Source organism: Halioglobus sp. Uisw_031, assembly GCF_047729875.1.
Taxonomy (GTDB): Bacteria; Pseudomonadota; Gammaproteobacteria; order Pseudomonadales; family Halieaceae; genus Marimicrobium.
Map to the genome: position 1 here is coordinate 2652205 of NZ_CP159826.1, position 115343 is coordinate 2767547.

Sequence of the window (115343 nt, forward strand, 5' to 3'; positions counted from 1 at the left end):
CGGCGAAGTGACTATCGCTCTGTCTCGCCTGGTCAGAGGTAAGGCCAACACCCGCTTCAGCGATTTTTGGAATTTCTGCTTTCAGGCTGGCCCTAATGCCTTTGCCATCATCACTCTCACCAGCGTCCTCGTCGGCATGATTTTAGGGTATCTCGGCGCAGTACAATTAAAGCAGTTCGGGGCGGAGGTCTATGTCGCTAATCTGGTGGTGATTGGAATGCTGCGCGAAATGGGCGTTTTGATGACAGCAGTCGTTATGGCAGGTCGCACTGGCGCAGCCTATGCCGCGCAACTGGGAACCATGCAGACCAACGAAGAAATCGATGCCATCACGACCATGGGTATATCCCCGATTGAATTTTTGGTATTACCTCGGATGTTGGCTCTGATTATTATTATGCCGCTGCTGACCATCTATGCGGATATCCTAGGCATTTTGGGCGGAGGCATTGTAGCAGGCGGTTTAGGGGTTTCGCCGATCCAATACATGGTTCAAGGTGAAGCCGCGCTGTCTTTCATTGATGTCGCGGTGGGCCTCTTGAAAGCATTGGTCTTCGCTATACTAATTGCCATAGCGGGTTGTCGCGCCGGGATCAACTCGGGCCGCAGCTCCGCAGCCGTTGGCCAGGCCGCAACCAATGCTGTTGTAACCGCTCTCATTTATCTGATCGTCGCTGACGCCGCGATCAACATCATATTTCAGCAGCTAAGCATATGACAGATTCAAAGCAAGGACAGATTGAGGTCGTTGATCTCACCATGGCTTACGGCCAAACAGTGATCCAGCATGACCTTTCTTTTACCATTAATCGAGGCGATATCTTCGTCATCATGGGTGGCAGCGGCTGCGGCAAAAGCACTCTACTTAAACACATGCTTGGTTTAATGACGCCAGTTCGCGGCGACATCTTATATGACGGCGCTAGCTTTTTTCATTCAGATGAACACGAGCAAGGCGCCATGCGACAACGCTGGGGCATCACTTATCAGTCAGGGGGGTTGTTCAGTGCAATGACTCTGGCAGAAAACATTACTCTGCCGTTAGAGCTCTATACATCTTATACCGCGGCAGAGATTTCCGATATCGTGGCCTACAAATTGGCACTGGTAGGTCTCGCGGGATACCAGTCGTACTATCCCTCAGAAATTAGCGGAGGCATGCAAAAAAGAGCTGCTCTGGCCCGCGCCATCGCATTGGATCCTGAAATCTTATTCTTTGATGAGCCCTCAGCAGGGCTAGATCCGATTAGCTCGCGCCTCCTTGACGAATTGATTCTACAAATCAAAGAATCCATGGGCGCGACCGTAGTGATCGTGACCCACGAATTACCCAGCATTTTCGCCATCGCTAACAATTCGGTCTACCTTGATAATGTTAGCAAAACCATGATCGCCTATGGCAACCCTGCGCAGCTGCGTGATTTTAATGAAGAGCCAGTGGTGAGACAATTTCTGACACGCAGCGCCGCTGCCGACATAAAGGACAGGTCATGAGTGAAAAACCGCATACCGTCGCTATTGGTGCTTTTGTTTTAGGCGCAATCCTGATTGCTGTCGCCACCGTGCTCTTATTGATGGGCTCGGGCTTTGGCACCAAAGAAACAGTGGTTATGGTATTTGATGGCTCGGTAAAGGGTCTCAGCGTCGGGGCTCCGCTCGCCCTGCGCGGAGTAAAAGTTGGAGAAGTAACCGATATTGATTTAGTTCTTGATAGTGACACGGCCAGCGCAACCATGATCGTTGAGGCGAATTTTAATAAAAACAATATTCGACAAGAAGGAGACCCAGACGTTAACCTCACAGAAGAATTGATCAAAAGTGGTCTGCGTGCGCAACTGAATACGCAAAGCCTACTGACAGGCCTACTGTATATTGAACTTGATTTTCATCCGAAAACCGCAGCGCATTTGGTAAAAATTAACTCACCTTATCTGCAGATCCCCACTATCGAAACCGATCTCGAACGCTTTACCAAAACACTACAAAACATCGATTTTTCAAAACTGAATAAACAGGTAGAGAACATCAGCAGCAGCATAGACTCTCTGGTCAGCAGCAAAGATTTTCAGGCCTTACCTGCCGGCATGAACACCACATTAACTTCGCTGCGCGAACTGAGCACGCAACTGCAGGGACAACTGGCCACGTCTGGACCCAAACTGGATATACTGCTGGACGAAACTTCCGTCACCGTCAACAATGTAAACAAAGATTTGCCGCAGCTATCAGCGCTAGTAGAAAGCAACCTTGCTGCTTTGAATGCGGCTATCTTAACATTCCAGCACGGTATGACGGGCATCGACGCGCTAGTGTCTCCGGATTCAGCGGTTCTGTACCGGTTAAACAATGCGTTGGCTGAAATGACACGTGCTGGACGATCATTGCAATCGCTGGCGAGCACTTTAGAAGAACAGCCCGAGTCAGTGATCATAGGGAAAAGAGGAGGCAAAAAATGAGGGGGAAATTTCCGCCAATGTTGTGGCTGTTGGCTCTAAGCCTATTACTAACCGGCTGTGGCAGCAGCCCACCCAACAACTACTACGTGTTGTCAGCTCAGGAGTTTCCCATTGCCAACGGTGATACACCAGCGATCGGGGTCGGGCCCATCGAGGTGCCCGAATACCTGATACGCCAAAACCTCGTGTATAACCACGACGAAAACACCTTGCATATATTTAGCCTAGACCTGTGGGGTGAACCCCTTGAAGATGGAATACAACGTGTGATGGCGCTCAACCTTTCGGGACTTTTGCACACACAGAACATGCGATTTTTCCCCTGGAACCCGCAACGAGCACCAGACTATGGCGTGAAGGTTAACCTGTTGCAGTTAGACGCAAACGAGAATGAGGCCATGATAAAAGCGGAATGGCTGGTGTACCGCCCGACCAATGGAGAGTCTGTAAAACGTCGCATCAGCCAACTCAAGCTGCCTCTACCGTCCGGCGCATCAGAACCTGAGCAGGTTGCAGAGGCTTACAGCAAGCTGCTACTGCAGCTCAGTGAAATTATCGCTGCGGACATTAAAGAAGACCAAGCAGCACAGTAAAGCAACGGTCACCTCGTGCTGAGCCATGATAGCGCTTTAGAAGTCGTCTGCGCGCATCATAGCGTCGGAACCACCGTCGACAAAAAAGACTGAACCGCAGAGATAACTGCCCTCATCGCTGAGCATAAAACGCATAACATTCGCAATATCGACTGGCTGAGCGGTACGACCCACAGGCACTGAATCGCCAAACTCTTTCATTACCTGGCCTAGTTCAGCATCAGCGAAAACGAGATCAGTCAAAGGTGTCATCGTAATACCGGGGGCCACCGCGTTCATGCGCACTCCAGCAGCGGCATATTCTGCTGCGTGACGGCGCATCCAGATGGTCACAGCCCTCTTCGAACCAGCATACGCTGTGTGCCCGTCGCGCCCTTCGATTTCAGCGCAAGCTGCCTCTTCATCACCAGACAAACAAATCTGAACGAAGGGATCATCGGTTGCGACCATTGGGGCAGAATTGGATGAGACGAATAGCACGCTACCCTTTTTCTTCTGCAATAGGCCTCGCAATCCTTCAACCGTGGCCACCACAGCAAAGTAATTAACCTGCGCAATCAGTGATAACGGTTTCGCCACTGGGGGCAGCCCCGCACAGGGAATAAACCCGTCTAGACCATCCGGTGCCAGTGAGTGTATGCCCTCCACGGCGGCCTTACGACCTTCTACCGTGGATAGGTCAGCGATGATATCGCCCTCCTTAATATCCACGGAAATCACCTTGTGCCCAGCAGCTCTCAGTTGCTGCTTCAATTCCGCGCCAATACCTGTGGCGCCACCTGTCATTGCATAGGTACGCATAGTCACTCCCGACTAGTTAGTCTCATCAATACGGTCATTAAATGGCGCCGATATTTTCAGGCAAAACCTTCATCCCACACGAGGTGCTGGGGCAAAATTGCACAAGCAAATAAACGAGATTAACAGGAAACAATCTGCGTAAAGTGACGAGGCAAGCGCATCCTCGCTAAAAGTGTCTAGCGTGAGTCTTCTACTTAACTTCCTGAATTCAGAGAGGACCCAAGAAATTTGCATTTTTCACTGTGCAGTAAATGCGTTAGCGAGCATTAAGGCGAACTAACGCATTCTAAGTTAGCGCCCGAGTGGGGCAGCGGCTACATCTTGTCGCTGACTTTGTCTGCCGCTTTCGTTGTTGATTCGCCTGCCGCCTGAACATCTTTACCAACACCCGCGACGGTGTTGCATCCGCTGAGGATCGCGACAGCGGCAATCGATAGCGCAACCATTTTGTATTTGCCATAGGATTTTTCAGTATTCATTAATGTGCACCTCGAGTGTAATAGGATTACTAGGTCGGGAACCAAATTTACCCAGCCACGTGAGTATAGTAGAGCCCTCTATCGGCTGTCTACTCTCCAGCAGGTCTACCATGGCAGACTCACTTCGCCTACTCCCGTTTCATGAGAATAGACCCTTGCCTGTATCTACCGCCCGGTAGTACCCTAACTACCGTTTTTTTAGGGAATTAACATATGAGCTCAAAGCCCCTTGTACCTGCCATTGAGGGCTGGCATACCATGGAAGCGAAACCGCACCTTATAGGCACCCAGTGCCAGGATTGTGGCACGTATTTTTTCCCCAAGCAGAATGACTACTGTAGAAATCCGCAGTGTGAAAGTACAGATTTTCGCGAAGTCGAGCTCAGTCGGACAGGTAAAGTCTGGAGCTATACCAATGCCTGCTATAAACCTCCTGCGCCGTTTGTGGCACAGGAACCCTTTGTGCCCTACGCGATTGCTGGAGTGCAGCTCGAAACAGAGCAAATGGTGATTCTGGGGCAAGTCATTGAGGGGCTCACTGTGGATGATCTAAAGGTCGGCATGCCGATGGAGCTGGTACTGCAACCACTGCACGAAACAGACGACGACATCAAAGTCACTTGGAAGTGGCAACCGCTGGCGCAATAGCCGCCCGCTGAATCTGGAGCACAATATTATGTCCAATGAAATCGCAATTCTGGGCGCCGGCATGCACCCTTGGGGCAAATGGGGTCACAACTTCGTGCAATACGGTGTGGCGGCCGCTCGCGAGGCGCTAGCAGATGCGGGAGTGCCATGGCAGGACGTCAAGTTTGTCTCTGGCGGCGCTACAATCCGCTGCGGCTATCCGGGCTTTGTGGCGGGCGCCACCTTCGCTCAGGCGCTGGGCTGGCAAGGGGCAGAGGTCAACACATCCTATGCAGCCTGCGCATCGGGATCTCAAGCGCTAGCGGCAGCACGCAACAAAATTTTGTCAGGCGAGTGTGAAGTCGCCCTCGTTGTAGGCGCGGACACCACTCCAAAAGGATTCCTGGCACCCGCAGGCGGTTACCGACCCGAAGATCCTGATTGGGTACGTTTCTACCTCGGCATCACCAATCCGACCTATTTTGCGCTCTATGCCCGACGCCGCATGGATCTCTACGGCGATACTCTGCAGGATTTTGCTGCGGTCAAGGTCAAGAACTCGTTAGTGGGCAGCAAAAATCCGCGGGCGCGCTATCGTAAATGCTTTACCGCCGAGGATGTCGCGGCCTCAGCCATGGTTGCTGACCCTCTGCGACTGATGGATATTTGCGCCACCAGCGACGGCGGCGCAGCCCTGATCGTGTCCAGCCTGGAATATGCACGCAAGATAGGCAAAGGGAACGCGCCGCGCGTAGCGGCTATTTCTACGGTAACACCGACCTTTGCCAGCGGGGTATTAGAGATGCCCGACATCGCTACTGATTCCGCAGCGGCTGCAGGAGTCGAAGCGCATGCCTACCGTTCCACCATACCCCTCAAAGCTTACGAAGAAGCAGGTATCGGCCCCGAGGACATCAGTCTGGCTGAGGTCTACGACCTGTCCACCGCGTTGGAACTGGACTGGATTGAGGATTTACAATTGGCCCCACGAGGTGAGGCAGCAGCCCTGTTGCGCGCCGGTGACACTGCCCTTGGCGGAAAAATTCCGATTAACGTCTCCGGCGGCTTGGCCTGTTTCGGCGAGGCGGTGCCGGCTCAGGCCCTGTCCCAGATCTGTGAGCTGACTTGGCAGTTACGCGGGCAGGCGGGAGACAGGCAGGTTCAAGGCGCAAAAGTCGGCATTACCGCCAACCAAGGATTGTTTGGGCACGGCAGTTCGGTGATCGTCAAGAAATAGCGCATTGGCTCAATGAGTCAGGGGTCGCGCACAGAGGCTTGCTTGAGAAACTCAATCAAATCGGCTCGCTTCTGCGGGTCCGGTACACCTGCACTCATCATTGAGGAACCCGGAAACATCGCCATAGGGTTTTCTAACCACGCAAACATCAGTTCTGGCGTCCACACAAACTGGGCCGTCTGAAACACCTCCGAGTAATAGTTAAAACCCTCCTGCTTGCCAGCAACTTTACCAAATATTCTATGCAGGCTTGGACCGTTATTGTGGCCCATGATCGCTTCAGCATAATGGCAGGTGCGGCAGGAGCCAAACTCAAGCCTGCCCCTGTCAGCATCGCCGGCAAGCCGCAGTTCCTGTGCCGCAGCCTGAGTCGATAACATCATCAGACCATAAGAGAACAAAACCACAGCGCATAAGTGATTCACGACAAACCTCCGTCTAGGGCGGCGACTGCTCGACCTGCCCTGCGTCCAAAAAAAGTGCAGTCACCTACCGACAGCCCGCTGGCAATATAAGGCGCAGTCGGTATACCCGCTGTATTGCGTCCAGCCGCATATAGACCGGGAATAATGTCTCCAAAACTACTCAGAACTTGCCCATCAAGGTTCGTATGCAAACCACCAAAAGTGTGTGCTGGGAAAAAAGCGTCCGCCACCGACAGGTCCCACGCTTTATAGGGCGCACCTTGCAGCGGCCGCAGGTAAGTCTTACTTTTTCGAAACATGGGATCGTCCCCATTGATCGCATGTTGGTTGTAGTAATTAACCGTCTGTTGCAACGCACCTAAAGGAAAGCCCAACTGCGCGGCGATAACGTCAATGCTGGAGCCTTCTGCGACCGGTAAAAAATTGTCCTGATGAAAGTTATACCCACTGCGCTGATCAGTAATGAGCCAGGCCTGCCCCTTTTGATGGTAAGTAATAGCGTCGCCCAACACGCCATGGTAAGACTCCTCAGAGATAAACCGCTGCCCCGAGGCATTCACCACGATACCTGACAAGACATTTTCCGGCGGGTATATCGGAGCGATTGCAAACCCCTCGTGCATACGTAATGCTGCGGCACCAACCGCAATGCCCATATTGATGCCATCGCCCTGATCATCTACGTTTCCCCAAGGCACAGAACACTCATAGAGCTTTGGTGCGTAAAGCTTAAGCATCTCCCGATTGTGAATGAATCCGCCACAGGCAAGCACCACACCACGCTTGGCCTGTATAGCAAGCGACTCACCTGCAACAGTGACGATAACGCCGGCGATCCGGCCGTCGCTCTCGATCACAAGCCGGTCAGCAGAAACGCTAGCGTGCAGGCTCACACCCAATGTTACTGCACGGGACAATAGAGCCTCCATCAGGCGCCGACCGCCATTCATGCCCTCAACTCCTGGCACATGGCCTCGCAGCGCTGGCTTTGCTAATTCCCGCGCTGGCCATGCCTGCTCAGTGCCAGAAAAATACAACGATTCATCACCCATGGGGAGACCCTTCGCAAGCGTCAACTTCTGGGAATAAGGAATACCCTGCGCTACCAGCCAATCAAAATGGGCAGGGCTCTCCTCGCAGTACAAAGCAATCTTATCCAGCGGGGGATTAGCGTCACCCGCTAAAGCAAGAAAACGGTACATTTCTTCAACACTGTCTTCAACCTTGAGCGCTTTTTGTAAAGCTGTACCACCGCCCGCATAGACTACACCGCCGGACATCGCAGACGAGCCGCCAAATTGCGACAGGGATTCAATGAGCATCACCTCGGCTCCCGCCTGACGGGCCTCAATAGCGGCACAAACACCCGCTGAACCCGACCCAATGACCAATGCGTCGATACTCATGTCCCATGTTTTCACAGCCGAACGCGGCAACGCAGCAGACCCCGCTGCGACGGTGGCGGCGGCAGTAGCAGCAAGCCCGGTTAACAAGCTGCGTCGGCTTAGCCCTGCATTGACAGGTCGCTTAGTCATGTCCTTTTCCTCCAGTCGGCCTTAGGGTTGTCGAATATATTCCAGCTGATCGTTGATCATATAAAGGCGGTGGCGCTCACCTTTTACGTCAAGGTTAGAGTCGCTATAACCAGCATCGCCTGCGTATAAAAAACAGATGCCACCTTCAACAAAAGCAATGCGCGGCGCATAGATGATGGCATCACGTTCAGCAACTCTGCGCTGCGCCTCTGCGCAAGTTTGACAGTCGGCAATGTCAGAAAGGCTCACATAACTCGGCGGCATCAAGCGCAGCGGATGTTCCAAATCTTGCGACTCTGCCAAAGCCGCACTAGGCTCGGCCCAACGGTGACGGGCGATCTCACCGCCATCGACCTGGACTTCCTGCTCGTCGTCTAATATCGTCAGGAAAAACCAGGTCGCAAAACGTTTTTTCGCGCCTTCGGGCGTCGTCCAGTGTGACAGGTACACCAACTGATCCGCGGTGACACTCAGACCCGCCTCTTCCCTAGTCTCACGAATGGCAGCGTTTAACGCCGCCTGATACTCGTTTCTGTCGCCGGGATAATCGGCTTCGTCCACCTTGCCTCCCGGAAATACCCACATTCCACCCATGTGCTGCACCGCTTTGTTACGCTGCACCAATAGCACTTCGATACCCTCCTCACAATCTCGCATCAGAACCACTGTGGCGGCAGGATAGACTGGCTCTATAAGATTACTTGTTTCCAGCACTGATAGTGTCTCCTGTGAAAAAGTCTGCGGTCAGTGACGGCCTTAACAAACACCGTGGCTCCAGCTCAAGGGAAAAATCGACTGATTGTGTCGAGTACACATGCGGGGCGTTCGCCGCTCTCGATCTCAATTGTCATACGCACAACAACCTGCACACTCCCCTTTACCTCTTCGGCACTAATGATTTCGCCCCCACCCCGTAGCCGACTATCCACCGGGACCGCGGCAGGGAAGCGTACTTTTTCGCAGCCGTAGTTAACCCCCATGGACGTATTGTCTACCTGCATGATCTGTGGCAAAAAAAGATTCGCCATAGACAGCGTAAGATAGCCGTGTGCGATAGTCTTACCGAAAGGACCCTGCGCCGCTTTTTCAGGATCAACGTGGATCCACTGATGGTCTCCGGTAGCATCGGCAAACTGATCGATACGCTGCTGAGTGATTGTTTCCCAGTCGCTAAAACCTAGATGCTGTCCAACTGCAGCCAACAAAGCAGCCGGATTGTGAAACACTGTTGTCATGATGCGCTTTCCCTATCGTCGAAGTCATAGGCACTATACCACCCACCAGCACTACTATGCCCGTGTCGGGGTAGATCTGCTTAAACCGTTTAATTACAAGTATTTCACACTCATAAATACCCGAAATATGGTTAAATGGTCGCCTATTTCATGCAACGTCCGTACCAGCGCGTTTTAGCGCCCTCTGTCAACGGACTCTAATTGGTAGCTACAAAGTGGTCTCCAGAAACAAACAAGTCTTTTTTTCGATTGTCATGCTGGCGGGTTCCGTCGTGATCACAACGATACTTTATCTGAACCGACCCGCAACGATTATTGAGGAGCCTGTCAGAACGATTGTTACAGTTGACGTGACAGAAGTTGTGAAGCAGAACCTGCGTATTCCGATTCAGGCTCAGGGCACTGTTACGCCACTGCAGGAGACATCGGTTATGTCAGAGGTTAACGGACGTATTATCGAGGTTTCTCCCTCTTTTATCGTTGGCGGGTTCGTCTCCAAAGATGATGTTTTGTTGCGGATTGACCCACGAAATTACGAAACTAGCCTGTTGCGCGCCGAAGCGTCGGTCAAATCTGCACAGAGCAACCTAGCGCAAGAAACAGGCCGCGCAAAAGTGGCAGAGCAGGAATGGAAGAAAACACCAAGGGGTAAGCAACGCACTCAAGCATCAAAAGATCTCTACCTGCGCAAACCGCAGCTGGACCAAGCCCTTGCACAGATGCTGGCCGCACAGGCCGATCTCAACACCGCCAGAGATAATCTGGAGCGCACCAGTATCAGCGCGCCGTATGATGCATTGATTCGAACAAAACACAGCGAGCTGGGTCAGTTTGTCGCCGCAGGGACTCCGCTAGTAGACATCTTCTCAGTTGAATATGCCCAGGTACGCCTACCAATACCGCAAAACAAATTGGAGTATCTAGAATTGCCTGAACTTGGCACCATGCAAAATGGCTCGCCAGTCGACTTGTATACTGAGGTGGGTGGCCAAGTAAAACACTGGAACGCCTACCTGCACCACACTGAAGGCGTTTTCGATGCGCGTTCGCGCGTACTTTTTAGTGTTGCGCGCATCGAAGATCCTTACGGCCTTCAATATCCACACGCAGACCCACTGCGGATCGGCACGTTTGTCAATGCCCGCATCAAGGGCAAAGAACTAGTCGATATCGTCCGACTACCCCGCTACATTATCCGTGCAGGTAATAACGTGTGGGTCATCGATGAGACTGGGCTCCTGCGAACTCGCAGCGTGACATTGCTGCGCACCGGAGGTGACTTTGTTTATGTCAGCGCCGGCCTGAACGATGGGGAACTGGTCTCACTGACAACGCTGGACAACTCATTCGAAGGTGCCCAAGTTCGCATAGAGTCACAAATACCGAGCAACATGGTGGACCAAGCAGGCAGACCCGAAGAACAGCCGGAGTCAGAAATCATCGAGGCCACTGCTGCCGCTGAGCTTCTAACCAACGACAGCTACGGCAACTAATGTCTCAGCAGCCTAAAAAAGGGGTCATCGCCTGGTTCGCACAAAACCCGGTGGCAGCGAATCTCCTTATGTTGATCATCATGACCGTAGGTCTAGGGTCGGCTTTTAACATCCAGCGCGCGATGTTCCCCGCATTCGATATTGAAGTCATTTTTATCTCCGTAGCCTATCCCGGTTCGGCGCCGGAAGAAGTCGAGCAGGGTGTTGTCCTTAAAATCGAAGAAGCGATTAACGACATCGATGGTATAAAGCGCGTGGAGTCAGACTCGTTCGAGTCTAGTGCCTTTATGATGATTGAGCCGCAAGAGGGCATCGACCTAGCCAAGTTAATGGCCGACATCCAGAGCAAGGTCGACGGAATACAACACTTTCCAGAGCAAGCGGAAAAACCTGTCATCAGCCAGCCTGAGCTTCTATTCCCAGCGCTCACTCTGCAACTGTCGGGCAATATTAATGAACGCGGAATGAAGGCTCTTGCTGATCAAATCCGACGTGAGTTATTAACCTACCCCGCGATCTCTGCTGCCAGTGTGGTCGGCGCTCGGGACTATGAAATCGGCATCGAAGTTTCCGAACAACTGCTGCGCGAATACCATCTCAGTCTGGGGGACATTGCCAACATTATCGCTGCCTCGTCGCTGGACCTGCCTGCGGGTTCGGTGCGAACTGATAATGGCGAAATCATGTTGCGAACTATGGGCCAAGCCTACGTGCAACAGGATTTTGAAAGTATCGTTGTAAAAACCTGGCCAGACGGTACTCGTCTGATGCTAGGAGACATAGCTACCGTTGACGATGGTTTCGTAGACTCCGCAGGTTTTGCTGCGTTCGATGGCACTTATTCATTGGGCGTTAACGCTTTCTCCATGGGCACACAGGACATTATCGAAACGGCCGATGCCGTAAAGGCCTATGCGGCACAAAAAGCCAGTGATCTGCCTGACGGGGTAAAGCTTGATATCTGGTATGACACGACCTATTACCTCAAAGGTCGGCTGGGCATGATGGTGAAAAATTTGGCAATGGGTGCGCTACTCGTGTTTATCATTCTCGCCCTGTTTTTGGAAATAAAGTTAGCATTCTGGGTCATGCTGGGGATACCCGTGTGCTTTCTCGGTGCCATGGCATTGATTAACACCACCTTTATCGGTCAATCACTCAATATGGTCAGCATATTTGGCTTCATACTGGTGCTGGGCATCGTGGTCGATGATGCCATTATTATGGGTGAAAGTGCTTACACAGAGACGGAAGAGTTCGGCCACAGCGTCACAAACGTCATCAATGGCGTCTATCGCGTATCTACCCCTGCTACATTTGGCGTCTTAACGACCATCATGGCTTTTATACCCGCGTTGTTTATAGATGGGGTGTTTGGGGCCTTTCCCGCCGCCTGTGGTTGGGTTGTCATTATGTGCTTGTGCTTTTCACTGGTCGAATCAAAGTGGATTCTGCCGGCTCATCTGGCGCACTCTAAGCCCACCACTAATCCTATCCTATTGAAGATTGACCATGTCCAAGAGGCTGTGAACAGGCATTTAACTCGTTTTGTACAACGGCGCTATAAACCTTTCATGCTGCGTTGCGTCGACAACCGCTATATGACATTGGCCTTTTTTCTAATGCTGCTGGTGTTATCCGCGGGATTGCTAGCAGGTGGCTCCGTGCGCACTGTATTAGCACCTGACACTCCGGGAGAATTCTTACAGGTCGAATTACGGATGTCCCCAGGCGCTCCTGAGGAGCAAACACTACAAGCGGTCACTCAAATCGCCGATGCCTTTACAACAATAGAAGAGCAATACCGGCGCGATAGTGCTACTGATGAGCGTTTACTCGAACACATGGCCACCTATGGTTTCGAGCGCATTAACGGCCGCATTGATGTTGAGTTGACTAAAGAAGATCAGCGAACCATCTCAACCCGTGAAATCGAAGAACTCTGGCGCTCAGAAGTCGGGAAAATACACGGCGCAGAAGTGTTCTCTATCACCAGTGCAGAGGGCCCCAGCTTTGGTCCGTCCATTGCGTTCGACCTGATGCATAACAACTTTGATACGCTGCAAAAGGCGTCCGATGATTTTGAAGAAGCGTTGAGGCTCTACACTGGATTGTACGATATCCGTAACGGCGTTAGTGATACGTCTGATGAGTTTCATCTCGATATTTTGCCTGAGGCAGAGGCTCTGGGTATTACTCGCTTTGACCTAGGGACGCAGGTACGACACGCGTTTTATGGCGCGGAGGCCCAGCGCGTGCAACGCGGTATCGATGAGATCAAGGTGATGGTGCGTTATCCTAAAACAGATCGTGAAAACGTCAGTAGTTTGAGCAATATGTTCATCCGAACACCTACAGGGGATGAGGTGCCTTTCGACACGGTAGCTGACCTGCAGGTCAAACAGGGCTTAGTCAAAGCCACACGTATCAACTACCAGCGAGCTGCGGAGCTAACCGCAGAGGTCAATAAGCGTATCGTCGAGCCGGACAAAATCATCAAGGATATCGAAAAAAATCTGATACCTGCCCTGCAGAAAAAATATCCAGGGCTAAGCTACAACATCTCGGGTGCTGCCGACGAAGAGGCTAAAATGGCCGCGAGTATGATCGTAGGCTTTTCTTTAGCGCTGTTCGGTATTTATGCGCTACTGGCGATTCCCACCAAGTCTTACTTGCAGCCTTTAATTATCATGGGTGTTATACCCTTCGGCATGATTGGTGCGATCTTTGGCCATTGGGTAATGGGGTATCCGATGAGCATGATGTCGCTCATGGGTGTGATTGCGCTAAGTGGCGTGGTCGTCAACGACAGCCTCATACTAGTGGACTTCGTCAACAAGGCCGTCGCAAACGGCGCTGAGCGCTATGCCGCAGTGGTAGAGGCAGGGGCGAGACGTTTTCGGGCTATCCTGCTAACCTCGCTGACAACCTTTTTTGGTCTTTTACCCATGCTAACCGAGCGCACAACGCAGGCAGAGGCAATGGTGCCCATGGCCATATCCTTAGCCTATGGCATTGTGTTTGCCACGGTGATTACGCTGCTACTAATACCTTGCCTTTATATGATTCTGGAAGACCTCGCCGGTTGGCGAGCCAGCAAAAATATCGCGCATGAGGCGCTGACTCAGTCCTGACAGATATCACTGTGCTAGTGCGCCAGGGAACAGGCCACGCAGCGCACATAAAGATACCCTGGATCTTGCATGGCACCCAACTCCTGGGCAGCTTCGCGCATGGGACCCAACAAACCAGATAAAGCAGAATTGGCGGCAGAACGCGTGAACACATGCAAGCTTCCGACACTGTTGGCCAGTTTCTTCAGTACCATATCCCGAGGAGACAGGGGCCTCTCCACATAGTGCACCTTGTACTTTTCCAAGCCGGCTCTGGTTGCTGCGGCAGCGATGGCATCATCGAGGCTGCCGAGGTTATCAACCAGGCCTGCCTTTAACGCGTCGGCAGCGCTCCAAACGCGACCCTCGGCTAAGGGATCAACCTCAGCGACAGTCATATCGCGACCCTGTGCGACAATCTGCACAAAACTTTTGTACGCAAACTTTACGCCACTGGTAAGGGCATCAACTAACTGCGGGTTGAGTGGCCGATCAGCCCTCATTGAACCGGCTAAGGCTGTCGTGCCTACACCGTCTGTGGATATGCCCACGCGCTGTAGCAACTCCTCAAAGGTGGGGAACGCAGCGAAGACGCCGATGCTGCCAGTAATCGTGGATGGGGTCGCCCAAATTTCATCAGCGTCGGCAGCAATATAATAACCTCCAGACGCAGCAACGGCACCCATCGACACAACAACGGGTAAACCCATACTCTTTGCATAGAGCATCTGTTCTCGAATAACCTCCGATGCAAACATGCTGCCGCCGCCACTATTAACCCGCAACACTATGGCCTTAACTCCATCGGCATCAACGGTACCGCGAATCAATTGCGCCAAAGAATCACCCCCAATGGATCCGGGCGGTTGTTTCCCGGGCATTATGGTTCCCACTGCAGTTATTACCGCAACGCGATCGCCGTCAGGAGTACCCAGTGACAGTGGACGCTTTCGCGCCACATAGCGCTCAAATACCACCGCCTCGTAGAGGCCATCGTCATCGCTAGCCCCGACCACTTCAACAAGGTAATCGTTACCCTCACTGCGGGTGAGCAGGCGATCTACCAGCCCCGACTGAAGCGCCGTCTGTGCCGCATCCCCACCATGATTTTGCAGCATCTGCGCAAAGTTGTTTACATAGTTATCGACCGCTCCAGGCTTCAGTGTCCGTTGCGTTTCCACAATTGTCGTATACTGCCCCCATAAATTATTCAGCCATCGGCTGGTCAGTTCTTTCTGAGCGGGCGACATATCGTCACGCATGAACGGCTCCACTGCCGACTTTTGATCCCCCGCACGAAAGACATGCACATTGACCGATATTTTTTTCAGCGCCTCTCGAAAATAGTTTTGATAACTGCTGTATCCCTCTAAAGCTACCCCCCCTAAAGGATGCGCTATAACCGTATCGGCATGACTGGCCAGCAAGTACTGATCTTGGGTGTAGTAATCACCGATCGCGACCATAGGTTTGCCGCTCTCGCGAAAATTTTGTAGCGCATCAACAATCTCTTGGGTTTTACTAATGCCGAGACGTCCCAGAGAGTCAAGCTCCATCACCAAGGAATTAATGGCTGGGTCTTCTGCTGCGTAATCAATCGCTTCTATGATATCTCTAAGCAATACCTCATGATTTTCAGGAGAGGGGGCTTCCAATAGCGCCTGCAAAGGATTGATCTCTGATTTCTGGTCCACCACAGTGCCGCCTATATTCAATAACAGGGCTGCTTTTTCTGGGAGTGGCTCGGGTGCACCGCCAATATAAACAAAATAGATAAACGCAATCATGGCGAGAAAAAGGATATTCGAGATTGCCAGTCTGATGCGCGTCAACCCCCGCCAAATCCCGGAAAAAAAACGGCGCAAAAGTGAGGGTTTACTCATATTCTAAGCTCCAGTATTTATTTAAGATTCGTCCACCGCACGCAGCTCTCTGGCGCGCCAGCGCACATACAGCATCGCAGCTGTAAACAGTATCACAACGGCAACCAGCCCAATCACGACCAACAGGCTATCCGGCTGCGCAAAAATACGCTGCACCAGTATCATGAAATACCCTAGGCAAACGAAACACAGCCAGATATAACTGCGTAAATTATCCTTAAGCATGCCCGGCAAAAAAATCAGCAAAGGCAATAATTTCAGTGTCCAGATAAACCACGGCGCCTGATACGCCCATGCATCAGCGGCCTGCTGTAAGAACAGCGTCAACCAACTCACCCATGTCAACCGCAACGCAAAAGAGGCACTCATCGCCGTTCTCCCGTTACCAGGCGCGCTACGCGCTGCCCTAGCGCACGACACAACCCCGCCTCAACCTCGTCCACTGCCCGCATATTATCATTACCCGCCCAGTGCGAAGCCCCGTACGGTGTTCCTCCGGAGGTCGTACTCATTAAGCCCGTTTCACTGTAGGGAAGGCCCGCAACGATCATGCCGTGATGTAACAGCGGCAGCAGCATACTGAGTAAAGTCGACTCCTGCCCCCCGTGCATACTTGAGCTGGAGGTGAAAACAGCAGCCGGCTTGTCAATCATAGTGCCGCTTAACCACAGCGTTGAGGTTTGATCGATAAAATACTTCAGCGGCGCAGCCATATTACCAAACCGAGTAGGACTGCCCATAACCATTCCAGCGCAGTCACGCAGATCTTCCAGTTCACAGTAGAGCGGGCCGTCTGAGGGAATATCGTCTTCCCTTTTCTCGCACGTTGCAGACACCGCTGGGACGGTGCGCAGTCGGGCAGCCACACCTGACACCCGTTCAATACCGCGTGCTATGTGCTGTGCCATCGTCGCTGTGGCACCCTGCCGGGAATAGTAAAGCACCAGTACATAGGGCTCTGCGCTCATTTGATAAGCTCCAGAACATTCTCAGGGGGACGACCCAGCACGGCCCGACTTCCTTTGACCACAATGGGCCGTTCAATCAGCTTCGGATATTTGGCCATGGCTGCTAGTATTTCCTCGTCATCGGAGTCCTTGTTCAAGCCGGAAGCTTTATACGCGTCCTCGCCGCGTCGCACCAACTGAGCTGCTGTCAGGCCAAGTTTCTTTAATAGCGCTTTTAGTTCTCTAGTGTCCGGTGGGGTGTCTAAATAGAGTACCACCTCCGGATTTACGCTATTGTCCTTCAGCAACGCAAGAGTATTACGCGATTTGGAGCAACGTGGATTATGATAAAGCGTAACTAAACTCATGGTTGATTTCCTATGACCGCGACAAAATTGCGGAGAAGTATACCAAAACATCGACAGATTTCGCCCAGACAACTGACAGAATCGAGCATACTGATTCGTGCAGGCGCCCCTCGAGTCATGCAATAATGCTCATATGACATCTCGCATACTATTATTTTCCGAACTATGGGGCCGTATACGCTATTTCGCGGGTCGATTCGTAGCGGATCGTTGCTCTGAAAATGCAGCCGCACTGACCTATATGAGCCTGTTCGCGCTGGTGCCGCTGTTAACGGTCCTCTATACAATCGCGTCGGCCATTCCGGCTTTTCAGGGCGCCGAGGACCAGATGCAAACGATCTTGTTCACACACCTGATGCCTGAAAGCGGCTCTGATATCGAAAATTACCTCAACGGTTTCTCCCAGCAAGCGAAAAACCTTACCGGACCTGGCATTGTCTTTCTACTCGTGACGGCTATCCTGATGCTGCGCAATATTGAGCACGCATTCAACATGATCTGGCATGCTAGGGAGAACCGTAGCGCTCTATCCAGCTTTCTGTTGTATTGGGCTGTATTGACCCTGGCGCCCATCACCATCGGTCTGGCGCTGGGCATAAGCACCTACCTTTCATCCTTCGCCAACGCGCTGGAAAACCTCGACATCTTTGGGGCTAAAGCTTTCCTGTTGGAGAGCACGCCGCTATTACTGAGCACGGCAGGTTTCAGCCTGATTTACGCCGCTGTTCCCAATTGCCGGGTGCCGTTCAAGCACGCGTTGATGGGGGGATATTCGTCGCTCTGGCATTTCACGCTGCCCGCGCGGCATTTACACAGTTAGTCGTGGGTTCCAATTACACATTCATCTACGGCGCGTTCGCCGCTGTACCCTTGTTCCTATTATGGATTTATCTGTCTTGGAACATCGTACTCATGGGAGGTATTCTAGTACATAGTCTATCGGCCTATCAAAACAATGAACAAGCAAATCGACCAGCAACGCTGAAGGCACTCGATGTATTGCATTTATTCTGGCAAAAACAAAAATCAGGCGATGCGGTACGAGAGATCGAACTCCTTGACGGTAGGCACGACGTCATTCGGGGTCTGGACAGCGAAACGTGGAGTATGGTGCGTGACATTCTTATTCAGGAAAAAGTGATTACCGAGAACGATAAGGGCCACTATCTGCTGAGCCGAGATCTACACACCATCCCCTTCTGGCAATTGAAAGAATGGATCGACGATGAGCACTCCCTATCCGAACAGGACTTCGCTACCCACAGTGGCTGGCAGAGCGATGCTTTGCGCCTACTCGCCAGTGAACGCCAGGATCAACGTGATATCCTGAGCATTAATCTGGCGGATTTATTCAGCCAGTGAGGTATGTACTGATTCTTGCTGCGGTATTGTCGCTACTGGGGTGCACCAAACATGATCCTGGCACGACCCTGTCAAGCTTGGAACGTCTGCAGGGACAGTGGGTTGTGATCAACTACTGGGCACAATGGTGCGCACCGTGTATCAAAGAAATTCCAGAATTAAACCGCCTTGATCAGGACTACGCTCAGGTCACTGTGGTGGGGGTAAACTATGACGGGACAAATGGCCATGAGCTGGAACTACAGCGGCAGAAATTGGGCGTCACATTTGCCAGCCTGGAATCAGATCCAGCGGCGCAACTGGGCATACCCAGGCCGGTAGTCTTGCCCACAACCCTTATTCTCGATCCAACAGGGCGACTCGTTGCAACACTGATTGGGCCACAGACTCTCGCCTCACTGGTACAAGCGACCCAGCAAGATTTGAACAAAGCGTCGAACTAGAATAAAAAAAGCCGGTCCAAAGGACCGGCTGAAACAGGCTAGCAGCCTGCAAGGAGAGGAGGATCTGGACGAAATTCGGTATTGCCACAACAGGCTCACTACCTTTACAGCAACTACTGTCACAGCGTCTGTGTTTAATATGACTTTACTACTGGCGAAAAGTTCCGCCAAAAGTGAAATAAATTTATTTTTTCGCCACAATCGAGCGCCTATAGTGGCAGGCAATAGACAGCCACGTCTGACGAGACTAGTCTTATGCAGGAAGAGCGGCCTGAATCAGTTCAATAGAGGGTATCAACATGGGCAATGTCCACAAAAATAATGCTGAAACCATTGGCGGTACGCCTTTGGTCAAGATCAATCACATCAGTGATGGAAATATTTATGCCAAGCTGGAGAATCGCAATCCGGCCATGTCCGTCAAGTGCCGTATAGGCACTAATATGGTCGCTATGGCGGAGCGTGATGGCAGCCTCAGGCCCGGAATGACTATCGTTGAACCCACGAGTGGCAATACAGGCGTCGCCCTCGCGTTCGTCGCAGCGGCCAAAGGCTATGGTTGCATATTGGCCATGCCCAACACCATGAGCTTAGAACGGCGCATGCTAATGAAGGCCATGGGGGCAGAGGTGGTTCTTACCGATGGCGCCAAAGGCGTTTCTGCAGCCATTCAGAAGGCGGAGGACATCATCGCCGCTGATCCCGAAAAGTACTGGGGGCCGCGCCAATTCGAAAACCCGGCCAACCCTGCGATTCATGAACAAACCACCGGGCCAGAAATTTGGGAGGACACAGACGGCGAGGTGGACATCGTAGTATCGGGCGTAGGAACCGGTGGCACCCTCACGGGTATTTCCCGTTATCTGAAAAAAACCCGGGGCAAGAACGTGCTAACTGTGGCGGTTGAACCCGACTCTACCACTATCATCACGGCGGCCAAGGCTGGAATAGAACCCACCCATGCTCCCCACAAAATACAGGGCATCGGTGCCGGCTTTTTGCCGAAAAATCTGGACCTAAGTATGGTCGACCACGTTGAACAGGTGTCCAGCGAGGAAGCGATTGAATGGGCCCACAAACTGATGCAGCGCGAGGGTATTTTGGCGGGCATCTCCTCAGGCGCAGCAATGGCTGTTGCACATCGACTCTCGCAACGAAAAGAACACAGGGACAAGCTGATCGTTGCGATCTTGCCTGACTCCGCAGAGCGCTACCTCACGTCTCCACTGTTTGCCGACACCTTTTCGGAAAACGAAACCGTTCAGACCACTGTGAGTTGAGCGAGTCAGAAATCAGGAGCGGCCTCCAAGTCTTTCGAGACGCTCCTTGACATCTAACCATTCACTACTGATCACGCTGAAATAGACTGAATCACGCACAAACTCGTCCTGCACAATCATATGATTACGCAGCACACCCTCCTTCGTGGCGCCGATTCTCTGCAGCGCTCGTTGCGAACGTTCGTTACGAGTGTCAGTCTTAAATTCCACGCGTATACAGCCCAATTTTTCAAATGCGTGAGACAACAGAAGCAGCTTTGTCTCTGTGTTAATTGCTGTACGTTGCCAATTCTGTCCAAGCCATGTCCAGCCAATCTCCAGCGAGCGATGTTCTGGCCTGATATTCAGATAACGTGTGCTGCCTATCACCTTGTCCTTGGCTGTTTCTACGATAGCGAAGGGCAATTGTCCCTCTACACCTAAAGCTTCATCAATCCAATGACGGGTATCTGCCAGATCAACGAAACACGAGCGAGGCAGGTGAGTCCAGTCTGCTTCTACCCGGCCACGGTTGTATAGCCCCTGGGCGTGGATAAGCCCCAACGGTTCCAAGCGAACCTCTTTCCCCAGCAATACAACCGGTGTGACGCGCAGTGACATACCTTACTCTCCTGGATTATGAGCGCAGTATAATAGCGCAGCACGGTAGTATTTTAGACCCCATGCCAACAAAGCCGCTGCGAGAGGACAAACCAGCAAAGGTAGCAGGCTCAATGAATAGGCTAAGTCAGCGTCATTGGCAAAAACAAAGTCGGTCAATGCGGCAATCACGCTGGGCCCCAAGGCCAACCCTAATAGGTTGGTCATAAAGAGCATCAAAGCAGATACTTGGGCCCGCATCCGGTTGGGCGTGATGTTTTGCAGTGCCGAAATTGCCAACGCAAAATAGCTGTTAAGAAAAAACACAATTGGTACCGCTGCCCATAGTGCCAGGCTGCTGTTGGAAGACAGGGGGCCAAGCGCAGCAGGCAGCAACCACAGCAGAGCAATCCACACGATTAAGCGCATGCTGGCATCCTCAAAACCACGCTCACGCAAAGGCTTCGCACTGAAACCCCCCAGCAGTGCACCGACACTGCCGGCGACAATAAAGATCAGACCAAACTGCGACCCTGCTTCCGCCCGGTCCATACCATGACTGCGCACCAGAAACTCCGGATACCAAGCCATCGTGCCATAACCCAGCACGGCAAGCAGCGATACTCCCATGATCAAACTACCATAGGCTTGCCAATGCAGACGCAGGTGTGTCTTCACTTCGGCGACACTATAGTCCCCCGCTTCTTCAGGCAAAGCCCCGCGGCGCGGCGGCTCTGCGATGAGCGACAGCATCAGCACGAGCAAAAACCCTGGCAGCCCGACAATAAAAAATGTGCTCTGCCAAGGACGCAGTTCTCCCACAAATGGCAATGACAGCGCACCGTACTCGGTAAAATATTCATAGACGCCACCGCCGATAATATAGGCTAAACCACCGCCTATGGTAATTCCAAGCGTGTAAACCGCCATCGCCTTGGGCAAATTTCCCTCACTAAAATAGTCACTCAGCAAACTGTAAGCGGGTGGTGACAGCGCAGCTTCTCCAATACCCACACCGGCGCGGGCAACAAAAAGAGTGCTAAAACTGCGTGTTATTCCGCATAGGCAAGTCATTAGACTCCAAAAAAGAACCCCGATGGTAATCACCCATTTGCGACTTCCCCTGTCCGCCAATCGCGCAATAGGCAATCCAAGAAAAATATAGAACATAGAAAAGGCAAACCCATGTAACAGGCTGTACTGGAAATCACTGATTGCAAAATCAGCTCGAATAGGACCGATTAAAACCGCCATCACATTGCGGTCGATAAAAGACAATATATACGCCAGCAATAACGCGATCAGGGCATACATCGCCCTACCCCGGTTCGCATCCTCGGGGTTTACAGCTGACGAGCCCATCATGAGCTCTCTCCGCTACATTTCGTCACGGTAAGAGAATCGTTGAACCGGTAGTTTTTCTACTTTCCAGATCACGGTGTGCCTGTTGTGCATCGACCAGCGGGTAACGCTGGTTAATTGCGACACGCACATCACCGCTCAGCACACGAGCGAACAGATCATCAGCAGATTGCTGCAGCTCTTCGCTCGACAGCGTGTAGGTGACCATCGTGGGGCGCGTAATATACAGAGAACCCTTGTTGGCCAGCATTTGTAAATTCAGGGGAGCAGGTGGCCCCGAGGCGTTTCCAAAACTCACCATCAGTCCGCGCGGCTGCAGACAATCTAATGACCTGTCGAAAGTATCCAAACCCACACCGTCGTAAACCACCGGCACCTTCTGGCCCTGCGTAATCTCCAGAACCCGTTGCACCACGTCTTCCGTGCGGTAATTGATGACATGGGCGAAACCATGAGCCCGGGCCAGCTCGGCTTTTTGCTTGGAACCCACGGTGCCAATCACCGTGGCGCCGATGCTGTTAGCCCATTGCCCGAATAGTAGCCCAACTCCGCCCGCCGCCGCATGGAAGAGGCAGGTCTCGCCGGAAGACAAGGGGTAGGTCCTCTGTAGCAGGTATTCGGTGGTCTGTCCTTTCAGTAAGCATGCCGCCGCTTGTTCAAAGCTGATCCCATCAGGAATTTTTATCAGACGTGCAGCCGGCAGGTTCAATGCCTGCGCGTAAGCGCCAAAGCCCGCCGAGCAATAGGCAACCCTATCACCTTCAGCAAGCGTGACACCCTCCCCCACAGCTTGCACTACCCCGGCGCCCTCCAGGCCTATTCCTGTGGGCAACGACAGTGGATACAGTCCACTGCGATGGTATGTGTCGATATAATTAAGACCGATCGCCCTATTCTCAACGGTCACCATGCCCGAGCCCGGCGCATCCAGCAGCACCTCTTCCAGCATCATCACCTCGGGGCCGCCGGTCTCACAAATTCTTATCGCCTGCACCATTAAACCCTTCTCCCTGTTCAACCTGTGACAACTCGTCTAAAGTATCACTCGTTCCTGTGAGAATGGAACCTGCCATACACATACACATTACCCGTGGAGCGCAATAGAGTGTTCGAAGAACTACAGCTTGACCGTCACCTGCGTCTGGGTATCGATGCTCTTGCGCTAACTGAAGCCACCGAAGTCCAGAAATTAACCGTTCCTATGGCACTGCAGGACAAAGATCTGCTGGTCAGTGCCGAGACCGGCAGCGGAAAGACACTGGCTTACCTGATTCCCTTATCACAGAAAATTCTTGCCGTGAGCTCCACAAGGCAGACAGGCACGCTGGCACTGATTCTCGTTCCTACCCGAGAGTTAGCACGGCAGGTGCTCAAGCAGTGCCGCCAGTTGCTGATCATGTCGCCAATACAGGCCCAAGCCATTACCGGTGGAGCCGATTTTAAGTATCAAAAAGCACAACTACGCAAGGATCCAGAAATCGTTGTGGCGACACCTGGGCGCTTTCTGGAGCACTGTCAGAAACGCAGTGCTGATCTCAGCGGACTTCAGACTTTGGTGCTCGATGAAGCCGATCGCATGCTGGATATGGGCTTTCGCGAAGACGTGCTCAAAATTGCTGAGCTCAGCGCTGACAGCAAACAGGTGCTGCTGCTATCCGCAACACTTTCACACCGAGGCGTAGGTGACATCGCGGAAACACTGCTACATGAGCCACAACAGATTGCGGTAGGCCAAGTACGCCAGCCTCACAGCAGCATTACGCACCAGCTGATACTGGCGGACAGTCAGGAACACAAAGACAAGTTGCTGACCGCGCTAATAAAAGAAGGCGGCTTTCATCGCGCTTTGGTATTCAGCAACAAACGTACCACGGCGGTACGACTGTCTAACCTGCTCAGATATGAAGATCTGCGCTGTGGGTGTCTGCACGGTGAAATGAGTACGGAAGAACGTAAACATGTCATGCATCAATTCCACGACGGCAAAGTCCATATCGTCTGCGCCAGCGATTTGGCCGCCAGAGGTCTCGATGTCAGTGGTATCGACTTGGTGGTCAATTACGACATACCCTACAGCGGAGACAATTACTTGCACCGCACCGGACGCACCGGTCGGGCAGGCGCAAAGGGGCTAGCCGTCTCTCTGGCGAACGCGTCAGAGTGGAACATGATGGTCGGCATTGAACGCTATCTCGCACTGCGTTTTGAGCGACGCACTCTGACCGGTCTGAAGGCGAAATACAGCGGGCCTAAAAAAGTAAAATCTTCTGGTAAAGCGTCAGGCGTCAAGAAAAAGAAGGAAAAGGCCACTACCGAGAAAAGTAAAACACGCACACGCAACCAAAAGAATATTGGTAAGCGTCGAGCAAAAGCAACAGACGGAACCGTTGTCGTCAATGACGGCTTCACTCCACTGAAAAAAAAGAAACCGCGCGAGTGATTTCTGATTTGATTTAGACTCATGTACCGAATGTCAGCTGGAAGATAACACTATGCCCAACCCCCTACTTGAACCACACCTGCTACCGCCTTTTTCACGCATTAAACCCGAGCACGTGGAACCCGCCATCAGGCAGCTCATCGAGACCAACAAACTCCGCATTGAAGAGCTATTGGCTACCGATAAGGGGGGCTACACCTGGGGCAACCTTCTGCAGCCAATAGAAGAGCTTGAGGACGAACTGGCTAAGGCTTGGTCTCCAGTGTCGCACCTCAATGGCGTGTGCAACAACGAAGCATTGCGCGAGGCCTACAATGCCTGCCTGCCACTGCTGTCTGAATACAGCACATGGATGGGGCAGCACACTGACCTGTGTGCCGCCTACCAGCAGATAGCCGACGGGAAGACATTCACAACCCTGAATACGGCACAGCAAAAAGCCATCAATCAGTCGCTGCGAGACTTTCGACTTGCGGGGGTAGCCCTGCCACCAGACAAGAAAAAAAGTTACGGCGAGCTACGACAGCGCCTGTCCAAGCTGGGCAGTACATTCGGAGAAAACGTACTCGATGCTACGAGTGCCTGGTCTAAGCAGGTGACGGCAGAGCAACTGCGTGGCTTGCCTGAGACGGCAATGGCCAGCGCCAAGCAGGCAGCGGTTGCGGTGGGACAGCAGGACTACCTGATCAATCTCGAATTCCCGTCACTGTCACCCGTACTGAACTACTGCGATGATCGACAGTTGCGGGAAACGATCTACACCGCACACTGCACAAGGGCGTCAGAACTAGGGCCAAACGGTGGCCAGTGGGACAATACCGCGCTCATCACGGACACGCTGCAACTGCGCAGTGAACTGTCGCAGCTACTAGGATTTGAAAACTACGCAGAACTGTCTCTGGCGACAAAAATGGCTGAATCTTCGGCTAGCGTTGTGGATTTCCTGCAGCAGCTGGCAGAGCAGTCCCTTTCGCAAGCGAAAGAGGAGTGGCGACAGCTGGTGGATTTTGCGCGCAATGATACCGGCCTGACTGACCTGCAATCCTGGGATGTGGGCTACTACAGCGAAAAATTACGTCAAAACCTCTACCAAGTGTCGCAAGAAGATATACGACCCTACCTGCCGGTGAACCGAGTTTTGCCCGGCCTGTTCGAGGTAGTGCGGCGTCTTTATGGGGTCGATGTTAACGAAGTAGAGCACTTTGATTCTTATCACCCTGACGTCAAGCTGTTCGAGTTGCTGCGCGATGGCGAAGTCATCGCCCGCTTTTTTCTTGATCTGTATGCCCGGGCACATAAACGCGGCGGTGCTTGGATGGACGACTGCCGGGTAAGACGTGAGACTCCCGAGGGTCTGCAAATTCCAGTGGCCTATATGGTGTGTAACTTCACGGCTCCGGTGGGCGACAGCGCTGCATTGCTTACCCACAACGAGCTCACCACCCTGTTCCACGAATTCGGCCATGGCTTGCATCACATGTTGACGCGCCAGACGGTAGCCGCCGTGTCTGGCATCAATGGCGTTGCTTGGGATGCGGTCGAGCTGCCCAGTCAGTTTCTGGAAAACTGGTGTTGGGAACGCGAGGCTCTCGCGTTTATTTCGGGCCATCATGAGACAGGAGAAGCGCTACCGGAGGCACTGTTGGATAAGCTATTGGCAGCGCGAAACTTCCAATCAGGCATGACAATGATGCGACAACTGGAGTTCTCCCTGTTCGATTTCCGCCTACACCTAGAATGGGGAAGTGACGCTTTTGAATCCGTACAAAGCCTTTTGGATCAGATACGGCAGCAGGTGGCGGTAACCTCACCCCCGCCATTTAACCGGTTCCAAAATGCTTTCTCCCACATCTTCGCTGGCGGCTACGCCGCCGGATACTACAGCTACAAGTGGGCAGAAGTATTGTCGGCGGACGCGTTCTCGCGCTTCGAGGAAGACGGCATCTTCAACGCGGCGACCGGCGCTGCATTCAGAACAAGTATTCTTGAGGCCGGCGGTTCGAAAGAGCCGATGGAATTATTTGTTGCCTTCAGAGGTCGCGAGCCGAGTATTAAGCCACTGCTTCGGCATTGCGGTATTAGCGGCTAATCGTAGCGGCACCTGTCAGTCGCTGTGCCAATGGGTACAGCCCTTCTGCCCGGGCCCGGAGGCGACACAAAGTTCAACCTCGCGCAAGTCATCCCCCGCACTCTCGTCGAGTAATTTACCCAAAAGATAGCGAGAAAACTCCTCCACAGTGGCATTACGAATTGGAAGAACTTGTGTATCGCTTTGCAGGAAAAGTATCTCCTGCCCGTCATATCGCACGCAATAGCAAGCGCCAGACTCAACCACCTCCTGATAAGGAGACTCTCCGGCTAGCAGCGTATACTCATCTAATGCGTCGCACAGCGCTGCGAGACGGTTCTTATACACGTTATAATCTGCAGAGAAGCCGTTATAGCCCATCGGGGCCACAATTTTCGCCGAGACCGAATAATTATGCCCGTGCAAGCGCTCACGTTCAGTCGCAGAAAAAATAGTATAATGGGCTGCCGAAAACTTGTGGCTTTCCTTATCGATGTACAAAGTTGTTAATTCTTCCATACGGGTAGTTTAACGGAGCTGCAGCTTGACGTCACGATAGAAATCACGGAGCCTCATTATTTCGCGTACACAGCTTGACGCTAGAACGCCATATCGGGCGTTAAGGATTATAGACAATGAAAGTAGCAATAATCACCGGTGCCAGCGTAGGCATAGGTAGCTCGACAGCTCAAACATTCCTCAATGAGGGCTTTACCGTATTCAATCTCGCTCGTCGCCAATGTGCGATCGACGAGGTTACTAGCCTCCGTTGCGATCTTAGTAGCCAAACATCGATTGATATTGCCTGCGATACACTGAAAAAAGCCCTGGCAGACTGCTCTGAGGCGACTTTAATCCACAATGCCAGTCAGATGAAAAAGGACAGCGCGGGCGACTGCAGCAGCGACAGCCTGAACCAAGTGATGGCAACCAACGTGATTGCCGTCAACAGCCTTAATCAGCATTTGCTGCCTCTAATGCCCGCATCATCAAGCATACTGTACATCGGCTCTACGCTTTCAGAAAAAGCCGTACCCGGCTCCTTCAGCTATGTCATCAGCAAGCATGCGCAACTGGGGATGATGCGCGCTACTTGCCAGGACCTGATGGGCAGCGGTCTTCATACTGCAATGATTTGCCCCGGCTTCACCGACACCGAAATGTTACGCACACACCTAGGCAGTGACCCTAGTATTGAGGCCGGCGTCGCTGCGATGAACAGCTTCAACCGCCTTATCGAACCCGAAGAAATCGCCGAACTGATCCGCTGGGCCCATCACAACCCTGTCATCAATGGCGCTGTACTGCATGCCAACCTCGGCCAAAAGGAAAACTGAACCATGATCTCACTTGTTGCCCTAACCGCACGTCAAGAACCGGTGTTTTTCATGCTGACGGCGCGGTTATGCAAAATTTAACGGTCACCCTCATTCAGTGCGAACTTACCTGGGAACAACCTGAGGATAATCGGCGACAGATCGGAACGATAATTGATGATATCAAAGGGCATACCGATCTCATTGTGCTGCCAGAGATGTTCACTACCGGCTTCTCCATGAACGCGTTGGCCAATGCAGAACAACCTGGCGGGGCCACCGAGCAATGGATGCTGGAAATAGCCCAGCGACGCGATTGCGCAATCACCGGCAGCATTGCGGTACGCGAGGGCAAGGGCGTATACAACCGCATGCTATTTGCCACACCTGCCGGCGTTGAGCACTACGACAAACGCCATCTATTTCGCATGGCAGGTGAAGATAAGCGTTATCTGCCGGGCGCAGGCAGAGTGATTGTTCAGTGGCGAGATTGGCGCATCAACTTGCAGGTCTGTTACGACCTGCGCTTCCCTGTGTTCAGTCGCAATTGCGAGGACTACGACCTCGCCCTCTATGTCGCCAATTGGCCGACACAGCGACAATCACACTGGCGCCAATTACTCATCGCCAGAGCCATAGAGAATCTGGCCTGCGTGGTAGGCGTCAATCGCATCGGGACCGACGCACGAGGACTTAGCTACAGCGGGGGCAGTCTAGCGGTGGCCGCAGATGGTGAAATTTTGCTGGACGCCCACAGCGACAACAGTGCTTTTCAGGTCGTTCTCGACGGTGCTGCACTGCAACTTTATCGTGACAGATTTCCCTGCCAGTTGGATGCAGACAGCTTCCAACTCCAGTGACTGGTTAATCTGTGTTTTTCAATTCAGTTGCGGCCTACCAACCCAATGCCTCTTTGACAAACGGGATAGACAGTGACCTCTTCTCGGCGAGGGAGGCCTTGTCCAAGGTCTCTAGCACGTGCAGCAGCTGATCCATGGCGCGCGGCGCGCGGCTGACGATATAAGATGCAACACTCGGGGTCAGAGACAAACCCCTGCGGCTGGCCCGAAATTGCAAGATAGCCTCTTTGTCGTGATCTTCCGGCTGCGCCAATTGGTAAACAATGCCCCAAGACAAACGCGAGCGTAGATCCTCCAAATTGACGGCCAGCGCACGAGGGGCAGCATCTGCCGCCACGACCAGCCGACACCCGCGCTGACGAGCGTCGTTATACAGATTGAATAAAGCCTGCTCCCATTTCGCATCACCTAGCACCACATGGATATCATCGATACAGATCCGATCCAGGTTTTCCACCCCCTGTAACACGTCCCGAGCTGCATACTGGCGCAAGTCCGAGAGAGGCAAGTAAATCGTTTCGGCTCCCGGTTCATGGCAGCTTGCCTGCAGCAGGTGAGACTTTCCCGTGCCAGCTGGACCGTATAAGTAAATGACCGACTCGCCAGAAGGGTCCAACTGGCTCTGCAGAGCACCCACCAACGGCTGAACCTTCGGCAAAGCCAAAAAGTTGTCCAGTGTGGCGTCGTCGCGCAGACGCACCTCAAGCGATAATTGATGCTCTAGCGAATGGCGCGCCACGTCTAAGGGGGGGTCTACCTCTGCCATCGGTAGCTCAGCACCGCATCCGATTCAGTCGTTGGAACGAGCAGGAGATTTTCATTGAGTTCTATAATCGAAGACAGTTGCTCAGCGTCTGTCTGCGCTCGCAGGCGAAACCGAACCCGATCTCCCTGTATCTGTTTGATAATGACTTGTTCAACCAACTCCAGATTTTCCAACCAACTCACGATAGCCGCATACTCTGAATAGGTGAAAACACCGATGACCGACATGTGCATATCCCCGTTTTCACCGGTTGTGGGCGCCACGGCATACCTAGCGGCCATTTCACTGGCGACAATATTGACGCCATCACGCATGAATGACGCTAAATTATCAACGGTGACGGATCGATTGACGCGACCGTCCTGATAAAAATAGCTCCAGTCGCCCGCGGACTTCCCCTCGCCCACACTCGCCAGACGGCCTGCCACTATGTCCTGCGCGTTATAACGTGCGGAGGCCGCTTGGATAGCTGTTGCATTTAGGCGCCAGGCATCATTGAGGCTCAGCGCTGCCATATCTTCCAGGTCAAATACCGGGAGCTGCACCGGCACGCCGCGACGGGAAAATGCTTCGATTAGCACCTGCGCCTCGTCGGGCCAATTATCCCTATCGACGAAATGTCTGCCCTGCTCGTCCTCAACCACCACCCATGCCAGCACCAGCGGACGGCTGGCCGTCCATAGCGGCGCGCCCGACTGTATCACTAGGTCAGTGACATACTCACCGTCAAACTCAAACCGCACCGAAAAGCCCACTTCGGGCAGCTCATTGCGCGTATAAACGTATTGCTGCACGTGCGCGCGGGAATCTGATAACGCCTTAACGATCACCGGGTTGGCAAGCAATAGGCGCGAGCCAGACACTTTCACCAATACTTCAGTCAGGGCCTGACTGGCCGCAGCCGTCAGCGCTTTAGACCCTTGATTTGCCACAGGTACACTGGCCGAGTGCAGATCCCGCACCATCTCCGCCCCGGCATTCCCTGCCAACAGCAGAGCCAGCAATACATACGTCAATGCTATCCGTGTCGCTTTCACCATATTCTCCCAGTACTCCCGCCAATAGGCGCATTGTAGCAGCACTAACGTGCGCCGGGCCTATTCTGCCTTCAAAGAGTGAGTCTGAGGTGAGGTGCCCACTACGTGGTAAAAACAAACACGACAAAAATCGACACGACTGGACCCCGAATATCAATTCATGAGTGCGCTCGCGTACCATGCACGATAAAATACCCCACCTTACCCATCAGCCAACATTTTACTGGATCCCACCTAATGAGCGATGAGAACGCGAAGAACGCCCTGAGTTACAAAGACGCAGGGGTCAATATTGACGCCGGTAACGCGCTGGTAGAGCGGATTAAAGGGGTGTCAGCCCGGACTATGCGACCGGAAGTCATGGGTGGCCTTGGGGGATTCGGCGCTCTGTGTGAAATTCCTGCCGGCTACAAACAGCCGGTGCTGGTGTCGGGCACGGATGGCGTAGGCACCAAGCTTCGCTTGGCGATGACAATGGGCATTCACGATACGATAGGCATAGACCTCGTCGCTATGTGCGTAAACGATCTCGTGGTGGCGGGCGCAGAACCGCTGTTCTTCCTTGACTACTACGCTACCGGTGCGCTCAATATCGATACCGCTGCTGATGTGGTCACTGGCATAGGTAAAGGCTGTGAGCTGGCAGGTTGCGCATTGGTCGGCGGCGAGACGGCCGAAATGCCCGGTATGTATGAGGGTGACGACTACGACCTGGCCGGGTTTTGTGTCGGTGTAGTGGAAAAATCAGAGATTATCGACGGCAGTACAGTGGCCACAGGCGACATCTTACTTGGCATTGAAAGCAGCGGGCCACACTCCAACGGCTACTCACTGATTCGAAAAATACTGGAAGTGAGCGGTGCAGATTTGCAACAAACGCTGGGAAAGACAACCCTGGGACAGGCCCTGCTGACGCCCACCACAATCTACGTCAAGGCTCTGCTGGCTTTGTTCGCGGAAGTTCCGGTGAAAACCCTGTCCCATATCACCGGTGGTGGACTGCTAGAAAATCTGCCCCGTGTCCTGCCAAAAAACTGTAACGCGCTTATCGAAACGGGCAGCTGGCAGTGGCCTGAGATATTCCAATGGCTTCAGACTCAGGGTAATGTCGAAACAACTGAGATGTATCGCACCTTTAACTGCGGCGTTGGTATGGTGCTGTGTATCGCACCTCAGCATGTGGAAAAGGCCCTTTCAATGCTGATCGCAGCGGGACACAATGCCTGGGAAATTGGCCGTATTACCCAGGGTGATAATCAGGTAGAACTGCTGCCGTGATTTCACAGGTGCCGGCTCGCCTGGCCATTCTCATCTCAGGGCATGGAACGAATTTGCAGGCTTTTATCGACGCTTGCGCCCGCGGTGAACTGGCCGCTCAGATAGGCATCGTCATCAGCAACAATCCTGAGGCCGCTGGTCTGCAGCGCGCAGAGAGTGCCGGGCTCGCCACCCGTGCTATCGATCATCGCAACTTCGCAACACGCGAGGAATTCGACCAAGCATTGGTCAATGAACTTCACGCCTTCTCAATTGATCTGGTCGTGCTGGCAGGTTTTATGCGAATTCTGACCCCTGTGTTGGTTGAGCCCTTTGTAGGGCGTCTATTCAATATTCACCCCTCCCTACTACCCAAGTACCCGGGGATGCACACGCATCAGCGCGCTCTAGATGCAGGCGACGCCGAAGCCGGGGCGACGGTACATTTTGTGACGCAGGAACTGGATGGTGGGCCGCCTGTGCTTCAGTGCCGGGTACCGATTTTGAACGATGATACTGCAGAGAGTCTGGCCGCCCGAGTGTCGCTAAAGGAACACACGCTTTATCCGATCGCGGTGCGCTGGTATTTGCAGGGACGCCTGCAGCTAACCGGTGAGGGCGCAACACTGGATGGCCATGCGATTCCCGCGAACGGCATTCAGTACACGGCTGACTTGCGCTAGCGGGGGGGTGTCTCAGTGAGTGCAGCTCACGCCTTGGGCAGCGTCACGCCGCGCTGGCCCTGATACTTGCCGCCGCGGTCCTTATAACTCACCTCACAGACCTCATCCGACTCAAAGAATAGCATTTGTGCGACCCCTTCGTTGGCGTAAATCTTCGCTGGCAAAGTGGTCGTATTGGAGAATTCCAAAGTGACATGGCCTTCCCACTCGGGCTCCAGTGGCGTGACATTCACAATGATGCCACAGCGGGCATAGGTCGACTTACCCAGACAAATCGTCAGCACATTGCGCGGGATACGGAAGTACTCCACGGTACTCGCTAGCGCAAAAGAGTTCGGTGGAATGACGCAAACATCGCCTACCACATCCACAAAACTACCCTCATCAAAACTCTTCGGGTCCACTGTCGCCGAATTAATATTCGTAAACACTTTAAACTCGCGGGAGCACCTTACATCGTAACCATAGCTAGATGTGCCATAAGAGATCAGTCGCCTGTCGCCATCAGCACGCACTTGACCGGCCTCGAACGGCTCAATCATGCCATGCTCGGTGGCCATTTCGCGAATCCACCTGTCTGCCTTGATACTCATGTGTCATTCACCTGCTCGCTCAATTAGTCGTCAGAGATTTTTATTTCAGGAAACTGACGCACGCCGTTATCCTCTTGGGCCGCTAGCGCTTCTCGCACCGCAGCCGCAGCATCCAGATACAGTTTAGCCTCAGCCGATTGCGGGGCAGCAACCACGGTGGGACGTCCGGCATCCGTCTGTTCTCGTATCGAAAGCGTCAGCGGCAAGCTGGCCAGCAATGGCACGCCGTAATCTTTTGAAATACGATCCCCGCCCTGCTGGCCAAAAATATGCTCATGATGCCCGCACTCACTACAAATATGCACCGACATATTTTCTATAATCCCCAATACCGGGACGTCCACCTTACGGAACATCTCGATACCTTTGCGCGCGTCTAGTAGAGCAATATCCTGCGGCGTAGTCACGATTACCGCGCCGGCTACCTTGGCCTTCTGCGACAGAGTAAGCTGAATATCGCCTGTTCCAGGCGGCATATCAATCACCAGATAATCAAGCTCACCCCACAGGGTCTGTTCCAGCATTTGCGCCAGAGCGCCGCCCGCCATCGGTCCACGCCATACCATCGGGGTGCGGTCATCCACCAGGTATCCCATAGACATGGTCTTCAAACCGTAAGCCTCCACCGGCAGAAGGTGCTGATCGCCCTGCTGTTCGGGACGATGGCCCGAAGGGATACCGAGCATCAGCTGTTGACTGGGCCCATAAATATCGGCATCCAATAGTCCCACTCGCGAGCCCATGGCGCTGAGAGCCAAGGCCAGATTGACCGCCGTAGTGGACTTGCCCACGCCCCCTTTACCGGAAGCAACTGCAACAATGTGTTTAATCTGATTCATCAATACCTGTAAGCGCTGTGAGACTGGACCGAGAGCATTGGGCCAGCATTTTCCGGCCCGCCAGTATAGAGACATGCTGTGCGTTCAACAATGGCACCCTAACAACTGCCACGGATGAAACTCGCTCGCAAAAACGCTACAATGAGCGCCGTTTTATGAAGCAGATGACCCTCATGGCAGCACCCGCTCCACGCAAAATCCTCGTTACCAGCGCATTGCCCTATGCCAATGGCTCTCTGCATTTAGGACACTTGCTGGAACAGGTGCAGACCGACATCTGGGTGCGGTTCCAGAAGTCCCGCGGGCACCATTGTATTTACATCTGTGCCGACGACGCCCACGGCACCGCTATCATGCTGACAGCAGAGAAACTGGGGATAAGCGCGCAGCAGCAGATCGACAGCATCAAGCAAGAACATTTGCGTGACAGCACCGGCTTCCTCATCGGCTTTGACAATTTTCATACTACCCACAGCGAAGAAAATCGTTTCTGGTGCGAGGCGATTTACCAGCGGCTGAAGGAAAACAACCATATTGCTACTCGGACGATTACGCAGGCGTTCGATCCGGAAAAGCAACTATTCCTCGCCGACCGCTTCATCAAGGGCACCTGCCCACGCTGTAAAACCGAGGATCAGTACGGCGATAACTGTGAGGCCTGCGGAGCCACTTACAGCCCGATGGAGCTGATCAACCCGGTGTCAGCCATATCGGGCGCAAAACCCATTGAAAAAGAGTCTACCCATTTGTTCTTCAAACTCCCTGAATTTGAGGCAATGCTTAAGGAATGGCTTAACTCCAATACACTGCAACCGCAGGTCGCCAACAAACTCCGGGAGTGGACGGAGGCTGGCTTGCAAGAGTGGGACATCAGCCGCGACGCCCCCTACTTCGGTTTTGAGATTCCCGGGGAACCGGGCAAGTATTTCTATGTTTGGCTGGATGCCCCCATCGGCTACATTGCCAGCTTTCAACATTACTGCGATCGCACCGGACACGACTTTGAGCCCTACTGGACACTCGGCACTGACACCGAGTTGTACCACTTCATTGGCAAAGACATCATCAACTTCCACGGCCTGTTTTGGCCCGCCATGCTGCAATCAGCTGGGCTGCGCGCGCCCACTGCCGTCTACGCACACGGCTTCCTAACCGTGAATGGCAACAAAATGTCCAAAAGTCGCGGCACCTTCATCAAGGCCAGCACGTATCTGGAGCACCTCGACGCAGAGTATCTGCGCTATTATTTTGCCGCCAAGCTATCGGCTTCTATAGACGACATCGATCTCAATTTGGAGGACTTCATTCAACGGGTCAACTCCGACATTGTCGGTAAGGTGGTGAATATCGCCAGTCGTTGCGCGGGCTTTTTGCGCAACTCTTTTGACAGTCAACTTGCTCCCAGTTGCGCAGAACACGCGCTAGTGCAGGACTTTATTGCCAAAGGCAGTGCCATCGCCGAATTGTATGAACAGCGCGAATTCAACAAGGCAATGCGTGAAATTCTGGCGCTGGCGGACAAAGCGAATCAATACATCGATGAGAAAAAACCTTGGGTACTGGCCAAGCAGGATGGGACTGAACAGCAGGTGCACGATGTATGCAGCGTCGGCATCAATCTATTTCGAGTACTGATGACCTACCTGAAGCCCGTGTTGCCTGCCATGGCCGAAAAGGCTGAAACCTTTCTGAACTGTTCACTGGATTGGACGGCACTAGAGTCACCTCTAACAGGGCATCAGCTGGCAACGTTCGTGCCACTCCTCACGCGCATCGACAGCAAAAAGGTGGAAGCCCTGATAGAGGCCAGCAAGGATTCGCAGGCGGCAGAGGTCGCGCTATCGAACGAAACCGATAACGCACCCGCCCAAGTCAGCACTATCGAGTTTGACGACTTTGCCAAAATTGACTTGAGAATCGTTGAAATTATCGCAGCTGAACACGTCGAGGGTGCGGACAAATTGCTGCGCCTGACACTCAGCCTCGATGCGGAAGGAACCCCTGCGGGACGCAGGCAAGTATTAGCGGGCATCAAATCAGCCTACCAACCGGAAGACCTAGTGGGCAAACTGACGGTGATGGTGGCCAACCTGGCGCCACGTAAAATGCGGTTTGGCCTGTCGGAGGGTATGGTGCTGGCCGCCGGACCCGGAGGCAAGGATATCTTCCTTTTAGAGCCACACGCGGGCGCTACGCCGGGGATGCAAGTCAAATAGTCCCAAAAAGCGACTTTTACCTAATGGTCGTTAGTCTGTAAAATTAGACTCCATTAATCCGTCAGAAACGCTAAAATGACGGTCCTAGAATTGCAGGCGCGAGCGTACTTAGCGCACAAAGCGCAGCGAGAACCTAACCATGCTGGCAGACTATTCCATATTGTTGATCGGCGCCATTCTGGTCAACAACTTCGTACTGGTGCAGTTCTTGGGACTGTGCCCGTTCATGGGCGTGTCAAATAAGCTAGAAGCCGCTATGGGCATGTCTATGGCGACCACCTTCGTGCTGACGCTCGCAGCGGCCTGTAGCAACCTGACCTATCAGTTCTTGCTGGTCCCGCTAGGGCTGGGCTACCTAAAAACGATCGCATTCATTCTGGTGATCGCCGTCGTCGTGCAGTTTACTGAAATGGTCATGCGCAAGACCAGTCCACTGCTGCACCGTGTACTGGGTGTTTATCTGCCGCTGATCACAACCAATTGCGCCGTACTGGGCGTTGCACTGCTCAACATCTCGAAAGACCACAGTTTTTTGGAGTCGCTGTTCTACGGTTTCGGCGCGGGCGCGGGCTTCTCTTTGGTATTGGTTCTTTTCGCTGCCATGCGTGAACGCTTGACGGTGGCGGATGTGCCTGCGCCCTTCAAGGGCGCAGCCGTGGGTATGATAACCGCCGGCCTGATGTCTTTGGCCTTTATGGGATTTGCGGGACTGGTATAGACACAAGTGATTGAGCTCCTAACACAATATCCGCTGTTTGCTGCCCTCATCGCTTTGGTAGGACTCGCGGCTGCGTTTGGCGCTCTTTTGGGATTTGCTGCGGAAAAATTCAAAACCGAAGGCAATCCCATTGCGGACGAGATCAACAACATCTTGCCCCAGACCCAATGTGGCCAGTGTGGGTATCCTGGCTGTCGACCCTATGCGGAGGCCATCGCCAATGGCGAAGCCATCAACAAATGTCCGCCTGGAGGTGAAGCGGGCGTTCAGGCCCTGGCCGACTTATTAGATCTGGAGCCGCTACCCCTGGATGAAGAACACGGCGAAGCCAAGAAAGTCACAACGGTAGCCTTCATCCGTGAAGATGAATGTATTGGCTGCACTAAATGCATACAGGCCTGTCCTGTCGACGCGATTCTAGGCGCGGCGAAGCAGATGCATACGGTCATCATCAGCGAATGCACCGGCTGTGATCTGTGCGTTGAGCCCTGCCCTGTCGACTGCATCGACATGATTGCTCAGGAGGAATCGCTAAAGACCTGGCACTGGCAGCTACCTGACCCCGTTAGCCGACGCGTGGACATTATTGCCACCGATGTTGTCCTTAGCGATGCACCCAAGGACCGCGCTGCATGAGAAAAGTTTTTGACTTCCACGGCGGCATCCATCCGGCTGAAAACAAACATCAGTCTGTGCGCACACCGATCGCCGATGCCGGCATTCCACCTGAGCTGATCATTCCACTATCTCAGCATATAGGTGCACCGGCCCGCCCAGTAGTATCTATTGGCGAGCGTGTGCTCAAGGGCCAGATGATCGCCGAAGCACGAGGCTTTGTCAGCGTGCCGGTGCACGCACCGACTTCGGGTACAGTTCACGCCATTGAGGACCGCCTCATTGCACACCCCTCCGGCTACCTTGCACCCTGTATCGTGATCACCTCAGACGGCCAGGATGAGTGGGCAGAACACAGCGGCGTCTCGGACTATCAGAAACTGGAGACAGCTGACCTGATTGGTATAATTCGCGATGCCGGAATTGCAGGCATGGGCGGCGCCGGTTTTCCGAGCGCGGTCAAACTGTCGGTCAAGTCGGACACCCAAATTAAAACACTGATCATCAACGGCACAGAGTGTGAGCCTTACATCACTGCTGACGATATCCTGATGCGCGAACAGGCTTACGAGATCATTGAGGGCACAAAAATTCTGCGGCAAATCATCGCTCCGAAAGAAACTCTGATCGGTGTCGAGGACAATAAACCAGAAGGCATTGCCGCTCTGCGTGCGGCAGCTCAAGGTACAGATATTGAGATCGTCACGTTCCCCACCAAGTATCCCTCCGGCGGCGAAAAGCAACTCGTTGAGATCCTCACAGGAAAACAAGTGCCCAGCGGCGGCTTGCCTTCTCAGGTTGGCGTTGTCTGCCAAAATATTGGCAGCACTGTGGCTATTTTCAACGCTGTTGTACACGGGCAGCCGCTTATTTCCAGAATTACCACTGTCACCGGAGAAAGCGTACATGAACCGCAAAATTTTGAGGTATTGATCGGCACCCCGGTGCAGTATCTGATCGAAAAAGCCGGTTATCAGAGTGAGAAAAATAAGCGCCTTATTATGGGCGGACCGATGATGGGTTTCACCATACCGGATACAGATGTGCCTGTCGTAAAAACGACCAACTGCCTGCTCGCGCCCAGTGAAACAGAATTGTCCACACCACCACCTGCCCAAGCCTGCATCCGTTGCGGCATGTGTGCTGAGGTCTGCCCGGCCAGCCTCTTACCACAACAGATGTTCTGGTTCGCACAGGGCAAAGAATTCGAAAAGCTGGAAGAGCACAACCTGTTCGATTGCATCGAATGCGGCGCTTGCTCCTTTGCTTGTCCTAGTCACATTCCATTGGTCCAATACTACCGAGCCTCCAAGGCCGAAATTTTACAAATGCGTCGCGATCATGAAATCGCGGAGCAGTCCCGCATTCGATTCGAGGCTCGCCAGGAACGCCTAGAGCATGCTGAGGAAGAAAAAGAGGCGAAACGCGCTGCACGAAAAGTTGCGGCACAACAGCGTGCCCAGGCAGCGGAAGAAAGTGGCGAAGAAGACCCGATCCAAGCTGCCATTGAGCGCGCTAAGGCTAAAAAAATCGCACAGCAGGCTGGTGCTGGTGCTGGTGAGGAAAGTGAACTGGAGAAGTTGGAGAAAGCCGTTGTATCCACGTCTAAGCGACTGGCCACTGCAACGACTAAGCTGGAACAGGCCAAGGCAGAAGGGAGTGATCTTGTAGGGGCACTGCAAACCGGTGTCGACAAGACCCGAGACAAACTGACAGCGGCGGAGCAGGCCCTAAAAGACTGTGAGCAGCGTCTCGACACCCACTCTGCAGAGCAGCCTCCTGTTGACGCTGCGCAGGCGGCTATAGAGAGAGCGATGCAAGCCCGCACGTCAGAAGCATCGCTAAGCCCGCAAGAGAAAGCACGACTCGACCTGGGAAAATTACAGAACCGCCTGAAAAAATCACAGGCCGTGCTCATCCAGAGTCGGGAAAATGCCGAGGAAGACAAGGTCATCGATGCACTGGAATCGACAGTCGCGCGTCTAACCGAAAAAATCAACGCTGTGCAACAGCAGCTGAATGCCGCCGAGGACGCATGACATGGCTCTGATGCGCCTCACATCACCCCACGCGCATGGCCCGATGAGTACTCAGAGGGTGATGCAAAGTGTGCTGCTTGCCACTATTCCAGGCGTTATTGTCCTAACCCATTTTTTTGGCTTTGGCACGCTGGTCAATATCCTTTGGGGAAGTATCGTGGCGCTGGCCTGTGAAGCGCTTGCACTGAAGCTGAGACGACGCCCTCTGGGTTTTTATCTGAAAGACTATAGTGCTCTAGTAACGGCCGTTTTATTGTGCATTGCCTTACCACCTTATGCACCGTGGTGGCTCATTGCAGTGGGTATCGCGAGCTCTATCTTGTTAGCGAAGCACTTGTACGGTGGGCTGGGCTATAACCCATTCAACCCTGCCATGGTGGGCTACGTTATTCTGCTCATTTCTTTCCCGATACAGATGACCGCATGGGCGCCACCGCGTGGCCTCGGAGAGTTGCCGGGATTTATGGAAGCCTTGCAGGCGTGTTTTACCCCCGCGGCCTATGACGGCACTACCATGGCGACACCGCTGGACCTGTTAAAACAGAACAATAGTCTGCTAATTAAAGATCTATGGAACCAGTATCCGCAGTTTGGACGCTGGTCTGGCTTGGGATGGGAGTGGGCCAATATTGCCTTTCTAGCCGGAGGAGTCTGGTTATTGTATCAGCGCATATTTACCTGGCATGCGCCTGTGGCAATGCTGGTCACTCTTGGGCTACTCGCCGCCATCTTTTATGACGGCGGCAGTTCCGCAAGTGGGGGTTCGCCGTTGTTTCACCTGCTAGGCGGTGCCACCATGTTTGGAGCCTTCTTCATTGTTACTGACCCGGTGAGTTCCGCGGTGTCCTTACGCGGCCGTTTAATCTTTGGCGCCCTGATCGGTGTGCTGATATATACTATTAGGATCAAGGGAAATTATCCGGACTCGGTGGCTTTTGCTGTATTGATTATGAATTTTGCTGCGCCATTTATCGATTACTATACCCAACCTCGCACGTATGGCCATAGCAACAAGCGCGGAGGAGACTAGAATGCTTGGACGATCTATTACCCGCAACAGCATTCTGCTCGCAATTTTTGCTGCGTGCACGACGGCGCTCATCGCTGGCACACACCTGCTAACAAAAGACGATATCGCAGAGCAAAAACGCTTGGCGGAAGAGAAAGCCTTGCTACAAATTGTTCCCAGAAGTCGACACGACAATTCAATGCTGGATGACACCATAGCCGTCGGCCCGCAGGACGTGGAACTGGGATTGAGAGTGGACAAGCAGATTTATGTCGCACGACAAAATGGAGAAGTGGTAGCGGTGATCATTCCAGCCGTCGCACGCGATGGCTACACAGGAGACATCGAACTGATTGTGGGTGTTAATAGAGACGGTACGATCGCAGGCGTGCGTGCACTGGCACAGAGGGAAACACCCGGGCTAGGCGACAAAGTGGATCTCAAAAAATCTGACTGGATGCTGGGCTTCAATGGACGCTCACTGCAAAATCCGACGTTGTCCGGTTGGGCTGTCAAAAAAGACAAGGGTATTTTTGACCAGTTTACGGGCGCCACGATTACGCCCAGAGCTGTCGTTGCGGCCATCCTCAGAGTCTTACAATTTGCCGAAAAAAATAAAGCGACCCTGTTCGATACTGGCGACACCAACATTGCCCCCACTGGAGATGACACATAATGGCGGATGTCAGTTACAAGGATCTATCCCTTAATGGCTTATGGAAAAACAACCCGGCCATTGTCCAGTTACTGGGATTATGCCCGCTGCTTGCGGTCACTGGCAGTGTGGTCAATGCTCTTGGGCTAGGACTGGCCACGATGATGGTACTGATCATTTCTAATACGTCCGTATCACTGATTCGCAATCTCGTTTCCGACGCCGTGCGCCTTCCCACATTCGTAATGATTATTGCGGCAGCCGTCACGTGTATTGAATTGTTGATGCAAGCCTTTACGTATGAATTATTCCAAATTCTGGGTATTTTCCTGCCCTTAATCACAACCAATTGCGTCATCCTGGGCCGGGCTGATGGATTTGCCGCTAGAAATTCAATAGGGCCGTCCTTCTACGATGGCCTGATTATGGGATTAGGCTTTGCCTGTGTACTGGCGGTCTTGGGTGCTCTGCGCGAACTGAGTGGCACGGGTGCGCTGTTCGCCAATATGGATTTGCTGTTCGGTCCAGGCGCGGCCAACTGGAAAATCGTCATGTACCCGGACTATCAACCGTTCCTGTTGGCAATCCTGCCGCCCGGCGCCTTTATCTTTACCGGTCTAATTATTGCCGTTAAAAACCTGATCGACGATCGAATAAAGAAACGACAGAACGCGGTGAAGGCCCGTCCTATAAAAGGCGCCAAACGCGTGCGCGTAACAGGGGCTGTATCTTAAGGGTTACTCTGTCGCCAACATGAGCGTATCGAGTATTTCATCCACTGCGGCATCATCCATGCCACCGTTTTCTTCGTCGCAACTGTAGGTGATAAATAACAGTAGGGTGCCGCTTGACACATACCATTCACGAACCGCCGCTTCTTCCTCCACGTAGCGGCTGCTGACGCCAGAAAATTCTCCCAGCGTCACTGGCTGCCACTCCAGCACCTGCTCCGATTCCTCTTGCGCTATTGCCGTCACGGAATTTTGATCGAAGTCTCCCTCCTCTTTGTGCAGCGTGCTTATCTCGATGCAGCCGACATCGTCGCGATCGCCGACTAAAATACTGTCCTCCTCCGAGTCTGCCCACCACTCGGGTGGAAGCGCCAGGGTCCACCACTCAGTTTCAAGAACGTTCATTGCATATTCCTTAATAAGCACCGCGACATTAACAAGGCATCCTCTCGTCCGCCTTCTGTGGGGTAATAGCTTTTGCGTGTCCCATCCAACTCAAATCCATTGCCCTTATATAATCGCCGGGCAACAGCATTGGATTGACGCACTTCCAAAAAGCAGCGGGTGGCACCAGCCTCTTTCATTTTTAACAGCGCAGCTTGCAGCAGCAGATGCCCGAGACCCTTCCCCTGTTGGGCCGAATGAACGCCAATACTGTAGATAGAGGCCTCATCCAGCACCTGAGAAAACACCAAAAAACCGTCTGTCCGGCCATCCTCCTCGACCACCATCGCGAACTGTTCTTTTGCGTTGGCGTCGCTGCAGGCAGCGGCGAACTGCCGCGCATTCCAAGGATTGATATTGACGCTGACATCAATGGCCGCCAGCGATCCGGCGTCTGCCGGAGAAGCGGGCCTAACCGTGCGCGACACAACCGCAGACAATCTGAATCAGGACGGCAGGGGCACTATCGTCTCTCACGCCTTTCTAGCCAGCGGCAACAAATCGCGCCACACCTGCCGCTTGAGAGCGGGTTGTGCCAATATTTCTGCGCTGCTCATAGTATTCACAGTCACAACGCTAGTCTGCTGCCGAGGCACGCGCTGCACACAGGCTTGACCTAGCAGCACCAGACCACGGCATCCGTGTTCTCCCAGCCTTCTATCAACAAAGCCCGCGACACTGGCTCGAGCCGCCTCTTCGCCCAGATCAAGCTGCTGGTTGGTGTGAATGGGCCAATCAAACTGAGCCACTTCAGGCTCGACGGCAGGTTTTACTTCAACGCCTGGCGATGCATGACATAGCAGCAGGGCTTGCGCCATTGATTGCACCAGCCTGACCTGATCCGTGGTCAGCGGCCCGGCCAACTCCTCAAGCCACAACCAATCACCGGCAACAATCGCGGTCAAACTGAACCGAGGCACAGGCTCGCCCTGCTGTGACGAGGCACTAGCCTGCACGCTGACCGCCGCCGGACGTGCGGGCTGAGCAGCGAGCGCAGGCCGTGATAGTAGAGGCTCTGGTATCACTCCAGCAGGTAGCTGCTGGCTGCTAGGCGCTATCACTATCGCGAGGCGTTGAGTAGCGGCTGCACCTGGCAACTGGGCCCGCGACACATAACTGTCGATCCCCAGTGCGTCTAGGTACGCCATACGACTCAATTCATGCATTTTTGCTCTCATTTAGACCCGGTAACCGAGCGTAAAGTCTAACAGTTTTTAACAGCTGACTATATCCAGCGCCACCCATGACGGTTAAAAAACATCATTCCTGACGTAATGAAGTACCGCAGGTGGCGTCGACCCTTGTTCGCCGCGTAACCTCCGTGATGAATAATTCGCATGTCCGGATCAAAGACGAGGCGGCCCACCTTGCCCAGCCGCAGCGACAGATCGAAATCCTCAAAGTACAAGAAAAAATCCTCATTAAAGCCGCCGATTGCTCGCAGGTCAGGTGTGCGGGCCAGCATGAAGCATCCACTCGCTATTGCCACGTTGACCTGTCCTTGTCCTTGTCCCTGTCCCTCATCCTGACACAGATCACGCATTTCATAGGCGGCTAGCTGCTGACGGAATAGACGACGGAGAAACCGCGGGGCGAAGCCTCGCAGTAACAATACAAGAACCGAGGGATAGCGTTTACACAGAAATTCCTGCTCGCCACCACCGCTAAACACTTTAGGGCTGGCCAACGCAACATCCTCGTTGTCCAGTAGCAAGGTCAAGCCCGTCCGAAGCGTATCGTCCTGCAACTCTACATCGGGATTTAGCACCAAATGAAAATCACTCGCCAGCCGTTGGAGGACTTCATTATGGCCAGCGCCGAAGCCCCGATTGCTCGCTAATGGAAGGTACTGAATATCGAAAAATTCACTTTGCGGCCAGCCCGTGATCTCCTGGGTCAGCTCGGCGCGGTAGGACTCTTGCGATAAATTGTCGATCAAATACACCGTCACTCGGGCCAGACAGTTCGCCTGAAAAGCGGCTTGAGCTGACCTGTGCAAACTCTGCATGGCGCTGTTCAATAGCGCCAGTGGGCTATTGTGAAGCACCACTGAGACAGATAGGTAGAGTTGAGGTTTAGAGGACACATTCATGGGGCCGATGGTATCAGCTAGCAAGCACTGTGCAACGTTTCAGATGGTGTTAAAGCGCAACTGTGTTAACGGGCCCAGACAATGGCCCAAAAACCTCAGCTCTGCACCGAGATAGAACCTGCGTAAAAAATAACAACCGTGCCTATCGTTATGTTATTTATCGAGTTTTTATAGTGTGTCGTGCTAATCTACCAGCAGGGGATAAGCCACTGGTTGACGGTTAGAACGAATACCTCAAAAATGATCCAAGGCAGGATTAGGTGTTAAGGCCCGCTCATCAGTGAACAACAGGGGATAATCAATGACCATTCGGGGCACCACTCTTATCGGCCGTCTGGCTGCTTTATGCACGTTATTGTTCGCCTTCACCGCTTGTGGGGGCGGGGGCGGGGACTCGGGTTTCCTCCCGCCAGACGACCCAGACGTTACTATTGATCTAGCGATTACTACCACGGCTTTACCCAATGCTGTCGATGGCATCGCATATACCGCACTGGTGGAAGCCGATGGAGGGGCAAAACCCTATACATGGGCCGTGGTTAATAATGGCGGCACTAAGCTGGTTATCAACAATGAAGGGATCCTTTCCGGCACGGCGCCATCGATCGGGGACTATGGCGTGTCCCTACGAGTAACCGACAGCACGAATACACAAGTCACAAACTCCTTCATCTTAACTGTGACGGGTGATACGCCCGTGCCACTGGCCATTGCCACTCCATCGCCTCTAACGGGGGCCGAGCAGGGTAAACCTTACACTGCCATTTTAGAGGCCGTGGGTGGGCAAGGTGACTATATGTGGACGTTAATAGACAATAGTGACAGTGGTCTGCGACTGGGACCTGACGGTATACTCAGTGGCACTGCACCCGCGGAAGGTCAATATGGCATTACCGTGTCTGTCACGGATGATACGCGCACAGTATCGAAGGTTTTGATATTAGAGGTGACCGCTGGCTCTTCTCCGCTGACGATCACCGCGCAATCGCTTCCCAACGGAACCATCGATGACCGTTACGCCGCCGTTTTAACCGCATCAGGCGGGGATAAACCGTATGCTTGGACACTCGTTTCAAATGGCGGGCAATCTGGTCTAGTGCTTAGCTCCGCGGGTGTATTGTCGGGCACTCCAACACTAGCAGGGACCTTTGGTCTTATAATCCAAGTCAGTGATGGCATCAGTACAGATCAATCCGCCATCACCTTGACCATTGCTCCAGCGGGCGGTGGTTCAGAAGTGCTGGACATTACGACAGGCTCTCTTCCGGACGCAGACAGAACGCTGTACGCAGCCTTGGTCGAAGCGACTGGGGGAGAACAGCCCTACGTTTGGTCTGGCAACGATATCAGCGTCCCCGGTACCGGCTTTCAAATGAATCCGGCTTCAGGATTGATCACCGGCAACACCAATGAACTCCTGCCTGGCCAGTATGGCTATACCGTCACCTTAAGGGGCAGAGCGGGTGCGACTGATACCCGGTCTTATGTGATTACCGTACCGGGCGGGGACAGTCCACCGGTGAGGATTCTCACTGAAAACCCACTACCGGAGGCCTCTGAGACGCTCCTTTACACCACGATATTACGCGCAGTAGGAGGGCTTACCGGACAATACCTTTGGTCCGTTGTAGCTGACAGCGGCTTCGGGACACCTCCTCCCTCATTTACTGGCGGCGCCCTCGACGCAAGCACCGGTATATTGACCTGGCCTGCTGCAGCTGTCATGGCGGGGAACTATCTAATAACCATTCAGGTGGTCGCCGATCCAAATTCGACCACTCCGTCTTCGGACATACGGACCTACGATCTGCAGGCCTCGGGGCCACCCGTAAGAATCACCACTGACAACCCACTGCCCGGCGGCATAGTGGGGACTGAATACTCCTTCCAGTTCAGCATCTCAGGCGGTGGCAACACCAATACTTGGTCGAGTGCCGTCACGAGTAACGGCAGCAGCGTTCTCGATGGTCCCGATTTTACGACAGGGTTCCCTAATGGGACTTTAATCTGGCAAGCAACGAATGTTCAGCAGGGTAATTATGTGATCACAGTCAAGGTTGTGAGTCAGGGTGACGATGGCTTCGCGTCCGAAAATACAAAAGTATTTAATCTGGGAATACTTCCCAAGCCTTAGCTTCGTAAAGGCATTCCAAATAAAGGGTTCGTCGATTACTCGGCGTACCCTTTTTTATTGCACGACAAAAAATGATTCCGTCTACTGAATCGATAATTTGACCTGAGAATATAAAAAAGCGGCACAACAGATAGACCTTTTTCTTTTTCATCGCCCATAAAAAAATCCCGCAGCACGGATGCAGCGGGATCTAAAATTAAAGCCTGGCAATGACCTACTCTCACATGGGGAAACCCCACACTACCATCGGCGATACATCGTTTCACTTCTGAGTTCGGGATGGGATCAGGTGGTTCCAATGCTCTATGGTCGCCAGGCAAACTGGCTTAAGTGTTCTTTGGGTCTCACCTGATTACTCAGCGCCACGGTTCACTCAAATAGGGAGGTAAATTAAGCTGTCTGTTCTTGTCTTAACACTGGACTCAATCACAACATCCGCTGTCTTCTCATCTGTATCACTACAAATAACTTGGATTATATGGTCAAGCCTCACGGGCAATTAGTACTGGTTAGCTCAACGCCTCACAGCGCTTACACACCCAGCCTATCAACGTAGTAGTCTTCTACGGCCCTTCAGGGGAATTAAATTCCCAGGGAGAACTAGTCTTGGGAGGGGCTTCCCGCTTAGATGCTTTCAGCGGTTATCCTGTCCGAACGTAGCTACCGGGCAATGCCACTGGCGTGACAACCCGAACACCAGGGGTTCGTCCACTCCGGTCCTCTCGTACTAGGAGCAGCTTCCCTCAATTCTCCAACGCCCACGGCAGATAGGGACCGAACTGTCTCACGACGTTCTAAACCCAGCTCGCGTACCACTTTAAATGGCGAACAGCCATACCCTTGGGACCGGCTTCAGCCCCAGGATGTGATGAGCCGACATCGAGGTGCCAAACACCGCCGTCGATGTGAACTCTTGGGCGGTATCAGCCTGTTATCCCCGGAGTACCTTTTATCCGTTGAGCGATGGCCCTTCCATTCAGAACCACCGGATCACTATGACCTACTTTCGTACCTGCTCGTCTTGTCAGACTCGCAGTCAAGCACGCTTATGCCATTACACTAACCGCATGATTTCCGACCATGCTTAGCGCACCTTCGTGCTCCTCCGTTACTCTTTGGGAGGAGACCGCCCCAGTCAAACTACCCACCACACACTGTCCCCAATCCAGATAATGGACCTAGGTTAGAACCCCAACGTTACCAGGCTGGTATTTCAAGGTTGGCTCCACAACAGCTAGCGCCATCGCTTCAAAGCCTCCCAGCTATCCTACACAAGTAAAGTCAGAGTCCAGTGTGAAGCTATAGTAAAGGTTCACGGGGTCTTTCCGTCTAGCCGCGGGTATACGGCATCTTAACCGCAATTTCAATTTCACTGAGTCTCGGGTGGAGACAGTGTGGCCATCGTTACGCCATTCGTGCAGGTCGGAACTTACCCGACAAGGAATTTCGCTACCTTAGGACCGTTATAGTTACGGCCGCCGTTTACCGGGGCTTCGATCAAGAGCTTCTCCGAAGATAACCCCATCAATTAACCTTCCGGCACCGGGCAGGCGTCACACCCTATACGTCCACTTACGTGTTTGCAGAGTGCTATGTTTTTAATAAACAGTCGCAGCCACCTGGTCACTTCGACCAGCCTCAGCTTAGGGAGCAAGTCCCATCACCAAAGCCGGCGTACCTTCTCCCGAAGTTACGGTACCATTTTGCCTAGTTCCTTCACCCGAGTTCTCTCAAGCGCCTTGGTATTCTCTACCTGATCACCTGTGTCGGTTTACAGTACGGTTCCTTATTATCTGAAGCTTAGAAGCTTTTCTTGGAAGCATGGCATCAACCACTTCATTCTGACTTTCGCCAGAACTCGTCATCAGTTCTCAGTCTCCTCACTAAAGAGAGTATCCCGGATTTACCTAAGATACTGACCTACAACCTTAAACAGGGACAACCAACGCCCTGATGGTCTAGCCTACTCCGTCCCTCCATCGCAATAATAAGAAGTGCGGGAATGTTAACCCGCTTCCCATCGACTACGCATTTCTGCCTCGCCTTAGGGGCCGACTCACCCTGTCCCGATTAGCGTTGGACAGGAAACCTTGATCTTCCGGCGAGGGGGTTTTTCACCCCCTTTATCGTTACTCATGTCAGCATTCGCACTTCTGATACCTCCAGCAAACCTCCCGGTTCACCTTCAACGGCTTACAGAACGCTCCTCTACCATGCGTGCAAGCACGCATCCGCAGCTTCGGTTACCAATTTAGCCCCGTTATATCTTCCGCGCAGGCCGACTCGACTAGTGAGCTATTACGCTTTCTTTAAAGGATGGCTGCTTCTAAGCCAACCTCCTAGCTGTCTAAGCCTTCCCACATCGTTTCCCACTTAACTGGTATTAGGGACCTTAGCTGGCGGTCTGGGTTGTTTCCCTTTTGACAACGGACGTTAGCACCCGCAGTCTGTCTGCCGTGATTGTACTCCTGGGTATTCGGAGTTTGCATCGGGTTGGTAAGTCGGGATGACCCCCTAGCCGAAACAGTGCTCTACCCCCCAGGGTAAGACACGACGCTCTACCTAAATAGATTTCGAGGAGAACCAGCTATCTCCGGGCTTGATTAGCCTTTCACTCCGAGCCACAGGTCATCTCCGCATTTTTCAACATACGTGAGTTCGGTCCTCCAGTTGATGTTACTCAACCTTCAACCTGCCCATGGCTAGATCGCCCGGTTTCGGGTCTATTGCCTGCAACTATGACGCCCTATTAAGACTCGGTTTCCCTACGCCTCCCCTAAACGGTTAAGCTTGCTACAGACAATAAGTCGCTGACCCATTATACAAAAGGTACGCAGTCACAGAACAAGTCTGCTCCCACTGCTTGTACGTATACGGTTTCAGGTTCTATTTCACTCCCCTCTCCGGGGTTCTTTTCGCCTTTCCCTCACGGTACTGGTTCACTATCGGTCAGTCAGTAGTATTTAGCCTTGGAGGATGGTCCCCCCATGTTCAGTCAAGATAACTCGTGTCCCGACCTACTTGTCGCAAGCTTAGTATCACAATCAGGTTTTCGTGTACGGGGCTATCACCCTCTATCGCCGGACTTTCCAGACCGTTCCACTAACCCAACTGCTATCACTTGCAGGCTACTCCCCGGTCGCTCGCCGCTACTGGGGGAATCTCAATTGATTTCTTTTCCTAAGGGTACTTAGATGTTTCAGTTCCCCTCGTTCGCTCCTTACACCTATGTATTCAGTGCAAGGTACCTGGCTTACACCAGGTGGGTTTCCCCATTCGGACATCTCCGGATCAAAGTCTGTTTGCCGACTCCCCGAAGCTTTTCGCAGGCTACAACGTCCTTCATCGCCTCTGACTGCCAAGGCATCCACCGTATACGCTTAGTCACTTGACCATATAACCGAAGTTATCTGTTTCTCTCAAACTACAAGAGATCATGCCTTTCAAACAACAAAAGACATCCCAAGAAAACAGTTCCCCGACCCCCTTAACACAGGCCAGGTACTAGTAGATGTACACCGATCAAAGTGCACACCCGCCGGATGTTTGTGACGCTTAAGTCACAATGTTTATTACAACTCGTTGTGACAACAGGGAATTGAAACCCGTCATCACAGAACAATTTATCAATGAACCGCATAACTCACCAAAGTGCTTTATGTCAGCTCAAAGATTCAGCTTAATCTACCTTGTTAAAGAACGTTCCGGCTGTAAAAACCAGAAAGAAGCCTGCTCATAAAAACAGACTTCTTTCTGATCTCGTTGATGCAATATATCCACTTTGGATAAGATGGTGGAGCTAAGCGGGATCGAACCGCTGACCTCCTGCGTGCAAGGCAGGCGCTCTCCCAGCTGAGCTATAGCCCCGGAGTCCTTCCAGCAATCTCAAAGTCTACCAAGTAAACCAAACCGTGTTTGGTAGGCCTGGGCAGATTTGAACTGCCGACCTCACCCTTATCAGGGGTGCGCTCTAACCAACTGAGCTACAGGCCTGCAAAAAAATAACGCTCGCAGACGAGCTGGCGATACCGTCGCATCAACCGAATTAGATGAAGACAAATGTGTGAGCACTCATTAGGTAGCGCCAACATCGTTTAAGGAGGTGATCCAGCCCCAGGTTCCCCTAGGGCTACCTTGTTACGACTTCACCCCAGTCATGAATCACAAAGTGGTGAGCGACCTCCCGAAGGTTAGTCTACCCACTTCTTTTGCAACCCACTCCCATGGTGTGACGGGCGGTGTGTACAAGGCCCGGGAACGTATTCACCGTGACATTCTGATTCACGATTACTAGCGATTCCGACTTCATGGAGTCGAGTTGCAGACTCCAATCCGGACTACGAAACGTTTTGTGGGATTCGCTCCAGCTCGCGCCTTTGCAGCCCTCTGTGCGTTCCATTGTAGCACGTGTGTAGCCCAGGTCGTAAGGGCCATGATGACTTAACGTCGTCCCCACCTTCCTCCGGTTTGTCACCGGCAGTCTCCTTAGAGTTCCCACCATTATGTGCTGGCAACTAAGGACAAGGGTTGCGCTCGTTACGGGACTTAACCCAACATCTCACGACACGAGCTGACGACAGCCATGCAGCACCTGTCACTGCGTTCCCGAAGGCACTAATCTATCTCTAGAAAATTCGCAGGATGTCAAGACCTGGTAAGGTTCTTCGCGTTGCATCGAATTAAACCACATGCTCCACCGCTTGTGCGGGCCCCCGTCAATTCATTTGAGTTTTAACCTTGCGGCCGTACTCCCCAGGCGGTCTACTTATTGCGTTAGCTGCGCCACTAAGAAATCAAGTCTCCCAACGGCTAGTAGACATCGTTTACGGCGTGGACTACCAGGGTATCTAATCCTGTTTGATCCCCACGCTTTCGCACCTCAGCGTCAGTATCGAGCCAGGAGGCCGCCTTCGCCACTGGTATTCCTCCATATATCTACGCATTTCACCGCTACACATGGAATTCTACCTCCCTCTCTCGTACTCTAGTCGGCCAGTATCAACTGCAGTTCCCAGGTTGAGCCCGGGGCTTTCACAGCTGACTTAACAAACCGCCTACGCGCGCTTTACGCCCAGTAATTCCGATTAACGCTCGCACCCTCCGTATTACCGCGGCTGCTGGCACGGAGTTAGCCGGTGCTTCTTCTAAAGGTAATGTCAGAGCTTGGCGCTATTAACGACAAACTTTTCTTCCCAATTGAAAGTGCTTTACAACCCTAAGGCCTTCTTCACACACGCGGCATGGCTGCGTCAGGCTTTCGCCCATTGCGCAATATTCCCCACTGCTGCCTCCCGTAGGAGTCTGGACCGTGTCTCAGTTCCAGTGTGGCTGATCATCCTCTCAGACCAGCTAAGGATCGTCGCCTTGGTGGGCCTTTACCCCACCAACTAGCTAATCCTACGCAGGCTCATCCGATAGCGCGAGGCCCGAAGGTCCCCCGCTTTCCCCCTTAGGGCGTATGCGGTATTAGCTTGAGTTTCCCCAAGTTGTCCCCCACTACCAGGTAGATTCCTACGCGTTACTCACCCGTCCGCCGCTTTACTCAGCCCGAAGGCTTTTCGCGCTCGACTTGCATGTGTTAGGCCTGCCGCCAGCGTTCAATCTGAGCCATGATCAAACTCTTCAGTTTAATCTTTAACCTCTGCCATCTCACCCTGTTACAGGCTCAAGACAAGAGGGAAGGATTACGCGAGTACCTCGCTTCACCCTTCAAATCATCAGCTCAGATACAATTCGAAAATCAAAAATTACTATGAATTAATGAGTCACTTGTTGCATCTGAATAGTTGTGACAACTATCCCAACAAGTGCCCACACATCTGTCTTCATCTTCTTGTTAAACAACATCTGCTGCCGCTAAGGGCGCAGATAACCGGTGAGGACCTGCCTCATCGGGGAGGCGTAGTATACGCATAGGGCCTGCCACTGCAAGAGCTTTTGCTGAATTATTTTCCAGTTACCCTAATCAATCAAAAAATAATGAAAAACAAGATGCTAATTACGCACTTGTCAACGTAAACGCTGCCCTACAGCCCGAGCTTTGCAGGGGCTTCGGGGCAATAGCAGCAATAGCGGCAATAGCTTCCTAGGATTGCTCCTAGGCTAGCAGGAATAATATCTTCCTGTTATAGGGAGGTGTCTGCACAGGTGATAGGCTCGATGCGGGGACAACCGCGATGACAAATTCGCGACGCAGTAGGGTGCCACATAGCATCATTAGAGAGCAGAATCAGAAACCGTAGATTCCTAGTGGCATCGTGGATGCTGTATTCAGGCGATATGCCTCGGAGAAGCGCCAATGCACAGCGCCTCAGAGCAGAGCCGGTGTCGGCTAATGATCCAAGCGGTGCATCATTTGCCTTGAGAATCCTGATTATGTTAAGATTTTGCGGTACCATTTTCATGGACGAAGACACATCTGATGGACCAATTTCGTGCAACACCAACGCGCAGCGTATTTGCCCTTCTGACCTTATTTCCGGGAAGCATTTTAACTCGCAAGGCCCTGCTGTATCTTGATGGCGCGCTAAAGCGCGATAAATACCTATCCACGTTAGGCCGCAGAATCGATCATTTCAAAGATCGACAGTCGTCGAGTTTGACAAGGGTTTCTGATGATGATGTCGACGAAGAGAGCCTTTTGGGCGATTATGCCGTTCCGGAAGTAGACGCCACCGCGCTCGACAGTCACGCACTACATCGGGCAATCAGGCAGAACGGATGCCTTATTGTCAGGAATTTTTTTAGCGCCAATGAGGTCAAAGACATGCGCACGTATGTGGATTACTCTGTCTCCCTGCATAGCAATAAAGATTCTGCTATCAGTAGGTATTTGACTAAGTCCGTAAACCTTGATGAAGTGTTAAAAAATACGGTCGAAGATATAAGGGTCAAACAGCAAGAAAATTCGACTTATTTTAACACGGTAAAAATGGCCAGAAACTTCTCTCAGGCACTAGGCAAACACAACAGTTTTTTCGTGGCGCGCACACCACTACTGACCGAAAAAATATTACAGCTCTTTACGAAAACGCATCTAAAGAAATTATTGTCAAAGTATTTTAAGAACGACCCCTGCTTGAGCATCTATAAGTGGGTCATTAGAAAATCCCAGCCTCCTAAAAATATAATCGATTTTCATCAGGACGGAGCTTTCATGGGAGATGATATTGCCACTCTGAATTGTTGGATTCCGCTTTCAGACTGCGGCACGGGTTATAGTGTCCATGGTCTTGATGTCATTCCAGTACCGTTAAAACATCTATTCTCCAAGGGATCAGGCGTTTTGGACTGGACGATATCGGCCCAGGCCATAACTGACAAATACGGTGAGTCGGCGATCGTCACGCCGACCTTTAGAAAAGGCGATGCGTTCTTTTTCGATCAGTTTTTAATGCATCGAAGCCAATACTTGGCTGACAGCTCAGAGAGCCGATATGCCATCGAAAACTGGTTCTTCGACTCTAAATACTTTCCAAAAAATCAAGTCCCTTTGAAATGGTGACTCTGTCTATTGGGTAGCGGAACCTTATTGTCTAGCATTGTGTAATACTTTCAGTAGCGAACACTAAGGACTGAGTAGTCCGTTTATGCCCAACACAACTTTACTACTAGCGATCGTTTTCGACTTGGGCGGCTACATAAAAATTGATACAAGCCTGACCGGGTTTACCATTCGAGCCACGTGCAGCTCTTTTGCGATCGACTCCAAGCTACAGCCCACAGGTGTCTATCCTTGCCTGTCTTTCAGCGGCGCTTCTTTTTGACTATCGGTATTACGTTAACGCGTCAGACTGACTATCGGTGCCACTGCCACCAACCGACGTAAACGTCAACCCAGTCGTTTCTTGCGCCAATTTATAACCTGCATTACTGGGCCCGACAAAGCATAGATCACAAAGCCTGCTAACAGCACGCTGGGGGGATCAAGTGTAATCAGGCCAAAAACAAGCACCACAGCAATCATGACCACAAACGGTACGCGACCACGAAAATCAATGCCCTTAAAACTGTAGTAAGGGAAGTTAGCAATCATAAAGAAGCCGACGATCGCGGTCAGCACGCCAACAAAGATTGCCAACTCCTGTGGCAACTCGCTGCCAACCCATCCCAAGTCGTTACAAACCCAGACGGTGCTAGCAATAATCGCTGCCGCTGCCGGACTGGCCAAGCCGGTGAAGTAGTTTTTGTCTGCGATTTCGATCTGAGTATTAAACCGCGCCAAACGCAGTGCAGCGCAGGCCACATAAATGAATGCCGCACTCCAACCAAACTTGCCCAATCCTCCCAAGCCCCAGCTAAAGATCACAAGCGCCGGGGCGACTCCAAATGACACCATATCGGCCAGGCTGTCATATTCCGCCCCAAACTTACTGGAAGTATTGGTCAGACGCGCGATTCGCCCGTCCAGTCCGTCCAATACCATAGCAAAGAATATTGCAACAGCGGCATTCTCGAAGTCCCCGCGCATAGCGGCAATAATGGCGTAAAATCCCGCAAATAATGCGGCTGTGGTAAACAGATTGGGTAACAAGTAGATACCTCGGTGACGGACCGTGCGGCCGTTCTCAGAGACTTCCTCCTCATGCTCATCCACCAGCAGGTCGATACGCGGCGCAACACTGCTGGTTGCAGGCTGTTCCGTTGCCTCCATCGACCCTGAGGTTTGCTCGGAAGCGTTTTCACCTTGTTCTTTCATTCTGCTATCCACTGTACCCATTTTCGTTATGGTATCAAACCCTGCCACTGTAGGTCTGCCTAGCGACATCCCAGAGCGATTTAACCAGCGGACTGGCAAGTCGCTGCCCCTGGCTACAAAGGCCTACTGTGAGCGGCGGCAAACTCTCTTGTACGTCAATCAAGTCTACCCTATCTGCCATTCCGCTTGCTTCGATGACCAGCTGGGGTGCTATGCCAATCCCCAAGCCCAAACTGACCATGGCAACAATGGCTTCATGGCCTGCTACCTGCGCGTAGATACGAGGTCGAATACCTCGCTCTCGAAACCAGGTATCCAATGTCTCCTTGGTCACGCCCCGTTCCGGCACAATAAACGGAATATTATTCCAATCAATATCGCCACCGGGAAGATCTCCCGTCAATACCATATCGCGCACTGCGCAGTCCGCCGCTGGCGCACAAAATTGCAGGGGAGACTGCAATAGCGGCAGGAACTCCAGACGCCGCGGCAGTTGGCTAGGTCGGCCGCTCACTGCGATATCATCCTGGCCCGCCAGTATCCTGCCGATACCATCAGCCTGATCACCGGTATGCATTTTGATCTCCACCGAGGGATGGGTCAAACGAAATGCTTCCAGAATGGGCGCCAATACACTATACGTCGCCGTCACGGAGCAATAGAGACTGACTTCCCCCGCCAGATCTTGGTCGCTGCCCAACGTGCGTCTCAGCTGCTGCCACTCGTCTATGGAGTTGCGTGCATACTCCCTGAACTCGTGACCGGCGCTCGTCAGCTTCACACTGCGATTGTTACGCTCTAACAAGCGCTGCCCAAGTTCATCTTCAAGGCGCTGTATGGTCCTGCTCACTGCAGACACACTCATATGCAATAGTTCGCTGCTGCGACTAAAATTGAGCGTATCTGATACGCAGAGAAAGACTGATAGGGCACGGGTCTCCATGCAAAACCACCTGTATTGCATAATTCGCAATACAGTATTACAAATATAGCGTTTTACGCAAGCATTGAATTGCCGTATGGTCCAGTCAAACTAGCCGAATCACCAGACCCGAGGACTTTCATCATGGGACACAATTACTTTAACACTCTGCCGCTGCGCCTGCAGCTCAAGCAACTGGGCAAGTGCCGCTTCATGGGGCAAGAAGAATTCACCGACGGCGTAGATAGGATTCGCGGGAAGAAAATAGTCATCGTCGGCTGCGGCGCACAAGGCCTTAATCAGGGATTGAACCTGCGTGATAGCGGGCTTGATGTGTCCTACACACTGCGCGACAGCGCAATCACGGAAAAGCGTCAGTCATGGAAAAACGCCACAGAGAACGGATTTACGGTCGGGACCTATGAGGAATTAATCCCACAGGCGGACATGGTCCTCAATCTTACGCCGGATAAGCAGCACACCAGCGTTGTTACTGCGATTATGCCTCTGATGAAGAAAGGTGCCTGCCTATCCTACTCCCATGGGTTTAACATCGTTGAAGAAGGCATGCAGATTCGCGATGACATCACCGTCATTATGGTCGCTCCAAAGTGCCCTGGCACAGAGGTGCGCGAAGAATACAAGCGCGGCTTTGGTGTACCCACGCTGATTGCAATACACACAGAAAATAATCCCAACGGCGACGGCATGGAATTAGCCAAAGCGTATGCTGCTGGCACAGGCGGGCATCGTGCGGGTGTATTGGAATCGTCCTTCATCGCTGAAGTGAAATCTGACCTAATGGGTGAGCAGACTATTCTTTGCGGCATGCTCCAGGCCGGTGCCATTCTCTGCTTCGATAAAATGGTCGAAAAAGGCATCGATCCTGAGTATGCATCCAAACTGATCCAGTATGGCTGGGAGACCGTGACCGAAGGCCTGAAACACGGCGGTATTACCAACATGATGGACCGCCTGTCCAACCCTGCCAAAATTCGCGCCTTTCACCTAGCACAAGAATTAAAGAGCATCATGCGCCCCCTGTATGAGAAGCATCAGGACGACATTATGACCGGTGAATTTTCACGCACAATGATGGAAGACTGGGCCAACGACGATGCCAATCTTCTGAAGTGGCGTGCTGCGACCGCTGAAACTGCCTTTGAAAAGTCAGCCAATACCCGTGCCGACATTCCCGAACAGGAGTTTTACGATCACGGCATCCTGTTAGTTGCCATGGTTAAGGCCGGCGTAGAATTAGCTTTCGAAACCATGGTCTCCGCGGGCATCATTGATGAATCGGCTTATTACGAATCCCTACACGAAACACCGTTGATAGCTAACACCATTGCACGGAAGAAATTATACGAGATGAACGTGGTGATTTCCGACACTGCCGAGTACGGTTGCTATTTGTTCGATCACGCCTGCAGACCTCTTTTGGCAGACTTCATGAGTAAGATCGACACAGACGTCATCGGCAAGGGTATTGGCGGAGACAATGATGTCGACAATAGGGAACTGATTGCCGTCAATGACGCAATCCGCAGTCACCCAGTAGAAATAGTCGGCAAAAAGCTTCGCGGCTACATGACGGCCATGAAACGCATTATCTAAATAACCATCGCAGTAAATAAAAAAGGGGCCTCTAGACCCCCTTTTTTATTGTCTTCAATATTTACCACCGCGCCGCTGTGGCTAATATCAATACTCAAGGTAATCTACGAAACTAAAGGCTCAACACCTTTTCTCCGCGAGAAATCCCAGCGACGCCCGAACGCACAACCTCAAGAATATCGGCATCAGACATGGCCGCCACGAATGCATCAAGCTTTTCACTGGTCCCGATAATCTGAATGGTGTAAATATTGGGGCCCACGTCGACAATCTGTCCGCGAAAAATATCAGTGGTGCGTTTGATCTCGTGGCGCGCAGCGCCACTGGCACGCACCTTGATCAACATCATATCCCTTTCAATGTGCGCACCCTCCGTCAAGTCGGCAAGCTTCACTACATCCACTAGCTTGTTGAGCTGTTTGGTGAGCTGCTCGATACGCAGGTCACTACCCACCGTTGTGAGTGTCAGTCGAGAAAGCGTAGGATCATTTGTGGGAGCTACGTTTAGCGTTTCGATATTGTAACCGCGCTGAGAGAACAAGCCGATCACGCGAGACAATGCACCCGGCTCATTTTCCATCAACATAGAAATTATCCGTCGCATGTCAGGTCCTCTCGTTCTTGCTGAGCCACATATCTTTCATCGCCCCATTGGGAGCGATATGCATCGGGTATACGTGTTCCGTAGGGTCAATAATGACATCCAAGAAGACCAGTTTGTCTTTCATGGCAAACGCCTCGTCCATAGCCCCGTCTAAGTCCGCTAGGTTTGTCACCTGCATGCCCACGTGCCCATAAGCCTCTACCAGCTTGACAAAATCGGGAAGAGAATCTTCATAAGTACTCATGGCATAGCGTCCTTCATACTGCATATCCTGCCACTGCGTTACCATGCCAAGGTTATTGTTACGCAGGTTGATGATCTTGATCGCAGAGTCGTACTGAGTGCAGGTAGACAATTCCTGAATATTCATCTGGATACTGCCTTCACCGGTGACACACGCAACGTCCATATCAGGGAAGGCTAATTTTACCCCCATAGCCGCGGGCAGCCCGAAACCCATCGTTCCCAAGCCACCGGAATTTATCCAGCGCCGTGGCTTATCAAAAGGATAGTACTGCGCGGCAAACATCTGGTGCTGCCCGACATCGGAGGTAATGTAGGCATCGCCCTTCGTAGCGCGGTACAGACTTTGGATAACCTGCTGCGGCATGATCATGTCGCTTTCACCGTAACGGCGCCCGGTAAACAAACCATGGGCCGCTCGCCACTCTTCAATCTGCTGCCACCAATGCTCTAACGCAGGCTTATCTGGCAAGCTGCTGTCTTTCTCACGCAGCGATGCAATCTGCGCCAGCATTTCGGTCAATACCGACTGAACAGGCCCAACAATAGGGATATCTGCCATTACAATTTTCGAGATAGACGCCGGGTCTATATCAATATGGATTACCTTGGCACCGGGACAAAATTTGCCTACGGTGTTAGTAACACGGTCGTCAAAGCGTGCGCCAACAGCGAGGATACAATCGCTATTATGCATCGCCATATTTGCTTCATAGAAACCGTGCATCCCCAGCATCCCTAAACACTGACGATCTGTGCCTGGATAAGCGCCCAGACCCATCAAGGTTTTGGTCACCGGATAGTTCAATTCCCTCGCTAACTGCGTTAGCTGTTCACTAGCGTCCCCCAGCAGCACGCCACCGCCGGCATAAATTATCGGACGCTTGGCAGCGAGCAACAATTTTGTCGCTTTCTTTATTTGTCCGGTGTGGCCACGCTGAGCGGGCGCGTAGGAGCGCATCTTCACCGTTTCTGGATAATGATACTCATACTTTGCATCGGGTCGCGTCAGATCTTTGGGGATGTCGATAACGACAGGGCCCGGCCTACCGCTGGACGCAATGCGAAAGGCTTTCTTGATCATGATCGGTAAGTCTTCGGTACGCTTGACCATAAAGCTGTGCTTTACGATGGGCCTCGAGATGCCAATCATATCTGTTTCCTGAAAGGCATCCTCGCCAATCAAGTGGCTCTGCACCTGACCGGCGAGCACAACCATCGGAATTGAATCCATATAAGCGGTAGCAATGCCAGTAATCGCATTGGTAGCACCTGGACCAGACGTCACCAATACAACGCCCGGCTTGCCGGTCGCCCTGGCGTAACCATCTGCCGCATGCGTTGCCGCCTGTTCATGGCGCACCAATATGTGAGGAATCTTACAGTCCTTGAACAGAGCATCATATATGTGTAAAACCGCGCCACCGGGATAGCCGAAAATATACTCGACCCCTTCGTCTTCCAGTGCACGGGCGATCATCTCACCGCCGGATAACAACTCCACAATCATTCTCCAATATCAAAACGTCTGGCGCGTTACCCTCGCCGGATCATTCTAAAGTAGCGTGTGGACATTGCTGAAGAAATACCTGAACCGGTATCTGATTAGCTACACCACCCCCATTTGAAGCTCGATACACTGCCCGGAATCACCCACTGGGGGAATACGATCACGAACAAACTGTGTATCGGTCGCCCTGCGGGGTAGCGCAGTGTCTGGCCCTCAATTTGGCCAATACGGCACAAATTGAATACGGGACTTACAAGCAGCTGCATCAAATCATCGTATTGACGCAGTAGACCAGTGGCCGAGGGTACTCGACATTAGCCATTGCCATTTGCAAGACGCCACTATTGTCGCGTCTGAAGGTCTCGAAAGTCAACCACCGTTGCGACTGGTCGTTTACCGCTACCCATTGCCAGATTGCCCCCAGAAGTGATGTGGGGTATTTTGGGCCGATTCATATTCAACATATGCGATCGGAGAGACACACTGTTGAAGAGCACAATGACTGCCGGTGTATTTGCGGTGATAACGGCGCTATTCGTCCTCTTAGCCTCTTACGCCACTGCGGAGGAGACAGTCTATCGGTGGAGTAATGAAAGGGGCAACCCTGTAATCAGTGATCGGCCGCCACCCGCCGGTATTGCGTATGAAGTCATCTCCACAGGTTCAAGCTTGGTGCGTAAAGTCGACGCCAATGAAGGTGCTGTGCCGCTCAACGTCAAGCCAACTCCAAGTAACGATTTTGAACGGGTGGACACTGCAGCACCCAAGATAGAGAAGAATGCGCTTTACTGCGAACGGGCCAGAGATAACCTCAAACAGATAGAGACACATGCCCGAATTAGAATGCGTAACGATCAGGGCGAGGTGTACTATTTGAGTGAAAAAGAAAAGGTCGCTGAGAAAGAGAAGACGCTGGCGGCGATTAAAACGCACTGCTAATCACCGCGATACACTTTGATCCAGAGTCCTTTTTAGTAACGCCTCGAAACCAATAGCACTGTCGCTGGCTCCTCTATTGTTCTAACACCGTGAAGCTGGATTGACCCTCCTCAAAATCGACAGCTATGATATCTCCCGGCTGGAGATCCCCTGCCAATATGCGCTGCGCCAGCGGATTCTCCAGCTCTTGCTGTATCGCCCGCCTCAGGGGTCGCGCACCATAGACCGGATCGAAGCCCACTGACACCAGTCGATCCATAAAAACGTCACTGATTTCCAGCGTCAACTCCTGCTCTGCCAAACGAGCCTGCAGATCCTGCAATTGAATCCTAGCAATCCCACGTATCTGCTCAATCGCCAGCGGATGAAATACCACGGATTCGTCTACCCGGTTGATAAACTCCGGTCGAAAATGGGTTCCCACTACCTCCATCACAGCCGCTTTCATATCCTCGTAATTATCTTCTCCCGCCATTTCCTGAATCAAATGAGAGCCGAGGTTAGAGGTCATTACCACTACCGTGTTTCGAAAATCCACCGTCCTGCCCTGCCCGTCTGTGAGCCGGCCATCTTCGAGCACTTGCAACAAAATGTTAAAGACATCCGGATGGGCCTTTTCGACCTCATCCAACAGCAGTAACGAATAAGGGCGTCGTCTCACAGCCTCTGTTAGGTAACCGCCCTCTTCGTAACCCACATAGCCCGGAGGAGCGCCAATGAGACGCGCCACTGAGTGCTTCTCCATGAATTCCGACATATCTAACCGCACCATCGCATCATCACTGTCGAACATGAAGTTTGCGAGGGCTTTGCAAAGCTCGGTTTTCCCGACACCAGTAGGGCCAAGGAATAGAAAGGAACCGTTAGGGCGCTTAGGATCCGACAGACCCGCCCGCGAGCGGCGCACCGCATTAGAAACGGCCGTCAGTGCCTCGTCTTGCCCTACCACTCTTTCGCGCAGGGCGTCCTCCATGCGTGACAGTTTCTCCCTGTCACCTTCCATCATCTTGGACACGGGAATCCCGGTCCAGCGTGACACAACCTCCGCTATTTCCTCTTCTGTCACTTTATTACGCAGCAGTACGGTTTCTGTCGTTTCCGTTTCATGTGCCTGTTCCAGCTGTTTCTCCAACGCTGGGAGTCGCCCATATTGCAGCTCCGACATCCGCGTGAGGTCACCCGCTCGACGCGCCCCTTCTAGATCCAGCTTGACTTGCTCCAAGTCGCTCTTAATCTGTGCAGTTCCCTGCACAGAGGCTTTTTCCGCCTTCCATATTTCCTCTAAATCAGAGAATTCTCGTTCAACTTTTTCAATTTCCTCGTTAAGCAGCTCCACCTGTTTCTTCGCCGCGGCATCGGTATCTTTTTTGACCGCCTCGCGCTCGATCTTGAGCTGGATCAGCCTTCGCTCCAGCTTATCCATGACCTCAGGCTTGGAGTCTATCTCCATGCGAATGCGGCTTGCGGCTTCGTCGATCAGATCGATCGCCTTGTCCGGCAATTGGCGATCAGTAATGTAACGCTCGGACAACCTCGCAGCCGCGATAATGGCGCTGTCCGTAATATCCACCCCGTGGTGTACCTCGTAGCGCTCTTTGAGCCCACGCAGGATGGCAATAGTATCTTCCTCGTTGGGCTCATCCACCAATACTCTCTGGAAGCGACGTTCCAGCGCAGCATCTTTTTCGACGTACTGGCGATATTCGTTCAACGTGGTCGCACCCACACAATGCAGTTCACCACGGGCCAGTGCTGGCTTGAGCATATTGCCTGCGTCCATTGAGCCCTCGGCTTTGCCTGCACCCACCATTGTGTGGAGTTCATCGATGAACAGGATGATACGGCCCTCCTGCTTAGACAGCTCGTTGAGCACCGCCTTGAGTCGTTCCTCAAAGTCGCCACGAAATTTGGCGCCGGCCAGCAGAGCACCCAGATCGAGTGACAGCACGCGCTTGTTTCGCATACTTTCGGGGACTTCACCGTTGACGACACGCTGGGCCAGGCCCTCGATAATCGCCGTTTTTCCAACACCAGGCTCTCCGATCAGCACGGGGTTATTCTTAGTCCGACGCTGTAGCACTTGGATAGTGCGCCGGATCTCATCGTCCCGGCCTATCACAGGGTCTAGCTTGCCCTGCTCTGCTCGCTCGGTGAGGTCGATCGTATACTTGTCCAGAGCCTGACGTGACTCCTCGGCCTCTGGATTATCAACAGACTCACCGCCACGCATCGCATCTATTGCCGCTTTAAGCTCCAGACGCTTAACATCATTGGCCTGCAACAACTTACCCGCTGATGTTTTACTTTCCAGCATGGCCTGCAACACCAATTCGCTGGAAACATAGGTGTCTCCCCCCTGCTGGGCCAACTTGTCAGTGACGTTCAGAATGCGGTCCAAGTCGTTCGACAGATGTATGTCGCCACCTGTCCCAGAAACCGTTGGCAATGCGTCGATAGCAGCTTTTGTTCCCGCAACTAGGCCAGCAATATTAGCGCCCGCTTTTTGCAGCAACGGACTACAGGCACCGCCAGACTGCTCCAACAACGCGCTCAACAGGTGTACGGGCTCTATAAAGTTATGATCCCTACCCAACGCCAAAGACTGGGCATCAGCCATGGCGCCTTGCAGCTGGTTGGTCAATTTATCCATTCTCATAATACATTCCTCTAGCTGATAACCTCCCAAGAAGGTCTATCAATCTCTTGGTAATATAAATGGGGGCAATTTCCCTTATTACAAGCATGGACATTAGGGCCAATGGAGACATTAGCGCAACAGGATCACGCTGGCCATGCGACCGGTCTCACCATCACGTCGATAGGAGTAAAAGCGTTCTGAATCACTATACGTACAAAAACCCCCTCCGAAGATGTTGGTGACTCCGAGCGCATCCAATCGGATACGGGCCAGCGCGTATAAGTCGCAAAAATAGTGCTCACGCCGAACGGGGTTAGGGACGAAGCATTGAGTAACAGCGGGCACAGCAGACGGTCGGGCCGCGGCTAGAAACCCCTCGCGAACGTCAGGCCCCACTTCAAAAGCGGCAGGGCCTATCGCCGGGCCCAACCACACCAGCAACTCATCCGTGCTTGTGTTCATCGCCCCAACCGTGGTCTCCAGCACGCCCGCCAGCAAACCGCGCCAGCCGGCGTGTGCCGCCGCAACAATATCGCCGGAAGCTGAGCACAACAGCACCGGCAGGCAGTCTGCGGTCAACACTGCGCAGGCCACACCTTGACTGCGGCTCCACTGGGCGTCTGCTGAAGGATAATATCCACCCTGCCCTGCTTGCACTGCAGCCGTGCCATGCACCTGTGATAGCCAGGAAAGCTGAACGCCTAGGGGGAGTGCGGCAGCAAGAATGTTGCGATTTTTCGCGACAGAACTGTCGGCATCGCCCGCATGATGGGCAAGATTAAAGCTTTCGTAAGGGGCTGCACTGCAACCTCCCAATCGGGTCGTACAGAGCGCTACGACACTGGACGGGGCAGGCCAGTCAGGCTCAATAAAGGGTGGTGTCACGAGCAAAAGGCAGATCCTCTTGTTCCAGCACGGCGATTAGACCGAGGATATCATCCGGCAACGGGCACTCAAACTCCACCCACTCATTGGTACCTGGATGTATGAACCCTAGTGTGCGCGCGTGCAGCGCCTGTCGCGAGAAGCCACGTAAAGCATCAACAAGCCTGTCAGATGCCCCTTTGGGGATACGAGGACGCCCGCCATACGTCGGATCGCCTATCAGAGGATAGCGGCGATGCGCCATGTGTACGCGAATCTGATGCGTTCGGCCGGTCTCCAGATTCACCGTGATGCGGCTGTGATGGCCAAAGCGCTGCGCCAAACGATAATGGGTTATAGCATGTTTGCCCCCCGCAACAAGAACCGCCATTTTCTTACGCTGTCGCGGATGGCGACCCATGGGCGCATCCACTGTGCCTCCACCCGTCATCGCGCCGATGCATAACGCACAATACTCCCGCTTGACAGTGCGCGCCTGTAACTGCTCAACCAGACGGTGATGGGCGGGCAAGGTTCTGGCAACGACCAGTATGCCCGAAGTGTCCATATCCAGACGATGCACGATGCCCGCCCGAGGTAATAGGGCAAGTTCGGGGGCATGGGCCAACAATGCGTTTACCAATGTCCCCTCTGCATGACCCGCAGCGGGATGCACCACTAGTCCCGCAGGTTTGTTCACCACCAAAATAGTGTCGTCTTCATACACGATATCCAGGGCTATGTCCTGAGCCTGCCAGCCAACTGCCGCCTCCAACTCAGTATCGATGCGCAGATCAGCGCCACTTAGCACTTTATCTCGTGGACGGCACTGCTGACCATCAACCAATAATGCCCCTTTTTTAATCCATTCCTGCAAGCGAGAGCGGGAATACTGGGAAAAAAGCTCGGCCGCAACCTGATCCAACCTGCTGCCGTGCATTTCCTGCGGGACACTCGCCTGCAGTTTCACCCTATCATTCATGACAATTCCTGTTTATGCGCCAGCCAGCCTGTGGTTAAATACCGTATCGATGACACTCACGCTGTCTGGCATTTTAGCACGCTCGCGGAAGCCCACTAGGTGGAAACATGAAATACATTCTGATCCTATTATTCAGCCTGGCCCTTTTCGGCTGCTCCAGCAACGATGAGTTGCCCGATATCGCCGCCGATGCGGGTGAGCAGCAAATCTACGATGACGCTCAGCGCTACCTGCGCGGCGACAACTACGACCTAGCTGTGCGCAGTTTCCAACTGCTGGAAGCGCGCTACCCCTTTGGCAAGTACGCTGAACAGGCTCAACTGGAAATTATTTACGCGCATTACAGTGCCTATGAACATGAGGCAGCAGTAGAAGCAGCAGATCGCTTTATCCGATTACACCCCCAGCACCCCAATGTCGATTATGCCTACTATATGAAAGGCCTTGCGGCCTACACTGGGAACGAAGACATCTTTGCTCGGTTCCTGCCCACCGACCCCACCAGTCGTGATACCAGCCAAGCCAAAGAGGCCTTTGCCGAGTTTGCACAACTGCTCGCCAGATTTCCAAACAGCCCGTATGCTGCAGACGCGGAAGCTCGCATGATTTCCTTGCGAAATTTGCTTGCCCGTCACGAAATTATCGTCGCTAATTACTATCTGAGACGTGGTGCCTTCCTCGCCGCTGTCAATCGGGGAAGATTTGTCGTAGAGAATTTTCAGCGCACCCCAGCGGTAGCTGATGGATTGGCCGTCATGGCGCAGGGCTATATCTATCTTGGAATGGATGATCTCGCTGACGAGTCCGTCGATGTATTAGCGACAAACTTTCCCGATTACCCCGCCATAGGTAAAGATGGACAGTTCATTAGTAACTACACCATGCAAGGTGTGCAACGTTCCTGGATAAACCAGGCTTCATTGGGTTTGCTCGATCCGCCCCAGCCGCCGCAGTTCGATAACCGTCCGAAGATTTAATCCGGCACAGCCTACGGCGTTACACTAGCCGCCAAGACGCCAGCCTGATGTAATGGGGTACCGTCGGTCACGCCCGAAGCCTCGCCGCGTAATCCGCACACCGATAGGCGCCTGACGCCGCTTGTATTCGTTGACATCGACCAAGCGAAGCACTCGCAGTACCTGTTCACGATCCAGACCTGTGGCGATGATCGCCTCCGCACTGCAATCCTCCTCTACATACAAGGCCAGAATGCGATCCAAAATATCGTAGGGAGGAAGACTGTCCTCGTCTTTCTGGTCCGGAGCCAACTCCGCAGAAGGCGGTCGATCGATGACACGCTGTGGAATACAGGGCCCCAGGGAGTTCCGGTAACGACACAGATCGAACACCAGGGTCTTGGGTACATCTTTGAGCACATCAAACCCTCCGGCCATATCACCATAGAGCGTTGAATAGCCAACCGCCATCTCACTTTTATTACCTGTTGTGAGCACTAACGCACCTCTTTTATTGGAGATAGACATCAGTAACACACCGCGACAGCGGGCCTGAATATTTTCTTCGGTTGTGTCGGGCTCGGTATCGTTGAACTCTTGCGCCAGACTATCCACAAAGGCTTCGTAAATCGGCTCTATAGAAATCACCTTGTATTTCACACCGAGTGTTTTTGCCTGCTCCGCTGCGTCCTCTAGGCTCATCTGCGAGGTGTACCGAAAGGGCATCATCACAGCTGCTACTCGCTCTGCACCGAGCGCCTCGACAGCCACAGCGAGCGTAAGAGCAGAGTCTATACCACCGGATAAACCCAAAATCACGCCGGGAAATCGGTTTTTGTTAACGTAATCACGAACACCCAGCGTCAAAGCCTGCCAAGTGGCTTCCAATTCGTCCAGTGGGGGATGAAGATCAGGGCCGGCAATTTCGACGGCACTGCCACCGAAGTCCAGTTGCAACCAGTATGCGCCTTCCTCAAACTGTGGCGCAGCTGCTGCGACAACGCCGTCGGCAGTTACAGCAAAAGAGCCACCGTCAAACACCAACTCATCCTGACCCCCCACCTGATTCACATAGACGATCGGAATACCAGCTTGCCTGGCACTTGAGCCCACAGTTTCCCAACGCTCGGCACGCTTACCCTGATGGAAGGGCGAGGAATTTATGTTCAGCAACAACTGCGCGCCGGCATCTGCGGCCTGGCAGCCAGGGGCTCCCTCCCAAATATCCTCACAAATACTCAAACCCACCATCACACCTTCAATACTGACAACACACGGTTGGTCACCTGGATGAAAATAGCGCTTTTCGTCAAAAACCTGATAATTAGGCAGACTCTGCTTGCGGTACTGAGCCAGTATTTCACCGCGGTGCAGGACTCCGGCGACATTGTAGAGAACACCGTCTTCGTACAGCGGATAACCTATCACCACATATGCTCTGCCAGTCATGGAGGCGCACAGAGTATTGAGGGCCTGACTCACCCGCTGTGCGATGCTTGGGCGCAGCAGTAAATCTTCCGGAGGATAGCCGCTCAGTGTTAATTCAGGACACACGACGACAGGTGCTTTATGCATCTGTTCAGCCAGCGTTATAACGTCGATAACTTTCTGTGTATTCCCTTCAAAATCACCCACTAGGGTGTTCATCTGGGCCATCAAAATATTCAGGATACTCATGGAACTCTCAGGCGATGACAATATGAGGTTCGTATTGTCCGGAAAAGCGGCACCTATAGCCAGTCCCTCGTTCAAACAATCCTGTTACACTGAGTCTCACTTTCAATGACAGCAACATTAACAGGCCAGCGCACGGTGAATCGCCCAGCCCTACAGACCCAACCTGAAGTCCACTCGCAGAGCTATCAAAATCTCGCACTGTTTCGTGTTTATGTGGCTTATCGCTCCCTCCTTTCCATCGTATTGCTGATTCTGCTGGTGAATCCGAACACACGCACGTTAGTGGGGTCGCTAAACCCTAATCTGTACACAACCACTGCATTGGTCTATCTAGCTACCAACATCCCTCTAGTGGGCTCTCTGTCTACACGCCTTAATGAAAACCAGACGCTGATGTTATTGGTCTTTCTGGTGGATATTATGGCCCTCACCTTATTGGCGGACACTAGCGGTGGAATGACCAGCGGCCTGCCCGCATTACTGGTGATTACGGTCGCCGCCAGCGCGGTACTTATTTCAAATCGAAAGCTCGCCATGTTGGTTGCAGCTATTAGTGTTCTGGCTATTTTGCTGGATACAACTTGGTTGATACTGCGGGACGTCCTCGACATCGGTTCACTTTTTCCTGCGGGACTATTGGGCCTGCTTGTTTTCGGCGTGGCGCTTATGGTCCAGACAATCGCCCACCGTCTAGGTCGGGCCGAAGAGTTGGCACGCAACCGTGCCAGCGACCTTTATAATCTACAGCGACTCAATGAACAAATAGTGCAGCATATGCAAACAGGTATCCTGCTGGTCAATAACGAGGGCCTTGTGCGAGTCATGAATCAATCCGCTATTCGCCTACTCGCGCCAGAGAGAAAGATAACAGAAGAGCAGGGGGGGCAGCTGGAAGACTACTGTGTGCAGCTGGCGGGCCAGTTCACGCAGTGGAAACACTCTGGCATCCATCGGGCTGCGCCATTCACCGTCGTAGAGGGGGGGAACCCAGTGATTGCCAACTTCCAAGAATTGCAACCCCATGTCAACCACGAGTTCCTTATTTTCGTGGAAGACTATACACCTGTGACCCAGTACGCGCAGTCGCTGAAGCTCAACTCTCTAGGTCGACTGACAGCCAGTATCGCCCACGAAATTCGCAACCCGCTTGGGGCCATCAGTCACGCCGCCCAATTACTACAGGAATCACCCGACCTTATACCCTCTGACAACCGCATGGCAGATATCATTCAACACCACAGCGAACGCGTTAACCGGATTGTTGAAAGCGTCATGCAAATTTCACGTCGCGAGCCTCCCAAACCGGAGCAACTACTGCTGGCATCCTGGCTAAGTGAGTTCGTTCGCGAATATCTCAATGCCTTGAACCGACCCGCGGAAGTCACCATCGATTGTGACTATAAGGAATTGCTCATCGAATTCGATCCCGAGAATTTACAACGTATCTTTACTAACTTACTGGATAATGCGCTGCGCCACAGCAAACAGAGAACAGGAAAAGAAACGGCGCGCATTCATATTGATATTGACTCCACCCTTCACCAATACCAGATCAATATGATTGATAATGGTAGTGGCGTAGCCTTCGGTGATCGGGCTAAACTCTTTGAGCCTTTCTTTACCACAATGACTGAAGGCAGCGGTATGGGCCTGTATCTTTGCAAGGAGCTCTGTGAAATCAATAATGCGGATCTCGATTATCGACCCACTGGAAAAGGTGAAAGCTGCTTCCGTATCTCTATTAATCAACGAGCTCTTTAAATGGCCACCCAAAGCGTTTTAATCGTGGATGATGAACCTGATATCAGAGAGTTACTGGATATCACACTAAGCCGTATGGGCCTTCAAACCCATAGCGCGGCGACACTTGAGGAGGCCAAGGAACTTGTTGCACGGGTACAGCCAGACCTGTGCCTAACCGACATGCGTCTGCCCGATGGCAACGGCATCAGCCTGGTGCAGTATATCCAACAGGAATTCCCTCACATTCCCGTTGCTATGATTACCGCCCACGGCAGCGTGGAGACAGCCATCTCAGCGCTCAAAGCCGGGGCATTCGATTTTATCAGCAAGCCTGTTGAACTGGAGAATTTACGCAGATTGATCAGCTCAGCCCTGCAATTGCAGGCCGACACTAGTCAGGCGCAGGATGCGCTGGATCAAGGGATGATCGGCAGCGCCCCCGTCATACAAACTCTGCGCCAGCAAATATCCAGACTTGCTCGCAGCCAGGCGCCGGTGCATATTCACGGCGAGTCCGGCAGTGGCAAGGAGGTTGTGGCGCGTCTAATTCACAATAACGGCCCACGGGCCACCGGCGCTTTTGTTGCTGTTAACTGTGGCGCGATTCCGCCGGAACTCATGGAGAGCGAGTTATTCGGGCATGTTAAAGGGAGTTTCACCGGTGCCAGTCAAGATAAGGAAGGTCTCTTTCAAGCAGCCTCTGGCGGCACTTTGTTTCTCGATGAGGTCGCTGATCTGCCCCTCGCTATGCAGGTCAAGTTACTGCGCGCGATACAGGAGAAAACAATACGCCCGGTGGGTGCAAGCGAAGAACAGCACACTGACATTCGCCTACTGAGCGCGACCCACAAAGATCTAGCCAATGAGGTCGAAATCGGAAATTTCCGACAGGATCTTTACTACCGTATAAACGTCATCGACGTAAGAGTCCCCAGTCTTCGCGAGCGGCTAGAGGACGTCCCCGCACTGACCAAAAATATTCTAACTCGCATTGGCACAGCACACGGTACGGCCGAAGCTCGCCTGGAAAATTCTGCTGTAAACGCACTGAACAATTACACGTTTCCCGGCAACGTGCGCGAACTGGAAAACATACTAGAGCGCGCTCTCGCGCTTTCCGAGGGCGATAGTATTACCGCCGATGATCTTCAGTTTGCCAGTGCCACGATAAGAGATTCCGCCTCCTCACAAGATGGAAACAGTGAGCGAAGTAACAAAGCGTACGAGAGCCATGATGCCTATGGCGATCTCGAAGGCTATCTGGAAGATATAGAGCGGGAGATGATCAGTCGGGCACTGGAACAGTGCCGCTGGAACAAGACCGAGACCGCGAAAATGCTGGGAATAAGTTTTAGAAGCCTGCGATATAGACAAAAAAAACTGGGATTGGATAATTAGTCTGTCTTACCAGCATAAGGGTGTAGGCCCATCACCCGTTGCTGACTTAATTCCCATGGAATTCAGCTTCAACATCCCACACAGACGATCTTCAGCCTGACTGAGTTGAGGAACAGCATATAGCATGTAGGCATATTCACTTGTCGTAAGATCGATAAGGTAGACCCTGCTCTCTGCTAGCACAGAAACCTCTTCCCCGTCAGGGCCAATGGCATAAGGACTAGTCAAAAAACCTAAACTCGAAAGAGTCTCCGCATAACGTTTGTGGTCGATAAAATATTGCTCCTGTCTAATCATAACGTCCAGTAATTCAGCTACACCCAGACTGCGCCGAGTATTGATGAGCTGTCGCTGATACGAGGGTAATGTCAGAACCAGTAATATTGATACTATTGAGACCACAATGACGAGTTCAATCAGAGTGAAACCTTTATATCTCATGTTACTCATCAGTTTACGCGGGTGCGCCTATAAAGGATCAATGCCGGGCTCCCGCCAATAGGTCCGATATAACGTCCTCGCATGACTGGGCAATAGTGTGCTGATATCGGGCACGCCATCCCCGTCCATAGCATACCAATCGATGCCCTCGCCTGGCAGGGAAATAACATCGCCTACCAGTATCGCGCGCACAGCAACGCCCTGAACTACATGGGCACTACCGCGCCGTTTCCTACTACCATCGACACGCACATCGACTTCAAAAATCGCTGCATCAAAAGTGCGACTGCTGAGCACTGTGGCCTGTGACGCCCTCATAGGAAAATCCTGCCATAACAACGGATCTTGTCTGGTGATACGATAATCGATCTCGTAACCTTCAGATGTTGAAGCCGACACAGGTACCGGCAGAAGTCTGAACTCGCAATCAAGAATCTTCGGGTCCAGCGGGCAATTTGAATGCCCCACCTCTGTATCGAGCAAGAAGTTATCGGGGCTTTGCGACAACTCATCAGCAATAGCCTCTGCTTTATGAAAGGCCTCCTCCAAAAACTGATCATTGGCAGCCATACGCAATTGCAGCAAGGCGGTGTGCATCGCCGTCGTCGAGATAACCGCAAGCATCAGCATAAACACCAGGGCGAGTATCAGTACACTCCCATGACTTGTCTTAATCGCGGTTTTCGGATGGCTCTTCATGGCTCTGCCATTTCAACCTAAAGGTTGGAGTCGATTTCTAAGGAGAATTGATGAACTGATGACGCGCCTCAAGTAGAAATCGTGCCGGGGCGGCAGAATTTTCTGCCCCAGTGCATACGATTTTTGATCTTTATACCCCGGAATCATACTAATACTGCGCAGCAATATATAAATTTTCGCCACAACGGCATGCTGCATTTCATCGCCAGTAGGGGCTGACTTATACTGGTTTGGAACCCCATCGGCGTCAGTATCAATACCAAACTCGAACTGCAGATCTTCCACCCCCTCTACTAGGCACCGTGAAGTCATCTTGTCGCCAGCAAGTGTCTCCATACAGAGTGTCGGAATGGCGTCGCCCTGAGAATCAGGTTCAGAATAGCTGCGGATAAAGAAAATCCTGGATACCGCCTCCCAGTAGCTAAGTGAAGGCACGGCTATAGAGGGATCAAGCAAATCGATAGGACGCAGCTTTTCCCACTCAGCCGAACCACCTAACACCAATCGGAAATACCAGACTTCACCTGTAGACGCGGTCAGGCCATCAGCGACGACTCCACGACGCAAGCTGGCATTAACCGCCGTGCGCTTGATCGCCAACAGGTCTGTATTGATCTGTATAGCGGTGCTATCTAAACAGGTAAATGCTGTGGAATTTTGGGAAACAGGTACAGAATTTCCAGGATAATCGTTTACGAACTCCAATGCGTTTTCTACGTCCAGAGCCCAATTCTGATGACTACAATCCCCACCCACTGACACTGGGACAACCCCGTCCATTGAGGGAACACCTGCATAAAAGCCTACCATCGCCAGCTCTCGTGACAGTAGACGCATCGCATAACGTCCGTTTTCCTGCATTTGCGCCATCTGCTCGTCGTAAAAGGCATTCCGCTTAGCACCTAGATAAGTACTGACAAACCCCGCACTAAGGATGACTCCCAATAACATTGACACCATCAGTTCAACCAAAGAAAAGCCTCGCCCTGAAGCACAGCCAAATGTTCGCTTATGACGAGCCATGCTCAACGTCTTCCTATGTAGGTGGAAATCATGAGCTGTCGTCGCTGTAATGTGTCGTCATTGGATCCATTCGGTGTTGCCTCGGAGCCAATATCATCAGCCCCGCAGGTCAATGGTGTTGGTTGATGGACAACCGAGGAAACAAGCCAACTTATGGTCACAGCCACTTCGCCATCATCAGTTGAGATACAGGCCCGAGGTGATACCAGCCCACCTGAGCTAGCACCATTACGCTGCCCTGAAAGCCCTAACAGGTTCGACTCCCACTGCCATAGATCAAACGCTGCAAGTTGTAGCGCAGTACAAGTAGAGATATCGCAATTAGCGTTTGGCAGTGGAAGTAGCTGTGTAGTGTCCCCGATTGCCAGCGCTCGATAAGCCTCAAGTTGTCCAGAATTTGTTCGCATATGCTCAACAATATCGCGTCCCAATGCCGTTGCAGTCGAACGCTGGCTCGCCTCGTGAACCACTTTCTTTGCCACCAATTGTGCTGACATAAGACCCATCATTCCTGTCGAAAAAACCAACAGTGCCAGCAGATACTCCAGCATGCCCATGCCGCTCTCGACAGACACCGCATAATTGGCCTGCGCTTTGGCGCGGCCTATCGGCGATTCATGCAAAGGGCTATCGCCCATCAGACAACAGGACATTCCCCCCAACCTCCTTTCAAGCGCGCCCTACCCACGATATTGATCACAATACTCAGCGGCTGCACACGCGCATCGCTCGGAGGACAGAACAACAACGTGCGATTGCTGTGGGAGGACCCGCTGGGGAGGTAGTTAATTAATTTAAAAGCCGCTCTGGTGCCACTGCGATTGGTTAGCTGGTAGCCAGGCGGTAAACCCTCAAACACCTGGAGCACTTCGTCAGTACCTGCGTCGACAACCTTGTCCTTATCAGCATTAGCAAACACAATCCAGCCATCGACATAGGTACCTGAGCATTGAACTTTTCCGGTAACGGCCATCGCTGAAGGGCAGATACTGACGGGGCTGTTCCTCATAACCGCCTCACTGCGCGCCAGATTGATCGCACGCAGGAAGCGAATCGACTCAGAGCGCAAGCGATTACCTTGCAACAGGTCCTGCATTAAGGGGGCACTTAGAGACAGCGTAATCGCAATCACCATCAGCACGATCACCAATTCGATCAGGGTAAGCCCCCTGAAGCGACCATAAAGCGACACCTTCTCCACCGCATTTCTCCTTTTGAGAACAAGCATAGGAATACAGTAAAAAAGATGCCAGCTGTTGGCGACTTTTGCCGGAAAAGGACGTCATTGGATGCCCGAGAGGGCTGATAAACGAGTTTTAGGCCGCTCTAGATATTGGTTGCGTCGATGCGCAATTCACGCGGCAACGAGAATGTAATGTGCTCGGCGCGCCCTGCCAACTCTACCGCGGGGTCAGCACCAAGGGCAATCAGACCGTCGAGCACTTCCTGCACCAATACCTCCGGGGCAGAAGCACCGGCGGTCACCCCGACACACGACTTACCTTGCAACCAGGCGGGGTCTATGTCGTCGGCACCATCCAGAAGATACGCCTCTACACCCATGCGCTCAGCCAACTCCCGTAATCGATTGGAATTGGAACTGTTAGGCGAGCCCACCACCAGCACGAGATCGCATTTAGCTGCGAGCGCTTTCACCGCGTCCTGACGATTCTGCGTGGCATAGCATATGTCGTCTTTTCGTGGTCCTTCAATACTCGGATAGCGCGCTCGAAGGGTGTCAATCACCTTCGCGGTGTCATCCACCGACAGTGTTGTCTGGGTCACATAGGACAATTTATCCGGGTTTTTGACCTGCAGCAATGAGGCCTGTTCATCATCTTCCACCAGGTAGATGTCACCACCGGCGCTGCGATCATATTGTCCCATCGTCCCCTCGACCTCGGGGTGCCCACGATGACCGATCAGGACACACTCTCGACCCTGAAGGCTATAGCCAACCACTTCAACATGCACCTTGGTTACCAGCGGGCAAGTGGCATCAAACACCTTGAGCAATCGCTGCGCCGCTTCCTTGCGCACCGCTTGAGACACGCCATGAGCACTGAAAATGACAATGCAGTCATCAGGCACTTCGTCTAAATCATCGACGAATATAGCTCCACGCGCTCGTAGATCATCGACTACAAACTTATTATGAACGACCTCATGCCGCACATAAATAGGGGCACCAAAAACCTCCAGCGCTCGATTGACAATATCAATTGCACGATCTACCCCAGCGCAAAAGCCACGCGGATTCGCCAAACGAATTTCCATTACCCCACATCTCTCCTGAAAAACAACTCACCTATGTCTATTTAAGAACAGGGTCTCCACATTGAACCCTGCTACTCTAGTGTATTTCCTCGGGCACGACCCGGTGAATGATGACATCAAACAGAATATTACGACCAGACAGTGGATGATTGAAATCTACCGTCACCTCGTCGTCATCAAAAGCGATAATCATACCGGGCAATTCACCCCCGCTGGCATCGGCAAACGAAAATATAAGGCCGATTTCCAAATCCGCGTCGTCATCAAATTGCTTACGTGGCACATACTGTACGTTATTGTTATTGGGCTGACCAAACGCATTTTCCGGCGGCACAACAAACATCTGCCTCTCACCTGGAGCCATGCCAAACAACAAGCGTTCGAACCCAGGCAACAAGCTGCCATCACCGATGACAAGCTGAACCGAGTCCCCGCCAAAATTGGTGTCCACCTCTGAGCCATCCTCCAAACTGACCGAGAAGTTCAAGTAAACTCGAGTTCCTTCACTTACGGTTACCTGCGTCATTGATCCGCCTTCTGTTCACCCAAAACGGGTTTGTCCCGGTTCAAGAAGCTGTCCAGCAACATGCCAACTGCCCCTAGTGATATAGCCGCATCGGCGATGTTAAAGGCGGGAAAATAACGGCCCTCGTAGTGGGCCGAAACAAAGTCCACCACATAACCCAATGCGACACGATCCCACAGGTTACCCAAAGCGCCTCCCAGAATCATGCCAAGACTTACTGCCAGCAGCAACTGGCCCCGCGGCATGAGATATAGCCAGACGGCCAATACGGCGCTTATCCCGATCGCAGCGGCACTAAAAAAATAGCGCTGCCAACCGCCGGCATCACTTAAAAAACTGAAGGCCGCCCCAGCATTGTGCTGTAACGTAAAGTTCAGCCACCAGAACACAGGCACCGGCTGCCCGTACTCAAGGCCGTTGCTCGCGAGACCTTTGGTGTACTGGTCCAACAGAATGATAACCAGTGCCAAACCAAACCATGGCAAAGAGGAAATTCCGTTACGCATACTGACGTTGCTCCCCTTCACCATCAATGTTGTCGACACAACGGTCGCACAAGGTCGGATGCAGCGCACTATTGCCGAGAGTCGGACTGCGATGCCAACAGCGCTCACATTTCTCATCTTCGACGACGGCGATCTGTATACGCAGAGCGGGAAGATCGGTGCTCATTGCATCAGAATCGGCAGCGCTCAAAGGCATCAATGTTGCGGAGGAAGTGATTAATACAAACCGCAATTCGTCCCCCAATGCCTGCAAGCTCTCGTTTAACTCAGCGGAGCAATACAGTGTCACTGCAGCATCCAGTGAGCCCCGCAACACGCCCGCGGCACGCTGCGACTCCATGGCCTTGTTAACCGCGGTGCGAACCAAAATCAACTGCTGCCAAAAATCTTCTCCCATCGCCTCATCGGCTGAAAGTTTTTGTAAATCATCGCTCCATAGCGCCAGCATTACCGACGGCCCTCGTTCTCCCGGCAGATTCTCCCAGATCTCTTCCGCCGTAAAACTGAGTATGGGTGCGATCCAACGCACCAGCGCCTCAGAGATATGGTACATCGCGGTTTGAGCAGAGCGCCTAGCTAAGCTGTCCGATTGCGTGGTGTAAAGGCGGTCTTTGATAACATCCAGATAAAAACCCCCTAAATCATTAGCACAAAAATTGTGCAGCATCTGATAGACCTGATGGAAATTATAGCTGCGATAGGCCTCCACCAACTCTTGCTGCAACTGCGCTGCTCTGTCCACCGCCCAGCGGTCGAGGGACAGCATGTCAGAAAAACACAGCACATCCGCGCCTGGATCGAAACCATCAAGATTGGACAAGAGAAATCGCGCGGTGTTGCGAATTCTGCGATAGGAGTCGGCGGTGCGCTTGAATATTTCATCACTGACCGCCAGTTCACCACGGTAGTCGGTTGCTGCGACCCACAAGCGCAGAATATCAGCGCCAAGCTCATTCATCGCCTTCTTGGCCGGGAGAATATTGCCAAGAGACTTGGACATCTTGCGGCCGTCACCGTCCACCGTAAAGCCGTGAGTCAGCACTGTCTTATAAGGCGCTGCACCGTCGATAGCAATGCCGGTCAACAGCGAAGACTGAAACCACCCCCGATGCTGGTCGGAGCCTTCCAGATAGAGATCCGCAGGACTGTGCAGCTCATCGCGCTGACGTAGCACACAAGCATGGGTGACGCCTGAATCAAACCAGACATCCAGTGTATCTGTGACCTTGTCGTAGTCATCGGATTCTTTACCCAACAATTCAGAGGCATCCAGATCAAACCAGGCATCTACGCCCTTCTGCTCCATGCGTTGGGCAACCTGTTCCATCAACTGCAGGGTCTGCGGATGCAGTTCACCCGTTTCTTTGTGCACAAACAGGGCGATGGGAACGCCCCAGGTACGCTGACGCGAGATACACCAGTCTGGCCGGCTATTTAGCATCCCCTCGATACGTGCTCTGCCCCATTCCGGCAGCCACTGCACACCTTCTACAGCCCTAAGCGCTTTTGTCAGCAACTGTTGCTTACGCATGCTCACAAACCACTGCGGCGTTGCTCGAAAAATAATCGGAGTCTTGTGGCGCCAACAATGAGGATAAGAGTGCTGAATGTCTTCGGTGTGCAGGAGCACGCCACGTTCCTGCAATAACGCAATGATAGCGGTGTGGGCCTTTAATACGTGCTGACCCGCAAAGTACTCAGTATCTGGAAGGTATACACCGTTTCCACCTACCGGGTTGTAGACGTCAAGATCGTATTGCTTGCCCACCACGAAATCGTCCTGACCATGCGCCGGAGCAGTATGTACCGCCCCAGTACCGGCTTCCATCGTGACGTGATCGCCGAGAATCATCGGTACCTTTCGGTCAAGGAAGCAATGCTGTAACAGCTGGTTTTCTAACGCAGCACCTTGGCATCGCCCCACTATTTTGAGTGACCCTAGGCCAAAGCGGGAAACGCAGGCCTCCGCTAATTCCTCCGCCACCAACAAGGCCCTACCCTGTCCTTCAATCAATACGTAGTCCAACTGTGGATGAACACACACAGCCATATTGGCTGGCAGCGTCCAGGGCGTCGTGGTCCAGATGGGGACTGCGATTTCGCCGTCATAGGCTGCGCCGCAGGTGGTGTTGAACGCCGCAGGATCAACCGCAATGAAAGCCACATCGATGGCGACTGAACCCTTATCCTGATATTCCACTTCCGCCTCAGCCAGAGCTGAACCACAGTCCATACACCAGTGCACCGGTTTGAAGCCCTTGTGCAGGTAGCCATTATCTACGATCCGTGACAACGCGCGGACAATGTTTGCCTCAAACTTGAAATCCATGGTCAAGTAAGGTTTGGACCAGTCACCGATAACCCCCATACGGATAAAGTCCGCTCGCTGCCCATCAATCTGACCCGTGGCGTATTCACGGCATTTCTGACGGAACTCCGTCGCAGTCACTTTAACGCCAGGTTTGCCGATTTTTTTCTCGACATTGAGCTCTATCGGCAGGCCATGGCAGTCCCAGCCAGGTATGTAGGGTGCGTCAAAACCATCCAATGTTCTGGATTTGACAATAATGTCCTTCAGAATTTTGTTAACCGCATGCCCTACGTGGAGATCTCCATTCGCATAGGGAGGGCCATCGTGCAGGATAAACTTAGGGCGCCCGGCGCACTCTTGACGGATTTTTTCGTACAAACCCATTTCCTGCCATTGTTTCAGGCGCTGTGGCTCCCGTTGGGCCAGACTCGCCTTCATTGGAAAATCCGTCCGGGGCAAATTCAGTGTGTCTTTATAATCGCTCATAATGTCTCTATCGAATTCGAGCCCTGCTTACACCAGGCCCGTGTCTTCTCTATATCCCTCGCTATGTTCTCTTGTAGCTCTTCTACTGAATCAAACTTTTTTTCATCCCGCACCTTATGGCGAAACGTGACTTCAATATACTTGCCATATAAATCAATCTCGCGATCCAACAGATGCACTTCGAGATTGGCCTTGATACTGTCATCTACCGTAGGCCTCACGCCCACGTTGGCCACACCTGGAACATTCTGCAAACCGCCACCGCTGACTTCCACCATATACACGCCAGACAAAGGTGCTCGCAGCCGACGTAATTCCAAATTAGCCGTGGGCGTACCAATTTTTCGCCCCAGCTGGCGACCATAAATCACTCGGCCAGAGATGCTGTAAGGCCGACCCAACAAGGCCTCCGCTTCTAAAAAATCTGCATTCTCCAGTGCCTCCCGAATACGGGTACTACTCACTCGCTCACCATCAATTGCGAACGTCGGCGTCGATCCGGCGGAATAACCGTAGCGAAGACCTTGCTGCTGGATAAACTCGATATCTCCCTGGCGATCAGCACCAAAGCGAAAATCGTCACCTAACACCACGTAACGTACACCCAACCCCGCAACAAATATATCGTCGACAAAACGCTGTGCCGACATGCCTCGAAGTTGCTCATTGAAACGGATACGCAACAAACGGTCTACGCCAATCGCCTCCATCGCGCGAGTCTTCTCCCAAAAACTCATTATTCGAGCGGGTGCCTGCAGCGGAGAAAAATATTCCCTCGGGAGCGGCTCAAACACAATAATCAGCGACGGCAGCGACAGCTCACTCGACTTATCAAGGAGATGGCGTATCACCGCCTGATGGCCAAGATGCACGCCATCAAACGCACCAATCGTCGCAACACAACCGTGATGTCTGGGCCGCAGATTATGCAAGCCTCGAATCAGTTCCATGAGGTATGAAAACCCAGTCAGACCAAACCAACGAGTATAGCGAAAATGCGCTCCCTAGCCTAATTCCCAAGCGCCCTCAAGAGAGTGAATATGCCACGCAGAGATAGGTGCTCAATGGGTAGAAGGAGCCCGCAAGTGCAACATTCGAGTACCCAACAGCAAGTGGCAGGTAAAATACACTCCAACACCGGCGCCGCAAAGGAGAACTAGCTCGAAAATTCTCTGGTCCCAGCGCCACTCTGACCACGCACTGCTATCGGGCGAAATCAATAGCACCGCAGCGCCCATACACGCCGTGGACAGAAGCAGACGCAGCATGTAGACCGTCCACCCGGGCTGGAATTGATAGAAACCAGCTCGCAGCAACCCCCGCAGCAACAGCCCAGCATTCAGTATAGCGGCGACACTGGTAGCCAGAGCAAGCCCCACATGCCCGATGTTCCAGAGGTACATCAGTGGCAACGTGAACAACAGATTCATAACCATATTGGCTACCATCGCAATGATACCAATCTTCACCGGTGTAGCCGTATCCTTGCGGGCGTAGAATCCTGGCGCCAAGACCTTTACCAACATAAACGCAATCAAACCGAGACTGTAGGCACGCAAACTCAAGGCTGACATGTCCACGTCTCTAGCGTTTAGTGCACCGTACTCAAACAGCGTAATTAATATGGGCTTAGCGAGCAGTATTAACGCCAGAGCCGAGGGCACTCCAATTAATAACACCCAACGCAGCGCCCAATCTAGCGTGGCACTAAATGAAGTCTCTCGGGCCGCCGCGCGATGCGCAGAGAGGTTGGGCAAGATAACCGTCGCGATGGCGATGCCAAATATGCCCAAAGGCAATTCTGCGAGTCGATCTGAGTAGTACAACCAGGAAATACTGCCGGTGGGTAAAAAAGAAGCCAACACCGTATCCAACAACAGATTGATTTGACTCACTGAAACACCGAACAGGGCCGGCACCATTAGCTTGACGATACGCCTCACGCCTTCGTCTGAGCTGTCCCAAATGGGTCGGGGCACCAGATCCAGCTTGTAAAGAGACGGCAGTTGAAATAAAAGCTGAACAACACCCGCCAAAAGCACACCCCATGCCAACGCGAAAACGGGCTCTTCAAACCAAGGGGCAGCGACCAAAGCAGCAAAAATCAGTGAAAGGTTCAAGAACACTGGCGTGAAAGCCGGCACCGCAAACCGACCATAACTGTTGAGTATTGCACCACAAAATCCGGTCATTGAAATAAGAAACAGATAGGGAAAAGTGATACGGATCATCTCTGTCGTCAGAAGAAATTTCTCTGGCTGACCCACAAAACCGGGGGCAAAAATCGTGGTGACGAGAGGGGCCGCAAGCATGGATAGCGCAGTGACGAATAGCAAGGAACCGCCAAGCACCCCAGCTACTCTGTCGACAAGCGCTTTTACTGCAGCAGCACTGCCGGCTTTTTTGTAGTCGGCCAACACCGGCACAAAGGCCTGAGAAAAAGCTCCCTCAGCAAATAGGCGACGCAGGAAATTAGGGATTTTAAACGCAATGAAAAACGCATCTGCATTGGCACTGGCACCAATAAATGCCGCGATCACCACATCGCGCAGAAGCCCCAATACGCGCGATATCGTCGTCATGGTACCTACCACAGCACTGGACCGAAGCAGACCGGGACCAGTTTGTACGGGACTCTTTGCGCTACCGTCAGCCATGTGCAGTCAAGTGCCGGCGAAAAGCCTCAGCACCAGCGCTCCCGCAATGATTCACCGTGAATATGCAGCCACTGCAATGCAATCAATGTATGCCCATTGGGAATCTGGTTTTCAGCGAGCATTTTTAAAGCATCCCTACGACCCATTGAATGCACCAGAATATCCTCACCTTCGTCCTGCAATCCATGCAGCCCGCCAATAGAGGCCTTAATCACACGGCCGCAAAACAAGCGGACCTGCTCTGTGCATCCACCCGCGCTTGGAAATACAGTGGCAATGGGGACCAGCTCTGACAGTTCACAGCCCGCCTCTTCAAAGGCCTCACGATGAACGACGTCTTCATCGCGCTCCCCAGCCTCGACGACGCCGGCAATCAGTTCCAGCATCCACGGGCTGTCATCACCGCGCAGTGCGCCAGGGCGAAACTGCTCAATCATGACGAGGCTATCTGTCTCCGGGTCATAGGGCAGAACGGCAATAGCATCACCCCGCTCGAATAATTCGCGCACTAGCGGATCACTCCAGCCGCCAGCGAAACGTCGATGTTGCAGCGTTATTTTCCGCATTGAATAGTGACCGGACCACACCCTCTGGTCATCAAGCACTCGGACGTCTTGCGCTCCAAATTTGAATTCAAACGACATTAGAAGCGGCCACCGGTATACCAATTGACGTCGCGCGCATGCGTGTCAACCTGTTCAACGACATCAAGAATCAGTGCAAATAAAGCCATGCGCAATAACAAACCATTATCAGCCTGTCTAAAAATAGCCAAATTCGGATTGTCATTTAGATCATCGTCCAATTCCCTGCCATTCGCTCTGGAATCCCGCGGCAGTGGATGCATGATGACGGTATTAGGCTCACAGTGGCGGGTATAGATACTCTGGTTAAGACAAAAGCGGCCCCGATACTGGTCAGCCTCTTCCTGAGTGCTGAATCGCTCCTCCTGAAGACGGGTGGAGTAGACAATGTCCACGGCAGAGATGCTTTCCTCCAATTGATCAGATTCCAGCACCTTGTGTCCTGTGCTGCGCAAGTTCTCTACAATCTCTGCCGGCATCCTCAAAGCTTCGGGCGCAACCAAGACGACCTGTACCCCGCTGAACTGGCATAACAATTTGCACAGTGAATGCACTGTCCTACCGTGGCGCAGATCTCCCACCATCGCGATGCGCAATTGGTCGAGCTTCCGCCCACTGGCACCAATCTCACTACGAATGGTGTAAAGGTCTAGCAAAGCCTGGCTGGGGTGCTCATTGCTGCCGTCGCCCCCATTAATGACAGGCACCCGACTTGCCGCAGCAAACTCGGCCACAGAACCCTCCTGTGGATGGCGCATTGCAATCACGTCGGAGTAGCCGCTCAGTACTCTCGCGGTATCGTATAGGGATTCGCCCTTCGCAATAGCAGAATTTTCAAAACCCGTCGTTTCTCGAACCTCACCACCGAGTAGGTTAAAGGCACTACCAAAGCTCACCCGGGTTCGGGTGCTGGGCTCAAAAAACATAGAACCAAGGATAGCTCCATCGAGTACATTCGTGACACGACGACGATGGGCATACGGCGCCATCCGATCAGCCACAGTAAATATACGCTCAACATCTTCCTTCTCGAATTGCTGGACCGAGAGGATATGACTGCCGGCAAAATGCACGCTGGTTCTCTCCTGATTGGCCGCATTGATGGCGCTGGGTTCTTGCTGATGAGTATACGGGCGATGAAAGGCTCTGCCCATGTGCGTAATACCAAAGAAACTTCATCCCTGCTCAGGACAACAAGGAATCAGCATACTCCAGAAGTTGTTCCAATAGTGCCTGCTGCGCCTCTGAGAGAGTACCACCGGCCATCAACTCTTCGATCTCTGCGTGAAATTGCTCCATGCAGTAACTAGCCCCAGAATCGGGCTCGGTCAGGCGTTGAAAGCGGAATTCTTCCCAGTCGGGTTGTTCCTGCGGAGTAAGGCTGTCAGGATAATTTCGTGCGCGATAACGAAACAACATCTCGGACAGACGTTGATCCTCAAACACAAAACTTCCGGCAGCAAGCTCCTGGGGGCTCTGCACACGAACCTGATCCATTACCCGCTTGTCCTGAGCGCTAAAAAAGCCGCCGCTGTACAGCATTTGGTCCGGGTCATTGTGCGCCTCAAATTTACGCCCCTGATAAATAGCCTGTACCTTAGCTGTAAAACCCCTCGCGTCTGTATCCCGATAGGCTCGCAGGGCCTCCAAATGTTTACGACACTCACTGCCGCTAATTCCAAGTCGTGCAGCGGTTGCCGGATCGACCATTTTGGGGGTGAGCAGTATCGGACAGCGATTAATATGGACCGACTTGAGACCGAGCCGTTGTGTCCCCTCTGGCAAATCTTCAGTCCGTGTATAGAGCAGCTCCTGCAGCTGTGATGCCTCCAGATCAAACAACATTTGAGGGTCGGCGCCCAGATCAAAACAAATAATTTCATTACTATTAGTCGGATGCTTGGCCAGGGGCGCGACCAATGCGATATTGTGCCGCTGAGCACCGAACATGCTGGACACGTGGAGTAGCGGCTTCATCCCAGCCACATCCAATTGGGATAATGCCGACTGCTTGTCCCGGTGCTTCAACACATAGTCATACAAACGAGGCTGTTTGTCCTTTATCAGTTTGGCCAGCGCAATCGTAGCGTGCACATCTGACAGCGCATCGTGAGCACCTTCATGGCTAATACCATTCGCTCCGGTCAAGTCTTCAAGACGAAAACTGGGCAACCCATCCTCACGTATTGGCCACTCGATACCCGCAGGCCTGAGCGCGCAGGTGGTGCGCACCATATCGATAATGTCCCAGCGTGAGTTCCCGTTTTGCCACTCCCGAGAGTAGGCGTCATAAAAGTTTCGATAGAGGGTGTGTCGCGTGATTTCATCATCGAAACGCAGAGAATTATAGCCCACTCCACAGGTACCAGGGGTCGCCAGTTCCTGATGAATACTGGCAATAAACTCGCACTCTGGAACGCCTTCAGATAGCGCCTGCTGTGGCGTAATGCCCGTCACCAGACAGGCCTGTGGATGAGGTAAAAAATCATTCGCAGGACGACAAAATATCACCAGCGGGTCTCCGATAACATTCAGCTGTGCATCGGTTCGCAAACCCGCAAACTGTACCGGCCTATCCCTGGACGGATTAGCGCCAAAGGTCTCATAATCATGCCAATAAAACGTATCAGACAACTTTTATAGCCTGCTCTGCTATTTTCGCCCGCCAGATTTTAGGCCCGATCTCGTGCACTGAGGCGCCAGTGGCATCTACTGCGACGGTCACCGGCATGTCTTTCACCTCAAACTCGTAGATCGCTTCCATCCCCATTTCAGAGAATGCGACGACCTTGGCGGACGTGATCGCCTTCGATACCAGATACGCCGCGCCTCCCACTGCCATCAGATAAACAGCTTTGTGCTTCTTAATCGCTGCGACACCAACAGGTCCGCGTTCGGCTTTGCCGATCATGCCCAATAGACCCGTATGCTCGAGAATGAAGTCGGTGAATTTGTCCATACGTGTGGCAGTGGTCGGACCGGCCGGACCCATGACTTCGTCACGCACGGGATCAACGGGGCCTACATAGTAAATAAATCGGCCTCTGAGATCGACCTCTGGTGGCAGACCCTCGCCACTCTCGATCAACTCCTTCATTTTCTTGTGGGCCGCATCGCGGCCGGTCAACATTCTGCCTGACAGTAATAACGTATCGCCAGGCTGCCATTGAGCTGCCTCTTCACGCGTCACAGTATCGAGGTTTATGCGATGCACATTGGCACCGGCTTCCCGGGTAATATTAGGCCAGTCATTAATGTCTGGTGGTGTCTGCAATGCAGGGCCGCTGCCGTCTAGTACAAAGTGTGTATGCCGTGTGGCCGCGCAGTTTGGAATCATAGCAACCGGAAGCGACGCAGCATGCGTAGGATAATCCTTGATTTTGACATCCATCACAGTGGTGAGACCACCGAGACCCTGAGCACCAATACCCAGCTTGTTCACCTCCTCCATAATCTCCAGACGCAGTTCTTCCAAACGGTTGGAAGGTCCTCGCTCACGCAATTCGTGGATATCGATCGGATCCATAAGCGCCTCTTTAGCCATTAGCGCGGCCTTCTCTGCGGTACCACCGATGCCAATACCCAGCATGCCAGGAGGACACCAGCCCGCCCCCATAGTGGGAATCGTTTTCACAACCCAATCTACAATACTGTCGGAAGGATTCAGCATGACCAACTTTGATTTGTTCTCAGAACCGCCGCCCTTCGCCGCCAGCTGCACATCGACGGTGTCGCCCTTCACGACCTCCATGTGAATAACCGCTGGGGTATTATCCTTGGTGTTCCTGCGGGCTCCCGCCGGGTCTTCAAGAATAGAAGCCCGCAGCACATTATCAGGATGCGTGTAGGCCCGACGCACTCCTTCGTTAACCATATCAGACACCGATAGTTCAGCATCCCACTGCACATCCATACCGATTTTAAGAAAGACGGTCACAATCCCTGTGTCCTGACAAATAGGCCGATGGCCCTCAGCACACATGCGTGAATTAATCAGGATTTGCGCCATGGCATCGCGGGCAGCGGGATTCTGCTCCCGCTCGTAGGCTTCGTTCACCGCTTTTACAAAATCCAGAGGATGATAATAAGAGATGAACTGTAGGGCATCAGCGACGCTATCAATAAAGTCGTCCTGTCGAATAACACTCATGTGGTACTTCCTTGTGGTGCGGGGCCAGTAAACGTAGGGATATTATATACCCCATAGACCGCAAAATCGTACCGCTTTAGAAATGCTTCAGCGGCCTCAAGGCGTCGCCTGAGTCGCCCGTAAGGTGGACCGTAGTTGACTCAAACTAGCGTTGACCTGCTTGCGAAAAGCATCAATAGAACTGACCGCTTCTTGATTAGCCGCCACTCGCTTGTCCAGTTTAGCGACTGCCAAATCTATTCGATTCAGGCTATCCGCCACACGTTCAACTTCGGTCTGGGTGAGGCTGGCACTGGACATCACACGCGCAAGATTGTCCGCAACGCTCTTCAGCTTGGCAGCATCGCCGGACACCTCCGTCAATTGTAACTCGGCGCTAGCAAGCGCGACGTCCAACCCCTTTATACTGTTGCTCTGAGCAGCGGTTAGAGTCTCCAGCTTGTCTAAACGCTGTTTCGACTGTTTCCAAACATTGTCCCAGAGTTTGCGCACTTCCGTCTCAAGCGTCGCCACTTTAACCGCTTGAACAGCCGCATTCTGATTCATCCCCTCGTCAGTATCAGACAACCGAGCCTCAAGATCGGCGATGCGGCTGGCATAGTTCGCCATCTGGCCATCCGCCAGCTGCAGCTGCCCCTGTAACTGCCAGACCCAAACACAAGCAACGACCCCAGCCACAAGCGCGACGATCGCAATCAAACGCGCCCAAAAATGCAATGCGCTCATGGCAGCAGGATGGCTTGAGTGACGGGTGAGCCGATTTCTGGCCACTCCGCCAGGCTCGGTGCTACTAGTATTGCCCTGATGATCACCGTCGCGGGTTGGGACAATAGGAGGAATGTGGTCTAGATCGTCATGGGGCATCGGGCCGTACGCCGTATAAACACAAAGTACGATTATACATAGGGCCTATCGAAGAGACACAAAAAAGCCGAGGAAACCCCGGCTTCTTTATGCACACTAACCGTCTATACGAAAGCCAGTATTGCCCATAGCAGCGCAGTCAGACCCAGGCTGCAGTGAATGACGCCTTTGACGCTGGTGATAGGACCAGTCTTGCCAAAAATACCGTTAACTTCGAGCAGGACAATAATCGCGAAGCAAACGTAAATAGCCGTGTTACTAAAATCTCCCGCATAGAGGTACTTGGAACCCAACATGCCAAACAACATTGGCGCGGACAACAAGGTGTTGGTGCGAGATGCCAGCCCAGCTTTGGCAGCACTGGAGGGACCGTCGCCTTCCTTCAAGCCCAGAACCACCTTCTGCTTAGGCCAAATAATGAGCCACACGTTAAGAAACATGAAGGTACCGGCCAGAGCACCAATCGAAATCAGGGGCATACCCATAAAATTCATAGTGGCGCCAATTAGGTGGAGCAAGTAGAGACCGGTGAGAAAGGTGAACATTGCGCCCCAACGGAACCACCAAAGTGCTCTGGGAGCCAGTTTCTTAAGGGCGTCAGCTTTGGCGTCCGCTTCGGCTTCCTTGAAATATTCAGCCTGCACGAAGTTGAAATAGTAGAGCATCCCTATCCAGACAATACCGAATAAAACATGCGCGAACCTGAAGATAAAATTTTGGTTGTTGGCGAAAAATTCGAGAATCATGGTTCTCTCCTGTTGTTATAAAATGAGTTCGAGACATTGTACATAAAAATGACGGGCAGAACCTTGCTAATAATCACCATAACCGGGCTTTTTTCAAAATCAAAAAAAACCCCACCAGGCGGTGGGGTTTTCGATCATGCAGTCGGTTTGAGCTTACATCATACCGCCCATACCGCCCATGCCGCCCATGCCGCCCATGTCTGGCATACCGCCAGCAGCAGCGCCATCTTCTGCTACAGCATCAGTGATCATCACCTCAGTGGTGATCATCAGTCCAGCAACTGAGCCCGCTGCCTGCAGTGCAGTACGTGTGACCTTGGCTGGATCGAGGATACCCATCGCGATCATGTCCCCGTACTCACCTGTCGCAGCATTGTAGCCGTAATTGCCAGTGCCGTTGTTCTTTACGTTGTTGAGAACCACAGAGCCCTCATCACCGGCATTCTCAACGATCTGACGCAGAGGACTTTCCATCGAACGCAGTGCGACATTGATACCGTGAGTCTGGTCTTCGTTATCACCTGTCAGCCCGGTAATTTCCATCAGTGCCCGAACGAGAGCAACGCCGCCGCCGGCCACAACGCCTTCCTCTACTGCAGCGCGAGTCGCGTGCAGAGCATCTTCAACGCGAGCTTTCTTCTCTTTCATCTCGATCTCGGTGGCAGCGCCAACCTTGATAACCGCAACACCACCGGCCAACTTGGCCACGCGCTCTTGCAGCTTCTCACGATCGTAATCAGAAGAAGTATTTTCTATTTGCACACGGATTTCATTAACACGTGCTGTGATCGCATCAGCGTCACCCGCACCATCGATAATGGTGCTGTTGTCCTTGTCCATAGTAACGCGCTTAGCGGTACCCAGATGCTCAAGAGTCGTAGACTCCAGATCAAGACCAACCTCTTCTGAAATCACGGTACCGCCGGTCAGGATGGCAATATCCTGCAGCATGGCCTTGCGACGATCGCCAAAACCTGGTGCTTTACAAGCAGTAACCTTGACGATTCCGCGCATGTTGTTCACCACTAGCGTCGCCAGTGCTTCACCTTCAACGTCCTCTGCAACAATGACCAGAGGTCGGGAAGACTTGGCAACCTGCTCCAGCAAAGGTAACAGTTCGCGAATATTAGAGACCTTCTTTTCTACCAACAAGATAAAGGGGTCATCGATATCGACGCTCATGCTTTCCTGATTGTTAATAAAGTAAGGTGACAGATAGCCACGATCAAACTGCATGCCTTCTACGACATCCAATTCATTCTCGAGACCAGAACCTTCCTCAACCGTAATCACACCTTCCTTTCCAACCTTATCCATGGCTTCAGCAATGATGGTACCCACCGCCTCATCGCTGTTGGATGAAATTGAGCCGACCTGTGCGATTGCTTTGCTGTCTTCACAAGGGATTGCCGCTGCAGAGATTTTATCAACTGCGGCAGCAATAGCCTTGTCAATGCCACGCTTGAGGTCCATAGGGTTCATGCCGGCGGCGACGCCCTTAAGCCCTTCGCTGACGATGGACTGGGCCAGAACAGTAGCGGTTGTTGTACCGTCGCCAGCCACATCAGATGCTTGGGAAGCGACTTCCTTAATCATCTGTGCGCCCATATTTTCGATCTTGTCTTTAAGCTGTATTTCTTTCGCTACGGATACACCGTCCTTAGTAACAGTGGGCGCGCCGAAAGATTTGTCCAGAATGACATTACGACCCTTGGGGCCAAGTGTTGCCTTAACGGCGTCAGCTAGAATGTTTACGCCATTCAGCATGCGCTGACGAGCGCTATTACCGAAGATTACGTCTTTTGCCATGGTGAAATTTCCTTAGGTTTTAATCTGCTTTTAACTCGTGAAATACGATGACTTTGGGGTCTTACTCGACCACTGCAAAGATTTCGCTCTCACCCATCATGATCAATTCTTCACCATCAATCTCAATGGTGTTACTGCCAGCGTACTGACCGAATACAATCATATCGCCGACCTTTACAGTCAAGGGGCGCAACTCACCGCTATCGAGTATTTTGCCATCGCCTACTGCAACGATTTCACCCTGGTTGGGTTTCTCTATAGCTGAACCTGACAGCAAGATACCGCCTGCGGAGGCTGTTTCTTCTTCCTTGCGACGAACGACCACGCGGTCGTACAACGGACGGATTTTCATTTGTATAACTCTCCAATGTAACAATGTGACGTTATAGGGACCCTAGATTGGGGCTTAGTGGGATTAATTGGGGCGTAGCAATGAAATTCAAGGCCCAATTAGCACTCTTTTCCCAAGAGTGCTAATTCTAGCCAAGAATGTTACGGAGTCAAGCGTAGCGTGACGTTTTTCCACCTTTTGTGGGACCAATAAAATAGACTTAAATTACAATGAGTTATGGGTTATTTTCATCGTCCACCTGGCGGTAAACACCCTCAATGGTTTCGTGGCCGCTGGTGTCCCGCTCTGGAATATAGGCCTCAGGCTGTGGGCCTATCAGAGCATTCGCCAGACGCCGCCGCAATGGACCGATCATCACAATCAGGGCGACTAGATCAGAAATCATGCCCGGGAAAATTAGCAGCAGACCGGCAAACCCCAGCGCCATGTCATCGAGTAACAGTTCAGGACCGATAATTCGGCCGTCCTGAGCCTGCCTGAGGCGCTCGAACATGCCTCGACCCTGACGCCGCAATATAGCCATGCCCAGGACCACAGTCACAAACACGTAAACCAGAACAGTCAAAGCGCTGGTAAGGATCCCCAGTTCGACAAGTGTCAGCAGCTCCAGCCACGGCAGCAGCATAATTAAAAAGCCCATAAAAAATTCTCCGCAGACAGTCTATGAAGTATGGCGGCAGTGGTGAATTTTTCAACACCTGTTGAGATATCTCGACGCAAAATACAAAATCTGACACACTAACAGTAGATCGTTAGGAATCGGCTTTTAATAGATGACGAGCTACGAACCCAACATTAACCACCGAATATGGCAGGTCGTTGCAGCAATACCAAAGGGCAAAGTCACCACTTATGGTGGTGTTGCAAAAAAAGCTGGGCTTGGCCAGGCAGCCCGCCGAGTTGGACTAGCGTTGCGAGGACTGCCACACAGCACGCTCATACCCTGGCATCGCGTAATCAATGCTCAGGGACGATTATCTCTCCCAAACGGCTCTGCACCACACAAAATACAGACAGACCGCTTGGAGGCGGAAGGCGTCTTATTTAGAACGAACAATACCATTGACCTGAAGCAGTATGGTTGGTGAGCCAGGAAAATCCGTACAAATTGCTGATTCTGCTCGGTCTACTTATAGCTTCCTCTGTGGATCTTTGACGCTTTAGTTGGCAAGTGGCCCATGTAGTAAAACGTCTTTTTGGTGACGACATCCCCATGACCACGAATCTCTTCAAACTGCCTCCTATACTTATCGAGACTCATATCTCTTTGTTCTATGCTGACGTTTGTTGTGGTTCCGCCGTGAAGCTGGTGAAAACAGCCCTCGCCAATTAATTGCACCGCAGTGACACCCGGGGCATCGACCGCGCGGCCAAAAATATCTAGATTGATAAACCCACCACCAGGCAGGTCAAACCTTTCATCCGCCCCCCCCTGTCCTTCGAATAGCGCTCTGGTCATAAACAAACAATTCGATTCGAACATGCGATTCAACCAATGAATTCTTTCCCCCCCGTTACGCAGTGGAGTCCCAATTTCATAGAGTCGATAACCGTCATGCGGCCACTCAATTTTCTGTAACAGCTGATCTTCGACAGTGCCATCATAGCCCTGAGAAATCGATTCATTCTGCGCGTCAGGCCCCAGCCAAAAGTACCGTGTAGCCACAACAGGATTTTCAAACGCCGCGTAAGACGCCAGAGCCATTCGAAACACGCCTGGCGTCAAAATATGGGCACCATCGATCATCAAGCAAACAATCTCGCCAGCCGCTTCATTGAGTGCAATATTAATCGCTCTGGCGGGAGATGATGACGCATCTTTGAGTTGGATCAAGCGGACCGGAACATCTATTCCTGCCCAAGAAGCCGGATCGAGGGGATTTGGTGAACCGTTATCGACGAGGATAACCTCGTAGTCCAGTTCCTGTGCGCCATGCTGGTAAGTGCGCGAAAGGCCTTGCAGAGTGCGAGGAATTTCTCGCGCCATATCGTAGGAGATAAGAATAACTGATAACTTCATGGATATCCTATTATTAGCGCACGTATACGGTTCACTACTAGCTTTTGATAGCCTGACCGCAGCCTAGTCTACCAGCTCACCAGCCTGTCGCGCTCTCCGGCGCTCAACTGCTGTAATATTGGACGCTGTGGTTGGCATATGTCCCATATAAACAAACGAGACATCTGCAACTAATTCTTCGCATTCACGAATCTGTATGTATTGCTTTCGATATTTTTCTAATCTGGAATCTCGCTGTTCTCCGCTTGAATTGGTCGTGGTGCCGCCATGCAGTTGATGGAAACTGCCTTCACCAATAATCTGAACAGGCGTAACCTCAGGCACTTCTACTAAACGCTTAAAGATATCCAGATTTAAAAAGCCACCGCCCGGATAGTTAAAGCGCTCATCGGCGCCTCCCAGGTCGGCAAAGAGTGACCGCTTCATAAACAAACAATTTGCTTCAAACATGCGGTTAAACCAGGTAAGGCGGCTCGCCCCCGAACGAAGCGGGGTGCCGATCTCAAAAAGCCGGTAGCCCTCCACAGGCCATTGAATTCTCTCCAGCAGTTTGTCCTCAACCTCCTGGTCATACCCCTGAATAATAGACACTGGTTGCTCCCCCATGCCCAGATAGAAGTATCGAATCGCCACCACTGGATTGTCAAACGCCTGGTAACTGGCGAGTGCCATGCGGAACGCGCCAGGTGTCAAAATGTGGGCGCCATCGATCATCAAACAAATAACGTCGCCCTGTGCCTCCTGTAATGCGATATTAATTGCGCCAGCCGGAGAAGGGGATGCATCCTGAACTCGTATCAATCGCACAGGCACATCCACATCCGCCCATGTCGCCTCGTTCAGCGGCTCGGGTGAGCCGTTATCAACCAGAAGAACCTCATAAGCGAGATCAAGCGCGCCCTGTTGGTAACCCCGCGACAGGCTCTGTAAAGTACGAGGGATCTCTCGAGCCATGTCGTACGAAATAAGAATGACTGATAGTTTCATTGAAATTGCCCGGAGTGGCCGCGACTGCGCTTAATACTGAGTCATTAAACGTCTGGCGTCATAGTAAAGAAAAAAGCGAGAGGGTTACAGTAAAAACTCCAATAGGTCGGGCAGAGGTGAAGTGAAGTGAAGTGAATACGTATATTTTGACTTTTCCCACAGCGCAAGAATAGACCTCCATAGGCTTCGCCTATTGCCAAGCCTCATATTATACGCGCCAAAGGCATTAGTTCACTCGCGCAATCCACAAGAAATAGTTCATTGTGACGATACCAAACATGTGTCGCTATCACTTAATGGAAGCCCGATAATCAAACCTCCTTAATACCCTCAAACCCTATCGTCAGTATTTATCTTCCTAACCGGGCTGAGACCATCAGCGCCCTCACATCGGCGCATACGCCTCTCGTTAAAACATTCACAGGCCGCTAGATCACAATGAACATATCAACTAAACTGACTATAGATGAACACACAATATCGCCATTATATTAAACGACTAATTGTAATTTCTATCGTATGGCTTGCCCATGCCTCTGGGATACAAGCCGCGGAACTACCCTTTATTAACCTTGACCTCAATCACGCGGCATTCTCTGACCAACTCACTCAACATACGGTGCAACAGTCATTTCAGGATTCTAGAGGTGCCTTGTGGCTTGTCGCTCAAGAAGGGCTGAACAAATACACCGGTCACGAACTAGAGACCTATCAATACTCCGCCACCAACCCAGATTCACTGCCTCTCAATAATATTACAAGAATTACCGAAGACAATGACGGCCAAATATGGATGTCAACTCGCGGGGCAGGTCTCGTTTTTTACAATTCCATGACCAATAGCTTCAAAAAATTCTATGCCGACCCAAACGATAAAAACACACCTTATTCGAGTGACATCCTTACCTTATTCTGCGACAGCTCAGGCATGATATGGCTTGGCTACTCAAATGGTTTCAGCCGTTTTAACCCTAAGGACCACTCCTTCCACCACTATATCTCCGGCTCAGATGGCATCCCGTACACAGGAGAGATCGGTAGCTTCGCCCAAACATCCGATGGAATTATCTGGGCAGCGACCCAGTTGAGCGGACTGCTGAGAATCGAGCCCTCTACGGGAGCAATAAGCGCATACAGTCATGAGGAGGGCAAAGAAGCCACGCTAGTATCGGGCAGGCTTTCCAATCTAATTGCCGACCGAAATGATGACCTGTGGATCACATCAGAAAATTCCGGAATAAGTCGATACAGTCCAGGGCAAGACTTGGTGCGAAATTACGTCAATTCTGAAGAAGATCCTAGCTCTCTATCCTCAAATATAACGTCTGACATCTTAGAAGATAACGAGGGTAGAATATGGGTGGCTACGAATAACGGACTAAACCGATTCATAGCTGAGACCGATTCATTCATGGGATATAACAGCCTAAACACTGACCTACACGAAGATCTTATCGTCAGTATTTATCAAACGCGCGAGGGTAAGTTTTGGGTCGGCACCCAATCAGGTTTAGTCTCAGGAATGAAAACAGACTTTCAAAAATTTGACCGATCACGAGGAAATCTTTCCAACGACTCAGTTAATGCGTTTGCAGAGTCTACAGATGGGAGCCTTTGGGTGGGAACAGATGATGGCCTCAACAGACTCCGCCCTGAGAATACAGAATTTGACTGGATTAACGAATCGACTGAGCCTGCCATTTCAGATCCGAGGGTGATGAGCCTGTACACCGATAAAAACACAGTGTGGGCAGGGACCTATGACCAGGGGCTTAATAAGATTGACCTGATCAATGGTGAAACGACCGTGTATAGGCATAGTACTCTGCGAGAATTCAGTATTGGCGCCAACGGTATTACCTCAATACTCAGACTATCGACAGGCGAACTAATCATCGGAACCTACGGTGGCGGTCTGAGCATCTATCAAGAGAACGACAATACATTTTTGAATCTAAAAAATGACGCAAACGACGCAACGACCATCAGCAACAATAGGGTGTTGGCGATTTTTGAAGATTCTTTAGGATTCGTTTGGATTGGAACTGAACTAGGTCTGAATCGATTCAATATGGATACGCTCACATTCGATCGTTACTTTAGTGACAGGGATAATGAGAATAGTTTTTCAAGTGATGTACCATGGTGTTTTTACGAGGACAAAAACGGCACACTATGGATCGGCACGGCAGGTGGGGGCTTAAACCTTTGGCCGGCACAGGACAGATTAAACTCACAAGTCAATATTCAGCACCTTTTTGAAAATATCTCTCTACCAAGCTCTAATATTTATGGTATTCAAGGCGACGACACCGGGTGGGTCTGGATGTCTCACAGCAAAGGATTGACACGCGTAAACCCAATGACCCTTGAGTCCCATCACTATGGAATCAGGGATGGCCTGCAAGCCAAAGAGTTTACTCTCGGAGCCTCCTTCAAATCAAAGTCCGGCACAATCTACTTTGGTGGAATAAGCGGATTTAACACGATAAATAACGACTTTTTGACTACTGATCGCGTTCTCCCGAAAGTAGCCGTTTCCAATATCAAGGTGATGAATATCCGGCGCGAGTTCGATGAGCCGTATGAAGACCTGACAGAAATCAACCTCGACTATCAAGATAGAATGCTCTCAGTCGAGTTCTATGCGGCCGATTACGCGAATCCTGACCTCCTCAATTACGCCTATAAACTCGAGGGAATCAGTCCAGATTGGGTTGTTTCGCCAGAGTCAAGAATTGCATCGTTTACAACTCTTCCGGCAGGGAAATATGAGCTTAAGCTGGCGGCAGCAAGTCCGGATGGAACCTGGAACTGGGATGCGTTTAGCATACCAATTAGCGTCGCTCCGCCGCCATGGCGTAGCCCCTATGCTTACGCAGGTTATATCCTGTTCGCTGCAGCTATTATTGCGTACTACTTCTATCGTCAAGCTGGACTAGCGCGTATTTCAATGCAAAGACAGAGAGAACTAGAGCTTCGGGTGGAAGATCGCACCCGTGATTTACAGGAAGCCAGGAAAATCGCTGAGCAGGCCACCAGAGCGAAATCAGATTTTCTTGCGACAATGAGTCATGAGATCCGGACGCCCATGCATGGAATTATCGGCATGACAGAGCTGCTTCTTCACACAGACCTAAGCGGCCAGCAACAGCAATTCGCCAGTTCTGCGCGCAATAGCGGAGAATCACTCCTGAAGCTAATTAACAACATACTAGACTTCTCCAAAGCGGAAGCCTCTAAGGTTGAATTAGAACTGGTCGGCTTTAACCTCACCGAGCTTCTTGATGACATATGCTATCTGCAGGCAGAGCCAGCAAGTCGAAAAGGCCTAACGCTAAATAATATTTGCCACCCAAAAACGCCAGACGCATTGATAGGAGACCCGACAAAGATTCGACAGATCGTCATGAACCTTATCAGCAATTCGATAAAATTTTCTGCCGAAGGAAACATCAATATTAGCGTCGAACCGATATCCAGCCAATCAAAACAAGAGCATGTGGTTTTAGAGATCTGTGTAGAGGACAATGGCATAGGCATGAATGAAGAGACACAGCAACGTGTTTTCGAGCCATTCGTTCAGGCCGATGCGAGCACCACCCGTCAGTATGGAGGGACTGGGTTGGGGCTTACTATTTCGCGTAACTATATAGAGGTTATGGGGGGTGACATTACAATTCAGTCAGCCATAAGCAAAGGAACAAAAATAGTCTTGTCTATCCCAATGGAACTCGGTCCTTCCAGTGATCAGTCTAAAACAGAGGTCTTAGCGTTTACTGCAAAAATATTCGCCGAAAACACTGCCACCTATAATATGGTTTCAAGTCACCTGACCCGACAGGGCGTCAGCTCTTCACCGATTTTTGAAGAAGAGCTAGCCTCTCCGCTGAACTGGGAAAATATTATTCTAATCATAGATTATGACAGCGATCGATTTACAACTGAGCTCAACAGAAAACTGAACAACATAAATTCGTTAGCTCGCATTGTGTTAACCCCATTAAATAGAAATACTCCACCGAGCATATTTTCTAACTGGGCAACCCTCACCAAACCAGTTACCTCTATTGCCCTTCGCGAATCCCTCGCGGGAATTTTAGATCATACTGAACCGACCAGAGAAAACGAACATACAACAACAAAGACACCGAGCCTTCAAAAAATCCGAATTCTCGTCGCCGAAGATCTTCCAACCAATCAAGTTATTGTCGCTGAAATGCTGCAATTGCTAGGCCACGAAGTCGAAATCGCAGAGAACGGAAGGGTCGCGATAGCAAAGTATTTGTCAGGAGATTTTTCTTTCATTTTTATGGACTGTCAAATGCCCATCATGGACGGGTATGAGGCCACAAAACAAATTCGAAAGATTGAACTAAAACGAAACGATGTTTCAATACCTATTATTGCGTTAACAGCTGCTTCAGACAAAGAAAACAGAGACCGATGTAGTAACGCAGGAATGAATGGCTATCTCACTAAGCCGTTCTCCCTCTCCAACATTCAAAGATCAATTGAGTCTCATTTGAAAGCGCCCTTTCTGGACCAGCCTGGGCTTAATCCGGCTGATGTAAGCGGCTCACAGACGCCAAAAAAGAATGCTGACGATTCTATTGAATTGAAAATAGTCAATCTAAAGGCTATAGAGAATATAAGGGACCTTGAACGACAGACCGGAAAGCTGTTACTTCCATCAATCTTCTCAGGTTATGTTGCCCAAATGGAAGAAAAGCTTACAGAACTTAGAGGGGATATATTACACGCGGAAGGGACACAAATTTATCGCACAGCACACGCCATTAGGTCTATGAGCACTAACGTAGGAGCAGAGAGAGTAAGCATCATCAGCTCTCAAATCGAGAAAAAATCTAAAGCTAACGAGTTCATCGGCCTCACAGAGGCTGCCGTTGAACTCACGAAGGCCTACCAAGACTTTATCGAGGAATTTGACAGCAACGTCCTAAAAACCAGCTAAACTGTAATTATCCATCGGGAATATTATCGATCGAAGTTGATCTGCAGAAACCCACTGGAGAAAAACATGCTGACGAGGCGTTATTACTGTTCATTAGCCAGGGCGCTACAAGCTCAGAACGCAGTGTGATGACAATGCGACTAGGCAAACACCGTCTAATATCGCATTTTCCCTATATCTTTGCCGCACTACTCACCATCAGCCTTGTCGATCACGTTTATGCAGCGCAGCCTAGGCTATCAAGGTCAGGCCTCTCCAGTCTGCTTCAACAGCCCAGCGTAACAGCCATCCATCGCGATAGAGAAGGCATCCTCTGGATTGGCACGCAGCAGGGGCTTCACCGGTTTGATGGTGCCACGGTCACGGTCTTTAATGCCAATGCGGAGAAACGTCGCTGGATCCCTGACTCGGAGATAAAGGATATTACTGACGACACCGACGGCAACGTCTTAGTTGCAACGGCCAGTGGAGTTGTTTTGACATGGAATCGACAAGCGGAGAAATTTGATTCACTTAGTCCTTTCGAAAACCGCGATAACACTAGGCTGGTCCGTCTAGTTGTTGCCAGCAGTGGCGATATCTGGGTGCTTACCAAGCGTGGACTGACTCTCTATGATCCGAGATTTAACAACACTGCTGAGTGGGTTAACCAGCCCAGGTTGATTGAAATAGTCGGCAGACCACAAGCCATTGTAGAAGATGAGCTAGGAAATATTTGGGTCGGAGGGACTCTGGGCCTTGCAATCATTGATCTTCGATTACAAGCCATTTCATCCTTTAACCTGTCAGATGTTGGCCTATCGAAGAATTCAAGCATAACGGCTCTTGCAAAAAATGACAGCATCCTGATTATTGGCACTAGCACAGGCGATCTAGCAGTATCAGACCCCGATACAAAGGAACCGCAGGTCAACATATTAGTTAGCGAAAACGATATAGGCTATATATCGGCTCTCCTGATGCACGAAGACCTCTTACTCATTGGCTCTGATCGCGGGATCTTTGCCTCAGATAGCCATCTGGCGTTTTTAGAGAACTTAGGCGCCACGGCCACAGGGCCATCAAACCATGAAATCTCTTGCCTCGCTCAAGATGGAAAGTCCGTATTGGTGGGGACAATCAATGGTCTGGACACATTGTCTTTTTCTCCATTTGAGTTGTTCGATTTTAACAACAGCGGCATAGATAATGATGTGCTCGCGTTTGAGCAGGACCGCAGAGGTCGCATTTGGGTCGGCACATACTCCGGCCTGTACTTCTTTGATCAATCTGAAAACAGCCATTCGCGATTTGAACTAGCCACGAATACGTATGCCCTGGAAAACAAAAGAATTGGCACAATATCGGCAAAGAACGATGATCTCTGGCTAGGTCTTCTTCAAAATGGTGCGCAAGTGGTCGACAGTACGACCGGGAATTACTGGACGCCAAAAATAAATCACTCTAGTGAAATGACCATAACAAAAATATTGCTAGGCATCGATGAAGAACAAACATGGATCGCAAGCTACAATCATGGTTTATTCCTCGTCACTTCTGAGGGAACTCATTCCTATCTAGAAAACCAATCCCTACCAGAGAAATCTATCACAGGATTATTTCGATCAAAGGCGGGGATATTGCTCGCGGTTTCTGAGGCAAAAATTTACCTTTATGACCCTGCTAATGATCAGTTTGTTGAACAACTATTTGAGTTCCCACTAGAGAGAGTTCGCCCAGTTATATATTCCTTTGGTCAAGCTGAAAACCATGACATCTGGATTGGGACCAAGGATCATGGGCTCTTTCTCTGGCGAGAAATTCATCAAATCGAAAATAAATTTCATGTGACACGGGCAAGAGGAGGCGTAGGCTTAGCGACCTCAACCATATATGGCATAGAAATTGATTCGCAAGGTAATCTATGGTGCTCGACCCAGAACGGAGTTATCAAACTTGACCCTGAAGGCCAGTTGATAAAAAGATTTACCAAGGCTGACGGATTGCAGGGTAATGATTTTTCATTGGGTGCGTCCTTCACAGACCGAGACGGCCGCATCTACTTCGGTGGCGTAAACGGATACAACAGATTTAACCCACGTGAAGTCGTGATAGACACCTCAGTTTCGCCAATGAGACTGACTGATATTAGTCTTCCAGGTAAGGCCAGGGCAAGCCTAGGTTCCGTCTCCGATCTTACGTCACTAATACTGACTCACAGCGATCGCTTCGTTACATTCCAATTTAGCGTTCTGGACTTTATTGATCCCCAGAGAAATCAATTTCGCTATATACTCGAGAATTTTGATGCTGACTGGATCAATAGTGGAAGCAGGAATACAGCTACTTATACAAACCTCCCAGCAGGCGAATACATCCTGCGTATTCAAGGCGCAAACTCAGCGGGAACCTGGAATCGCGAAGGCATCACTCTCAATATCCGCGTACTGCCAGCGCTCTGGGCTCGCTGGTGGGCGAACTGTATCTACACTATCTTAACGGTGTTTCTTATTTGGGGGCTACATCGTATCTACCAGAGCTATGCAACCACAAGGTGGTCAAAAGAGATCGCAAAGGAGATGCTTGAATCTCAGAACAGGTCCCACGACGAGATGCAGGAGCAACTCGAACTACAAGACGAGCTAATTCAATCTGCGTATCAGCATAGCCAGACACTATTATCTTTGATGAATGACTGCATATCGTATCAAGTCAACGGCATTCCGATCGAGGTACAACAGGACTTTTCGCAGGGCAGCTCTAAGCGAGTAGCTGCGTTATCGATTTTGGAACATTGTCTCTATTATCAAGCGGGAGGCCCTGTCGCAAATCTTAAAAAATACACTGACTCTACTCTGATAAAACTGTTGGAAAATTCATCCGTGAGCGCAGAGGCTATTATCAGTATAAATGACGTTTCCTCCACGCCACTTTTCGCAGAGCTGGCATCACCATTATCCATCATAATCTATGAACTTCTGGAAAACTGCATTCAACATGCCTTTGAATCTGGTTCACTGACGAACTATATTCACATAACTATGATATCAAAACTCATTGAGAGGCCATCAACTTGGAACCTTAAATTATCGGTGTGCGACAGCGGCATTCGTGAAAGAGTCAATATCGAACGCTTTTCAGACGGACATTCTGGTATCGCTATCGTACAATCAATAGTGAAAAAACTGGGGGGTTATGTCACGTTCTCGCGCGAGACCGGCACTGTAATTTCGCTACAATTCTTTAATTCTGGGCACCAAGAATACTGAGCCAAAATAACAGGCTCACGCTAGCCGGCCTATTCGCTGTAATGATAGATTGTCCAAGCTTGAAAAGTTATCTATCCTATTGCCATTACGTGCCGGTTGTAGGAGTTTTCTTGAGATTAAAATTGGGCAGAAAATAGTGCAGAAAAACGAAATTCGGTTCCGATCCTTCGGAAAAGCGTGCCGTATCGCTATAGGGGGTAGCCATGACGGAGACTATGATCTGCTGGCTCTCTGTCAGGAGGAGCTGGCCAGGCTCGAAGAAAAGTTCAGCACGCACCTGCCAAGCAGTATTCCCAGTCAGATCAATCAAAGTAGCGGCACGGGGGCCTACATCCCACTGGATGCCGAGGCTCTCAGCCTATTTCATTATGTGGATGCACTCTGGGACGAGAGTAAGCATATCTTTGATCCCACCACACGAATCATCAGCGATTGCTATGACAGTAGTGGCAAACTGCTTGCTTCTCAGGATCAGCTTGGGAAGATACTTAAGCTGGTTGGCTGGCGTGATCTCGAAATCACGTCCAAAGGCGCGCATTTAGCCAACGCCGGTATGCTGATTGATTTAAACAGCTGTGTTCAGCCGTATGCTCTCGATTCGCTGCGAAAAATTCTGCTCAAGTACGGTGTCGAGAATGCGCTAATCGAAATGGACCAAGACGTCGTGACCATTGGCAAGCAACCCGATGGCGCTAATTGGCTGGTCGGGGTCCGCGTCCCACAGGGCTCTAGCGCAGCAATAGTACGACTCAAGCTAAACCATAAGGGCTTCGCCTTGCGTGGTGATTTTGAACAAATAACACTGCACAACGGAGAACGCTTCGGGCGCGCCCTGAGCCCCGTGGATGGGCAAGCGATACCAGGCCTGCTCAGTGTTATTGTCATCGCCGAGAACTGTCTGACCGCCTGCAGTGCCGCCAGTATAGCGCGCCTAAAAACCGAAGCTACCGGCCTAAAATGGCTGGAAGCATTGGGATTACCCTGGATGGCAGTAGATCGACAACTGAAGTGCCACGGACCTTTGGCTCGAAAGGCCTAATGGCCAGTAAATAGGGGGCTGCGCTTTTCACGTTTGGCCGTAAAACCCTCCTGGAGATCTTGTGATTCCAAGCACATCCTCGACAGCTCCAGTGCGACTTCAGGGTCAACGGCACCGTCAGCAGCCAGCCCGATAATGTGCTTCATTGACTGCACAGCCAAAGGTGCGAGGCCGGCGAGATGCCCAGCAAAGTCATTCGCAAACTCATCGAGATTACGTGGCGGCACCAGATGGTCCAAAAAACCAATCTCTAATAGGGCGTTGGCATCGAACTCTTCAGAAGCAACCAATATCCGCTTCGTTAACCTCACGCCGAGACAGCGAATAAAATGATGTATACCGGCCAATGGATAGCAAAGACCAATCGCGGCAGCAGGTACTCTCATCCGACTCCCCTCTACCCCAATACGGAAATCACAGCTCATAGCTAGCTCTGCCCCGCCCCCGAAGACATCACCATTCATCGCGCAGACGGTAGGAATTGACAAGTCGGCCAGTTGGCACGTCATCTTTTGAAAAGCGTCATCACTGATCTGGCCGCCACTTAATTCCTGCAAAGACGCACCGGCGCAAAATGTTTTTGTCCCCGCGCCGGATACCATTAATACCCGCACTACCTTGTCAGCGGCCACCTCAGTCAAGCGGTCCTGGATACCGTTCAACTGCTCACGACCCAGCGAATTATGTCGTTGTGGGTTATTGAGTACCAAGCGGCCTATATGGCCAGTACGACTGTACAAAATTGTATCTGTCATTGGATTGTCACCGCTGATTAAAGGCGATAGTCTGGCACAGCTTTACAATGCCCGCCACCATCACTCTGAGACTGGAGCACGGGCTTCAGGAGCGATAATAGAGAGTATAATATGGCAATCGACGCGATGAAAAAACGCTGTGCATGGTGCGGCGATGACCCACTCTATGTTGCCTATCACGATACAGAGTGGGGGGTTCCAAAGCACGATGATCCCACTCTGTTCGAATTTCTGGTTCTAGAAGGGGCCCAGGCCGGTCTCTCTTGGATTACCATACTACGCAAGCGGAATGGCTACCGTGAACTGTTCGACCACTTCGATGCCGACAGAGTCGCCCATTACAGTGATGCAGAGCTGGATGAACGGTTACAAAATCCGAAAATAGTCCGCAACCGGCTCAAGGTGTACGGCGCGCGAAAGAACGCGCGAGCCTTTTTAGACGTGCAGCAGGAATGGGGGAGTTTTTCTGACTATATATGGGACTTCGTCGACGGCCAAGCCATACAGAACAATTGGAGCTCTATGCGCGATGTTCCTCCGACCAGCGACATTTCTAACCAGCTGAGCAAAGACATGAAAAAACGGGGTTTCACTTTCGTCGGACCGATCATCATGTATGCGTATATGCAAGCCACTGGTATGGTAAATGATCATACACAAGACTGTTTTCGTCACACTGAGTGTCTGGGCATGACATAGCTGCTTAACTCAGCCTTGAGATGGTAGAATATAGCCTCAGTTGACGAGTGCATCACGTGTCCGCTTCCCCACCCAATAAGCCAACCTCGACAAACCGGTCCGTCTGGCGTCTGGCATGGCCCAATATTCTCTCTAACTTACTGTTCACTACGGTGGGTTTACTGCACATTAAAATAGTGGCCCAGTTGGGTACGACCTCCGTCGCAGCCGTAACGACCGGTCACCGCGTATTCTTTCTGATCCAGGCGATTTTAATGGGTGTATCGGTGGCCAGCACCGCCATGGTTGCGCGTAGCTGGGGGGCACAGCAGGCCAAGCAGGCCGAGATTGTCACGTGGACATCCATTGTGATATCTGTGGCACTGGCGGCTGTGCTGAGTATACCGATACTTCTGGCGCCAGAGGCTATCGCAGGAATCTTCGGTCTGGACGAGGAGACGACTGCTCTTGCGGCCAGCTTCATCTTCTGGCTGGGCTTATTCAACGTTTTTTCTGCCATCAGCATGATGCTCAGCACCGCGCTTCGGGCGACGGGCAACGTCATCACGCCCCTGTGGTTTCTACTGTTCAGTTCTATCTTCAATGTAACCTTTGCTTACCTGTTGGCATTTGGCATCGGCCCTCTGCCCAAACTCGGAGTGACTGGCGTCTCCCTCGGCGGGAGTTTTGGCGCCTCAATCATTACCATGATCTTCTTTTTTGCTTGGTGGCGCGGTCATTTTAATCTAAAGCCGACAAAACGAAAAAGTATCGATTGGGCAACGTCAAAACAGATGATTAAGATCGGCTTACCCCCGGTTGCGGAACAAGGCATAGTGCAATTGGCATTTCTCGCTTTCTTTGCCATCGTCGCACATTACGGAACCGCGGCTTACGCCTCTTACGGTATTGGTATTACCCTTGTGGCATTCCCGATTGTCATAGGGTTCGGCTTCGGCATTGCCACTGCCACTCTTGTGGGTCAGCAAATGGGCGCGGGGGAACCAGACCTGGCCGTACTGGCTGTCGCTCGTTCGCTGCGCATGGCACTGGCATCAATGATTCTATTATCCATTTTGCTAGCGACGTTCGCAGAAGAACTGGCAAGCTTCATGATCGATGACCCTGAGGTTATTGAGCTGACGGTAGTATTTATGTACCTCATCGCTCTGGCCCAACCGCTGATGGCTTGTGAGTTCACTCTAGGGGGAGCCTTACGGGGGGCAGGCGATACCAGATTTCCACTGATTGCGACCTTTTGCGGTATTATCTTTGGACGCCTAATTCCGGCGCTGACCTTCATGTGGCTCGAGTTTTCTGTTTACTGGATATTCTCAGTAATGGTTCTAGACTACGCCATCAAGGCTAGTTTACTGTCTTATCGTTATCGCTCTCGCAAGTGGCTTGATATAAAAATGGACTTGGCAGCCTAGCAAACTTCCCACACTGGTGTAGACAGAGCCCAAAATAATACTTAGAGTTGGAATTATAGAATTAGCAGTAGGTCTATCGCCCCACCTTGCCGGAACACTCGAATGAAAGCAGACATACTTGCCGCTAACAGCGGCAGCGCTTCACCGTTTAATCGCAGTGTCCAGCACGATGCGAAGCGCATCGCGATTCTGTCGCAAGCGGCGAGGCTATTCAATTACAAAGGCTCGCGTGCCACCACGTTACATGATATTGCAGACAGCCTAGGTTTAACCAAAACAAGCCTGTACTACTATGTAAAAAACAAGGAAGACCTTATTTACCAATGCTACATGGGAGCTCTCGAACTTCATCACAGAGACTTGGATGAGATCGAGAAACGCCACGCGGGGGCAATGGAGCGCATATCGGGCTATTTCCTTCAACATTTCGAAAACTGGCTTGCAGCTCAAGAAGGTAGAGCACCTCATATCGCCGCCCTACTAGAAATTGCCGCTCTGAAGGGGACCCAGCGCAAACACGTCGAGGCCAGCTACATTGGTCTGTTCAAACGCCTACGAGAGTATATCCGCCAAGGTGTCGCCGAGGGTTCCATCGGGGCCTGTGAACCCACATCCACCACGCGCGCCATAGTGGGCTCCGTAGATTGGACGTTTTCCTGGCTACACAGTATTCCTAGAGAAAAGGTGAGGACCACCGCCAACGAGGCACTGGACATTATTACCAACGGCATATGTGCCGGTGAGGCGCCCCACTCTCCTGCCAAACTTTTTCACGAAAGCAAAGAATCAGTGTATCCAGAGGACTTCAACCGTGTGGAGAAAAATCGCCTGAAGCAGGAGGCATTCTTTAAAACAGGCACCCGATTCTTCAACACGCAGGGCTTTACCGGCACCTCCTTGGATGAGATTGCAGAGCACCTAAATGTGTCCAAAGGTGCGTTCTACCACCACATCAAAAACAAGGAAGATCTGCTGTTCCACTGTTATAACCTCTCTCTGGATATTATTGAGGGAATTCATGCGCAGTCCCCGCAATTTGCAGGCACGGGCTTGGAAAAAGCAGAGATGACATGCCGCCGTGTTTTTTATGTCCAAAATTCTGAAGAGGGACCTCTGATACGCTACAACACGATTACTGCGTTGCCGATGGAGCGCAGACGCCAGATACTCAAGCGTACCGATAAGAACAATGAAAATTTCGGAGCATTTTTAAACGACGGAATAGAAGACGGCAGTGTGCGCCCGATCAATACTTTAGTAGCGCAACATCTTATTACAGGCGCACGAAACGCTGCCATGGACATCAAGCGATGGCGCAGCGTTGACAGCATTGACGACGCCGCGATTGACTATTTTGATGTCTTTTTTAACGGCCTGCGACCGCGCAAAAACAGCTAACCGGCTAACCGGCTAACATTATGGAGTATATTTGTGGCAAGTGATCTAGATAAACTGCTCAAGTTTCTTGAGGTTGAGCAGATGGATAAGTATCTGTTTAGAGGGAACAGTCCTAAACGTCCATCGCGCGTGTTCGGAGGACAGGTGCTGGCACAGGCACTGAATGCAGCGATAAGGACCGTAGAGAAACGCTTTTTTGCCCACTCGATGCACGCCTATTTTCTGCGCCCAGGCGATCCCAAAAGGAAGATAATTTACGAAGTGGATCCAATTCGCGACGGCAAAAGCTTCACCACTAGGAATGTCATCGCCAGACAGGGCGGCATTGCCATCTTCAGTACGTCTATTTCGTTTCACATTGAAGAACCCGGCCTATCGCACCAGGTCGAGGCATTGCAAGTGCCACCGCCGGAGGAACTTGAATCTGACTTTGATCGCTGGTCTCGGTTAGCAAAAGAAAACCCCGGCGTCATAGAGCCGCCCTTAGTGCACCCCATCGAGCGCAAACATGTGCGGCCGCGAGACTACCTCAACCCCCAACCGCAGGAACCACAGCAGCAGATCTGGTTTCGCGCGCTAGGAGATCTCGGAGACGACTTGACCAGACATCAAACCTTACTGGCTTTTATCTCCGACTTTGGCTTGCTTGGTTCGGCGCTACTACCGCATCCCTACACCGGAATGAACACGGACATGCAAGCGGCGAGTCTTGATCACGCCCTGTGGTTTCATCAGCCTTTTAAAGCAGATGATTACTTGCTGTACTGCCTGGACAGCCCGATCGCGGCCGGGGCGCGGGGGTTTAGTCGGGGTTCGTTCTATACGCGCGATGGGACTCTAGTGGCCTCTACTGCTCAGGAGTCCTTGCAGCGTATACGCACACCTAATTAACAGTCGTCTCTATTTGATCTCCAAGAGCGAGCAGCTCTAAACTCGTACCGTTGTGGCGCAGTCGAGTAATAGAGCCATTAGCTGGCCAGACGCAAAGCGTTTCAGGCCGATCAAGCAGTTGTCCGACCACGGCATTTATGACCAAAAAATGGGTGAAGATTACTGCCGGCTGAGTTAACGCTAGAAGCCGCTGCAACGCCGCGGCCCGCCAAGCAATCAGTTCATCCCCCTGCTCCACCCACTGCTGTTGCATAAATTGACGCAGCCAGACCTGGCGCTCAGCTAGCGGCACAGGCGATGGTATTTCTCGAAACACATCCTCAATAATCACATCGCGCCGCAACGACTTGGCCAGAGGCACAGAGGTCTCAAGAGCACGCTGCAAGGGGCTACTCAACAATAATGTGTCACTGCCGACATGCTGTTGCAGGGCTACAGCGGCCTCTTCAGCTTGCTGCTGACCGAGATGACTGAGGCCGGGGTCAGGAGACTCGCCCCAACTTGCCGCCGCCTCCCCGTGCCTTATCAGGAATAGTTCCATAGCGTCTCTAGCGATGAATTAGCGATAGGAAATTAGCGCTTCGCCCTGTTGCTGACCTAGCACCTGCAGAAATGAGCTGTCATTATAATAAGACAGTGAAATTTTTGAGCGGCTGTAAAACAGCTGTGTCACTGAGCAGTTAAAGATAGGCTCATAAAGTTGATAGGTTTTTTCGCCATCTAGACCTAGTATCTGGGCAACAATAGTGGCTAACGTACCACCAGAGGTAAAAATACCGATGGTTTTACCTGCCCCCTGCTCTTGCATCACATCTGCCATGGCCTGACGGGCACCCCCGGAAAAATCTGCCCAACTTTGGAGGCGCGCATCATCACAGGCAGGAGAAACCCAGTAATTAAATACGGCTTCAATCACCTTCTGATAGTCCTTGCTCGAGCTCAAACCCTTATCCACCATCGCCTCAATCTTCGAGTCGAATTTTATCACCTCAGGCACGAGATATTTCAACTGCTGGTCATTTTGAATCTCATTGAAGCGAGCATCAATATGGTGAGGGACGTCTGCGGGCTGGCTGGCAATGGCTAATCGCGCTGTATTGCGCTGCCGCGAAAGGTCGCCACTGTAAACAGCATCGAAGTGTATACCTTGATCACTAAAATACTCACCTACCACCGCCGCCTGCCGACACCCTAAATCGGACAGTTTGTCGTAGTTTTCAGCACCGAAGGATGCCTGACCATGACGCACGAGATAAATAGTGGCCATCAGACACTCTCTGAAATAGTGTTGGGTTGACGATTAAAGCGAAACTCTCGTCGATAGGGAAAGAAGTCTTCGACGTATCCCGTGTGTATCTTGTCCTGTAAATCCGTCCAGAATGAAGCCTCATAAATATCACTGTGAAGCGTGTCAAACACTCTGCGCGCGCGCTGATTTCCGGAGAAAAACAGCGGAAATTCTTCTGGGAAAATATCGTTGGGGCCTACCGAATACCAGGGTGTGCTGGCCATCTCTTCCTCTTCCGTGCGAGGCTTGGGGAGGATACGGAAGTGGCAGTCTGTCAGCGGCACAATTTCATCGTAATCATAAAAGACTACTCGACCGTGTCGTGTCACGCCGAAATTTTTAAGGAGCATGTCCCCGGGAAAAATATTGGCGGCGGCCAACTGCTTGATGGCATTACCGTATTCATCCATCACCTCCTCTACCTGCTCGTCGGTGGCAGTGCGAAGATACAGGTTGAGCGGCGTCATGCGACGTTCTACGTACACATGTTTAATGATTAGGGCTTTGCCGTGTTCTTCGATCACAGAAGGCGCGACTTCACGCAACTCCTGCATCAATTCATCCGAAAAACGCTCGCGCGCAAATGCCAGATTAGTGAACTCCTGCGTATCCGCCATCCGGCCAGCACGATCCCATTTTTTCACCAGCGCGTATTTAGCCTTCACTTGTTCGCGGGTCATGTCCTTGGGAGGCGTGAACTTGTCCTTAATGATTTTGAAGACAAAGTCGTAGGATGGCAGGGTAAAGACACTCATCACCATGCCCTTAATCCCCGGGGCGACACTGAATTGGTCGTTGGTATTCGTCATATGCCTAAAAGCACAGCGATGGTAATAGGTTTTTCCATGCTTATTGTGCCCCATGGCACTGTAAATCTCGGAAATGGGTTTTGCCGGCATAAGCTTCTGGAGGAATAAAACATACTGAGCGGGCCTGCTTGCATCTACCAAGAAATAGGATCGAGTAAAACTAAACAGCACGCTGACCTTATCAGAACCAAATAGAATAGCGTCGACAAAAACTGCACCCCCCTGATTATGCAGAATGGGCAGAACAAAAGGCGTTGATCGATCACCAGACACTATACGCCCGACTATGTAGGCACCCTTGTTACGAAAAAAGTGATGTTCAAGGACCTGCATTTGGGTGTTTTCTGTCGCATCGAAACCTAGCTCCACACTATTAAGCATCGCCTCTTGAATACTTTCAATGTCCCGCTGCATATCTTCATAAGGGATCGCAAAAGCATAATCGTTGAGTAATGCTTGGAGAGCATCGGAGAGAGACCCTTCCAACGTGTAAGTGCGGTAAACCTTTTCCACATCCGCAGATGGCATATCGGCATTAGGCGAAAATACAAAAGCATATTCGTCACGAATCTTTCGGTGCTTCAATACTGCACAATAAACTGAATTAAAAAATGTTTCGGCTATTTCAAAGTTATTGTGCTCCACAATCAACTGCGCGTATATCGCGCGCGCTTCCCGCCAGAACTGAAAATCGCGAAGATCCTGCCCTGCGATCAGCTCCACGCACTGATATATTTGACGGGTTTTAGCTTTATAGAGATCGATGCGCTGGATTGATGATTGCTGTATTCCAGACCAGTCGGCATTCTCAAAGCGAGTTCGCGTCGCCAGTGTTATATTTTGGAACTCTGCGAAATAAGATTCGAATCCATTCAGTATGGTGCGCGCAAAGCGCTCTGCCGTATCCACGTGGGGTTATAAGAACCTCTATTGCTCGCAAGCCAACTTGCAAGATAGCAGAAACACCTGCGCATAGAACGCAGCCACTAATGAGGCGACTAACTGGCTCACAGCATTTCCTTTGCGAATAGCTCTAGGATCTGCGGGTTCGCGACACTCAACAGCATTGAACCCACTTCACCGCGTTTACCGGCTTCCTTCCAGGGCGCCAGTCGCTCAATGATTCTTCCGTGTGACCCTACCAGCGACACTTCGTCAATTAACGCATTCGGCACCAGAGCCTGAGCCTCGTCCTTTTTACCGCTCAGATACAAATCTTGTATCCGTGTGGCAACATCACCGTAACCAAGCCGCGTGGCATAGTCGTGGTAAAAATTCTTATTCTTAGCCCCCATGCCTCCAATATACAGCGCTAGCCACGGGCGCAGAGAATCAAAGGCCGCATTCAGATCGTCGTTTGCGGCAACCATAACAAAGGGTGCGACATCAAAATCTTTTAGACTCTTGCCATTCCCCGCTTTGGCGAACCCTTTGTCCAAATGCTCGCCTATGATGTCGTATTTTTGAGGATCCATCCAAACAGGGAACACGCCGTCGGCAACTTCACCCGCGCACGCGAGCCCTGCAGGCGTAATAGATGCTGTGTAAATAGGTATCTCAGGGCTGCTCTGCAAAATCGACTTCAAGGATTTACCGAGTCCAGTAGTGCCAGGCCCCTTATTGGGAAGCTGGTAAACCTGGCCATCAAATTCCACTGGGCCATCGCGCTCCATTATCTTACGCATGATCTGAATATATTCACGGGTGCGGGTGACGGGCTTGCCATAGGGAACACCATGCCAGCCCTCAACCACCTGCGGCCCGGAGGCACCCAGACCTGAAATAAACCGACCGCCTGACAGCTGGTGCAGCGACATTGATGTCATCGCACACATCGCCGGAGATCGAGCGGGCATCTGCATAATTGCCGTTCCCACCCTGATTTTTTTGGTCTGCGCTAATATCCAGGTGGCAGTGGACACAGCGTCATTACCGTAAGCCTCCGCTGTCCACACAGAATCAAAGCCCATCGATTCCGCCTGATGTATCAGTTCCATTGGTATATGAATTTGTTTGCCGGAATAGCCCAGCAGAAAGCCCAGTTTCATAGATAATCTCCAATAATAGCCATGCTTGGCTAGCCTTAAATTAGTGTGGTCATTTAACCATCGAAAACAACAGCGAATTGTGCCTCATAGCAGCCGTCATTGCCAAAACGTGCTTCGCGCTGCCGACCAAAAACACGGTGAATCATTTGGCTCGGCACACTGTATCCGCAATGAAAGTCTTAATGCAACAGACTGTAGAGCTTCCGCTGGTACTCTACAGCCAACGGGTCACCTTTGCCCAGTGATGCAATCGACTCCAACAGCATGCGTTTTGCTGCTCCGTCGCCATGATTAAGGTCTTTACGCAGTATGCTGACAAAATGTTCCATGCCATCACGAAACAGCCCAGTGTCTATGTATTGCACACCTAACTGGTAGCAGACATCAAGGTCATCCGGGTTAGTGGCTAGCTGCTGCTCCAACGCCTCAATCTCGGGCGACTTTGCGGCCTCTCGCTTGATGTCTAGCTGCGCTTGCAGTTGCTCGTAGGCCGCGTCCTGATCTGCCTTACGCACACCCTTTAATAATGCTTCTGCCTCATCCAATCGCAGGCTTTCGATCAAGGCATGGGCGTACGTCATAGTAATATCATGACTCTGCTGAGAGTCAGTCCATGCCTGACGCAGCGGCATAAGAGCCTCGTTAAACTCTCCTCTTTCCATCGCCTCCAACCCAGTTTGCACCAGTGCATCCCAAGGCTTGGGCAGATACTTCGCCAACATTTCTCTAATAAACGATTCCGTTTGAGCCCCGGAAAAACCGTCTACGGGCTGACCGCCCTGTATCACCATCACCGTGGGCAGGTTGCGCACACCTAATTGCTGAGCGATATCCTGCTGCTCATCTGCATTCACCTTAGCCAGCAAGAAAGCACCTTGATATTCCGTGGCGATTTTTTCCAGCAGGGGCATTAACACTTTACAGGGTTCGCACCACTCGGCCCAAAAATCTACCACTACCGGGCGTTTATGGGATTCTTCGATGAGGAGCGCAGAGGCGTTGGTTTCATCTATATTAACTATGTAATCGGTCACTTGCTCTCCTTGTGAATGTTCGATTATACCTTTTGGCTTCGCTAAATTAACGCGCTTAAAAGCACTGGCAGCCAAGTGTGGGTCGTGCGGGTCGTCTCGGGTGTGTCTCTCTGCTAGAGGCCCAGTACATCCTGCATATCGTAAAAACCTGAATTCTGCCCTACCAACCAGCCAGCAGCGCGCACGGCTCCACGAGCAAAGGACATACGACTGGAAGCCTTATGGGTAATTTCTACACGCTCGCCATCGGCCGCAAAGGTGACGGTGTGGTCGCCCACAATATCGCCAGCGCGCACGGTGGCAAAGCCAATGGTATTGCGATCACGCGCGCCGGTCTGGCCTTCACGTCCGTACACCGCAACAGTGTCCAAATCACGACCCAGCGCATCGGCCACCACCTTGCCCATACTGAGCGCAGTGCCGGAAGGCGCATCGATTTTGTGCCGATGATGTGCCTCATACACTTCAATATCGACGTCGTCGCCCAGCACTCGGGCCGCCATATCCAGTAGCTTGAAACACACATTAACGCCCGTGCTAAAGTTGGACGCCTTACAGATTGGCACAAGGCTCGCGGCCTGCTCAATATCGCCCTGCTGCTCGGGTGTAAATCCGGTGGTGCCAATCACCATGGCAACGCCGCTGGTACTGCACAGGGCGAGATTAACCATCGTTGCATCGGGCACTGAAAAATCAATTAACACGTCAATATCACCGATCACGTCTGCCAGTGAACTGACAACGGCTACGCCGTTTTTTTCCTGCCCGGACAACTCACCCGAATCCGCACCAACCAGCGTATTTTCGGGACGCTCGATGGCCGCAGTCAATACCATACCATCAGCCTGCCCAATCGCTTCAATCAGGGTCCGGCCCATGCGCCCTGCGGCGCCCGTAATACCAATCCGTGTTGTCATGTTTTCATATCATCAAAAAAGCTCTTCACGCCTTCGAACCAGCTCGTCTGTCGAGGAGATTGATTTTGTCCACCCTCTCCCAGGCTACCGCGTAGTTGCTCCAGCAATGCTTTTTGCTCCTTATTGAGTTTAACCGGTGTCTCGATCACCGCACGGCATAGTAGGTCGCCCACGCCGCCGCCCCGCACGGGTTTTACGCCCTTGCCCCGCAGACGAAACAGTTTACCGGTCTGCGTCTCAGCCGGTATCTTCAATTTAACCCGACCTTCAAGTGTGGGCACCTCTAAATCGCCACCCAGCGCGGCCTCCACAAAGGTAATGGGTACCTCACAATACAGATTTTTCCCATCGCGCTCAAAGATATGGTGCTGCCTAACTGACATCTGAACAAACAGATCGCCTGAGGGCCCCCCTTCTGGTCCTGCCTCTCCTTCACCCGACAAACGAATGCGGTCACCGGTATCGACACCCGGCGGCACCTTGACTGACAGCGTTTTGGTTTTCTCCATCCTGCCCTGGCCACGGCAAGTACCACAAGGGTCAGAAATAGTTTTGCCGCGCCCTCGGCAACTCGGGCAGGCCTGCTGCACCTGAAAAGGACCTTGCTGCATGCGCACCTGACCGACGCCACCGCAGGTAGAACAGTTAGCAGGAGAACTGCCTTTTTTCGCACCAGAGCCTTCACAGGTATCACAGGCACTCAGACTGGGTACGCGGATTTCAACCGTAGTGCCATTGACCGCATTCTCCAAAGAAATATCCAGAGTGTAACGTAAATCAGACCCACGCTGAGGACCACCTCGACCACGCCCTCCGCCGCCACCACCGAAAATATCACCGAACACATCGCCAAAAACGTCGCTGAAATTAC

Annotated in this window: 99 protein-coding genes, 2 tRNA genes, 3 rRNA genes and 1 pseudogene (2 of these 105 only partly in view); 40 read left to right on the forward strand and 65 right to left on the reverse strand. The window is 51.9% G+C overall.

From position 1 onward, the window contains the following. The 4 genes in view from ABXT62_RS12030 to ABXT62_RS12045 are tightly spaced (each overlapping or abutting the next) and all read left to right on the forward strand, a layout consistent with a single transcriptional unit that may run on beyond the window. Nucleotides 1-718 carry the 3' portion of an ABC transporter permease gene (locus tag ABXT62_RS12030; protein ID WP_415355528.1) on the forward strand. It extends 413 nt beyond the left edge of the window, so only the last 718 of its 1131 coding nucleotides appear in the window; the start codon falls outside the window, past its left edge; its stop codon occupies nucleotides 716-718. Beyond that, nucleotides 715-1494, forward strand: a complete 780-nt coding sequence (locus tag ABXT62_RS12035) for an ABC transporter ATP-binding protein (protein ID WP_415355529.1) — start codon at nucleotides 715-717, stop codon at nucleotides 1492-1494. The genes ABXT62_RS12030 and ABXT62_RS12035 overlap by 4 nt, the downstream gene beginning before the upstream one ends. Continuing rightward, nucleotides 1491-2456 (forward strand): MlaD family protein, encoded by a 966-nt coding sequence (locus ABXT62_RS12040; RefSeq protein ID WP_415355530.1) that lies wholly within the window; start codon nucleotides 1491-1493, stop codon nucleotides 2454-2456. Before ABXT62_RS12035 ends, ABXT62_RS12040 begins: the two co-directional genes overlap by 4 nt. After that, on the forward strand, nucleotides 2453-3049 hold the full coding sequence (locus ABXT62_RS12045) for a membrane integrity-associated transporter subunit PqiC (protein ID WP_415355531.1): 597 nt from the start codon (nucleotides 2453-2455) through the stop codon (nucleotides 3047-3049). The genes ABXT62_RS12040 and ABXT62_RS12045 overlap by 4 nt, the downstream gene beginning before the upstream one ends. 36 nt (nucleotides 3050-3085) lie before the next feature. Here ABXT62_RS12045 and ABXT62_RS12050 read toward each other — a convergent pair whose 3' ends face one another. Together ABXT62_RS12050 and ABXT62_RS12055 are read right to left on the reverse strand one after the other, a co-directional pair. Next, on the reverse strand, nucleotides 3086-3850 hold the full coding sequence (locus ABXT62_RS12050; RefSeq protein WP_415355532.1) for an SDR family oxidoreductase: 765 nt from the start codon (nucleotides 3848-3850) through the stop codon (nucleotides 3086-3088). Nucleotides 3851-4164: 314 nt separating this feature from the next. Beyond that, nucleotides 4165-4329, reverse strand: a complete 165-nt coding sequence (locus ABXT62_RS12055; protein WP_415355533.1) for an entericidin A/B family lipoprotein — start codon at nucleotides 4327-4329, stop codon at nucleotides 4165-4167. A gap of 213 nt (nucleotides 4330-4542) precedes the next feature. On the opposite strand from ABXT62_RS12055, the gene ABXT62_RS12060 reads away from it, so the two are divergent. Further along, complete coding sequence (locus ABXT62_RS12060) at nucleotides 4543-4977, forward strand: Zn-ribbon domain-containing OB-fold protein (RefSeq protein ID WP_415355534.1); 435 nt, start codon at nucleotides 4543-4545, stop codon at nucleotides 4975-4977. A gap of 28 nt (nucleotides 4978-5005) precedes the next feature. Further along, complete coding sequence (locus ABXT62_RS12065; protein WP_415355535.1) at nucleotides 5006-6193, forward strand: lipid-transfer protein; 1188 nt, start codon at nucleotides 5006-5008, stop codon at nucleotides 6191-6193. A 17-nt stretch (nucleotides 6194-6210) separates the two neighbouring features. Here the strand turns inward: ABXT62_RS12065 and ABXT62_RS12070 are convergent, their stop codons facing one another. The 4 genes from ABXT62_RS12070 to ABXT62_RS12085 form a co-directional block, all read right to left on the reverse strand. Then, complete coding sequence (locus tag ABXT62_RS12070) at nucleotides 6211-6618, reverse strand: c-type cytochrome (RefSeq protein ID WP_415355536.1); 408 nt, start codon at nucleotides 6616-6618, stop codon at nucleotides 6211-6213. After that, nucleotides 6615-8153 carry an FAD-dependent oxidoreductase gene (locus tag ABXT62_RS12075; RefSeq protein ID WP_415355537.1) on the reverse strand — a complete coding sequence of 513 codons (1539 nt, stop codon included), beginning with the start codon at nucleotides 8151-8153 and terminating at the stop codon, nucleotides 6615-6617. The genes ABXT62_RS12070 and ABXT62_RS12075 overlap by 4 nt, the downstream gene beginning before the upstream one ends. Nucleotides 8154-8174: 21 nt before the next feature. Continuing rightward, nucleotides 8175-8867, reverse strand: a complete 693-nt coding sequence (locus ABXT62_RS12080) for an NUDIX hydrolase (RefSeq protein WP_415355538.1) — start codon at nucleotides 8865-8867, stop codon at nucleotides 8175-8177. 65 nt (nucleotides 8868-8932) lie between these two features. Beyond that, a complete protein-coding gene (locus tag ABXT62_RS12085) occupies nucleotides 8933-9388 on the reverse strand; it encodes a MaoC family dehydratase (protein ID WP_415355539.1) in 456 nt (151 codons plus the stop codon). 215 nt (nucleotides 9389-9603) lie between these two features. On the opposite strand from ABXT62_RS12085, the gene ABXT62_RS12090 reads away from it, so the two are divergent. Next, nucleotides 9604-10881, forward strand: coding sequence for an efflux RND transporter periplasmic adaptor subunit (locus ABXT62_RS12090; RefSeq protein WP_415355540.1), 1278 nt, complete (start codon nucleotides 9604-9606; stop codon nucleotides 10879-10881). Then, a complete protein-coding gene (locus ABXT62_RS12095) occupies nucleotides 10881-14015 on the forward strand; it encodes an efflux RND transporter permease subunit (protein WP_415355541.1) in 3135 nt (1044 codons plus the stop codon). The genes ABXT62_RS12090 and ABXT62_RS12095 overlap by 1 nt, the downstream gene beginning before the upstream one ends. 14 nt (nucleotides 14016-14029) lie before the next feature. Here the strand turns inward: ABXT62_RS12095 and sppA are convergent, their stop codons facing one another. From sppA to arsC, 4 genes are read right to left on the reverse strand one after another with little or no spacing between them, the layout of a single operon-like run. Further along, nucleotides 14030-15877 (reverse strand): signal peptide peptidase SppA, encoded by a 1848-nt coding sequence (sppA, locus tag ABXT62_RS12100; RefSeq protein WP_415355542.1) that lies wholly within the window; start codon nucleotides 15875-15877, stop codon nucleotides 14030-14032. 21 nt (nucleotides 15878-15898) lie between these two features. Next, nucleotides 15899-16246, reverse strand: a complete 348-nt coding sequence (locus ABXT62_RS12105; RefSeq protein WP_415355543.1) for a DUF2069 domain-containing protein — start codon at nucleotides 16244-16246, stop codon at nucleotides 15899-15901. Then, nucleotides 16243-16845, reverse strand: a complete 603-nt coding sequence (gene wrbA / locus ABXT62_RS12110) for an NAD(P)H:quinone oxidoreductase (RefSeq protein WP_415355544.1) — start codon at nucleotides 16843-16845, stop codon at nucleotides 16243-16245. The genes ABXT62_RS12105 and wrbA overlap by 4 nt, the downstream gene beginning before the upstream one ends. Continuing rightward, a complete protein-coding gene (gene arsC / locus ABXT62_RS12115) occupies nucleotides 16842-17192 on the reverse strand; it encodes an arsenate reductase (glutaredoxin) (RefSeq protein ID WP_415355545.1) in 351 nt (116 codons plus the stop codon). The genes wrbA and arsC overlap by 4 nt, the downstream gene beginning before the upstream one ends. 241 nt (nucleotides 17193-17433) lie before the next feature. Here arsC and ABXT62_RS12120 point away from each other — a divergent pair. The 4 genes and pseudogenes from ABXT62_RS12120 to cysK all read left to right on the forward strand — a co-directional run. Beyond that, nucleotides 17434-18074 (forward strand): annotated as a pseudogene (locus ABXT62_RS12120) (YihY family inner membrane protein); the annotation flags it as partial. A 30-nt stretch (nucleotides 18075-18104) separates the two neighbouring features. Further along, nucleotides 18105-18554, forward strand: coding sequence for a hypothetical protein (locus tag ABXT62_RS12125; RefSeq protein ID WP_415358263.1), 450 nt, complete (start codon nucleotides 18105-18107; stop codon nucleotides 18552-18554). After that, nucleotides 18551-18997, forward strand: coding sequence for a TlpA family protein disulfide reductase (locus tag ABXT62_RS12130; protein WP_415355546.1), 447 nt, complete (start codon nucleotides 18551-18553; stop codon nucleotides 18995-18997). The genes ABXT62_RS12125 and ABXT62_RS12130 overlap by 4 nt, the downstream gene beginning before the upstream one ends. Nucleotides 18998-19296: 299 nt before the next feature. Next, entirely contained in the window at nucleotides 19297-20277 is a 981-nt protein-coding gene (gene cysK / locus ABXT62_RS12135) for a cysteine synthase A (protein WP_415355547.1), read from the forward strand. A 12-nt stretch (nucleotides 20278-20289) separates the two neighbouring features. Here cysK and ABXT62_RS12140 read toward each other — a convergent pair whose 3' ends face one another. Genes ABXT62_RS12140 through ABXT62_RS12150 form a run of 3 tightly spaced genes read right to left on the reverse strand, consistent with a single transcriptional unit; the run spans nucleotide 20290 to nucleotide 23215 of the window. After that, a complete protein-coding gene (locus tag ABXT62_RS12140; protein ID WP_415355548.1) occupies nucleotides 20290-20877 on the reverse strand; it encodes a GNAT family N-acetyltransferase in 588 nt (195 codons plus the stop codon). Between the two features lie 3 nt (nucleotides 20878-20880). Next, nucleotides 20881-22221, reverse strand: a complete 1341-nt coding sequence (locus ABXT62_RS12145; RefSeq protein ID WP_415355549.1) for a spinster family MFS transporter — start codon at nucleotides 22219-22221, stop codon at nucleotides 20881-20883. Between the two features lie 22 nt (nucleotides 22222-22243). Further along, the gene (locus ABXT62_RS12150) at nucleotides 22244-23215 is read right to left on the reverse strand and encodes a quinone oxidoreductase family protein (RefSeq protein ID WP_415355550.1); all 972 of its coding nucleotides are present in this window, start codon (nucleotides 23213-23215) and stop codon (nucleotides 22244-22246) included. Nucleotides 23216-23323: 108 nt separating this feature from the next. On the opposite strand from ABXT62_RS12150, the gene ABXT62_RS12155 reads away from it, so the two are divergent. Together ABXT62_RS12155 and prlC are read left to right on the forward strand one after the other, a co-directional pair. Further along, nucleotides 23324-24658, forward strand: a complete 1335-nt coding sequence (locus tag ABXT62_RS12155; RefSeq protein ID WP_415355551.1) for a DEAD/DEAH box helicase — start codon at nucleotides 23324-23326, stop codon at nucleotides 24656-24658. A 52-nt stretch (nucleotides 24659-24710) separates the two neighbouring features. Beyond that, complete coding sequence (prlC, locus tag ABXT62_RS12160; RefSeq protein ID WP_415355552.1) at nucleotides 24711-26747, forward strand: oligopeptidase A; 2037 nt, start codon at nucleotides 24711-24713, stop codon at nucleotides 26745-26747. 15 nt (nucleotides 26748-26762) lie between these two features. On the opposite strand, the gene ABXT62_RS12165 is transcribed toward prlC, so the two are convergent. Further along, nucleotides 26763-27245, reverse strand: coding sequence for a 6-pyruvoyl trahydropterin synthase family protein (locus ABXT62_RS12165; RefSeq protein WP_415355553.1), 483 nt, complete (start codon nucleotides 27243-27245; stop codon nucleotides 26763-26765). Between the two features lie 116 nt (nucleotides 27246-27361). On the opposite strand from ABXT62_RS12165, the gene ABXT62_RS12170 reads away from it, so the two are divergent. Beyond that, nucleotides 27362-28063 carry an SDR family NAD(P)-dependent oxidoreductase gene (locus ABXT62_RS12170; protein WP_415355554.1) on the forward strand — a complete coding sequence of 234 codons (702 nt, stop codon included), beginning with the start codon at nucleotides 27362-27364 and terminating at the stop codon, nucleotides 28061-28063. 68 nt (nucleotides 28064-28131) lie between these two features. Continuing rightward, nucleotides 28132-28902, forward strand: a complete 771-nt coding sequence (locus ABXT62_RS12175) for an amidohydrolase (RefSeq protein WP_415355555.1) — start codon at nucleotides 28132-28134, stop codon at nucleotides 28900-28902. A gap of 34 nt (nucleotides 28903-28936) precedes the next feature. On the opposite strand, the gene hda is transcribed toward ABXT62_RS12175, so the two are convergent. Then, entirely contained in the window at nucleotides 28937-29668 is a 732-nt protein-coding gene (hda, locus tag ABXT62_RS12180) for a DnaA regulatory inactivator Hda (RefSeq protein WP_415355556.1), read from the reverse strand. After that, nucleotides 29656-30750, reverse strand: coding sequence for a DUF2066 domain-containing protein (locus tag ABXT62_RS12185; RefSeq protein ID WP_415355557.1), 1095 nt, complete (start codon nucleotides 30748-30750; stop codon nucleotides 29656-29658). Before ABXT62_RS12185 ends, hda begins: the two co-directional genes overlap by 13 nt. A 192-nt stretch (nucleotides 30751-30942) precedes the next feature. Here ABXT62_RS12185 and purM point away from each other — a divergent pair, with 192 nt between their 5' ends. Beyond that, nucleotides 30943-31983 carry a phosphoribosylformylglycinamidine cyclo-ligase gene (gene purM, locus ABXT62_RS12190; protein ID WP_415355558.1) on the forward strand — a complete coding sequence of 347 codons (1041 nt, stop codon included), beginning with the start codon at nucleotides 30943-30945 and terminating at the stop codon, nucleotides 31981-31983. After that, nucleotides 31980-32645 carry a phosphoribosylglycinamide formyltransferase gene (gene purN, locus ABXT62_RS12195; protein WP_415355559.1) on the forward strand — a complete coding sequence of 222 codons (666 nt, stop codon included), beginning with the start codon at nucleotides 31980-31982 and terminating at the stop codon, nucleotides 32643-32645. Before purM ends, purN begins: the two co-directional genes overlap by 4 nt. A gap of 26 nt (nucleotides 32646-32671) precedes the next feature. Here purN and dcd read toward each other — a convergent pair whose 3' ends face one another. Then, a complete protein-coding gene (dcd, locus tag ABXT62_RS12200) occupies nucleotides 32672-33238 on the reverse strand; it encodes a dCTP deaminase (protein WP_415355560.1) in 567 nt (188 codons plus the stop codon). Nucleotides 33239-33261: 23 nt separating this feature from the next. Beyond that, on the reverse strand, nucleotides 33262-34077 hold the full coding sequence (gene apbC / locus ABXT62_RS12205) for an iron-sulfur cluster carrier protein ApbC (protein ID WP_415355561.1): 816 nt from the start codon (nucleotides 34075-34077) through the stop codon (nucleotides 33262-33264). 164 nt (nucleotides 34078-34241) lie between these two features. Between apbC and metG the strand changes: the two genes are divergently transcribed. The 7 genes from metG to ABXT62_RS12240 all read left to right on the forward strand — a co-directional run bounded on the left by metG (nucleotide 34242) and on the right by ABXT62_RS12240 (nucleotide 42063). After that, a complete protein-coding gene (metG, locus tag ABXT62_RS12210) occupies nucleotides 34242-36293 on the forward strand; it encodes a methionine--tRNA ligase (protein ID WP_415358210.1) in 2052 nt (683 codons plus the stop codon). Between the two features lie 139 nt (nucleotides 36294-36432). Next, nucleotides 36433-37011, forward strand: coding sequence for an electron transport complex subunit RsxA (gene rsxA, locus ABXT62_RS12215; RefSeq protein WP_415355562.1), 579 nt, complete (start codon nucleotides 36433-36435; stop codon nucleotides 37009-37011). 6 nt (nucleotides 37012-37017) lie between these two features. Beyond that, nucleotides 37018-37647 (forward strand): electron transport complex subunit RsxB, encoded by a 630-nt coding sequence (gene rsxB / locus ABXT62_RS12220; RefSeq protein ID WP_415355563.1) that lies wholly within the window; start codon nucleotides 37018-37020, stop codon nucleotides 37645-37647. Then, nucleotides 37644-39665, forward strand: coding sequence for an electron transport complex subunit RsxC (gene rsxC / locus ABXT62_RS12225; protein WP_415355564.1), 2022 nt, complete (start codon nucleotides 37644-37646; stop codon nucleotides 39663-39665). The genes rsxB and rsxC overlap by 4 nt, the downstream gene beginning before the upstream one ends. 1 nt (nucleotide 39666) lies before the next feature. After that, complete coding sequence (gene rsxD / locus ABXT62_RS12230; RefSeq protein ID WP_415355565.1) at nucleotides 39667-40695, forward strand: electron transport complex subunit RsxD; 1029 nt, start codon at nucleotides 39667-39669, stop codon at nucleotides 40693-40695. Between the two features lies 1 nt (nucleotide 40696). Further along, nucleotides 40697-41350: an electron transport complex subunit RsxG gene (gene rsxG / locus ABXT62_RS12235; protein WP_415355566.1), complete on the forward strand. Its 654-nt coding sequence runs from the start codon at nucleotides 40697-40699 to the stop codon at nucleotides 41348-41350. Further along, on the forward strand, nucleotides 41350-42063 hold the full coding sequence (locus ABXT62_RS12240; protein ID WP_415355567.1) for an electron transport complex subunit E: 714 nt from the start codon (nucleotides 41350-41352) through the stop codon (nucleotides 42061-42063). Before rsxG ends, ABXT62_RS12240 begins: the two co-directional genes overlap by 1 nt. Nucleotides 42064-42066: 3 nt before the next feature. Here ABXT62_RS12240 and ABXT62_RS12245 read toward each other — a convergent pair whose 3' ends face one another. Genes ABXT62_RS12245 through ABXT62_RS12260 form a run of 4 tightly spaced genes read right to left on the reverse strand, consistent with a single transcriptional unit; the run spans nucleotide 42067 to nucleotide 44590 of the window. After that, nucleotides 42067-42465 carry a hypothetical protein gene (locus ABXT62_RS12245; protein WP_415355568.1) on the reverse strand — a complete coding sequence of 133 codons (399 nt, stop codon included), beginning with the start codon at nucleotides 42463-42465 and terminating at the stop codon, nucleotides 42067-42069. Further along, nucleotides 42462-42932 (reverse strand): ribosomal protein S18-alanine N-acetyltransferase, encoded by a 471-nt coding sequence (rimI, locus tag ABXT62_RS12250; RefSeq protein ID WP_415355569.1) that lies wholly within the window; start codon nucleotides 42930-42932, stop codon nucleotides 42462-42464. Before rimI ends, ABXT62_RS12245 begins: the two co-directional genes overlap by 4 nt. Nucleotides 42933-42977: 45 nt before the next feature. After that, nucleotides 42978-43670 carry a hypothetical protein gene (locus ABXT62_RS12255; protein WP_415355570.1) on the reverse strand — a complete coding sequence of 231 codons (693 nt, stop codon included), beginning with the start codon at nucleotides 43668-43670 and terminating at the stop codon, nucleotides 42978-42980. Nucleotides 43671-43729: 59 nt separating this feature from the next. Beyond that, nucleotides 43730-44590 (reverse strand): glycosyltransferase, encoded by an 861-nt coding sequence (locus ABXT62_RS12260; RefSeq protein ID WP_415355571.1) that lies wholly within the window; start codon nucleotides 44588-44590, stop codon nucleotides 43730-43732. Between the two features lie 307 nt (nucleotides 44591-44897). On the opposite strand from ABXT62_RS12260, the gene ABXT62_RS12265 reads away from it, so the two are divergent. After that, nucleotides 44898-46730, forward strand: coding sequence for a putative Ig domain-containing protein (locus tag ABXT62_RS12265; protein ID WP_415355572.1), 1833 nt, complete (start codon nucleotides 44898-44900; stop codon nucleotides 46728-46730). A gap of 201 nt (nucleotides 46731-46931) precedes the next feature. On the opposite strand, the gene rrf is transcribed toward ABXT62_RS12265, so the two are convergent. From rrf to ABXT62_RS12290, 5 genes are all read right to left on the reverse strand, one after another. Further along, a 5S ribosomal RNA gene (gene rrf, locus ABXT62_RS12270) occupies nucleotides 46932-47047 on the reverse strand. A gap of 161 nt (nucleotides 47048-47208) precedes the next feature. Continuing rightward, nucleotides 47209-50124: ribosomal RNA gene (locus ABXT62_RS12275) — 23S ribosomal RNA — on the reverse strand. Nucleotides 50125-50521: 397 nt separating this feature from the next. Beyond that, nucleotides 50522-50597, reverse strand: a tRNA-Ala gene (locus ABXT62_RS12280). Between the two features lie 49 nt (nucleotides 50598-50646). Further along, a tRNA-Ile gene (locus ABXT62_RS12285) sits at nucleotides 50647-50723 on the reverse strand. A 102-nt stretch (nucleotides 50724-50825) separates the two neighbouring features. Beyond that, nucleotides 50826-52359 (reverse strand): 16S ribosomal RNA (locus ABXT62_RS12290). The 16S, 23S and 5S rRNA genes sit together here with 2 tRNA genes alongside, the layout of an rRNA operon. A gap of 792 nt (nucleotides 52360-53151) precedes the next feature. Between ABXT62_RS12290 and ABXT62_RS12295 the strand changes: the two genes are divergently transcribed. Then, a complete protein-coding gene (locus tag ABXT62_RS12295) occupies nucleotides 53152-54234 on the forward strand; it encodes a phytanoyl-CoA dioxygenase family protein (RefSeq protein ID WP_415355573.1) in 1083 nt (360 codons plus the stop codon). Between the two features lie 327 nt (nucleotides 54235-54561). Here the strand turns inward: ABXT62_RS12295 and pssA are convergent, their stop codons facing one another. After that, nucleotides 54562-55383, reverse strand: coding sequence for a CDP-diacylglycerol--serine O-phosphatidyltransferase (gene pssA, locus ABXT62_RS12300; protein ID WP_415358211.1), 822 nt, complete (start codon nucleotides 55381-55383; stop codon nucleotides 54562-54564). A gap of 79 nt (nucleotides 55384-55462) precedes the next feature. Next, nucleotides 55463-56371: an HTH-type transcriptional activator IlvY gene (gene ilvY, locus ABXT62_RS12305; protein WP_415355574.1), complete on the reverse strand. Its 909-nt coding sequence runs from the start codon at nucleotides 56369-56371 to the stop codon at nucleotides 55463-55465. 123 nt (nucleotides 56372-56494) lie between these two features. Here ilvY and ilvC point away from each other — a divergent pair, with 123 nt between their 5' ends. After that, nucleotides 56495-57967, forward strand: a complete 1473-nt coding sequence (gene ilvC / locus ABXT62_RS12310; RefSeq protein WP_415355575.1) for a ketol-acid reductoisomerase — start codon at nucleotides 56495-56497, stop codon at nucleotides 57965-57967. A gap of 112 nt (nucleotides 57968-58079) precedes the next feature. On the opposite strand, the gene ilvN is transcribed toward ilvC, so the two are convergent. Beyond that, complete coding sequence (gene ilvN / locus ABXT62_RS12315) at nucleotides 58080-58571, reverse strand: acetolactate synthase small subunit (RefSeq protein WP_415355576.1); 492 nt, start codon at nucleotides 58569-58571, stop codon at nucleotides 58080-58082. Nucleotide 58572: 1 nt separating this feature from the next. After that, nucleotides 58573-60318 (reverse strand): acetolactate synthase 3 large subunit, encoded by a 1746-nt coding sequence (locus ABXT62_RS12320; RefSeq protein WP_415355577.1) that lies wholly within the window; start codon nucleotides 60316-60318, stop codon nucleotides 58573-58575. 504 nt (nucleotides 60319-60822) lie between these two features. Here ABXT62_RS12320 and ABXT62_RS12325 point away from each other — a divergent pair. Further along, complete coding sequence (locus ABXT62_RS12325) at nucleotides 60823-61263, forward strand: DUF4124 domain-containing protein (protein WP_415355578.1); 441 nt, start codon at nucleotides 60823-60825, stop codon at nucleotides 61261-61263. Nucleotides 61264-61336: 73 nt separating this feature from the next. On the opposite strand, the gene clpB is transcribed toward ABXT62_RS12325, so the two are convergent. The 3 genes from clpB to rluD form a co-directional block, all read right to left on the reverse strand. After that, entirely contained in the window at nucleotides 61337-63919 is a 2583-nt protein-coding gene (gene clpB, locus ABXT62_RS12330; protein ID WP_415355579.1) for an ATP-dependent chaperone ClpB, read from the reverse strand. Nucleotides 63920-64030: 111 nt separating this feature from the next. Beyond that, a complete protein-coding gene (gene pgeF, locus ABXT62_RS12335) occupies nucleotides 64031-64786 on the reverse strand; it encodes a peptidoglycan editing factor PgeF (RefSeq protein ID WP_415358212.1) in 756 nt (251 codons plus the stop codon). Further along, nucleotides 64767-65747, reverse strand: coding sequence for a 23S rRNA pseudouridine(1911/1915/1917) synthase RluD (rluD, locus tag ABXT62_RS12340; RefSeq protein WP_415355580.1), 981 nt, complete (start codon nucleotides 65745-65747; stop codon nucleotides 64767-64769). Before rluD ends, pgeF begins: the two co-directional genes overlap by 20 nt. Before the next feature lie 107 nt (nucleotides 65748-65854). Between rluD and ABXT62_RS12345 the strand changes: the two genes are divergently transcribed. Further along, nucleotides 65855-66724 carry an outer membrane protein assembly factor BamD gene (locus ABXT62_RS12345; protein ID WP_415355581.1) on the forward strand — a complete coding sequence of 290 codons (870 nt, stop codon included), beginning with the start codon at nucleotides 65855-65857 and terminating at the stop codon, nucleotides 66722-66724. 24 nt (nucleotides 66725-66748) lie between these two features. Here the strand turns inward: ABXT62_RS12345 and ABXT62_RS12350 are convergent, their stop codons facing one another. Continuing rightward, nucleotides 66749-68380 carry an NAD+ synthase gene (locus ABXT62_RS12350; RefSeq protein WP_415355582.1) on the reverse strand — a complete coding sequence of 544 codons (1632 nt, stop codon included), beginning with the start codon at nucleotides 68378-68380 and terminating at the stop codon, nucleotides 66749-66751. A 105-nt stretch (nucleotides 68381-68485) separates the two neighbouring features. Here ABXT62_RS12350 and ABXT62_RS12355 point away from each other — a divergent pair, with 105 nt between their 5' ends. Continuing rightward, nucleotides 68486-70141, forward strand: coding sequence for a sensor histidine kinase (locus ABXT62_RS12355; protein ID WP_415355583.1), 1656 nt, complete (start codon nucleotides 68486-68488; stop codon nucleotides 70139-70141). Beyond that, nucleotides 70142-71521 (forward strand): sigma-54-dependent transcriptional regulator, encoded by a 1380-nt coding sequence (locus ABXT62_RS12360; RefSeq protein ID WP_415355584.1) that lies wholly within the window; start codon nucleotides 70142-70144, stop codon nucleotides 71519-71521. 6 nt (nucleotides 71522-71527) lie between these two features. On the opposite strand, the gene ABXT62_RS12365 is transcribed toward ABXT62_RS12360, so the two are convergent. From ABXT62_RS12365 to ABXT62_RS12460, 20 genes are all read right to left on the reverse strand, one after another. After that, complete coding sequence (locus ABXT62_RS12365) at nucleotides 71528-71962, reverse strand: type IV pilin protein (RefSeq protein WP_415355585.1); 435 nt, start codon at nucleotides 71960-71962, stop codon at nucleotides 71528-71530. 27 nt (nucleotides 71963-71989) lie between these two features. Next, nucleotides 71990-72661, reverse strand: coding sequence for a PilX N-terminal domain-containing pilus assembly protein (locus tag ABXT62_RS12370; protein WP_415355586.1), 672 nt, complete (start codon nucleotides 72659-72661; stop codon nucleotides 71990-71992). A gap of 12 nt (nucleotides 72662-72673) precedes the next feature. Next, entirely contained in the window at nucleotides 72674-73684 is a 1011-nt protein-coding gene (locus ABXT62_RS12375; RefSeq protein ID WP_415355587.1) for a PilW family protein, read from the reverse strand. 2 nt (nucleotides 73685-73686) lie between these two features. Continuing rightward, nucleotides 73687-74337 carry a type IV pilus modification protein PilV gene (gene pilV / locus ABXT62_RS12380; protein ID WP_415355588.1) on the reverse strand — a complete coding sequence of 217 codons (651 nt, stop codon included), beginning with the start codon at nucleotides 74335-74337 and terminating at the stop codon, nucleotides 73687-73689. Beyond that, entirely contained in the window at nucleotides 74322-74885 is a 564-nt protein-coding gene (locus ABXT62_RS12385; RefSeq protein WP_415355589.1) for a GspH/FimT family pseudopilin, read from the reverse strand. Before ABXT62_RS12385 ends, pilV begins: the two co-directional genes overlap by 16 nt. Before the next feature lie 125 nt (nucleotides 74886-75010). After that, nucleotides 75011-75961: a 4-hydroxy-3-methylbut-2-enyl diphosphate reductase gene (gene ispH, locus ABXT62_RS12390; protein WP_415355590.1), complete on the reverse strand. Its 951-nt coding sequence runs from the start codon at nucleotides 75959-75961 to the stop codon at nucleotides 75011-75013. A gap of 76 nt (nucleotides 75962-76037) precedes the next feature. Further along, nucleotides 76038-76487: an FKBP-type peptidyl-prolyl cis-trans isomerase gene (locus ABXT62_RS12395; RefSeq protein WP_415355591.1), complete on the reverse strand. Its 450-nt coding sequence runs from the start codon at nucleotides 76485-76487 to the stop codon at nucleotides 76038-76040. Further along, nucleotides 76484-76993 (reverse strand): signal peptidase II, encoded by a 510-nt coding sequence (lspA, locus tag ABXT62_RS12400; protein WP_415355592.1) that lies wholly within the window; start codon nucleotides 76991-76993, stop codon nucleotides 76484-76486. Before lspA ends, ABXT62_RS12395 begins: the two co-directional genes overlap by 4 nt. Then, on the reverse strand, nucleotides 76986-79790 hold the full coding sequence (ileS, locus tag ABXT62_RS12405) for an isoleucine--tRNA ligase (RefSeq protein ID WP_415355593.1): 2805 nt from the start codon (nucleotides 79788-79790) through the stop codon (nucleotides 76986-76988). Before ileS ends, lspA begins: the two co-directional genes overlap by 8 nt. Continuing rightward, nucleotides 79787-80740, reverse strand: coding sequence for a bifunctional riboflavin kinase/FAD synthetase (ribF, locus tag ABXT62_RS12410; RefSeq protein ID WP_415355594.1), 954 nt, complete (start codon nucleotides 80738-80740; stop codon nucleotides 79787-79789). The genes ileS and ribF overlap by 4 nt, the downstream gene beginning before the upstream one ends. A gap of 111 nt (nucleotides 80741-80851) precedes the next feature. Continuing rightward, nucleotides 80852-82447, reverse strand: a complete 1596-nt coding sequence (murJ, locus tag ABXT62_RS12415) for a murein biosynthesis integral membrane protein MurJ (protein WP_415355595.1) — start codon at nucleotides 82445-82447, stop codon at nucleotides 80852-80854. 26 nt (nucleotides 82448-82473) lie between these two features. Continuing rightward, nucleotides 82474-83091: an NUDIX domain-containing protein gene (locus ABXT62_RS12420; RefSeq protein ID WP_415355596.1), complete on the reverse strand. Its 618-nt coding sequence runs from the start codon at nucleotides 83089-83091 to the stop codon at nucleotides 82474-82476. Further along, nucleotides 83091-84104, reverse strand: coding sequence for an aspartate carbamoyltransferase (locus ABXT62_RS12425; RefSeq protein ID WP_415358213.1), 1014 nt, complete (start codon nucleotides 84102-84104; stop codon nucleotides 83091-83093). The genes ABXT62_RS12420 and ABXT62_RS12425 overlap by 1 nt, the downstream gene beginning before the upstream one ends. 112 nt (nucleotides 84105-84216) lie before the next feature. Beyond that, nucleotides 84217-85665: an exodeoxyribonuclease I gene (sbcB, locus tag ABXT62_RS12430; RefSeq protein ID WP_415355597.1), complete on the reverse strand. Its 1449-nt coding sequence runs from the start codon at nucleotides 85663-85665 to the stop codon at nucleotides 84217-84219. Next, nucleotides 85658-87181: a fumarate hydratase gene (locus tag ABXT62_RS12435; RefSeq protein ID WP_415355598.1), complete on the reverse strand. Its 1524-nt coding sequence runs from the start codon at nucleotides 87179-87181 to the stop codon at nucleotides 85658-85660. Before ABXT62_RS12435 ends, sbcB begins: the two co-directional genes overlap by 8 nt. Nucleotides 87182-87277: 96 nt before the next feature. Then, the gene (locus ABXT62_RS12440) at nucleotides 87278-88045 is read right to left on the reverse strand and encodes a hypothetical protein (protein WP_415355599.1); all 768 of its coding nucleotides are present in this window, start codon (nucleotides 88043-88045) and stop codon (nucleotides 87278-87280) included. 104 nt (nucleotides 88046-88149) lie between these two features. Then, nucleotides 88150-88791 carry a urate hydroxylase PuuD gene (locus ABXT62_RS12445; RefSeq protein ID WP_415355600.1) on the reverse strand — a complete coding sequence of 214 codons (642 nt, stop codon included), beginning with the start codon at nucleotides 88789-88791 and terminating at the stop codon, nucleotides 88150-88152. A gap of 153 nt (nucleotides 88792-88944) precedes the next feature. Beyond that, nucleotides 88945-90600: a chaperonin GroEL gene (gene groL, locus ABXT62_RS12450; protein WP_415355601.1), complete on the reverse strand. Its 1656-nt coding sequence runs from the start codon at nucleotides 90598-90600 to the stop codon at nucleotides 88945-88947. A 61-nt stretch (nucleotides 90601-90661) separates the two neighbouring features. After that, entirely contained in the window at nucleotides 90662-90952 is a 291-nt protein-coding gene (locus tag ABXT62_RS12455) for a co-chaperone GroES (protein ID WP_415355602.1), read from the reverse strand. A 214-nt stretch (nucleotides 90953-91166) separates the two neighbouring features. Next, nucleotides 91167-91592, reverse strand: coding sequence for an FxsA family protein (locus tag ABXT62_RS12460; protein ID WP_415355603.1), 426 nt, complete (start codon nucleotides 91590-91592; stop codon nucleotides 91167-91169). A gap of 133 nt (nucleotides 91593-91725) precedes the next feature. Here ABXT62_RS12460 and ABXT62_RS12465 point away from each other — a divergent pair, with 133 nt between their 5' ends. After that, the gene (locus tag ABXT62_RS12465) at nucleotides 91726-92040 is read left to right on the forward strand and encodes an MGMT family protein (protein WP_415355604.1); all 315 of its coding nucleotides are present in this window, start codon (nucleotides 91726-91728) and stop codon (nucleotides 92038-92040) included. A 38-nt stretch (nucleotides 92041-92078) separates the two neighbouring features. Here the strand turns inward: ABXT62_RS12465 and ABXT62_RS12470 are convergent, their stop codons facing one another. Together ABXT62_RS12470 and ABXT62_RS12475 are read right to left on the reverse strand one after the other, a co-directional pair. Then, nucleotides 92079-92972 carry a glycosyltransferase family 2 protein gene (locus tag ABXT62_RS12470; RefSeq protein WP_415355605.1) on the reverse strand — a complete coding sequence of 298 codons (894 nt, stop codon included), beginning with the start codon at nucleotides 92970-92972 and terminating at the stop codon, nucleotides 92079-92081. 63 nt (nucleotides 92973-93035) lie between these two features. After that, nucleotides 93036-93959: a glycosyltransferase family 2 protein gene (locus ABXT62_RS12475; protein WP_415355606.1), complete on the reverse strand. Its 924-nt coding sequence runs from the start codon at nucleotides 93957-93959 to the stop codon at nucleotides 93036-93038. A 466-nt stretch (nucleotides 93960-94425) separates the two neighbouring features. On the opposite strand from ABXT62_RS12475, the gene ABXT62_RS12480 reads away from it, so the two are divergent. The 3 genes from ABXT62_RS12480 to ABXT62_RS12490 all read left to right on the forward strand — a co-directional run bounded on the left by ABXT62_RS12480 (nucleotide 94426) and on the right by ABXT62_RS12490 (nucleotide 103221). Further along, a complete protein-coding gene (locus tag ABXT62_RS12480) occupies nucleotides 94426-98934 on the forward strand; it encodes a two-component regulator propeller domain-containing protein (RefSeq protein ID WP_415355607.1) in 4509 nt (1502 codons plus the stop codon). Nucleotides 98935-99068: 134 nt separating this feature from the next. Next, the gene (locus ABXT62_RS12485; RefSeq protein WP_415355608.1) at nucleotides 99069-102182 is read left to right on the forward strand and encodes a two-component regulator propeller domain-containing protein; all 3114 of its coding nucleotides are present in this window, start codon (nucleotides 99069-99071) and stop codon (nucleotides 102180-102182) included. 136 nt (nucleotides 102183-102318) lie between these two features. After that, on the forward strand, nucleotides 102319-103221 hold the full coding sequence (locus ABXT62_RS12490; RefSeq protein WP_415355609.1) for an FAD:protein FMN transferase: 903 nt from the start codon (nucleotides 102319-102321) through the stop codon (nucleotides 103219-103221). Here the strand turns inward: ABXT62_RS12490 and ABXT62_RS12495 are convergent. Then, the gene (locus ABXT62_RS12495; RefSeq protein WP_415355610.1) at nucleotides 103218-103976 is read right to left on the reverse strand and encodes an enoyl-CoA hydratase/isomerase family protein; all 759 of its coding nucleotides are present in this window, start codon (nucleotides 103974-103976) and stop codon (nucleotides 103218-103220) included. The genes ABXT62_RS12490 and ABXT62_RS12495 overlap by 4 nt on opposite strands. 111 nt (nucleotides 103977-104087) lie before the next feature. Here ABXT62_RS12495 and ABXT62_RS12500 point away from each other — a divergent pair, with 111 nt between their 5' ends. The 4 genes from ABXT62_RS12500 to ABXT62_RS12515 all read left to right on the forward strand — a co-directional run bounded on the left by ABXT62_RS12500 (nucleotide 104088) and on the right by ABXT62_RS12515 (nucleotide 108376). Beyond that, complete coding sequence (locus ABXT62_RS12500) at nucleotides 104088-104675, forward strand: DNA-3-methyladenine glycosylase I (protein WP_415355611.1); 588 nt, start codon at nucleotides 104088-104090, stop codon at nucleotides 104673-104675. Between the two features lie 56 nt (nucleotides 104676-104731). After that, on the forward strand, nucleotides 104732-106087 hold the full coding sequence (locus tag ABXT62_RS12505) for an MATE family efflux transporter (protein WP_415355612.1): 1356 nt from the start codon (nucleotides 104732-104734) through the stop codon (nucleotides 106085-106087). A gap of 102 nt (nucleotides 106088-106189) precedes the next feature. After that, nucleotides 106190-107485 (forward strand): TetR/AcrR family transcriptional regulator, encoded by a 1296-nt coding sequence (locus ABXT62_RS12510; protein ID WP_415355613.1) that lies wholly within the window; start codon nucleotides 106190-106192, stop codon nucleotides 107483-107485. A 33-nt stretch (nucleotides 107486-107518) separates the two neighbouring features. Then, nucleotides 107519-108376 (forward strand): acyl-CoA thioesterase, encoded by an 858-nt coding sequence (locus tag ABXT62_RS12515; protein WP_415355614.1) that lies wholly within the window; start codon nucleotides 107519-107521, stop codon nucleotides 108374-108376. Here ABXT62_RS12515 and ABXT62_RS12520 read toward each other — a convergent pair. The 7 genes from ABXT62_RS12520 to dnaJ form a co-directional block, all read right to left on the reverse strand. Next, nucleotides 108369-108917, reverse strand: coding sequence for a histidine phosphatase family protein (locus ABXT62_RS12520; RefSeq protein ID WP_415355615.1), 549 nt, complete (start codon nucleotides 108915-108917; stop codon nucleotides 108369-108371). The two genes, ABXT62_RS12515 and ABXT62_RS12520, sit on opposite strands and share 8 nt — an antisense overlap. An 18-nt stretch (nucleotides 108918-108935) precedes the next feature. Next, nucleotides 108936-109643: a histidine phosphatase family protein gene (locus ABXT62_RS12525; protein ID WP_415355616.1), complete on the reverse strand. Its 708-nt coding sequence runs from the start codon at nucleotides 109641-109643 to the stop codon at nucleotides 108936-108938. After that, nucleotides 109643-111382 (reverse strand): bifunctional isocitrate dehydrogenase kinase/phosphatase, encoded by a 1740-nt coding sequence (aceK, locus tag ABXT62_RS12530; protein WP_415355617.1) that lies wholly within the window; start codon nucleotides 111380-111382, stop codon nucleotides 109643-109645. Before aceK ends, ABXT62_RS12525 begins: the two co-directional genes overlap by 1 nt. 98 nt (nucleotides 111383-111480) lie before the next feature. Beyond that, on the reverse strand, nucleotides 111481-112521 hold the full coding sequence (locus ABXT62_RS12535; RefSeq protein ID WP_415355618.1) for an LLM class F420-dependent oxidoreductase: 1041 nt from the start codon (nucleotides 112519-112521) through the stop codon (nucleotides 111481-111483). A gap of 179 nt (nucleotides 112522-112700) precedes the next feature. Further along, on the reverse strand, nucleotides 112701-113555 hold the full coding sequence (gene trxA / locus ABXT62_RS12540; protein ID WP_415355619.1) for a thioredoxin: 855 nt from the start codon (nucleotides 113553-113555) through the stop codon (nucleotides 112701-112703). 113 nt (nucleotides 113556-113668) lie between these two features. Beyond that, nucleotides 113669-114472, reverse strand: a complete 804-nt coding sequence (dapB, locus tag ABXT62_RS12545) for a 4-hydroxy-tetrahydrodipicolinate reductase (RefSeq protein ID WP_415355620.1) — start codon at nucleotides 114470-114472, stop codon at nucleotides 113669-113671. Beyond that, nucleotides 114469-115343, reverse strand: the 3' portion of a protein-coding gene (gene dnaJ / locus ABXT62_RS12550) for a molecular chaperone DnaJ (protein ID WP_415355621.1). The gene runs 256 nt beyond the window's last position; only the last 875 of its 1131 coding nucleotides appear in the window; its start codon lies beyond the right edge, outside the window; its stop codon occupies nucleotides 114469-114471. Before dnaJ ends, dapB begins: the two co-directional genes overlap by 4 nt.

Coding starts and splice junctions, on each gene's coding strand:
- ABXT62_RS12475 (WP_415355606.1), bottom strand. CDS start 93,959: ATGAAACTATCAGTCATTCTTATTTCGTACGACATGGCTCGAGAGATC.
- pilV (WP_415355588.1), bottom strand. CDS start 74,337: ATGTCCTGTTGTCTGATGGGCGATAGCCCTTTGCATGAATCGCCGATA.
- ABXT62_RS12060 (WP_415355534.1), top strand. CDS start 4,543: ATGAGCTCAAAGCCCCTTGTACCTGCCATTGAGGGCTGGCATACCATG.
- ABXT62_RS12485 (WP_415355608.1), top strand. CDS start 99,069: ATGCGACTAGGCAAACACCGTCTAATATCGCATTTTCCCTATATCTTT.
- ABXT62_RS12440 (WP_415355599.1), bottom strand. CDS start 88,045: ATGCCCCATGACGATCTAGACCACATTCCTCCTATTGTCCCAACCCGC.
- ABXT62_RS12065 (WP_415355535.1), top strand. CDS start 5,006: ATGTCCAATGAAATCGCAATTCTGGGCGCCGGCATGCACCCTTGGGGC.
- ABXT62_RS12085 (WP_415355539.1), bottom strand. CDS start 9,388: ATGACAACAGTGTTTCACAATCCGGCTGCTTTGTTGGCTGCAGTTGGA.
- ABXT62_RS12040 (WP_415355530.1), top strand. CDS start 1,491: ATGAGTGAAAAACCGCATACCGTCGCTATTGGTGCTTTTGTTTTAGGC.
- ABXT62_RS12525 (WP_415355616.1), bottom strand. CDS start 109,643: ATGGCCACTATTTATCTCGTGCGTCATGGTCAGGCATCCTTCGGTGCT.
- ABXT62_RS12095 (WP_415355541.1), top strand. CDS start 10,881: ATGTCTCAGCAGCCTAAAAAAGGGGTCATCGCCTGGTTCGCACAAAAC.
- ABXT62_RS12245 (WP_415355568.1), bottom strand. CDS start 42,465: ATGAACGTTCTTGAAACTGAGTGGTGGACCCTGGCGCTTCCACCCGAG.
- ABXT62_RS12145 (WP_415355549.1), bottom strand. CDS start 22,221: ATGATGGGCTCGTCAGCTGTAAACCCCGAGGATGCGAACCGGGGTAGG.
- murJ (WP_415355595.1), bottom strand. CDS start 82,447: ATGGCTGACGGTAGCGCAAAGAGTCCCGTACAAACTGGTCCCGGTCTG.
- groL (WP_415355601.1), bottom strand. CDS start 90,600: ATGGCAAAAGACGTAATCTTCGGTAATAGCGCTCGTCAGCGCATGCTG.
- ABXT62_RS12295 (WP_415355573.1), top strand. CDS start 53,152: ATGGACCAATTTCGTGCAACACCAACGCGCAGCGTATTTGCCCTTCTG.
- ABXT62_RS12050 (WP_415355532.1), bottom strand. CDS start 3,850: ATGCGTACCTATGCAATGACAGGTGGCGCCACAGGTATTGGCGCGGAA.
- ABXT62_RS12445 (WP_415355600.1), bottom strand. CDS start 88,791: ATGATTCTCGAATTTTTCGCCAACAACCAAAATTTTATCTTCAGGTTC.
- ABXT62_RS12150 (WP_415355550.1), bottom strand. CDS start 23,215: ATGGTGCAGGCGATAAGAATTTGTGAGACCGGCGGCCCCGAGGTGATG.
- ABXT62_RS12365 (WP_415355585.1), bottom strand. CDS start 71,962: ATGAGATATAAAGGTTTCACTCTGATTGAACTCGTCATTGTGGTCTCA.
- prlC (WP_415355552.1), top strand. CDS start 24,711: ATGCCCAACCCCCTACTTGAACCACACCTGCTACCGCCTTTTTCACGC.
- lspA (WP_415355592.1), bottom strand. CDS start 76,993: ATGCGTAACGGAATTTCCTCTTTGCCATGGTTTGGTTTGGCACTGGTT.
- metG (WP_415358210.1), top strand. CDS start 34,242: ATGACCCTCATGGCAGCACCCGCTCCACGCAAAATCCTCGTTACCAGC.
- rsxA (WP_415355562.1), top strand. CDS start 36,433: ATGCTGGCAGACTATTCCATATTGTTGATCGGCGCCATTCTGGTCAAC.
- ABXT62_RS12170 (WP_415355554.1), top strand. CDS start 27,362: ATGAAAGTAGCAATAATCACCGGTGCCAGCGTAGGCATAGGTAGCTCG.
- ABXT62_RS12140 (WP_415355548.1), bottom strand. CDS start 20,877: ATGTCACTGCGCGTCACACCGGTTGTATTGCTGGGGAAAGAGGTTCGC.
- rsxD (WP_415355565.1), top strand. CDS start 39,667: ATGGCTCTGATGCGCCTCACATCACCCCACGCGCATGGCCCGATGAGT.
- rluD (WP_415355580.1), bottom strand. CDS start 65,747: ATGAATGATAGGGTGAAACTGCAGGCGAGTGTCCCGCAGGAAATGCAC.
- ABXT62_RS12460 (WP_415355603.1), bottom strand. CDS start 91,592: ATGGGCTTTTTAATTATGCTGCTGCCGTGGCTGGAGCTGCTGACACTT.
- dcd (WP_415355560.1), bottom strand. CDS start 33,238: ATGAGTATCAAGGCAGACAGGTGGATTCGCGAAATGGCCACCGAGCAT.
- ABXT62_RS12045 (WP_415355531.1), top strand. CDS start 2,453: ATGAGGGGGAAATTTCCGCCAATGTTGTGGCTGTTGGCTCTAAGCCTA.
- ABXT62_RS12165 (WP_415355553.1), bottom strand. CDS start 27,245: ATGGAAGAATTAACAACTTTGTACATCGATAAGGAAAGCCACAAGTTT.
- ABXT62_RS12175 (WP_415355555.1), top strand. CDS start 28,132: ATGCAAAATTTAACGGTCACCCTCATTCAGTGCGAACTTACCTGGGAA.
- ABXT62_RS12535 (WP_415355618.1), bottom strand. CDS start 112,521: ATGAAACTGGGCTTTCTGCTGGGCTATTCCGGCAAACAAATTCATATA.
- ABXT62_RS12345 (WP_415355581.1), top strand. CDS start 65,855: ATGAAATACATTCTGATCCTATTATTCAGCCTGGCCCTTTTCGGCTGC.
- ABXT62_RS12255 (WP_415355570.1), bottom strand. CDS start 43,670: ATGCATGAATTGAGTCGTATGGCGTACCTAGACGCACTGGGGATCGAC.
- ABXT62_RS12035 (WP_415355529.1), top strand. CDS start 715: ATGACAGATTCAAAGCAAGGACAGATTGAGGTCGTTGATCTCACCATG.
- ileS (WP_415355593.1), bottom strand. CDS start 79,790: ATGAGCGATTATAAAGACACACTGAATTTGCCCCGGACGGATTTTCCA.
- ispH (WP_415355590.1), bottom strand. CDS start 75,961: ATGGAAATTCGTTTGGCGAATCCGCGTGGCTTTTGCGCTGGGGTAGAT.
- ABXT62_RS12470 (WP_415355605.1), bottom strand. CDS start 92,972: ATGAAGTTATCAGTTATTCTTATCTCCTACGATATGGCGCGAGAAATT.
- apbC (WP_415355561.1), bottom strand. CDS start 34,077: ATGAATCAGATTAAACACATTGTTGCAGTTGCTTCCGGTAAAGGGGGC.
- ABXT62_RS12265 (WP_415355572.1), top strand. CDS start 44,898: ATGACCATTCGGGGCACCACTCTTATCGGCCGTCTGGCTGCTTTATGC.
- ABXT62_RS12420 (WP_415355596.1), bottom strand. CDS start 83,091: ATGTCGTTTGAATTCAAATTTGGAGCGCAAGACGTCCGAGTGCTTGAT.
- ABXT62_RS12375 (WP_415355587.1), bottom strand. CDS start 73,684: ATGGCTCGTCATAAGCGAACATTTGGCTGTGCTTCAGGGCGAGGCTTT.
- ABXT62_RS12510 (WP_415355613.1), top strand. CDS start 106,190: ATGAAAGCAGACATACTTGCCGCTAACAGCGGCAGCGCTTCACCGTTT.
- ABXT62_RS12325 (WP_415355578.1), top strand. CDS start 60,823: ATGACTGCCGGTGTATTTGCGGTGATAACGGCGCTATTCGTCCTCTTA.
- ABXT62_RS12500 (WP_415355611.1), top strand. CDS start 104,088: ATGGCAATCGACGCGATGAAAAAACGCTGTGCATGGTGCGGCGATGAC.
- ilvN (WP_415355576.1), bottom strand. CDS start 58,571: ATGCGACGGATAATTTCTATGTTGATGGAAAATGAGCCGGGTGCATTG.
- arsC (WP_415355545.1), bottom strand. CDS start 17,192: ATGAGTTTAGTTACGCTTTATCATAATCCACGTTGCTCCAAATCGCGT.
- ABXT62_RS12520 (WP_415355615.1), bottom strand. CDS start 108,917: ATGGAACTATTCCTGATAAGGCACGGGGAGGCGGCGGCAAGTTGGGGC.
- pssA (WP_415358211.1), bottom strand. CDS start 55,383: ATGGAGGCAACGGAACAGCCTGCAACCAGCAGTGTTGCGCCGCGTATC.
- ilvY (WP_415355574.1), bottom strand. CDS start 56,371: ATGGAGACCCGTGCCCTATCAGTCTTTCTCTGCGTATCAGATACGCTC.
- ABXT62_RS12370 (WP_415355586.1), bottom strand. CDS start 72,661: ATGAAGAGCCATCCGAAAACCGCGATTAAGACAAGTCATGGGAGTGTA.
- hda (WP_415355556.1), bottom strand. CDS start 29,668: ATGGCAGAGGTAGACCCCCCCTTAGACGTGGCGCGCCATTCGCTAGAG.
- ABXT62_RS12465 (WP_415355604.1), top strand. CDS start 91,726: ATGACGAGCTACGAACCCAACATTAACCACCGAATATGGCAGGTCGTT.
- purM (WP_415355558.1), top strand. CDS start 30,943: ATGAGCGATGAGAACGCGAAGAACGCCCTGAGTTACAAAGACGCAGGG.
- ABXT62_RS12435 (WP_415355598.1), bottom strand. CDS start 87,181: ATGAGTGTTATTCGACAGGACGACTTTATTGATAGCGTCGCTGATGCC.
- ABXT62_RS12075 (WP_415355537.1), bottom strand. CDS start 8,153: ATGACTAAGCGACCTGTCAATGCAGGGCTAAGCCGACGCAGCTTGTTA.
- ilvC (WP_415355575.1), top strand. CDS start 56,495: ATGGGACACAATTACTTTAACACTCTGCCGCTGCGCCTGCAGCTCAAG.
- ABXT62_RS12495 (WP_415355610.1), bottom strand. CDS start 103,976: ATGACAGATACAATTTTGTACAGTCGTACTGGCCATATAGGCCGCTTG.
- ABXT62_RS12360 (WP_415355584.1), top strand. CDS start 70,142: ATGGCCACCCAAAGCGTTTTAATCGTGGATGATGAACCTGATATCAGA.
- wrbA (WP_415355544.1), bottom strand. CDS start 16,845: ATGAGCGCAGAGCCCTATGTACTGGTGCTTTACTATTCCCGGCAGGGT.
- ABXT62_RS12055 (WP_415355533.1), bottom strand. CDS start 4,329: ATGAATACTGAAAAATCCTATGGCAAATACAAAATGGTTGCGCTATCG.
- ABXT62_RS12455 (WP_415355602.1), bottom strand. CDS start 90,952: ATGAAAATCCGTCCGTTGTACGACCGCGTGGTCGTTCGTCGCAAGGAA.
- cysK (WP_415355547.1), top strand. CDS start 19,297: ATGGGCAATGTCCACAAAAATAATGCTGAAACCATTGGCGGTACGCCT.
- ribF (WP_415355594.1), bottom strand. CDS start 80,740: ATGGAACTGATTCGAGGCTTGCATAATCTGCGGCCCAGACATCACGGT.
- dapB (WP_415355620.1), bottom strand. CDS start 114,472: ATGACAACACGGATTGGTATTACGGGCGCCGCAGGGCGCATGGGCCGG.
- clpB (WP_415355579.1), bottom strand. CDS start 63,919: ATGAGAATGGATAAATTGACCAACCAGCTGCAAGGCGCCATGGCTGAT.
- ABXT62_RS12105 (WP_415355543.1), bottom strand. CDS start 16,246: ATGAGTGCCTCTTTTGCGTTGCGGTTGACATGGGTGAGTTGGTTGACG.
- ABXT62_RS12480 (WP_415355607.1), top strand. CDS start 94,426: ATGAACACACAATATCGCCATTATATTAAACGACTAATTGTAATTTCT.
- ABXT62_RS12355 (WP_415355583.1), top strand. CDS start 68,486: ATGACAGCAACATTAACAGGCCAGCGCACGGTGAATCGCCCAGCCCTA.
- ABXT62_RS12350 (WP_415355582.1), bottom strand. CDS start 68,380: ATGAGTATCCTGAATATTTTGATGGCCCAGATGAACACCCTAGTGGGT.
- sppA (WP_415355542.1), bottom strand. CDS start 15,877: ATGAGTAAACCCTCACTTTTGCGCCGTTTTTTTTCCGGGATTTGGCGG.
- ABXT62_RS12240 (WP_415355567.1), top strand. CDS start 41,350: ATGGCGGATGTCAGTTACAAGGATCTATCCCTTAATGGCTTATGGAAA.
- rsxC (WP_415355564.1), top strand. CDS start 37,644: ATGAGAAAAGTTTTTGACTTCCACGGCGGCATCCATCCGGCTGAAAAC.
- ABXT62_RS12125 (WP_415358263.1), top strand. CDS start 18,105: ATGGGAGGTATTCTAGTACATAGTCTATCGGCCTATCAAAACAATGAA.
- ABXT62_RS12395 (WP_415355591.1), bottom strand. CDS start 76,487: ATGACGCAGGTAACCGTAAGTGAAGGAACTCGAGTTTACTTGAACTTC.
- rsxG (WP_415355566.1), top strand. CDS start 40,697: ATGCTTGGACGATCTATTACCCGCAACAGCATTCTGCTCGCAATTTTT.